At 55.5% G+C, this 109,194-nt stretch carries 117 protein-coding genes, 2 tRNA genes and 2 pseudogenes (1 of these 121 only partly in view); 37 read left to right on the forward strand and 84 right to left on the reverse strand.

What is annotated here, in order from left to right; genetic code table 11:
* Together A7P96_RS10160 and zwf are read right to left on the reverse strand one after the other, a co-directional pair.
* Window positions 1-236, reverse strand: a pseudogene (locus A7P96_RS10160) (gamma-aminobutyrate permease); the annotation flags it as partial.
* Window positions 237-604: 368 nt separating this feature from the next.
* A complete protein-coding gene (gene zwf / locus A7P96_RS02735; protein WP_067524740.1) occupies window positions 605-2,053 on the reverse strand; it encodes a glucose-6-phosphate dehydrogenase in 1,449 nt (482 codons plus the stop codon).
* Between the two features lie 117 nt (window positions 2,054-2,170).
* Between zwf and pmbA the strand changes: the two genes are divergently transcribed.
* Window positions 2,171-3,499 (forward strand): metalloprotease PmbA, encoded by a 1,329-nt coding sequence (gene pmbA, locus A7P96_RS02740; RefSeq protein ID WP_067524574.1) that lies wholly within the window; start codon window positions 2,171-2,173, stop codon window positions 3,497-3,499.
* A 172-nt stretch (window positions 3,500-3,671) separates the two neighbouring features.
* A complete protein-coding gene (locus tag A7P96_RS02745; protein WP_067524578.1) occupies window positions 3,672-4,538 on the forward strand; it encodes a DMT family transporter in 867 nt (288 codons plus the stop codon).
* A gap of 128 nt (window positions 4,539-4,666) precedes the next feature.
* On the opposite strand, the gene adhP is transcribed toward A7P96_RS02745, so the two are convergent.
* Entirely contained in the window at window positions 4,667-5,704 is a 1,038-nt protein-coding gene (gene adhP / locus A7P96_RS02750) for an alcohol dehydrogenase AdhP (protein ID WP_082887893.1), read from the reverse strand.
* Between the two features lie 374 nt (window positions 5,705-6,078).
* On the opposite strand from adhP, the pseudogene thrB reads away from it, so the two are divergent.
* Window positions 6,079-6,999 (forward strand): annotated as a pseudogene (gene thrB, locus A7P96_RS02755) (homoserine kinase); the annotation flags it as partial.
* 418 nt (window positions 7,000-7,417) lie between these two features.
* Here thrB and A7P96_RS02760 read toward each other — a convergent pair.
* The 10 genes from A7P96_RS02760 to recJ form a co-directional block, all read right to left on the reverse strand.
* Window positions 7,418-8,212 carry a thymidylate synthase gene (locus A7P96_RS02760; protein ID WP_067524580.1) on the reverse strand — a complete coding sequence of 265 codons (795 nt, stop codon included), beginning with the start codon at window positions 8,210-8,212 and terminating at the stop codon, window positions 7,418-7,420.
* A 233-nt stretch (window positions 8,213-8,445) separates the two neighbouring features.
* A complete protein-coding gene (locus A7P96_RS11135) occupies window positions 8,446-8,688 on the reverse strand; it encodes a hypothetical protein (RefSeq protein WP_369799138.1) in 243 nt (80 codons plus the stop codon).
* 107 nt (window positions 8,689-8,795) lie between these two features.
* Window positions 8,796-9,719 carry a TRAM domain-containing protein gene (locus tag A7P96_RS02765; RefSeq protein ID WP_231863623.1) on the reverse strand — a complete coding sequence of 308 codons (924 nt, stop codon included), beginning with the start codon at window positions 9,717-9,719 and terminating at the stop codon, window positions 8,796-8,798.
* 67 nt (window positions 9,720-9,786) lie between these two features.
* On the reverse strand, window positions 9,787-9,969 hold the full coding sequence (yacG, locus tag A7P96_RS02770) for a DNA gyrase inhibitor YacG (RefSeq protein WP_067524582.1): 183 nt from the start codon (window positions 9,967-9,969) through the stop codon (window positions 9,787-9,789).
* On the reverse strand, window positions 9,966-10,742 hold the full coding sequence (gene zapD, locus A7P96_RS02775; protein ID WP_197476436.1) for a cell division protein ZapD: 777 nt from the start codon (window positions 10,740-10,742) through the stop codon (window positions 9,966-9,968). The genes yacG and zapD overlap by 4 nt, the downstream gene beginning before the upstream one ends.
* Before the next feature lie 3 nt (window positions 10,743-10,745).
* Window positions 10,746-11,351: a dephospho-CoA kinase gene (coaE, locus tag A7P96_RS02780; protein ID WP_067524584.1), complete on the reverse strand. Its 606-nt coding sequence runs from the start codon at window positions 11,349-11,351 to the stop codon at window positions 10,746-10,748.
* 1 nt (window position 11,352) lies between these two features.
* Complete coding sequence (locus A7P96_RS02785) at window positions 11,353-12,210, reverse strand: A24 family peptidase (protein WP_067524586.1); 858 nt, start codon at window positions 12,208-12,210, stop codon at window positions 11,353-11,355.
* A gap of 89 nt (window positions 12,211-12,299) precedes the next feature.
* The gene (locus tag A7P96_RS02790; RefSeq protein ID WP_067524588.1) at window positions 12,300-13,535 is read right to left on the reverse strand and encodes a type II secretion system F family protein; all 1,236 of its coding nucleotides are present in this window, start codon (window positions 13,533-13,535) and stop codon (window positions 12,300-12,302) included.
* Window positions 13,536-13,568: 33 nt separating this feature from the next.
* Window positions 13,569-15,242, reverse strand: a complete 1,674-nt coding sequence (pilB, locus tag A7P96_RS02795; RefSeq protein WP_067449272.1) for a type IV-A pilus assembly ATPase PilB — start codon at window positions 15,240-15,242, stop codon at window positions 13,569-13,571.
* 242 nt (window positions 15,243-15,484) lie between these two features.
* On the reverse strand, window positions 15,485-17,182 hold the full coding sequence (gene recJ / locus A7P96_RS02800) for a single-stranded-DNA-specific exonuclease RecJ (protein WP_067524745.1): 1,698 nt from the start codon (window positions 17,180-17,182) through the stop codon (window positions 15,485-15,487).
* A gap of 217 nt (window positions 17,183-17,399) precedes the next feature.
* Here recJ and A7P96_RS02805 point away from each other — a divergent pair.
* The 3 genes from A7P96_RS02805 (at window position 17,400) to fumC (ending at window position 19,311) form a co-directional block, all read left to right on the forward strand.
* A tRNA-Val gene (locus A7P96_RS02805) sits at window positions 17,400-17,475 on the forward strand.
* 10 nt (window positions 17,476-17,485) lie between these two features.
* Window positions 17,486-17,562 (forward strand) — tRNA-Asp (locus tag A7P96_RS02810).
* 354 nt (window positions 17,563-17,916) lie between these two features.
* On the forward strand, window positions 17,917-19,311 hold the full coding sequence (gene fumC, locus A7P96_RS02815) for a class II fumarate hydratase (protein WP_067524590.1): 1,395 nt from the start codon (window positions 17,917-17,919) through the stop codon (window positions 19,309-19,311).
* 399 nt (window positions 19,312-19,710) lie between these two features.
* Here the strand turns inward: fumC and A7P96_RS02820 are convergent, their stop codons facing one another.
* On the reverse strand, window positions 19,711-20,916 hold the full coding sequence (locus A7P96_RS02820) for a hypothetical protein (protein ID WP_067524592.1): 1,206 nt from the start codon (window positions 20,914-20,916) through the stop codon (window positions 19,711-19,713).
* 567 nt (window positions 20,917-21,483) lie between these two features.
* Here A7P96_RS02820 and nrdG point away from each other — a divergent pair.
* Complete coding sequence (nrdG, locus tag A7P96_RS02825) at window positions 21,484-22,038, forward strand: anaerobic ribonucleoside-triphosphate reductase activating protein (protein WP_067524593.1); 555 nt, start codon at window positions 21,484-21,486, stop codon at window positions 22,036-22,038.
* Between the two features lie 7 nt (window positions 22,039-22,045).
* Window positions 22,046-23,899 carry an anaerobic ribonucleoside-triphosphate reductase gene (gene nrdD, locus A7P96_RS02830; RefSeq protein WP_255361158.1) on the forward strand — a complete coding sequence of 618 codons (1,854 nt, stop codon included), beginning with the start codon at window positions 22,046-22,048 and terminating at the stop codon, window positions 23,897-23,899.
* Between the two features lie 344 nt (window positions 23,900-24,243).
* On the opposite strand, the gene A7P96_RS02835 is transcribed toward nrdD, so the two are convergent.
* Window positions 24,244-24,729 carry an Lrp/AsnC family transcriptional regulator gene (locus A7P96_RS02835; protein WP_067441972.1) on the reverse strand — a complete coding sequence of 162 codons (486 nt, stop codon included), beginning with the start codon at window positions 24,727-24,729 and terminating at the stop codon, window positions 24,244-24,246.
* A 543-nt stretch (window positions 24,730-25,272) separates the two neighbouring features.
* On the opposite strand from A7P96_RS02835, the gene A7P96_RS02840 reads away from it, so the two are divergent.
* The 11 genes from A7P96_RS02840 to A7P96_RS02890 all read left to right on the forward strand — a co-directional run bounded on the left by A7P96_RS02840 (window position 25,273) and on the right by A7P96_RS02890 (window position 35,452).
* Window positions 25,273-26,550: an HAAAP family serine/threonine permease gene (locus A7P96_RS02840; protein WP_067524596.1), complete on the forward strand. Its 1,278-nt coding sequence runs from the start codon at window positions 25,273-25,275 to the stop codon at window positions 26,548-26,550.
* Window positions 26,551-26,698: 148 nt separating this feature from the next.
* Window positions 26,699-28,066, forward strand: a complete 1,368-nt coding sequence (locus A7P96_RS02845) for an L-serine ammonia-lyase (protein ID WP_067524598.1) — start codon at window positions 26,699-26,701, stop codon at window positions 28,064-28,066.
* A gap of 332 nt (window positions 28,067-28,398) precedes the next feature.
* A complete protein-coding gene (gcvT, locus tag A7P96_RS02850) occupies window positions 28,399-29,499 on the forward strand; it encodes a glycine cleavage system aminomethyltransferase GcvT (RefSeq protein ID WP_067524599.1) in 1,101 nt (366 codons plus the stop codon).
* Between the two features lie 158 nt (window positions 29,500-29,657).
* The gene (locus A7P96_RS02855; protein ID WP_067524601.1) at window positions 29,658-30,485 is read left to right on the forward strand and encodes a hypothetical protein; all 828 of its coding nucleotides are present in this window, start codon (window positions 29,658-29,660) and stop codon (window positions 30,483-30,485) included.
* A 56-nt stretch (window positions 30,486-30,541) separates the two neighbouring features.
* On the forward strand, window positions 30,542-30,733 hold the full coding sequence (locus tag A7P96_RS02860; protein WP_067449290.1) for a YqaE/Pmp3 family membrane protein: 192 nt from the start codon (window positions 30,542-30,544) through the stop codon (window positions 30,731-30,733).
* A 190-nt stretch (window positions 30,734-30,923) separates the two neighbouring features.
* Entirely contained in the window at window positions 30,924-31,310 is a 387-nt protein-coding gene (gcvH, locus tag A7P96_RS02865) for a glycine cleavage system protein GcvH (protein ID WP_067524603.1), read from the forward strand.
* A gap of 95 nt (window positions 31,311-31,405) precedes the next feature.
* Window positions 31,406-32,026 (forward strand): GDSL-type esterase/lipase family protein, encoded by a 621-nt coding sequence (locus A7P96_RS02870; protein WP_067524605.1) that lies wholly within the window; start codon window positions 31,406-31,408, stop codon window positions 32,024-32,026.
* A 239-nt stretch (window positions 32,027-32,265) separates the two neighbouring features.
* A complete protein-coding gene (locus tag A7P96_RS02875; protein WP_067449296.1) occupies window positions 32,266-32,469 on the forward strand; it encodes a hypothetical protein in 204 nt (67 codons plus the stop codon).
* 154 nt (window positions 32,470-32,623) lie between these two features.
* A complete protein-coding gene (gene murJ, locus A7P96_RS02880; protein WP_067524607.1) occupies window positions 32,624-34,162 on the forward strand; it encodes a murein biosynthesis integral membrane protein MurJ in 1,539 nt (512 codons plus the stop codon).
* Between the two features lie 481 nt (window positions 34,163-34,643).
* Window positions 34,644-35,153 carry an S-ribosylhomocysteine lyase gene (gene luxS / locus A7P96_RS02885; protein ID WP_067441942.1) on the forward strand — a complete coding sequence of 170 codons (510 nt, stop codon included), beginning with the start codon at window positions 34,644-34,646 and terminating at the stop codon, window positions 35,151-35,153.
* 83 nt (window positions 35,154-35,236) lie between these two features.
* Window positions 35,237-35,452, forward strand: coding sequence for an RNA-binding S4 domain-containing protein (locus A7P96_RS02890; protein WP_067524609.1), 216 nt, complete (start codon window positions 35,237-35,239; stop codon window positions 35,450-35,452).
* Between the two features lie 101 nt (window positions 35,453-35,553).
* Here the strand turns inward: A7P96_RS02890 and A7P96_RS02895 are convergent, their stop codons facing one another.
* The 8 genes from A7P96_RS02895 to A7P96_RS02925 all read right to left on the reverse strand — a co-directional run bounded on the left by A7P96_RS02895 (window position 35,554) and on the right by A7P96_RS02925 (window position 47,382).
* Window positions 35,554-36,054, reverse strand: a complete 501-nt coding sequence (locus A7P96_RS02895) for a hypothetical protein (RefSeq protein ID WP_156496248.1) — start codon at window positions 36,052-36,054, stop codon at window positions 35,554-35,556.
* Window positions 36,055-36,137: 83 nt separating this feature from the next.
* Window positions 36,138-36,593, reverse strand: a complete 456-nt coding sequence (locus A7P96_RS10630) for a hypothetical protein (protein WP_156496249.1) — start codon at window positions 36,591-36,593, stop codon at window positions 36,138-36,140.
* A 41-nt stretch (window positions 36,594-36,634) separates the two neighbouring features.
* Window positions 36,635-38,311 (reverse strand): glycoside hydrolase family 19 protein, encoded by a 1,677-nt coding sequence (locus A7P96_RS02900; RefSeq protein WP_067524613.1) that lies wholly within the window; start codon window positions 38,309-38,311, stop codon window positions 36,635-36,637.
* 149 nt (window positions 38,312-38,460) lie between these two features.
* Window positions 38,461-39,477, reverse strand: coding sequence for an ABC transporter permease (locus A7P96_RS02905; protein WP_067524615.1), 1,017 nt, complete (start codon window positions 39,475-39,477; stop codon window positions 38,461-38,463).
* Window positions 39,440-40,414, reverse strand: coding sequence for an ABC transporter permease subunit (locus A7P96_RS02910; protein WP_064085101.1), 975 nt, complete (start codon window positions 40,412-40,414; stop codon window positions 39,440-39,442). Before A7P96_RS02910 ends, A7P96_RS02905 begins: the two co-directional genes overlap by 38 nt.
* Before the next feature lie 260 nt (window positions 40,415-40,674).
* Window positions 40,675-41,799 (reverse strand): ABC transporter ATP-binding protein, encoded by a 1,125-nt coding sequence (locus tag A7P96_RS02915; protein WP_067524617.1) that lies wholly within the window; start codon window positions 41,797-41,799, stop codon window positions 40,675-40,677.
* A gap of 475 nt (window positions 41,800-42,274) precedes the next feature.
* Window positions 42,275-42,808 carry an OmpA family protein gene (locus A7P96_RS02920; protein ID WP_067524619.1) on the reverse strand — a complete coding sequence of 178 codons (534 nt, stop codon included), beginning with the start codon at window positions 42,806-42,808 and terminating at the stop codon, window positions 42,275-42,277.
* Between the two features lie 77 nt (window positions 42,809-42,885).
* Window positions 42,886-47,382 carry an autotransporter outer membrane beta-barrel domain-containing protein gene (locus A7P96_RS02925; RefSeq protein WP_067524621.1) on the reverse strand — a complete coding sequence of 1,499 codons (4,497 nt, stop codon included), beginning with the start codon at window positions 47,380-47,382 and terminating at the stop codon, window positions 42,886-42,888.
* Between the two features lie 339 nt (window positions 47,383-47,721).
* Here A7P96_RS02925 and coaBC point away from each other — a divergent pair, with 339 nt between their 5' ends.
* Window positions 47,722-48,909 carry a bifunctional phosphopantothenoylcysteine decarboxylase/phosphopantothenate--cysteine ligase CoaBC gene (coaBC, locus tag A7P96_RS02930; protein WP_067524623.1) on the forward strand — a complete coding sequence of 396 codons (1,188 nt, stop codon included), beginning with the start codon at window positions 47,722-47,724 and terminating at the stop codon, window positions 48,907-48,909.
* Window positions 48,910-49,190: 281 nt separating this feature from the next.
* Here coaBC and rpsO read toward each other — a convergent pair whose 3' ends face one another.
* The 3 genes from rpsO to A7P96_RS02945 form a co-directional block, all read right to left on the reverse strand.
* Window positions 49,191-49,460 (reverse strand): 30S ribosomal protein S15, encoded by a 270-nt coding sequence (gene rpsO, locus A7P96_RS02935; RefSeq protein ID WP_003823508.1) that lies wholly within the window; start codon window positions 49,458-49,460, stop codon window positions 49,191-49,193.
* Window positions 49,461-49,709: 249 nt separating this feature from the next.
* Window positions 49,710-50,486, reverse strand: a complete 777-nt coding sequence (locus tag A7P96_RS02940) for an RNA methyltransferase (protein ID WP_067524625.1) — start codon at window positions 50,484-50,486, stop codon at window positions 49,710-49,712.
* A 137-nt stretch (window positions 50,487-50,623) separates the two neighbouring features.
* Window positions 50,624-51,664, reverse strand: coding sequence for a PTS transporter subunit IIC (locus A7P96_RS02945; protein ID WP_067524626.1), 1,041 nt, complete (start codon window positions 51,662-51,664; stop codon window positions 50,624-50,626).
* A gap of 68 nt (window positions 51,665-51,732) precedes the next feature.
* Between A7P96_RS02945 and A7P96_RS11345 the strand changes: the two genes are divergently transcribed.
* From A7P96_RS11345 to tpx, 4 genes are all read left to right on the forward strand, one after another.
* Window positions 51,733-51,864, forward strand: a complete 132-nt coding sequence (locus tag A7P96_RS11345) for a hypothetical protein (RefSeq protein WP_255361157.1) — start codon at window positions 51,733-51,735, stop codon at window positions 51,862-51,864.
* A 142-nt stretch (window positions 51,865-52,006) separates the two neighbouring features.
* Window positions 52,007-52,360 (forward strand): hypothetical protein, encoded by a 354-nt coding sequence (locus A7P96_RS11140; RefSeq protein WP_231863624.1) that lies wholly within the window; start codon window positions 52,007-52,009, stop codon window positions 52,358-52,360.
* A 156-nt stretch (window positions 52,361-52,516) separates the two neighbouring features.
* Entirely contained in the window at window positions 52,517-53,029 is a 513-nt protein-coding gene (locus A7P96_RS02955) for a protein disulfide oxidoreductase (RefSeq protein WP_067524747.1), read from the forward strand.
* Window positions 53,030-53,275: 246 nt separating this feature from the next.
* Window positions 53,276-53,770 carry a thiol peroxidase gene (gene tpx, locus A7P96_RS02960; RefSeq protein ID WP_067524748.1) on the forward strand — a complete coding sequence of 165 codons (495 nt, stop codon included), beginning with the start codon at window positions 53,276-53,278 and terminating at the stop codon, window positions 53,768-53,770.
* Window positions 53,771-53,894: 124 nt separating this feature from the next.
* Here the strand turns inward: tpx and A7P96_RS02965 are convergent, their stop codons facing one another.
* Window positions 53,895-54,275: an EthD domain-containing protein gene (locus A7P96_RS02965; protein WP_067524628.1), complete on the reverse strand. Its 381-nt coding sequence runs from the start codon at window positions 54,273-54,275 to the stop codon at window positions 53,895-53,897.
* On the reverse strand, window positions 54,268-54,948 hold the full coding sequence (locus tag A7P96_RS02970; RefSeq protein WP_067524630.1) for an alpha/beta hydrolase: 681 nt from the start codon (window positions 54,946-54,948) through the stop codon (window positions 54,268-54,270). Before A7P96_RS02970 ends, A7P96_RS02965 begins: the two co-directional genes overlap by 8 nt.
* A 68-nt stretch (window positions 54,949-55,016) precedes the next feature.
* On the opposite strand from A7P96_RS02970, the gene A7P96_RS02975 reads away from it, so the two are divergent.
* Window positions 55,017-55,373, forward strand: coding sequence for a MerR family DNA-binding transcriptional regulator (locus A7P96_RS02975; RefSeq protein WP_067524631.1), 357 nt, complete (start codon window positions 55,017-55,019; stop codon window positions 55,371-55,373).
* A gap of 100 nt (window positions 55,374-55,473) precedes the next feature.
* Here the strand turns inward: A7P96_RS02975 and A7P96_RS02980 are convergent, their stop codons facing one another.
* Window positions 55,474-56,094 carry an L-threonylcarbamoyladenylate synthase gene (locus A7P96_RS02980; RefSeq protein WP_067524633.1) on the reverse strand — a complete coding sequence of 207 codons (621 nt, stop codon included), beginning with the start codon at window positions 56,092-56,094 and terminating at the stop codon, window positions 55,474-55,476.
* Between the two features lie 234 nt (window positions 56,095-56,328).
* On the opposite strand from A7P96_RS02980, the gene A7P96_RS02985 reads away from it, so the two are divergent.
* The 5 genes from A7P96_RS02985 to A7P96_RS03005 all read left to right on the forward strand — a co-directional run bounded on the left by A7P96_RS02985 (window position 56,329) and on the right by A7P96_RS03005 (window position 61,770).
* Window positions 56,329-57,009, forward strand: coding sequence for a hypothetical protein (locus A7P96_RS02985; protein ID WP_156496250.1), 681 nt, complete (start codon window positions 56,329-56,331; stop codon window positions 57,007-57,009).
* Window positions 57,010-57,280: 271 nt separating this feature from the next.
* Window positions 57,281-58,195 (forward strand): TIGR01777 family oxidoreductase, encoded by a 915-nt coding sequence (locus A7P96_RS02990; RefSeq protein ID WP_067524637.1) that lies wholly within the window; start codon window positions 57,281-57,283, stop codon window positions 58,193-58,195.
* A gap of 84 nt (window positions 58,196-58,279) precedes the next feature.
* Window positions 58,280-59,314, forward strand: a complete 1,035-nt coding sequence (gene purM / locus A7P96_RS02995; protein WP_067524639.1) for a phosphoribosylformylglycinamidine cyclo-ligase — start codon at window positions 58,280-58,282, stop codon at window positions 59,312-59,314.
* A gap of 98 nt (window positions 59,315-59,412) precedes the next feature.
* The gene (locus A7P96_RS03000; protein ID WP_067524640.1) at window positions 59,413-60,414 is read left to right on the forward strand and encodes a DUF1887 family protein; all 1,002 of its coding nucleotides are present in this window, start codon (window positions 59,413-59,415) and stop codon (window positions 60,412-60,414) included.
* Window positions 60,415-60,468: 54 nt separating this feature from the next.
* Window positions 60,469-61,770 (forward strand): adenylosuccinate synthase, encoded by a 1,302-nt coding sequence (locus tag A7P96_RS03005; RefSeq protein WP_067524642.1) that lies wholly within the window; start codon window positions 60,469-60,471, stop codon window positions 61,768-61,770.
* A 335-nt stretch (window positions 61,771-62,105) separates the two neighbouring features.
* Here the strand turns inward: A7P96_RS03005 and A7P96_RS03010 are convergent, their stop codons facing one another.
* Window positions 62,106-63,137, reverse strand: a complete 1,032-nt coding sequence (locus A7P96_RS03010; protein WP_067449331.1) for a porin — start codon at window positions 63,135-63,137, stop codon at window positions 62,106-62,108.
* Window positions 63,138-63,513: 376 nt separating this feature from the next.
* On the opposite strand from A7P96_RS03010, the gene A7P96_RS03015 reads away from it, so the two are divergent.
* The gene (locus tag A7P96_RS03015; protein ID WP_067524644.1) at window positions 63,514-64,479 is read left to right on the forward strand and encodes a PhoH family protein; all 966 of its coding nucleotides are present in this window, start codon (window positions 63,514-63,516) and stop codon (window positions 64,477-64,479) included.
* 353 nt (window positions 64,480-64,832) lie between these two features.
* Window positions 64,833-65,192, forward strand: coding sequence for a YbaN family protein (locus tag A7P96_RS10170; protein ID WP_167738619.1), 360 nt, complete (start codon window positions 64,833-64,835; stop codon window positions 65,190-65,192).
* A 517-nt stretch (window positions 65,193-65,709) separates the two neighbouring features.
* Here the strand turns inward: A7P96_RS10170 and A7P96_RS03025 are convergent.
* A complete protein-coding gene (locus A7P96_RS03025) occupies window positions 65,710-67,140 on the reverse strand; it encodes a sodium:proton antiporter (RefSeq protein ID WP_067524646.1) in 1,431 nt (476 codons plus the stop codon).
* A gap of 258 nt (window positions 67,141-67,398) precedes the next feature.
* Here A7P96_RS03025 and A7P96_RS03030 point away from each other — a divergent pair, with 258 nt between their 5' ends.
* Window positions 67,399-67,626 carry an exodeoxyribonuclease VII small subunit gene (locus A7P96_RS03030; RefSeq protein ID WP_003823446.1) on the forward strand — a complete coding sequence of 76 codons (228 nt, stop codon included), beginning with the start codon at window positions 67,399-67,401 and terminating at the stop codon, window positions 67,624-67,626.
* Window positions 67,619-68,506: a polyprenyl synthetase family protein gene (locus A7P96_RS03035; protein ID WP_067524647.1), complete on the forward strand. Its 888-nt coding sequence runs from the start codon at window positions 67,619-67,621 to the stop codon at window positions 68,504-68,506. Before A7P96_RS03030 ends, A7P96_RS03035 begins: the two co-directional genes overlap by 8 nt.
* 499 nt (window positions 68,507-69,005) lie before the next feature.
* On the opposite strand, the gene A7P96_RS03040 is transcribed toward A7P96_RS03035, so the two are convergent.
* The gene (locus A7P96_RS03040) at window positions 69,006-70,508 is read right to left on the reverse strand and encodes a DASS family sodium-coupled anion symporter (RefSeq protein WP_067524649.1); all 1,503 of its coding nucleotides are present in this window, start codon (window positions 70,506-70,508) and stop codon (window positions 69,006-69,008) included.
* A 230-nt stretch (window positions 70,509-70,738) separates the two neighbouring features.
* The gene (locus A7P96_RS03045; protein ID WP_067524651.1) at window positions 70,739-71,716 is read right to left on the reverse strand and encodes a hypothetical protein; all 978 of its coding nucleotides are present in this window, start codon (window positions 71,714-71,716) and stop codon (window positions 70,739-70,741) included.
* 207 nt (window positions 71,717-71,923) lie between these two features.
* Between A7P96_RS03045 and A7P96_RS03050 the strand changes: the two genes are divergently transcribed.
* Together A7P96_RS03050 and A7P96_RS03055 are read left to right on the forward strand one after the other, a co-directional pair.
* Window positions 71,924-72,175 carry a hypothetical protein gene (locus tag A7P96_RS03050; RefSeq protein WP_049257693.1) on the forward strand — a complete coding sequence of 84 codons (252 nt, stop codon included), beginning with the start codon at window positions 71,924-71,926 and terminating at the stop codon, window positions 72,173-72,175.
* Between the two features lie 118 nt (window positions 72,176-72,293).
* Window positions 72,294-73,151, forward strand: a complete 858-nt coding sequence (locus A7P96_RS03055) for a folate-binding protein YgfZ (RefSeq protein WP_067524653.1) — start codon at window positions 72,294-72,296, stop codon at window positions 73,149-73,151.
* A gap of 143 nt (window positions 73,152-73,294) precedes the next feature.
* On the opposite strand, the gene A7P96_RS03060 is transcribed toward A7P96_RS03055, so the two are convergent.
* From A7P96_RS03060 to A7P96_RS03185, 27 genes are all read right to left on the reverse strand, one after another.
* Window positions 73,295-73,987: a Slam-dependent surface lipoprotein gene (locus tag A7P96_RS03060; RefSeq protein ID WP_067524655.1), complete on the reverse strand. Its 693-nt coding sequence runs from the start codon at window positions 73,985-73,987 to the stop codon at window positions 73,295-73,297.
* 1 nt (window position 73,988) lies between these two features.
* The gene (gene truB, locus A7P96_RS03065; RefSeq protein ID WP_067524657.1) at window positions 73,989-74,891 is read right to left on the reverse strand and encodes a tRNA pseudouridine(55) synthase TruB; all 903 of its coding nucleotides are present in this window, start codon (window positions 74,889-74,891) and stop codon (window positions 73,989-73,991) included.
* Window positions 74,892-75,070: 179 nt separating this feature from the next.
* A complete protein-coding gene (locus tag A7P96_RS03070; RefSeq protein ID WP_067524658.1) occupies window positions 75,071-75,361 on the reverse strand; it encodes a hypothetical protein in 291 nt (96 codons plus the stop codon).
* Window positions 75,358-75,786, reverse strand: a complete 429-nt coding sequence (locus A7P96_RS03075; RefSeq protein ID WP_067524660.1) for a thioesterase family protein — start codon at window positions 75,784-75,786, stop codon at window positions 75,358-75,360. Before A7P96_RS03075 ends, A7P96_RS03070 begins: the two co-directional genes overlap by 4 nt.
* A gap of 45 nt (window positions 75,787-75,831) precedes the next feature.
* Window positions 75,832-76,185 carry a VacJ gene (locus tag A7P96_RS03080; RefSeq protein WP_067524662.1) on the reverse strand — a complete coding sequence of 118 codons (354 nt, stop codon included), beginning with the start codon at window positions 76,183-76,185 and terminating at the stop codon, window positions 75,832-75,834.
* A 111-nt stretch (window positions 76,186-76,296) separates the two neighbouring features.
* Window positions 76,297-77,199, reverse strand: a complete 903-nt coding sequence (locus A7P96_RS03085; RefSeq protein WP_067524663.1) for a VacJ family lipoprotein — start codon at window positions 77,197-77,199, stop codon at window positions 76,297-76,299.
* Window positions 77,196-77,486, reverse strand: a complete 291-nt coding sequence (locus tag A7P96_RS03090; protein ID WP_067524665.1) for a lipid asymmetry maintenance protein MlaB — start codon at window positions 77,484-77,486, stop codon at window positions 77,196-77,198. The genes A7P96_RS03085 and A7P96_RS03090 overlap by 4 nt, the downstream gene beginning before the upstream one ends.
* A gap of 4 nt (window positions 77,487-77,490) precedes the next feature.
* Window positions 77,491-78,081, reverse strand: coding sequence for a phospholipid-binding protein MlaC (locus A7P96_RS03095; protein ID WP_023887831.1), 591 nt, complete (start codon window positions 78,079-78,081; stop codon window positions 77,491-77,493).
* Between the two features lie 45 nt (window positions 78,082-78,126).
* Window positions 78,127-78,597 carry an outer membrane lipid asymmetry maintenance protein MlaD gene (mlaD, locus tag A7P96_RS03100; RefSeq protein WP_023887832.1) on the reverse strand — a complete coding sequence of 157 codons (471 nt, stop codon included), beginning with the start codon at window positions 78,595-78,597 and terminating at the stop codon, window positions 78,127-78,129.
* A gap of 7 nt (window positions 78,598-78,604) precedes the next feature.
* Window positions 78,605-79,381 (reverse strand): lipid asymmetry maintenance ABC transporter permease subunit MlaE, encoded by a 777-nt coding sequence (gene mlaE / locus A7P96_RS03105; RefSeq protein ID WP_067524667.1) that lies wholly within the window; start codon window positions 79,379-79,381, stop codon window positions 78,605-78,607.
* 4 nt (window positions 79,382-79,385) lie between these two features.
* Window positions 79,386-80,186 carry an ABC transporter ATP-binding protein gene (locus A7P96_RS03110; protein ID WP_067524668.1) on the reverse strand — a complete coding sequence of 267 codons (801 nt, stop codon included), beginning with the start codon at window positions 80,184-80,186 and terminating at the stop codon, window positions 79,386-79,388.
* Window positions 80,187-80,436: 250 nt separating this feature from the next.
* On the reverse strand, window positions 80,437-81,435 hold the full coding sequence (gene pdxA / locus A7P96_RS03115) for a 4-hydroxythreonine-4-phosphate dehydrogenase PdxA (RefSeq protein ID WP_067524669.1): 999 nt from the start codon (window positions 81,433-81,435) through the stop codon (window positions 80,437-80,439).
* A gap of 175 nt (window positions 81,436-81,610) precedes the next feature.
* A complete protein-coding gene (rpmA, locus tag A7P96_RS03120; protein WP_023887836.1) occupies window positions 81,611-81,883 on the reverse strand; it encodes a 50S ribosomal protein L27 in 273 nt (90 codons plus the stop codon).
* Window positions 81,884-81,912: 29 nt separating this feature from the next.
* On the reverse strand, window positions 81,913-82,221 hold the full coding sequence (gene rplU / locus A7P96_RS03125) for a 50S ribosomal protein L21 (RefSeq protein WP_023887837.1): 309 nt from the start codon (window positions 82,219-82,221) through the stop codon (window positions 81,913-81,915).
* A 378-nt stretch (window positions 82,222-82,599) separates the two neighbouring features.
* A complete protein-coding gene (locus A7P96_RS03130; RefSeq protein WP_067524670.1) occupies window positions 82,600-83,397 on the reverse strand; it encodes a DNA adenine methylase in 798 nt (265 codons plus the stop codon).
* Entirely contained in the window at window positions 83,366-83,548 is a 183-nt protein-coding gene (locus A7P96_RS10180; RefSeq protein WP_080674534.1) for a Com family DNA-binding transcriptional regulator, read from the reverse strand. Before A7P96_RS10180 ends, A7P96_RS03130 begins: the two co-directional genes overlap by 32 nt.
* A 166-nt stretch (window positions 83,549-83,714) precedes the next feature.
* Window positions 83,715-84,200, reverse strand: coding sequence for an enoyl-CoA hydratase (locus A7P96_RS03135; protein WP_067524671.1), 486 nt, complete (start codon window positions 84,198-84,200; stop codon window positions 83,715-83,717).
* Complete coding sequence (locus tag A7P96_RS03140; protein WP_067524672.1) at window positions 84,197-84,832, reverse strand: DUF4376 domain-containing protein; 636 nt, start codon at window positions 84,830-84,832, stop codon at window positions 84,197-84,199. Before A7P96_RS03140 ends, A7P96_RS03135 begins: the two co-directional genes overlap by 4 nt.
* Window positions 84,833-84,845: 13 nt before the next feature.
* Window positions 84,846-86,351: a phage tail protein gene (locus A7P96_RS11145; protein ID WP_067524674.1), complete on the reverse strand. Its 1,506-nt coding sequence runs from the start codon at window positions 86,349-86,351 to the stop codon at window positions 84,846-84,848.
* A complete protein-coding gene (locus A7P96_RS03150) occupies window positions 86,352-86,930 on the reverse strand; it encodes a phage tail protein (RefSeq protein ID WP_067524676.1) in 579 nt (192 codons plus the stop codon).
* Window positions 86,931-86,933: 3 nt separating this feature from the next.
* Window positions 86,934-88,076 (reverse strand): baseplate J/gp47 family protein, encoded by a 1,143-nt coding sequence (locus tag A7P96_RS03155; RefSeq protein ID WP_067524677.1) that lies wholly within the window; start codon window positions 88,074-88,076, stop codon window positions 86,934-86,936.
* 2 nt (window positions 88,077-88,078) lie between these two features.
* A complete protein-coding gene (locus A7P96_RS03160) occupies window positions 88,079-88,456 on the reverse strand; it encodes a GPW/gp25 family protein (RefSeq protein ID WP_067524679.1) in 378 nt (125 codons plus the stop codon).
* Window positions 88,457-88,592: 136 nt separating this feature from the next.
* Complete coding sequence (locus tag A7P96_RS03165; protein ID WP_067524680.1) at window positions 88,593-89,204, reverse strand: phage baseplate assembly protein V; 612 nt, start codon at window positions 89,202-89,204, stop codon at window positions 88,593-88,595.
* A complete protein-coding gene (locus A7P96_RS03170) occupies window positions 89,191-90,333 on the reverse strand; it encodes a phage late control D family protein (RefSeq protein WP_067524682.1) in 1,143 nt (380 codons plus the stop codon). The genes A7P96_RS03165 and A7P96_RS03170 overlap by 14 nt, the downstream gene beginning before the upstream one ends.
* Complete coding sequence (locus A7P96_RS03175) at window positions 90,320-90,568, reverse strand: tail protein X (RefSeq protein ID WP_064087614.1); 249 nt, start codon at window positions 90,566-90,568, stop codon at window positions 90,320-90,322. The genes A7P96_RS03170 and A7P96_RS03175 overlap by 14 nt, the downstream gene beginning before the upstream one ends.
* Window positions 90,565-91,464, reverse strand: coding sequence for a phage tail protein (locus A7P96_RS03180; protein WP_067524683.1), 900 nt, complete (start codon window positions 91,462-91,464; stop codon window positions 90,565-90,567). Before A7P96_RS03180 ends, A7P96_RS03175 begins: the two co-directional genes overlap by 4 nt.
* Window positions 91,464-94,265, reverse strand: a complete 2,802-nt coding sequence (locus A7P96_RS03185; protein WP_067524685.1) for a phage tail tape measure protein — start codon at window positions 94,263-94,265, stop codon at window positions 91,464-91,466. The genes A7P96_RS03180 and A7P96_RS03185 overlap by 1 nt, the downstream gene beginning before the upstream one ends.
* Before the next feature lie 29 nt (window positions 94,266-94,294).
* Here A7P96_RS03185 and A7P96_RS10640 point away from each other — a divergent pair, with 29 nt between their 5' ends.
* Complete coding sequence (locus A7P96_RS10640; protein ID WP_156496251.1) at window positions 94,295-94,579, forward strand: hypothetical protein; 285 nt, start codon at window positions 94,295-94,297, stop codon at window positions 94,577-94,579.
* On the opposite strand, the gene A7P96_RS10185 is transcribed toward A7P96_RS10640, so the two are convergent.
* The 24 genes from A7P96_RS10185 to A7P96_RS03300 form a co-directional block, all read right to left on the reverse strand.
* Window positions 94,554-94,715, reverse strand: coding sequence for a GpE family phage tail protein (locus tag A7P96_RS10185; protein WP_231863625.1), 162 nt, complete (start codon window positions 94,713-94,715; stop codon window positions 94,554-94,556). The genes A7P96_RS10640 and A7P96_RS10185 overlap by 26 nt on opposite strands.
* Window positions 94,702-94,986, reverse strand: coding sequence for a phage tail assembly protein (locus A7P96_RS03195; RefSeq protein WP_067524688.1), 285 nt, complete (start codon window positions 94,984-94,986; stop codon window positions 94,702-94,704). The genes A7P96_RS10185 and A7P96_RS03195 overlap by 14 nt, the downstream gene beginning before the upstream one ends.
* 138 nt (window positions 94,987-95,124) lie before the next feature.
* Window positions 95,125-95,640, reverse strand: coding sequence for a phage major tail tube protein (locus tag A7P96_RS03200; protein WP_023888044.1), 516 nt, complete (start codon window positions 95,638-95,640; stop codon window positions 95,125-95,127).
* A gap of 14 nt (window positions 95,641-95,654) precedes the next feature.
* Window positions 95,655-97,052, reverse strand: a complete 1,398-nt coding sequence (locus A7P96_RS03205) for a phage tail sheath subtilisin-like domain-containing protein (RefSeq protein WP_067524690.1) — start codon at window positions 97,050-97,052, stop codon at window positions 95,655-95,657.
* Between the two features lie 9 nt (window positions 97,053-97,061).
* The gene (locus tag A7P96_RS03210; RefSeq protein ID WP_067524692.1) at window positions 97,062-97,559 is read right to left on the reverse strand and encodes a Gp37 family protein; all 498 of its coding nucleotides are present in this window, start codon (window positions 97,557-97,559) and stop codon (window positions 97,062-97,064) included.
* Window positions 97,559-97,999, reverse strand: coding sequence for a DUF1320 domain-containing protein (locus tag A7P96_RS03215; RefSeq protein WP_067524693.1), 441 nt, complete (start codon window positions 97,997-97,999; stop codon window positions 97,559-97,561). The genes A7P96_RS03210 and A7P96_RS03215 overlap by 1 nt, the downstream gene beginning before the upstream one ends.
* Before the next feature lie 3 nt (window positions 98,000-98,002).
* Window positions 98,003-98,368, reverse strand: coding sequence for a hypothetical protein (locus A7P96_RS03220; protein WP_067524695.1), 366 nt, complete (start codon window positions 98,366-98,368; stop codon window positions 98,003-98,005).
* Between the two features lie 2 nt (window positions 98,369-98,370).
* A complete protein-coding gene (locus A7P96_RS03225; protein WP_067524697.1) occupies window positions 98,371-98,709 on the reverse strand; it encodes a DUF2190 family protein in 339 nt (112 codons plus the stop codon).
* Window positions 98,710-98,767: 58 nt separating this feature from the next.
* Window positions 98,768-99,700, reverse strand: a complete 933-nt coding sequence (locus tag A7P96_RS03230) for a major capsid protein (protein WP_067524699.1) — start codon at window positions 99,698-99,700, stop codon at window positions 98,768-98,770.
* 11 nt (window positions 99,701-99,711) lie between these two features.
* On the reverse strand, window positions 99,712-100,848 hold the full coding sequence (locus tag A7P96_RS03235; protein WP_067524701.1) for a 2-oxoacid:acceptor oxidoreductase: 1,137 nt from the start codon (window positions 100,846-100,848) through the stop codon (window positions 99,712-99,714).
* A 211-nt stretch (window positions 100,849-101,059) separates the two neighbouring features.
* Window positions 101,060-101,407: a Mor transcription activator family protein gene (locus A7P96_RS03240; RefSeq protein WP_067524703.1), complete on the reverse strand. Its 348-nt coding sequence runs from the start codon at window positions 101,405-101,407 to the stop codon at window positions 101,060-101,062.
* The gene (locus A7P96_RS03245) at window positions 101,407-101,880 is read right to left on the reverse strand and encodes a regulatory protein GemA (RefSeq protein WP_067524705.1); all 474 of its coding nucleotides are present in this window, start codon (window positions 101,878-101,880) and stop codon (window positions 101,407-101,409) included. The genes A7P96_RS03240 and A7P96_RS03245 overlap by 1 nt, the downstream gene beginning before the upstream one ends.
* A gap of 60 nt (window positions 101,881-101,940) precedes the next feature.
* Window positions 101,941-102,216: an HU family DNA-binding protein gene (locus A7P96_RS03250; RefSeq protein ID WP_067524707.1), complete on the reverse strand. Its 276-nt coding sequence runs from the start codon at window positions 102,214-102,216 to the stop codon at window positions 101,941-101,943.
* A gap of 43 nt (window positions 102,217-102,259) precedes the next feature.
* Window positions 102,260-102,460, reverse strand: a complete 201-nt coding sequence (locus A7P96_RS03255) for a hypothetical protein (protein ID WP_009427417.1) — start codon at window positions 102,458-102,460, stop codon at window positions 102,260-102,262.
* Between the two features lie 4 nt (window positions 102,461-102,464).
* A complete protein-coding gene (locus A7P96_RS03260) occupies window positions 102,465-103,352 on the reverse strand; it encodes a recombination-associated protein RdgC (RefSeq protein ID WP_067524709.1) in 888 nt (295 codons plus the stop codon).
* Between the two features lie 2 nt (window positions 103,353-103,354).
* Window positions 103,355-103,972, reverse strand: coding sequence for a DUF3164 family protein (locus A7P96_RS03265; RefSeq protein WP_197476437.1), 618 nt, complete (start codon window positions 103,970-103,972; stop codon window positions 103,355-103,357).
* Window positions 103,959-104,375: a hypothetical protein gene (locus A7P96_RS03270; protein ID WP_156496252.1), complete on the reverse strand. Its 417-nt coding sequence runs from the start codon at window positions 104,373-104,375 to the stop codon at window positions 103,959-103,961. Before A7P96_RS03270 ends, A7P96_RS03265 begins: the two co-directional genes overlap by 14 nt.
* A 9-nt stretch (window positions 104,376-104,384) precedes the next feature.
* The gene (locus A7P96_RS03275) at window positions 104,385-104,891 is read right to left on the reverse strand and encodes a hypothetical protein (RefSeq protein ID WP_067524714.1); all 507 of its coding nucleotides are present in this window, start codon (window positions 104,889-104,891) and stop codon (window positions 104,385-104,387) included.
* A complete protein-coding gene (locus tag A7P96_RS10645) occupies window positions 104,888-105,037 on the reverse strand; it encodes a hypothetical protein (RefSeq protein ID WP_153716856.1) in 150 nt (49 codons plus the stop codon). The genes A7P96_RS03275 and A7P96_RS10645 overlap by 4 nt, the downstream gene beginning before the upstream one ends.
* Window positions 105,038-105,315: 278 nt before the next feature.
* Complete coding sequence (locus A7P96_RS03285) at window positions 105,316-105,591, reverse strand: hypothetical protein (protein ID WP_067524716.1); 276 nt, start codon at window positions 105,589-105,591, stop codon at window positions 105,316-105,318.
* Between the two features lie 5 nt (window positions 105,592-105,596).
* Window positions 105,597-105,740 carry a hypothetical protein gene (locus A7P96_RS10650; RefSeq protein WP_156496253.1) on the reverse strand — a complete coding sequence of 48 codons (144 nt, stop codon included), beginning with the start codon at window positions 105,738-105,740 and terminating at the stop codon, window positions 105,597-105,599.
* A gap of 1 nt (window position 105,741) precedes the next feature.
* A complete protein-coding gene (locus tag A7P96_RS03290; protein ID WP_067524717.1) occupies window positions 105,742-106,884 on the reverse strand; it encodes an ExeA family protein in 1,143 nt (380 codons plus the stop codon).
* A 1-nt stretch (window position 106,885) separates the two neighbouring features.
* A complete protein-coding gene (locus A7P96_RS03295) occupies window positions 106,886-108,664 on the reverse strand; it encodes a DDE-type integrase/transposase/recombinase (RefSeq protein WP_156496254.1) in 1,779 nt (592 codons plus the stop codon).
* Between the two features lie 3 nt (window positions 108,665-108,667).
* Window positions 108,668-109,194, reverse strand: the 3' portion of a protein-coding gene (locus A7P96_RS03300; RefSeq protein WP_067524719.1) for a hypothetical protein. 310 nt of this gene lie beyond the right edge of the window; 527 of the gene's 837 nt are visible here — the last part of the coding sequence; its start codon lies off the right edge, out of view; the stop codon is at window positions 108,668-108,670.

Consider the following 109,194-nt stretch of genomic DNA (forward strand, 5'->3'; position numbering starts at 1 on the left):
GAAGTCATCAGGAAATACACCATCAGGCCGATAGCGGCATAAGCCACCAATGCGCCGCCCGGGCCCGCCATATGGATGGCGCTGCCGCTGGCCATAAACAGGCCGGTGCCGATGCTGCCGCCGATGGCGATCATCGAGAGATGGCGGGTTTTCAGGTTGCGGCGGATTTTGTTTTTGTTGGCCTGCGTGGCAGCAGGGTTGGCCGCGGTTGAAGGGTTTGGGTTCGGTGTATTCATGCTCTATTTCTCCCAAAAGAGGCTGCCTAGCGGCAACTAAACCGAAACGGAAACTTTGGCAAAACTGCAAATTAGCAAAGATTCCCTCCTTAACTTTGGGGGCATTATAGGAGCAATTACCACCCGCTAAAACCGCTTAAACCAGCAGTTAAATCAAATAAACGGCAGATGCTGCCATTTTTAATAGAAACATTACTCGAAACAAGGGCTTCTGATTTGCCTGAGAACGGCTTGATACTTAACTTTGCGCGAGATTTTGAGCTGCCGAATCCAGCTGCAATAACGTGTCATAAACACCACATCCGCCCACTTGAGGCTACCTGAAAACCGTCTATTTTCGATATTGAGTTTTCAGGTAGCCTTTGGCCCTAGCGATTGCGCCAATCCACGCCGCAGGCGGCGGCCATTTCGATAGCGGCTTCGGGGGCGTGGCTGCCGGCAGGGTAGGGCTGGGGTTCGGGTTGGCGTGCCGCCCAGTCGTCGAGCACGGGCTGGAGCCAGCGCCAGGCTGCTTCGAGTTCGTCGCTGCGCATGAAGAGGGCGAGTTTACCGTCTATCGCGTCGAGCAGCAGGCGCTCATAAGCGTCGGCACGGCGTTCGGGAAAGATTTTGAGCAAGTCTAAATCCAGTGCGGCTTCGTGCACGCACAGGCTGGTGCCGGGGGCTTTCATTTGCAGAAACAGCTTCACGGATTCCTGCGGCTGCAGGCGCACGCTGATGCGGTTGGGCGAGCCGCCGCAGCCGAATACGGGGTGGGCTTCCGGCCAGAAGTGGAGCACGATTTCGGCCAAGCGCCCGGCCAGGCGTTTGCCGCTGCGCAATAGGAAGGGCACGCCGCGCCAGCGCGGGTTGTCGATTTCGGCGCGCAGGGCGATGAAGGTTTCGGTGCGGCTTTGCGGGGCTACGTTGGCTTCTTCGCGGTAGCCACACACGTTTTCGCCCTGGATTTGGCCGGCGGTGTATTGGCCGCGCACCACGTCGGCACGCACGCTGTAGGCGTTGAAGGGCTTGAGTGCACGCAAGACGTTGAGCTTGGCGTTGCGCACGTTGCTATCGCCGAGGGAAAGCGGCGGTTCCATGGCGGTGAAGCACAAAAGCTGCAACAGGTGGTTTTGCAGCATATCGCGCAGGGCGCCGGTTTGGTCGTAGAACTCGCCGCGTTTTTCCACACCGAGCTCTTCGGCAATGGTGATTTCCACGGCGCGGATTTGGGCGGCACACCACAGTGGCTCGAACAGGCGGTTGGCAAAGCGCAGGGCGAGCAGGTTTTGTACGGGCTCTTTGCCGAGATAATGGTCGATACGGTAGATCTGCTCTTCGCGGAAGAAGGCGGCCACGGCGGTGTTGATGCTTTGCGCGGAGGCAAGGTCGTGGCCGAGCGGTTTTTCCAGCACGATGCGGGTTGCGGGGCGGTTCAGCCCAGCGTCGGCCAGATTGCGGCAGATGGGCATGAAATAGTGCGGCGCGGTGGAAAGGTAAACCACCAGGGCGCGGCTGTTTTGCCCGGCTTCGGCGCCGAGTAGCGCGGCGAGGCGGTGGAATTGTTCGGCATTTTCGGCGTCTACGGGCAGATAGTTGATGCGTTGGCAGAAGGTGTGCCACGTTTCGGCTTCAAGGTTGGGAATATGCGGCCGGACGGATTCCTCTACTTTTTTCAGGTAGCCTTCGCGCCCTAAATCGCGGCGGCCAAGGCCGATGATGCGGCCACCCGGGTGCAGCGTGCCGGCGGCATGGGCTTGATAGAGGGCGGGCAGCAGCTTGCGCATCACGAGGTCGCCGGTGCCGCCGAAGAAGACGATATCGAAAGGAGTAGGCATGGTTGGATAGGCCGTTAAGAAAAACAGGCGCATTATAGCCCTGCTGTCAGGCTACCTGAAAATTTAGCATCGGCTCAGGTACAATACGGCGTTTTCATTTGATACGGGCACACCACCATGTTCAACCACAGCGAACAAACCCTGCGCGATGTTTGCGCCCAAGCCCTCGAACTGGCCAAAGCCGGCGGCGCCACCGCGGCCGAAGCCGACGTGAGCGAATCCATCGGCCAATCCGTGCAGGTGCGGCTGCAGGAAATCGAGCACATCGAATACCAGCAAGACAAATCGCTCGACCTCACCGTGTATGTAGGCCAGCGCAAAGGCCGCGCCAGCACTGCCGATTTCTCCCCCGCCGCCATTGCCGACACCGTGCGCGCCGCGCTCGATATTGCCTGCTACACCGCCGAAGACCCCTGCGCCGGCCTGGCCGAAGCCGCCCTGATGGCCACCGAATTTCCCGATTTGCAAAGCTACCACGAATGGCCGCTGAGCACCGCCGAAGCCGCCGAGCTCGCCCGCCGCAGCGAAGCCGCCGCCCGCGCCGCCGATTCCCGCATCACCAATTCCGAAGGCGCCCACATCCAAACCGGCCACTACCAATACGTATACGGCAACAGCCACGGCTTTATGCAGCACCAGCGCAGCAGCCGCCACAGCCTGTCTTGCAGCGTCGTGGCCGGCAGCGGCAGCGGCATGCAGCGCGATTATTGGTACGACCTCGCCCGCAGCAGCGCCGATTTGGACACGCCCGAACACATCGGCCAAACCGCCGCCCGCCGCGCCGTGCAGCGCCTCGGTGCCAAAAGCCTGCCCACCGGCAGCTACCCCGTGCTATTCGATGCCACCGTTTCAGGTAGCCTCATCGGCCACCTCGCCGGCGCACTCAGCGGCGGCGCGCTCTACCGCCAAACCAGCTTCCTGCAAGACAGCATCGGCCGCCAAATCCTCCCCGCCGCACTCAGCCTGCGCGAAGAGCCGCACCTGCCCAAAGCGCTGGCCAGCACCGCCTTCGATGCCGAAGGCGTCGCCACCCGCCCCCGCTTCGTGATTGAAAACGGCATCATCCAAGGCTACTTCCTCAGCAGCTACAGCGCCCGCAAACTCGGCCTGCCCACCACCGCCAACGCCGGCGGCGCCCACAACCTCATCCTCAGCCACACCCACCCAAGCCAGGCCGAGCTCCTGCGCGAAATGGGCAGCGGCCTGCTCGTTACCGAACTCATGGGCCAAGGCGTCAACACCCTCACCGGCGACTACTCGCGCGGCGCCGCCGGCTTTTGGGTGGAAAACGGCCAAATTGCCTACCCCGTGCAGGAAATCACCATCGCCGGCCGCCTGCAAGACATGCTGCCCAACATCGCCGGCGCCGCCAACGACGCCCTCAAACGCAGCGCCCACAAAACCGGCTCCCTGCTGCTCGAACAGATGACCGTGGCCGGGTATTGAGCGGGCGTGTGCCGGATGCGGCAAAAAGGCTACCTGAAAACGTGGGCTGTAACGAAGTGAACATGCCGCGTTGCTGTTTTCAGGTAGCCTTTCCTATCCTTGCGGGCAGGCATGCTGGCGCAGTAAACTGCTTGCACAATGATTTTCGGCAGGGCATGCCTGAGGAGGAGCTGTGTTTTACCAAATTATTGCACTGCTTTTATGGAGCAGTGCTTTTATTGCAGCCAAATATTCCTACACGATGATGGATCCGCTGATGATGCTGCTGTTCCGGCTGGCGATTGCGGCTTTGCTGGTGTTGCCGCCTTGCCTGCGCTATTGGCGGACTATTGAACGGCGCTATTGGCCGGGGCTGTTATGGCTGTCGTTTTTAAATTATGTGGTGGTGCTGGCTTTGCAGTTTTGGGGGCTGAAGTTCACTTCAGCGGCGAGCACGTCCACCATTGCGGGGCTGGAGCCGCTGTTAACGATGTTTATCGGCCATTTCTTTTTTCACGACCGTGCCGAGTGGTACCACTGGTTATGCGGATTGCTGGCCTTTATCGGCGTGGCGCTTTTGATTGCTGGTGGCGGCGAGGGTGGCGACATCAGTTTGCTGGGCTGCTTGATGGTGTTGGGCGGCGGGGTGGTGTTCTGTGCCACGTTGCGCCCGACGCAGAAGATGATCGCGGCCATCGGTGCGCTGGCGTTTACGTCGTTGTCGATGGGGTTGGCGCCTTTGTTGTGTTTGCCGGTGAGCCTACTGCTCGCGGATGATTTGCACATTGGCTGGAATTTGCCGGGCACGTTGGGGCTGCTGTATTTGGGTGTGTGTTGCAGTTGGTTGTCGTACACTTGTTGGAACAAGGGCATGACTAGTGTGTCGTCGAACGTATCGGGCATGCTGACGGCCTCGGAGCCGATTTTCGGCACGCTGCTGGCGGTGTTGATTTTGGGTGAGCGTATTTCGGCTATGTCGCTGGCGGGCGTGGTGCTGGTGATTTCGGCCACGGTAGGCTCGGTGGTGATGCCGAAATGGCTGGAGCGGCAGCGAGCGTAGCTTGCATTGGTAGAGGGGGTGTGTTCTGCACATGGCCTACGCGTTGATTTCAATTTTCAGGTAGCCTCCCGCAAAGCAAGCAGGCCGCCCCGTTTTTGGGAGCGGCCTGTTTGTTTACAACCTAAGGCTTAGTGATGGCAACCGCAGGCTTTCATGTCGATAACCATACGGCCTTGGATTTTGCCGTCGCGCATTTCTTGGAAAATGGCATTGGTTTCGTCCAGCTGGCGCAGCTGCACCACGGGCACCACGATGCCTTCGGCGCCGAATTGGAAGGCTTCTTCCAAGTCTTTGCGCGTGCCCACCAGTGAGCCCACCACTTCGATGCCGTCCAGCACCAGGCGCGGAATCGACAAATCCATGGTTTCGGGCGGTAGCCCAACGGCCACCACGCGGCCGCAAGCGCGCACGCAATCCACAGCGGAATTGAATGCAGCGCCGGCCACGGCAGTTACCACGGCGGAGTGGGCGCCGCCGGTTTTCTCTTGAATGAACTTGGCAGCGTCTTGTTTGGCCGGGTTCACAATCAAATCAGCGCCGGATTCTTTGGCCAGAGCCAGTTTGTCGTCGTTGATGTCTACGGCGATCACGTGTGCGCCGAACACTTTCTTGGCGTATTGCACGGCCAGGTTGCCCAAGCCGCCGGCACCGTAGATGGCAATCCACTGACCGGGCGCAGCGCCGGCCACTTTGATGGCTTTATAGGTAGTTACGCCGGCGCAGGTGATGCTGCTGGCTTGGGCGGGATCGAGGCCTTCGGGCACTTTCACCGCATAATCGGCTTTCACTACGCAGTGGGTGGCCATGCCGCCGTCGGCGGTGTAACCGGCGTTCAGCACGCTGCGGCAGAAGGTTTCGCGGCCGGTGATGCAGTATTCGCAGTGACCGCAGCTGGCAAACAGCCAGGCAATGCTCACGCGGTCGCCCACTTTCAGGGTGGTTACATCGGGCGCAATCTGTTTCACAATGCCGATGCCTTCGTGGCCGAGCACGCGGCCGGGTTTTTTACCGTAGTCGCCGGCAGCCACGTGTAAGTCGGTGTGGCACACGCCGCAGTATTCTACTTCCACCAGCGCTTCACCTGCGCCCACGGCAGGAATGTCGCGCTCAACGATTTCTACGTTACCGTCGCATTGGGGGGTAACAACTGCTGCTTTCATTTTCATGGCTATGATCCTTGTTCTGATTAGTTGATTAGGGGGACTACTCGATCGGAAGTATGCACTTTTTCCAAGCCGGTAGTCAAGGTTTGGGCATGAAATAACTGGTTGATTTAAATAATGTTATATTATAACTTTCGCTTGAATTGGGTCGCTTAAATAGAAGCTACCTGAAAGCAGCGCGGGCAGGGCGGCTGGCGCAGTTTGGCGGCGCCGGGTTTAGCTCGTTTTACGGCTGGCGGCGGGAAATTATTGCGATATTATTTTTGCCGAGGCATACGGTTTCTGACGGATGGCGAAGCTTGCGCTTTCAGGTAGCCTGCCTGCTGTTCCATTTGCTAGAATGCCCGTTCCCCAACCACTTTGCCGCGATACCCGCCATGTCTGTTTACACCAGCGTTTCCGATCAAGAAATCCGCCAGTTTTTAGAAGACTACGATTTAGGGGGCTTCGTGTCGTTGCAAGGCATTGCCCAAGGCGTGACCAACAGCAACTATTTCCTCGACACCGACTGCGGCCGCTATGTGCTCACCATCTTCGAGGTGCTCACCCGCGAAGAGCTGCCCTTTTTCATGGATCTCAGCCAGCACCTTAGCCGCAACGGCGTAGCCTGCCCCGCGCCCATTCCCCGCCGCGACGGGCGCTTCGAGAGCACGCTTGCCGGCAAACCCGCCTGCCTCGCCACCTTCCTCAATGGCCGCGACACCGCCGTGCCCGAAGCTGCCCAATGCTTCCACACCGGCGCTATGCTCGCCAAAATGCATATTGCGGGGCAGAGTTTTGACCAAAGCATGCCCAACCCTCGCCACGCCGCCTGGTGGGAAGCCGAAAGCCGCCGCCTGTTGCCCTGCCTGAGCAGCGAAGATGCTGCGCTGCTGCAAGACGAAATCGCCTTTCTCGCCGCCCACCCCGACAGCCACCTGCCCCACGGCATCATCCATGCCGACCTGTTCAAAGACAACGTGCTGCTTGACGGCATTCAGGTAGCCGGCTTCATCGATTTCTACTACGCCTGCAACGGCAGCTTCATGTACGACCTCGCCATCGCCGTAAACGACTGGGCGCGCTTGGCCGACAACCGTATCGACCCGCAGTTGCAACAAGCCTTTATGCGTGGCTATCAAAGCGTGCGCCCCCTCACTCCCGCCGAACAGGCCTACCTGCCCATCGCCCACCGCGCCGGCTGCATCCGTTTCTGGGTATCCCGCCTGCTCGACTACCATTTCCCGCAGGGCGGCGAAATGACCTTCGTGAAAGACCCCGATGTTTTCCGCGACCTGCTGCTTTATTTCCGTCAAAGCCCCGCCCCCGCCGCAACCGACCAAGCCTCGTTCAACCTCGAAGGCAAAGCGTTCCAACCCGCCGAAGCAGGCCTTTTAGGCGAAACGCCCGAACGCTGCCGCTTCCGCCAAGACGGCGACACCGTGTGGGCGGAATACGAAGGCGGTGGCATCCGCAAAGGTTTCCTGCTCGGCCGCTACACCGAGCGCAGCAGCATTGCTTATATCCGCCAACATCTCACCCTCGCCGGAGCAGCCCACAGCAGCAGTGGCCGCCTACGTATTGAAACCCTGCCCGACAGCCGCCTGCGACTGCATTTGTTTAGCGAAGACGGCGAAGCGGTGTGGGACGAGTGCGTGCCATAGGACCGTTGGAGTAGGGGGATGTGAAAAGGCTACCTGAAAGTTTCAGGTAGCCTTTTTTCGATTGCCGCCACTACTACACCGCCACTTGCGCTTTGATGTGCGGGTGTGGGTCGTAATTTTGCAGCTCGAAGTCTTCAAAGCGGAAGTCGAACAGGTTTTGCACTTCGGGGTTGAGCTGCATTTGCGGCAGGGCTCGCGGCTCGCGGGTGAGCTGGAGTTTGGCTTGCTCGAAGTGATTGCTGTAGAGGTGGGCGTCGCCGAAGGTGTGGATGAATTCGCCGGGCTGTAGTCTGCACACTTGTGCCATCATCATGGTGAGCAGGGAATAGCTGGCGATGTTGAAGGGTACGCCGAGGAAGACGTCGGCGCTGCGCTGGTAGAGCTGGCAGGAGAGGCGGTCTTCGGCTACGTAAAATTGAAACAGGGTGTGGCAGGGGGGCAGCGCCATTTCGTCGACAAGGGCGGGGTTCCAGGCGGATACGATGAGGCGGCGGCTGTCGGGGTTGCGTTTGATTTGCTCGACAACGTTGGCGATTTGGTCGATATGCCGGCCGTCGGGGGCGGGCCAAGAGCGCCATTGGTAGCCGTATACTGGGCCGAGGTCGCCGTTTTCGTCGGCCCATTCGTCCCAGATGGAGACGTTGTTTTCTTTCAGGTAGCGGATGTTGGTGTCGCCTTTGAGAAACCAGAGCAGCTCGTGGATGATGGAGCGCAGGTGGAGCTTTTTGGTGGTGAGCAGGGGGAAGCCTTGGGCGAGGTCGAAGCGCATTTGGTGGCCGAATACGGAACGGGTGCCGGTGCCGGTGCGGTCGGACTTGTCGGTGCCGTGGCTGAGGATGTGCTGCATGAGGTGGAGGTAGGGTTGCATGGTGTTGGGGGTGGAAATATTGAAATGGCGTATTGTACACGTTTGGGGGTGCGGGGAGGAAAGGGAAAGGCTACCTGAAAATGTAGCGAAGCGAAGTTTCTGCGTAGCTAAAGTTTCAGGTAGCCTTTTTTAGGGAATTAAGAATGTTACTGCGCTGGCTTGCCTTGCCGTGCTGGCTGCGGTTCGCCGCCTTGTCCCATCCGCATTTTAATCCGCTACAGTGTGCACCGAGGCTATTCCAAATCGAAGCAGCCGACGGTTTCGACGTGGGCGGTTTGGGGGAACATGTTGACGATGCCGGCGTTGCGGAAGCGGTAGCCTTTGCCCACGAGTACGGCGGCATCGCGGGCGAAGGTGGCGGGGTTACAGGAAACGTACACGATGCGGCGGGGGAGGTTGGGGGCGTGCAGGGCTTGGACGAGGGCGTAGGCGCCGCTGCGGGGCGGGTCGAGTAGGATTTTATCGAAATAGCCCAGCCGGCAACGATGTGTTCGGTGGTTTGGAAGAGGTCGGCGCTATGGAACTGGGCGCGTTCAGCGAGGTGGAGGCGGGCGTTTTGGCTGGCGAGCTCGGTGAGCTCGGGCTAGCCTTCGATGCCGATGACTTGTGCGCCGGCAGCGGCGATGGGGAGGCTGAAGTTGCCGAGGCCGCAGAAAAAGTCGGCGATGCGTTCGCCACTCTGGGACTGCAACAGCTGCATAGCGCGGGCAACGAGCAGGGCGTTGGCGGTGGGATTGACTTGGGTGAAGTCGCCGGGGCGGTAGGGGAGGGGTGAGGGCGTATTCGGGCAGACTGTAGCTGAGTTGGGGGCTGTCGGGCAGGAGGGGTTGGGCGGGCTGGTGTGGGGTTTGCAGCCAGATGTGCCAGTTGGCGGGCAGGTTTTGAGTGTGTTGGATGAGGTGGGCGCGGGCGGCTTTAGGAAGATGTTCGATGTGTAGGGTGAGGCTGTTGGCGGCGGGGCTGCAGTTCGATGGTGCGAATAGGGGTGTGCAGGCGGTTTAGCTGCTGTAGCAGAGCATGGGTGTTGCCCAGTTGGTCGGCAAGCTGGGGGGGCGAGGATGGGGCATTGTTGGATATCGATAATGCGGTGGCTGCGGCGGCTTTGGAAGCCGAGGATGGTGTGCCGGCTGCCATGGTGGGTGCTGAGGCGGGCGCGGTGGCGGTAGCCCCAGGCTTGGCCGTAGATGGGAGGCAGGAGGTATTGGGGGCGGACTTTGCCGAGGCGTTGGAGTTGGTCTTCGAGGATGCGTTGTTTGTAGGCTACCTGAACGTTGCTGTGAACGTGTTGGAGGGTGCAGCCGCCGCATTGGCTGTAGTGGGGGCAGGCAGGGGCGGTGCGGTAGGGGATGCGGGTGGCTTGGGCTTTATCGTGGTGTTTTTTGCTGCGGGTGATTTGGTAGGCAACGGTTTCTTGGGGCAGGGCGCCGGTGATGAAGGTGGTTTTGCCGTGGATGCGGGCTACGCCGCGGCCTTCGTGGTCGATGCTGTGGATGGTGGCAGTGTTCATGGTGTGGGGTGTGGATAGATTGAGGCTACCTGAAAGCGGGATTGGGGTTTCAGGTAGCCTCTGTCGACTATTCGTGGTCGCCCATCTGGGGCGGGGTCTCTTCCTGGCTGGGGATGCGGTAGCTTTCGTCTGCCCAGGTGCCCAGGTCGATCATTTTGCAGCGTTGGCTGCAGAAGGGGCGGTAGGGGCTGTTTTCGTTCCAGAGTACGGGTTTCTGGCAGGTGGGGCAGGATACGGTAGGCTGGGTCATGGTTTGTCGGCGATGGGGTCGAAGCTGCACATTTTGAGCTGGAAGGGGATGTCTGTATCGATCTGTTTCCCGCGCGGGTTGTCTTGGGTGGCTTGGGTGAAGCGGATATGGGTGAAGTATTTGTTGGCAGAAATCTCGGGCAGGGTGTGGTGGGATTGGGCCACATCTACGGTGAGCATGTGGATGTTGCTGCCGAGTTTGGTGTTTTGATAGTTGCCTTGGCGGGCGAGGCATTCGAGGCGGATGCTGTTGCGGCGCAGGATGCGCAGCAGCAGGGAGATGGCATCACCGGTGGGGGTGAGGGATCGAATCCAGCAGCCGAGGTCGGCCACGCGCTGCTCAAAGGGCAGTTGCAGCCAGTAGTGATAAGAGGGAAGGTCGAAGGGACTGGTGCCGCCGGATACGAGCATACGCTGCTTTACGCCCATGAGCCATTCGTTTTCGCGCAGATGTTGGCCGAATTTTTGTTGTACTTCTTGCAGGTTTTGGGTGGCCTGGTAGAGGTCGTTTTGCTCGGGGGTGGAGTCGTATTGCTCGCGTTCGGCTTGGGAAATTTGCTGGCGTTGTCGTTCGAGCTCTTGCAGGATGTCGAGCTTGAGTTCGGCGCGGGAGGCGCAATCCATGATTTCGAACAGGGTGCCGAGGGCGGCGTGGTGTGCCCAAGGCTCTGGGTGGCTGACGGTGGCGTTGAAGCGGGAAAAGAGGTGTTCGAGGCGTAGGAAGTTGCGGATGCGTTCGGACAGGGGATGTTCGAAGGTGATGATGGCGGACATGGTTCAACTACCGAATAATTGTTGGTAAATAAGGTGTTGCCGCTCCACTGCGGCAGCAAGCTCGGGCAGGCCGGCTTCGTTGCTGATGATATCGTCGGCAATGCTTCGGTGCTGTTGGCGGCTGGCCTGGGCGGCGAGAATGCCGTTAATCATATCACGGGTAAGGCCGCTGCGTTCAATGGTGCGGCGGATTTGTGTTTCTTCGCTGCAATCGATAACGAGAATACGCTGGAGAATGCTTTGAAAAACAGGTTGCTCGGCAAGCAGGGGAATTTCGATGATGCCGTAGACAGCTTGGGGGAATTGCTGCTGTTGCGCCCGGATTTCGGCGAGAATCAGCGGATGGAGGATGTTTTCAAGCTTGGCTTTGGCTTCGGAGGATTGGAAAACGAGTTGACGCAGCGCGGCGCGGTTGAGGCTACCTGAAAAATCGAATACGGCCTCGCCAAAGGCAGCACGGATGGCGGGAAGGGCAGCTCCGCCATCTGCGGTAAGGGCGCGGGAGACAGCATCGGCATCAATCAGCGGTACGCCGTGTTGGGCAAACAGGCGGGCAGCGGTGGATTTACCGCTGCCGATGCCGCCGGTGAGGCCGACCCAGGCGGTCATATCAGATGAATCCGGATTTGTGCAGCCACCATTGGATGCCTTGCAGGATATAGCTGTTGGCAGCGAAAACCAGCCAGCCGGCAATGGCGAGCGCGGGACCGAAGGCAATGGGCTGACCTTTGGCGGCACGCATTATCAGGGCAGCAACGAGACCAACCAAGGCGGCCACGAAAACAATAACGGGCAGGGTGCTAACGCCGAGCCAGGCGCCAAGTGCGGCGAGCAGTTTGAAGTCGCCATAGCCCATGCCTTCTTTGCCGGTGATGAGTTTGAACAGGTGGAACAGCAGCCAGAGGCTCAAATAGCCGACCACGGCGCCGAGCAGTGCCGATGGCAGGCTGACGAAACCAACTTGCCAGTTGAACAGCAGGCCGAGCCAAATCAGGGGCAGGGTAAGCTGGTCGGGCAAGAGCTGGGTGTCGGCATCGATAAAGGTGAGGGCAACCAGCATGGCGGTGAACACGAGGCCGCCAAGGGTGAGCCAAGTGTAGCCGTAGCGCCAGACGACGATGCCAAATAGGATGCCGGTGAGCAGCTCAACGGCGGGATAACGCCAGCCGATGGGGGTGTGGCAGCTATAGCAGCGACCTCGCAGCAGCAGGTAGCTGATGATGGGGATGTTCTGCCATGGCTTTACCGGGCTGCCGCATTTGGGGCAGCGCGAGGGCGGGGTGCTGATGTTGAATGGTTTTTGGTCTTCTTCGTCTAACGGCAGTTCGAGATGCTGTTTGGCAGCGATACGCCATTGTTTCTCTAGCATGACCGGTAGGCGGTAGATAACCACATTAAGAAAGCTGCCCACCAGTAGGCCGAGCAGGACGGCGAAGGGGATGTAGATTCCGGGATCAAGATTGGTCATAGGCGTGGTGTAGGTATGTTTTCAGGTAGCCTGTGGGAGGCTACCTGAAAGGCTAAGATGATTAAGATGGAATGGGTTGACTGAATAGATTAGCCAACTACGCTGCCCAGGTTGAACAGTGGCAGGTACATGGCAACTAGAATCACACCAATAATGCTGCCTAATACCACCATAATAATCGGTTCCATCAGGGACGATAGAGTAGAAACGGCAATATCTACTTCCTCTTCATAAAATTCGGCAGCTTTGTTCAGCATATCGTCCAGTGAGCCGGATTCTTCGCCAATGGAGGCCATTTGCAGAACCATGTTGGGGAACAGGTCGGTTGAGCCCATTGCGGTGGTCAATGAAGTACCCTGGTTTACTTGGTTACGAATACTTCTAGTAGCTTCCTCATAAATAATATTACCTGATGCGCCGCCTACGGATTCTAGTGCCTCCACCAGCGGTACACCAGCGGTAAATAGGGTGGCGGTTGTACGAGCCCAGCGGGCGATTGTACCTTTCTCTACGATGTTGCCGAAGATAGGCATTTTGAGCAAGAGGGCATCGATACGTTTTTGCAGCTCAAAAGAGCGTTTATGCCATTGAACGAAAGCTACTACAGAACCAATCATAATGACAATTACGATCCAGCCGTAAGCAACCATGAAATCAGAAATGCCCATCATGAATTGGGTAAGTACCGGCATTTCTGCATTCATACCGTCATACACTTTTTTAAACTCGGGCAATACGAACATCATCATGATGATAACTAAAACGATGGCTACTACCACTACTGCAATCGGGTAAGTCAGTGCGCTCTTGATTTTCTTTTTGATGGCTTGGGTTTTTTCTTTATATACGGCCAGTTTGTCCAGCAGAGTTTCTAGTACACCGCCTGCCTCACCGGCATCCACTAGGTTGCAATAGAAATCATCAAAATATTTAGGATGCCTGCGGAATGCATTGGCCATAGACGTCCCTTGCTCGATGTCGTTGCGTATTTCCATCAAAAGCTTGGTCATAGAGGCATTGGAGTGACCTTTTGCCACAATATCAAATGCTTGCATAACCGGCAGGCCGGCTTTCATCATAGTAGCTAGTTGGCGGGTAAAAACGGTAATGTCGCTCTGGGTAATTTTCTTTTCGCGAACTTTTTTCTTTTTATGTAGGCTGATAACCTTGATGCGGCGGCGAGCGAGTTTGGCACGGGCATCCTGTTCGTCTTTGGCAACTACTTCGCCACGGACAATTTGTTCGGACTCCATGTGTCGGCCTTCAAATTCGTAGCTGGTTCCCGCCACTTTTTTGGGGTGGTTGTTTCGTTTGTTTGTAGCCATGATGATTCCCTTTAAAATGAAACGAACTTTGAATTAATCATTGGTGCTGGCAAGAATTTCTTCTAAGGTGGTAATACCTTGCATTGCTTTTAAAATACCGGCTCGGCGCAAGTCCACCAGTCCGTCGGCATAGGCTTGTTCGGCAATATCCACCTCGGTGCCGTTATTGATGATGATTTTCTGCATGGCATCAGTAACCGGCATGATTTCATATACACCGGCACGGCCTTTGAAGCCTTTGCCTTTGCAACGGTCACAACCCACTTGACGGTATAGCTGCCAGTCATCCTTGGTCAAATCTTCTTCAGTGAAGCCGACTTTCAGTAAAGCCTCGGCAGGCGGACGTTCGATTGGTTGCTTGCAGGTGCAGAGTCGGCGCACCAAACGCTGTGCCATAATCAGATTAACCGAGCTGGCGATATTGAACGGTGCTACCCCCATGTTCAGCATACGGGATAGAGTGGCCGGGGCGTTGTTGGTGTGCAGGGTGGAGAACACCATGTGGCCGGTTTGTGCCGCTTTAATGGCAATATCGGCGGTTTCCAAATCACGAATCTCACCCACCATGATGATGTCTGGATCCTGGCGCAGGAAAGCCTTCAGTGCTGCGGCAAATGTCAAGCCTTGTTTATCGTTCACATTTACTTGATTGATGCCAGGCAGGTTAATCTCGGCCGGATCTTCGGCAGTGGAAATGTTTACACTGTCGGTATTTAAAATGTTCAAGCAGGTATACAGTGACACGGTTTTACCGGAACCGGTCGGGCCAGTAACCAGTACCATTCCATAGGGGCGGTGGATGGCTTCCAGCAGCAATTCTTTTTGGAAAGGTTCGAAACCCAGTTGGTTGATGTTCAGCGTGGCAGCATCCGAATTCAAAATACGCATTACGATTTTTTCGCCGAATAGGGTGGGCAGCGTATTCACACGGAAGTCGATGGGCTTTTGGTTTTTATTGAACTGAATCTGAATACGGCCGTCTTGTGGAACGCGTTTTTCAGAAATATCCATTTTGGACATTACTTTTATACGTGAAGCAATCTGCCCGCGGATATTCAGTGGTGGTTGTACCACTTCACGCAGCTGACCGTCAGTACGGAAGCGGATGCGTGCCATTTCTTCGTAGAACTCAAAGTGAATATCAGATGCGCCAGTGTTGAGGGCATCAGACAGCACTTTGTGGATGAATTTGGCAATCGGGCCGTCTTCTTCTTCGTCATCCACCTTGAGTGCCGGTGCGGCCACGCCTGTGGGATCGGCAGAAATTTCATCCAAAATGGCTGTGGATGTTTGGCTGGCGAATTCCAGCAGACGATCTAGTTGCTCGTCGTTTACCAGAATCAGGTCGACAATTAGGCCGCTAGGGAAAACGAGCTTTTGGTATGTTTGCAACAAAGTGGGATCGGAGACACCCAAAAACAGTTTTTGCCCGCGTTTGAACAAAGGTACACAGCGGTACTCCATCATCTGGCTGTCGTTGAGCACATCCTGCACCATCATGCTGCGGGAGTAGAGGGACAAATCTAAAATCGGATAGTGGAACAACTTGGCCAAAAGTTGTGCCAAATCTGTCTGCTTGATGATGCCAGCTTCGGCCAGAATTGGAATTATATTTTTGTTTTGATTAACCTTTTCTCGGTATTTTTCAACCTGATCCTGTTCAATCAGCTTGGTTTGAAATAGGATGCGCAATAGTCCGACGCTCATAGTATTTGCCTGAGTAAAGTAGAATGGATTTCAAAATTTCGGGCGGATATTTGCTTTTTAGGATACCGCCCCCAATGTCCACATTTAGTAAGAATGCTTTTACAGCATTATAGTTAAGATGCGATTATAAGTTAAATCATGGTAAGAATGCACCGTTTATGGAAAAAGTGATTATCCCCTGCAGCCAGATATGTTGGTGTACCATGAGGACAATGATAAGAGTTTTGGCTGTGTATTGCACATCAGCCTGCCTCCCAGTGGTCGATATGCAGTTGTAATTCGTATTGATTGCGCCATTGATTGGCGATGGGGCGGTATACGGTGTGAATTTTGGCCGGGAGTTCTTCGGTGCAACGGAAAAACATGGCTTCCACAGTGTGTCCGCCGCAGTTTAGACCAGCTTTTTTATGGCCGTTGCCAACTACCCGTTGCCACAATACTTCAAACTGGTTATAGAAACATGGGGGTTGAAAGCCTTGCCCCCATACTTGGTTGGACAGCGTTTCGGCAGTGTGCAGGGAAATTTCTTCTGGGTTTAGGCTGCCGTCGGTGAGGAAGGTGCGGGTAAGTGAGTCTCTATCTAGTAGTTCGGACAGCACGTTTTCGAAAGCCTGTTGGAATCGGGGAAAATCCTGTTCGCGGATGCTGAGGCCGGCAGCCATGGCGTGGCCACCGAATTTTAGAATTAGCTCGGGATGGCGTTTGGCCACCAAATCGATGGCATCACGCAGATGTAATGAGGGGATAGAACGGCCAGAGCCACGCAGTTCGCCATTGCCTGTGGGGGCGAACACGATTGAGGGGCGATGGAGGCGGTCTTTTAGCCGGCTGGCCACAATACCGACCACGCCTTGGTGCCAATCGGGATGGAAGGCGGTAATGCCCAGGTTGCTGCCAACGATGATTTGATCAGCCAGGGCAAGGGCTTCTTGTAGCATGTTTTGCTCGATTTCTTGCCGTGTACGGTTAAGTTCATTTAGCTGTTCGGCTAGTTCGGCGGCGGTGGCTGGGTCTTCGGTTAGTAAGCAGGCAATGCCGATTTCCATATTTTCCAAACGGCCGGCAGCATTAATGCGCGGACCGATGGCAAAGCCCAAGTCAAATGGCCTGGCTTGCCGAATATCGCGCTGGGCTACCTGGAAAAGCGCCTGAATGCCGGGGCGGGTTTTGCCAATCTGCATTCGTTTGAGCCCTTGGCTAACCAAGATTCGGTTGTTGTAATCCAATGTCACCACATCGGCCACGGTGCCCAAAGCAACCAAGTCTAAAAGCTCGGCCAAATTAGGTTCAGGTAGCCTTTGTGGGTTGAACCATTGCTGTGTACGCAGCAGGGCGCGTAGGGCAGTTAATACATAGAAGATTACACCCACTCCGGCCAGATTCTTGCTGGCAAACGTGCATCCCGGTTGATTGGGGTTAACGATGATACATTCAGGTAGCGTGTCGCCCGGCAAGTGGTGGTCGGTGATAATCACGTCCATGCCCAATGCGTGGGCGCGTGCTACGCCGGCAGTGCTGGAAATACCGTTATCTACAGTTAATAGCAGCTGAGTACCTCGTTTGGCAGCCAGCTCGGCTAGTTGCGGGGTGAGGCCGTAGCCATGTTTGAAACGGTCCGGCACTAAAAACTCCACCCATGCCCCCATGCGGCGCAAGCCTAAAATGCCTGCCGCGCAGGCGGTAGCACCGTCAGCATCATAGTCGGCCACAATTAAAATTCGTTCTTCCTTTTGGATGGCGTAAGCCAACCGTTCGGCGGCAGCATCAATATTTTTCAGTGATTGATAGGGCAGTAGGCTCGCTAAGTGGTTATGCAGTTCGGCAGGAGAACGGACATTGCGGGCGGCAAACAGGCGTGCTAGCAAGGGCGGGGTGCCATCAGCCAGCAGGGCTTGTTCGGCTTGGAGGTCGATTTGGCGGGTACGGATAACGGCATTCATAAAGCCATAGTGCGTGGTATTAATTAAACGGCACATTATAGCGCAAACGGGAGGGCTGAGAGATTATCGACAGGTTGACAGGTGAAATGTTGAAAAAGTTTTTCCACTTTTATAACAGCGTGTTGCTATTTTGTAGCAATTTTTTTGTAAGAAATACTTGCAATGGCGCGGATAGTTTGGTGTAATGCCCGTCTTCTAGTGCTGTGCACGGAAACACGGGTGATTAGCTCAGTTGGTAGAGCGTCTGCCTTACAAGCAGAATGTCGGCGGTTCGACTCCGTCATCACCCACCATTTTGCGCGCGCGGTGGTAGCTCAGTTGGTTAGAGTACCGGCCTGTCACGCCGGTGGTCGCGGGTTCGAGTCCCGTCCACCGCGCCATTTCAATATAAAAACCCCGCTGCTTAAAGGCAGCGGGGTTTTGGCGTTTCCAATTTTAATATTTTCCATATCCCACCGTGAAAAGCCGCTTGGTTTTATGATATATTCCCCTTGGCTAGAAATAAGTTGGATATGTCTTAATATAGTTATTTAAAATCAGTATGATGCAGATAGTGCCCGCTTAGTTGTGCCATAATTGGAAGCCGCTATAATTGAAGCATATTTTTCATGCAAGGCGATAATCCGCAGACAGTATGAGCAATATGGCAAGGTGAGCCAACGCGGTAATTAAGTGTTTTATCTACCCAGTTGGTTTTTGAATTTAGAAATCTAACAAACTTCAGGAGCTGTGTGATGGAATTTCGCATTGAAAAAGATACCATGGGAGAAGTAAGGGTGCCGGCCAACCGGTATTGGGGCGCGCAAACCGAGCGCTCACGCAACAACTTCAAAATCGGCCCGGCTGCTTCCATGCCGCATGAAATCATTGAAGCCTTTGCCTATTTGAAAAAAGCAGCTGCTTTTGCCAATGCCGACTTGGGTGTATTGCCTGCTGAGAAGCGCGATCTGATTGCTGCCGCCTGTGACGAAATTTTGGCGCACAAGCTGGATGAAGAGTTTCCGCTGGTGATTTGGCAAACCGGCTCCGGCACACAGTCCAACATGAATTTGAACGAAGTCATTTCCAACCGTGCTCACGTGTTGAACGGCGGCAAATTGGGCAAGAAAAGCGTTATCCACCCCAATGACGACGTAAACAAATCCCAGTCTTCCAACGATACCTATCCTACTGCCATGCACATTGCCGCCTACCAAAAGGTAGTGCAGCACACCCTGCCCGCTGTTAAGCGCCTGCAAAAAACCTTGGCTGCCAAAGCCGAGGAATTTGCCGCTGTGGTGAAAATCGGCCGTACCCATCTGATGGATGCCACCCCGCTTACCCTCGGTCAAGAATTTTCCGCCTATGCCGCCCAGCTTGCCTATGGCATCCGTGCCTTGGAAAACACCCTGCCGCACTTAGCCGAGCTTGCCTTAGGCGGCACCGCCGTGGGTACCGGCCTGAACACGCCCAAAGGCTATGATGTTCAGGTAGCTTTCTATATCGCCAAATTCACCGGCCTGCCCTTTGTTACCGCGCCGAACAAATTCGAAGCATTGGCTACGCACGATGCCATTGTGGAAACCCACGGTGCATTGAAGCAGCTGGCTGTGTCGCTTTATAAAATTGCCAACGATATCCGTTTGTTGGCTTCCGGCCCGCGTTCCGGTATCGGTGAAATCCTGATTCCCGAGAATGAGCCTGGCTCCTCCATCATGCCAGGCAAAGTCAACCCCACCCAGTGCGAAGCCCTCGCCATGGTGTGCGCCCAAGTGTTGGGCAACGATACCGCCATTTCCTTTTCCGGCACGCAGGGCCAGTTCCAGCTCAACGTGTTCAAACCCGTGATGGCTGCCAACTTCCTGCAATCGGCGCAGCTTTTAGCCGATGCCTGCATATCGTTTGATGAACACTGTGCAGCCGGCATTGAGCCCAATCTGCCGCGCATCAAACAGCAGCTCGACAATTCATTGATGCTGGTTACCGCGTTGAACACCAAAATCGGCTACGAAAATGCTGCCAAAATAGCCAAAGCCGCCCACAAAAACGGCACCACCCTGCGCGAAGAAGCTGTGAAATCCGGCCTCTTGAGCGCCGAGCAGTTTGACGACTGGGTACGTCCTGCCGATATGGTAGGCAGTTTGAAATAAGTTTGGTGAGGTAGGAAGAAGCGTATATTGGAAGCAGTATGCGCTTTATTTTGTTTGTTGTTTGCACGGCAGAAAGGCTACCTGAAAAGTGTTTGTTTGGATTTTCAGGTAGCCTTTTGATGATATGTGTATCGGTATGACTATGCCGGTTTGCGGTGTGTTGGATCGGGCGGTATGGCCATAGTTAAAGCACTTATTTCTGTATACTGTATCGGCAAGCTTTGCCGTACTACGGCGGCTCGCTACTCGGTATGAAGCAATAAGTGCTTTAGCTATTGTTGCCCGAGGGTAACTGTTGAGTGCAATCTAAAAAGCTACCTGAAAGTTTGGCTTCGCAGAAACTTCGCTGCGTTGCGCTTTCAGGTAGCCTTTGCTTGTGATTACTGACGGCTCAGTTTGTTAGCGGTTGCGGCCATTGTTGTCGTACACCATTTTGGTGCCTTCAAAGATGTGGATGCTGGCGGCGCAGGTGGCAGCGGAGCATGCTTTCATCGGTAGGGTTACGCTGTAGCGGCCGCTGCGGGCAGGGCGGTAGCTGAACAGGGGCACGCTGTCGCCCAATACGTCTTGTTTCACCACGCGGCCATTGAGGCGTACGGTGAGGTCGATGTCGGAGCAGTTGTCGTCGCAGTCGCCATAGAAAGTGTAGGCTTTGCCGGCGGTGAGGTTAACTTGCTCGGTGTGGCTCTGGCCGGCAGCAAGGCGTTGCTGGCGTAGGAGGAACACGCGGGCGGCCGGGTCGTAGTTTTTCACGATGTTCACGTTGCTTTGCTGGGCACGCAGCAGGGAGGGATCGGTTTCGGTGCTGCTTTCAAACACTTGCACGGAGTAGGCGCAGGAGTTGTTGTTGCAGTCTTCCATGCTGATGTTGAGCTGGTGGCGGCCGCCTTGCTCAGCTTTGAAGCTCAGTTGGGGTGCGTCGTCGCTGTCGGTGTCGGAGGCGATGGTTTTGCCATTGGCGCTGAGGGTGAGATCGAGGTCTTCGCAGGATTGGTCGCAGCGGCCGAACACGCTGTAATACTTGCCGGCGGTGAGCTCGATTTCCACACTACGGTTTTGGCTGTCGGTGAGTTGGCCGCTAATCAGGGGCAGTTCGTGGATGTTTTTGTCGAGAGCTTGCTGCGTCTCACGGGTGGCTTTTTGTGCGGCTTCCAAGGAGGGGCCTGCGTTGTCGCTGTTGCCTACTTTGCCGCCGCTAAACACTTGCAACATGGAGCGGCAGCGGCTGCGTGAGCACTCGGTCATTTCGGTGTTGAGTTCCACACGGCCGTCGCGTTCGGCCTGCCAGGTGAAGCGGGAGCCGTCGCCACGGTTTTTACGGAATAGGGTGTTGCGGCCTTGGGTAACGCTGAATTTGATGTTGGAGCAGTTCACGGAGCAGTCGGCAAACACGGTGTATACCTGGCCGGCTTTTACATCCAGTGTGGTGGTGTTGCTTTGGCCTTCTTCCAGGCGGATGCTGCGCTGAAACAGCTGCTGTGCGGCAGAGTCTTCATTTTTGATGGTTTCAGTGTGGTTGGATGCTTGGCTGGTGAGGTAATTGTCGGCAGCAAAGGCGGATAGGGAGAGGGCGGCCAAAATTGGCAGCAGGGCGAGTTTTTTCATGGGTTGTTTCCTTTTGTTGGAGGAGAAATAAATTTTGCCAAGAGGGTTATAGCAAAGGAATGCGTTTTCGATACAAGGCATGCTAACGTCGCAGTGGAAGCGTATTCATCCGCTATATGCAAAATTTTGCAGCATTATGCATGATTGCGTTAAATTTTCCAACTAATTTGCTCGGGTATGTATGTTTTGACTGATACGTTGAAGGCTGCCTGAAGTTTTCCCTGCAGAAACTGCGTTGCGTTTTAATTGTGTTGAAGCTTCGCCTCCATGTAACCATTCCCCTGTCTACCACAAGCCCTGTGCACTTTTGAGCTAAGTCAAATTCTGTGTCTGTCGAAGAGAGATAGGGATTCAGTTTTCCCTGCATGATGGATGGGTACAAACTCTTGTTTGCACAAAAATCTTCCTGCCCTTCAGAGGCTGTTCTCATTTAAAGGCATTCGTAATTAACCCGATTTAACGGCGCAGCCGCTTGCGTTTTTCCTGCGAAAGCAGGACAATTCACCACAACATATAGTGTTTTAAAAAATTTATCGCACTATATGTTGTATTTTTAAGGATAGGGCTATGGAAACGCTGAATTTTACCCGTGAGCAGATCGTTTGGCAGGAAGTGCCGGGCGAAGTGTCGCTGGCATTTCTGTTTTCCGGCTGCCCGCTGCGCTGCAAAGGCTGCCACAGCGCCGACAGTTGGAAGGGCAGTTTGGGCACCGAACTGACTGCCGAATACCTGCAAAGCCGCCTGGCACGCTATCGCGGGCTGATTAGCTGCGTATTGTTTATGGGCGGCGAATGGCTACCTGAAAAACTGCTGCCGCTCTTGGAAACCGTGCGTGCAGCCGGCCTGCGCACCTGCCTCTACACCGGCCTGGAGCAAGACGAGCTGGAACGCACCTCCATCGCCATCATCCCGCAGCTCACCTATCTCAAAACCGGCCGCTGGAAAATGGAACTCGGCGGCCTGGAAAGCCCGCACACCAATCAGCGTTTCATCGATTTGCGCACCGGCGAGGTGCTCAACCATCTGTTTATCGACGAGCAGGCCGCGCCCCGCCGCCCCGTCATCCCCTTAGTGCAACAACCGCCGCTGGCGGCCGGTAGTCTGCATTTTCAATCGGCCTAACGGCTGAATATTCGCCCCTTTCGTCCCCACTAACACTGTCAATGAGGAGAGTAAACCCATGATCCGGCTAGATTCCGAACGGTTAAACGGCAAACTGCAGTTCATGCACGACTACATCAGCGCGCAAAACGCCGCGGACGGCTCGAAAATGGACGCCAACGCCAACGTAACGCAGAAAAACATCGCCACGATGGAAGCCGAGCTGATGAAAGACTTTTTCGTGCAGATTAACCGCGCCCAGGTGTCGCGCAAAATTGCTGAGATTTTCGATCAATCTGTGGCAAACGAATATCTGCGCCAAATAGAAGCACACGAAATCTATGTGCACGACGAAACCAGCCTGAAACCCTATTGCGTGTCGGCCACGCTGTATCCCTTCCTGCTGGATGGTTTAAGCAAACTCGGTGGCGAATCCAAAGCACCGCAACATCTGGCATCGTTTTGCGGTTCATTTATCAACCTCGTGTTTGCCATCAGTGCGCAGTTTGCCGGCGCGGTAGCGACAGTGGAATTTTTGACCTATTTCGACCACTTTGCCCGCAAAGACTACGGCGATAATTATTTGGAAACCCACGGCAAAGAAATCGCCAACCACATGCAGCAGGTGGTGTACAGCATCAACCAGCCCGCCGCAGCGCGTGGTTATCAGAGCGTGTTCTGGAATATTTCCGTTTACGACCAATACTATTTCGACGCGATGTTTGGCGATTTCGTCTTTCCCGATCTCAGCAAACCCGTGTGGGCGAGCGTGGCGAAGCTGCAAAACTTCTTCCTCAAATGGTTCAATCAGGAGCGCAGCAAAGCCGTTTTGACCTTTCCCGTCGTTACCGCCGCCATGCTGACCGACGGTGGCAAATGCAAAGACACCGTGTTTGCCGACGAAATGGCGAAAGAATTGGCGGAAGGCAATTCCTTCTTCGTCTATCTTTCCGACAACCCCGATTCGTTGGCTTCCTGCTGCCGCCTGCGCAACGCCATCGAAGACCGCACGTTCAGCTACACCCTCGGCGCGGGCGGTGTGGCGACTGGTTCCATCAACGTCATCACCATCAACATGAACCGGCTGGAACAAGACGGGCGCGACCTTGCCGCAGAAGTCGCCAAAATCCACAAATACCAATACGCCTACCGCAAACTGATGGAAGAATACCAAGCCGCCGGAATGCTGCCCGTTTATGACGCAGGCTTCATCACGCTGGACAAACAGTTCCTCACCATTGGCATCAACGGCATGGCGGAAGCCGCCGAATCGCAAGGCATCAAAGTCGGCTACAACGACGACTACATCAACTTCGTCCAAGGCCGTCTGAAAACCATATTTGAAGCCAACCAAGCCGCCAGCAAACACTACGGCGTGAAGTTCAACACCGAATTTGTCCCTGCCGAAAACCTTGGCGTGAAAAACGCCAAATGGGACAAGGCCGACGGCTACAAAGTCAGCCGCGAATGCTACAACTCCTATTTCTACGTTGTTGAAGACGAAGAAATCAACGCGCTCGACAAATTCCTGCTGCACGGCAAAGAACTGGTGGACTGGCTCGACGGCGGCTCCGCGCTGCACCTGAACCTGGACGAAGCCCTGCCCGCATCCGGCTACCGCTCGTTGCTGGACATCGCCGCGCAAACTGGCTGCAACTACTTCTGCGTGAATGTGCGCATCACCATCTGCAACAAATGCGGCCACATCGACAAACGCACCCTGCACGCCTGTTCCACCTGTGGTTCGCACGATATTGACCATGGCACCCGCGTCATCGGTTACCTGAAACGCGTTTCCGCCTTCTCAAGCGGGCGGCGCAAAGAACACACGCTCAGGCACTACCACCGCGAGCAGCAGCAGAAATGGCGGCAAGTGGCCTAGAGGATGCTGTGATTACGCCGATAGCGATTTAATCCGCTAGACAGCATTTTCAGGTAGCTTCTCCTCCACCTCCGGGCTATCTGAAAATTTTAAGCACACCGCTTTTGCGGTGTGCCTTTTTATGGGTAGGAAAAATGGAATAGTGGCGTAGGATAGTGCTGCCCTGCTGCCGCGTGAGGCTATTATGAAACTATCTGCAATTAAGATGAACTTTTCAGGTAGCTACAATAAAGGAGCCTCCCTGAAATCCAAACTGCCCGCACAAAAAAATCAGGCAGCCCATATATTAAAGGCTACCTGAAATTTTACTCTCTCTAAGTACACAATATCTGGTAATAACTATCCTAATCCATTTGCAAATGGTCCAATGGCAGCACGGTGGAATTTTTCACTTCCTGCAGTACAAAGCTGGAACGTGCATCCACCACGCCCGGGTGCGCCAGTAGGGTGTCTAGGATGAATTGGGAGAAGCTTGCCATGTCGGCGAAAAAAGCGTGCAGCATATAGTCGGTTTCGCCAGTGAGTGCAAAACAGCGCAGCACCTGCGGCCAATTGCTCACAGAATCGGCAAAGCCATCGCGCAGATGGTTGCTTTTATCCACCGATACGCGGATAAACACCTGCAGGCCGAGAGCCACGGTGGAAGGATGAACCAAGGCAGCATAACCCTGGATAATGCCGGTGGACTCCAATTGCTTGAGTCGGCGCAGGCAGGGAGAAGGGGAAAGAGCAACACGTTCGGACAGTTCAACGTTGCTCAGTCGGCCGTTGTGTTGCAAGGCCTGAATTATTTTCAGGTCGATTTTGTCAAGCGAAACAGATATGGTCATGATTTCGGTATCCAATCATACTACTGAGTCAGAGACTGTATGTGTGCCAGCCCAAGCTGTCAACTAGGAAAGCAACCACTCCGACTTGTAGCTGGTTTACTGGCTATACACAGCAAATATCTGGTCGATTATTATATTGTAAATATGTTGGAATAATCCGCTATAATTTCCAATTATAGAGAAATATCTTACCTAGCTATTCAATATCTGAGCATTTTTAGTTGAATTCGATATGAAGCAATAGGCCCTAAGCTCTACAAATCACTAAAATACCTCACGCTCAGTAAACAAATCTTGCCTCAAAACCCGATTTCAGGTAATAATTTGATGAGTTTGCAGGAGAATTGTTAACAAAAATTAACAACGGCACCAAAGGCACAATTGCCCAGGTAGAATGCTGCAAGCCCATTTCAACTGTTATTTTTATTAATGACTTGGGAGGATCGGTCCTAAATAATGATAGACTTTTGATATTTTTGATAATACAGATTCCTGAGTTCAGTAAAATTTTTTGGAATAAAACATTTATTTGGAGGTTTTAAGATGAAATCACAGCATTCAAGCCACCAGCAAACGGTCTCTTCGAAATTGAATAAATTTGACTTGGTTTGGATACTAAACCTATTCGGCACCGCCGTGGGCGCTGGTGTGCTGTTCCTTCCGATCAATGCAGGCATGAGCGGATTTTGGCCGCTTGTTGCCATGGCCATTATTGTCGGCCCGATGACTTATTTCGCCCATCGGGGGTTGGCGCGTTTTGTACTTTCTTCCGCCAAGCCCGGCAGCGATATTACCGAAGTAGTAGAAGAGCACTTCGGCAAAACTGCCGGCAAATTAATTACCCTGCTCTACTTCTTTGCCATTTTCCCCATTTTGCTGATTTACGGTAACGGCATCACCAATACCGTAGACTCCTTTCTCGTCAACCAGCTCGGCATGGCCTCTCCTCCGCGGGCCTTGTTGTCATTCATTTTGATTGCTTCGTTAATCGGTGTGCTGTTGTTGGGTGAGCGTATCGTTTTGAAAGTAACCGAATGGCTGGTATATCCGCTGGTATTTATTCTGTTTATCTTATCGGTATACCTGATTCCTGAATGGAATACTTCTTCGCTTACCAATATTCCGAGCGCGGGCGCGTTTTTAACCACCTTATGGATTACGATACCCGTGTTGGTTTTTTCCTTCAACCATTCGCCGGCCATTTCTTCTTTCGTTTTGTCCCAACAACGAGAATACCAAGATGCCGAATTAACAGACCAGCATGCCAGCAACACCCTGCGCAGCACTGCCACCGTGTTATTGGTTTTCGTGATGCTGTTCGTGTTCAGTTGCGTATTGACTTTAACGCCGTCTGAGCTGGCCCTGGCAAAAGAACAAAATATTTCGATTCTGTCGTTCCTCGCCAATAAATTCGACAATCCTTACATTTCCTATTTAGGTCCGTTTGTTGCATTTCTAGCTATTGCCAGCTCTTTCTTCGGCCACTATATGGGTGCGCGCGAGGGTTTGGAAGGCTTGTTTATCAAGCTTAAACGCGATGCCGGCTCGGATACTGCCATCAATCATAAAAAACTGAACCTCTACTCTGCTCTGTTCTTCCTGATTACTTTGTGGGTTGTTGCCATCATCAATCCGAGCATCTTGGGCTTGATTGAGTCGCTGGGCGGCCCCATTATTGCTATGATCCTGTTCATTATGCCAATGTACGCCGTCAGAAAAGTACCGGCAATGAAACGGTTCCAAGGCAAATTCAGCAATATCTTCGTGGTGGTAATGGGCTTGATTGCAATATCCAATATTATCTATAACCTAATTGCTTAAATAAGCTGTAACCGTATTCAGGCCATCTGAAAACCATCTGTTCAAATGTTTTATGGTCATGTGAAGCAAGAGGTTTCTCAGACGGCCTCTCAGACAAATACCATTCCGGCTTTATAAAGCCGTATCCTAAAGATAAGTGAGCAGTGCCATGATTAGTGTATTCGATATTTTTAAAGTTGGGGTCGGTCCTTCGAGCTCACACACTGTCGGTCCGATGAAAGCAGGCAAACAATTCATTGACGATTTGTGCGCTCAAGGCAAATTGAAGCAGATAGAGCATATCCGCATTGACGTATATGGTTCATTATCCATGACCGGTTTGGGTCATGGGACGGATACTGCCATCATTATGGGGTTGGCTGGTTATTTGCCGCATAACGTCGATATCGATTTGATTCCGATTTTTGTTGAAAACGTTAAAGCAAGCGGCAAACTGGCTGTGGCATTAAACGAACACGAAGTACGCTTCCAATACGCCGAAGACATGTTGTTCCATAACGATTTTTTGCCTCTGCATGAAAACGGCATGACCATCACAGCCTTTGATAAAGACGAAAAAGAAGGCTACCGCCAAACTTATTATTCCATCGGCGGCGGTTTTATTGTTGACGAAGCGCATTTCGGCGCTGAAGAAAAACAAACAATTGAAGTCCCCTTCCCTTATAAAAACGCCAAAGACATTATCAAGTACTGCAACGACAACGGTTTGTCCATTTCCAATCTGATGTATCAAAATGAAGTGGCATTGCATGGCGAAGAAGCAGTTGGAGAATACCTGCAATACATCTGGCAAACCATGTCCGACTGCATGAAGCATGGCTTGGCAACTGAAGGCGTGTTGCCAGGCCCACTAAAAGTCGTCCGTCGCGCCACAGGGCTTCACCGCTGGCTTTCTGCTAATAAAAGCCTCAGCAACGACCCGATGCAGATTATAGACTGGGTAAATATGTATGCTCTAGCGGTAAGCGAAGAAAATGCCGCCGGTGGCCGCGTGGTAACTGCCCCGACCAACGGTGCGTGCGGTGTCGTGCCTGCCGTTTTGATGTATTACGACAAATTTGTCGAACCGCTCACCCCCGAAATCATCGACCGCTATTTGCTCACCGCGGGCATTATTGGATCGCTCTATAAAATGAATGCCTCTATTTCGGGAGCGGAAGTAGGCTGCCAAGGCGAAGTCGGCGTAGCCTGTTCAATGGCAGCGGCAGGGTTGGCGGAAATTTTAGGCGGTACGCCCGAACGCGTTTGCAGCGCAGCAGAAATCGCCATGGAGCATAGTCTTGGTCTCACTTGTGATCCAGTAGGCGGCCAAGTGCAGGTTCCTTGCATCGAACGTAATGCCATCGGTTCAGTAAAAGCCATCAATGCTGCACGTATGGCTCTGCGCCGCGCCAGTACGCCATATGTCGACTTGGACAAAGTGATTGATGCCATGTATGAAACCGGTAAGGATATGGACGCCAAATACCGCGAAACATCACAAGGAGGCTTGGCAATCAAGATTGTCTGCAATTAACATTGCAACCTGCTTTCATTAAAGAAGCTATCCTAGATAACTGGGGGTTATTAAATGGGGTCTATACCCCACGGATGATTCCGCAACATCTTTAAGCAAGAGTTGATACAGGTCTTCTTTGCGATGATTAAAGAGGAATCATCCGTTGGGGGTAAACTTGCTTCCCAAGTCCCTTATGTGTCGGCCTGTCTGCTAGGCTGCCTGAAACAGCTTCATCCAGAGAGCAGCGTACAGTGCCCACTGAAGAATCGGCAAATTCGCTGAAAATCTCAGATACCCGAAACCGATTAGAGAAGCTACTTTTATTACCGCCCAATGGAGACTCTGAAATCATGCCTGCGATCAAAACTACCCCTTTCTACCAAGCCCATCAAGATGCGGGCGCCAAGCTGGTTGATTTTGCTGGCTGGGAGCTACCCATCCATTACGGCTCGCAAATCGCCGAGCACGAAGCTGTACGCACCGATGCTGGCATGTTCGACGTATCCCATATGCTCGTAACCGATGTATCCGGCGAGCAAGCCAAGGCTTTTTTCCGGAAACTGCTGGCCAACGATGTGGCCAAACTCGCCTTTGTTGGCAAAGCCCTCTACTCCGCCATGCTCAACGACCAAGGCGGAGTAATCGACGACCTCATCGTTTATCGCGGCAACGAAGCCGAAACGCAATACCGCATCATATCCAACGGCGCCACCCGCGAAAAAGACTCCGCCCAGTTCCAAAAAATCGGCGCCGAATTCAGCATTAAGCTTACACCCCGTTATGATTTGGCCATGCTCGCCGTACAAGGCCCCAAAGCCGTGGCTAAGCTGCTCACCGTGAAACCTGAATGGGCTGACATCGTAAACAGCCTCAAGCCCTTCCAAAGCGCCGATTTGGGCAATGATTGGTTCGTAGCCCGCACCGGCTACACCGGCGAAGACGGTGTGGAAGTGATTCTGCCCGGCAGCGAAGCTGAGGCTTTCTTCAAAGCATTGCAACAGGCCGGCGTGAAACCCTGCGGTCTCGGTGCGCGCGACACCCTGCGCATGGAAGCCGGCATGAACCTCTACGGCAACGACATGGACGACAACACCAGTCCGCTCGAAGCCGGCATGGCCTGGACGGTGGATTTGAAAGACGAAGCCCGCGATTTCGTCGGCAAAGCCCCGCTGGTGGCCCTGAAAGAAAAAGGCGTGAGCGTGAAACAGGTTGGCTTGCTCTTAGCCAAAGGCGGCATACTGCGCGAGCATATGGAAGTGGTCACCCCAGAAGGCAAAGGCATCACCACCAGCGGCGTGTTCTCGCCCAGCCTCAAACAATCCATCGCCATCGCCCGCGTGCCCAAAGACTTTGAAGGCGATACCGCCAAAGTGTTGATTCGCGGCAAAGAAGTGGATGTGCGCGTATTGAAACTGCCCTTCGTGCGCAACGGCCAGAAGCAGTTTGATTAAACGCGGTTAGGTTTTTCAGGTAGCCTGTTGCATCAATCTGGCACGCAGGCTACCTGAAAACAAAGCTTTGACGTAGTTCAAAAGAAGTCTGCATAAGGTGTGGGCGAAGTTTCTACAAAGCTAAAAAACTATTTTGCCCTTTTATCAAAGAATCCAATATGTACAAACTCCAGCTGACTCCCCTTCTGTTGGCAACTATCGGTTTAAGTGCCTGTTCGCCGCAAGATAACCATCCTACTCCGACAGTCACCTCTATTCCTGCTGCTTCTGTTGCTGAAGCACCTACCCAAGTGCAAGCCGTTTCCGCGCCCGTGGTGCTTGAGGGATCGTGGAGCGATGCCGTTCCCGTGTATTATCAAACTCCAGACCCTGGTTTAAAGCGCGCGCTGGCCATTCTCCATCAAGGTTTGAACGATCCAATGATGACCACGCCCGGAGCTAAGCCCGGTCCGTTCAATAACCTATCTGTTTGGGCGGCACAAATCTTGGCAACACATCCGGATCAAACCATGGTTTGGTGCCAAGAATTGCGACAGCAGCATCCGAATAACCAACTTATTCTGATATTCCAACTCTCCGGCACGCCGGATAGCAGAAAGTGTCTTGGTCAGCTTGATCTGCCTCCTGAGTACCAAGAAGTATTGTCCGCCCCCACACTGACTGCAGAAAGCTTCTTACGCTTGAATCTCGCGCCGGTAACTCTCGATATCCACTGGGCAAGCTTCTACGCTACTGGACAGCCTGAATACGTATACCGCATCGTCGATTATGTGGCCGATAATGCTAAGCTACTTGATGAAAAGCCGGCCAACCCCACTCAGCAAGATGCTGAAAAAATCCTAACCTATGGTGCCGCCCGCTGGTCGCTCGGCTCGAACATGCAGCAATATCCTCATATCAAAGCACTAGTAGAGAAATATACCGCCAGCTGGCCGTCCGAAAGGCAGCAGGCATTGCACAGGGCGTTAAACCCACCCAAGCAGTAGTGCAGGCTACCTGAAAATATTCGCTTTACCACACCACATAAGAAAGGAAACCCACTATGCGTCTCATCCTCGCCCTGCTTCTGCCCTGGTTGCAATTTTTCACCATCGGCAAACCCATTTCTGGCGTCATCTGTCTGCTGTTGCAACTCACGCTCATCGGTTGGATTCCCGCCGCCATTTGGTCGGTGTATGCCCTGAGCCAATATAAAACCGACCAGAAAATCCGCCGTGCCCTACAAGATAAATAAGGCTACCTGAAAGCACAGTTTCAACGAAGCTAAGCAAAAGCGTAAGCCCGTTCAACACACACCACGAATTTGCTCAGTGCAAGATGCTGTTTTTCAGGTAGCCTTGCGTCAGCGCAAACCCAATACAGGCAAAACCTGTATAATGTGAATGACCTTACGTCAGCCCACCTTCTAATTACGGAGAAAAACCATGAGCAACAATATTCCCGCCGAACTCAAATACGTTTCCAGCCACGAATGGCTGCGCGCCGAAGCCGACGGTAGCGTAACCGTGGGCGTAACCCACCACGCACAGGAGCTTTTGGGCGACATCGTATTCGTTGAATTGACCGAAGTGGGCGCATCGCTCGCCGCCGAAGACCAAGCCGGCGTAGTGGAATCAGTGAAAGCCGCTTCCGACGTGTACGCCCCTATTGCCGGCGAAGTCGTGGCCGTAAACGAAGCCTTGCCCGATGCGCCCGAAACCGTAAACAGCGACCCCTACGGCGAAGGCTGGTTCTTCCGCATCAAGCCTGTCAACCCTGCCGACTTAGACAGCCTAATGAACGCAGAGCAATACGCTGCCGAAATTGCCTAACTAGGTAAACAACAGCCTGAAAGTTGGCTTTCAGGCTGTTTTCCATTTCCGCCCGCAGCAGGTTTGCCAAAAGGCTACCTGAAGCCCACACATCCATGAACAGACGACAATTCCTCCTCAGCAGCGCCATCCTCGCCTTGGCCGCCTGCGGCAAGCGCCGCAACCGCACCCAGACCCTTCCCAAAGACAGTACCGTACTCGCTCTGGGAGATTCCCTCACTTACGGCTATGGTGCCGCCCCTGCTGCCGCCTACCCTATGCAGTTGGCTGAGCTCACCGGTTGGAAAATCATTAACGGCGGCGTATCCGGTGACACCACAGCCGATGCCCTCGCCCGTCTGCCCGGGCTTATGCAACGGCAGCCCAAACTCGTTATTATCAGCATCGGCGGCAACGACTTCCTGCGCAAACTGCCCGAAAGCACCACCCGCGCCAACATCGGCAGAATTATCCAAACCGTGCAGGCCGCAAACATCCACGCCGTGCTGGTGGCCATCCCCCATTTCACCGTAGGCGCACTGTTCGGCAAACTCAGCGACCACCCGCTTTACCGGGAAATAGCCGAACAATACCGCCTCCCCCTGATGAGCGGCGCGTGGTCGGAAATCCTCGGTGACCGAGATTTGAAATCCGACCAAATTCACGCCAACGCCGCCGGCTACCGCCTGTTTGCCGAAAAGCTGTATGCCTTTTTAAAAGAACAGGGTTTTGCTTAAAACTGCTGTTGAGGCTACCTGAAAAAGTTTCGTCCCAAACTAAGCCGTGCGTTTGTCACATTAAAAGAATTGCCGATGAATCAAGATAAAAACACCATCAGAGTTAGATGAAAGTTTACGCGTATGGTATCCCTCTACAGCCGCTATACTGTCATGCAGGTATTTTTGGGCTTTCCGCTGGTTCTGTTGCTTATGGTTGCCGGTTTCGCATTAACCTGGGGCTGGAAATGGTCGGCTGAATGCTGTTTGCCGGCGAGCTGCTGTCGGCGTTAATCGACGGCGGTGTTTACTTTGCCGGCATTTCACTGTTTTTTCTTGTCTTCGCTATTCTGCCTAGTGATAACGGTGCAGGCGAGGCCTTGCCCATATTCGGACCGGTATTTGCCTTAGTCGGTGCCATCTCCTCCCTGATTTTATCGGCCGCATTGCCCAAGCCCGGCTAATCCTGCTGCCCATATTTTGAGGCTACCTGAAAACCGCAAAACAGTTTTAACTTCGTTAAAGCCGATGCTTTCAGGTAACCTTTTCTTCGCTCCCTCCCACAAAAGCGGCTGCTTGCGGTACACTTGCGCCCGTTTTATCTATAGGTAATAAAGCATGAACCTTCTTAGCGCGTTGGCGAAAATCGGCAGCATGACCATGCTGTCGCGGGTGCTCGGTTTTGTGCGCGATGCGGTGCTGGCGCGGATTTTCGGTGCGGGCATTGCGATGGACGCATTCGTGGTGGCCTTCCGCCTGCCCAACCTGCTGCGCCGCATTTTTGCCGAAGGGGCGTTTTCGCAGGCTTTTGTGCCGATTTTGGCGGAATACCGGCAGAAGAAATCGCCGGCAGAAACGCAGGAATTTGTGCAGCATGTGGCGGGGATGCTGATGTTTGCGCTGCTCATCGTTACCGCCATCGGCGTGCTGGCGGCACCGGCGGTGATTTGGGCCACGGCCAGCGGCTGGGGCGGCAAGCCGGAGAAGTTTGTGCTGGCTTCGCAGCTCTTGCGGATTATTTTCCCCTACATTTTGCTGATTTCACTGTCGTCTTTAGTGGGCAGCATTCTCAACACTTACGGCAAGTTTTCCGTGCCGGCCTTCACGCCGGTGTTGCTGAATGTGTCGCTCATCGGCTTTGCGCTGCTGGGGGCGAAGCATTTTGAGCAGCCGGTGATGGCTTTGGGCTGGGGCGTGTTTTGCGGCGGGGTGCTGCAACTGAGTTTCCAGCTGCCTTGGCTGTTTAAGCTGGGCTTTTTGAAAATACCGAAGCTGCGTTTTGGCGATCCGGCGGTAAACCGCGTAATCAAACAGATGGCGCCGGCCATTTTGGGCACGTCGGTGGCGCAGGTGTCGTTGGTGATCAACACGAATATCGCGTCGTACTTGCAAAGCGGCAGCGTATCGTGGATGTATTTTGCCGACCGGCTGATGGAGCTGCCCACCGGTGTGTTGGGCGTGGCGCTGGGCACAATTCTGCTGCCGGGGCTGTCTAAACACGCGGCCACGGGCGACAAGCGGGAATTTTCCGCACTGTTGGATTGGGGCTTGCGTCTGTGCCTGCTGCTTACGGCGCCGGCGGCGGTGGGCATGGCGGTGCTGGCCTTCCCGCTGGTGGCCACGCTGTTTATGTATAACAAAATCGGCGTGCACGACGCACAGATGACGCAACAGGCGCTGATTGCCTATGCGGTGGGCCTGCTGGGGCTGATTCTGATTAAGGTGCTGGCGCCGGGGTTTTACGCGCAGAAAAACATCAAAACGCCGGTGAAGGTGGCGATTGTAACGCTGGTGTGCACGCAGCTGATGAACCTGATATTTGTGTGGAAGCTGCAGCATGCCGGGCTGGCCTTATCCATCAGCCTGGGCGCGTGTATCAATGCGGCGTTCCTGTTTTTATTGTTGCGGATTAAAGAGATGTATCAGCCCAAGGCGGGCTGGCGCGCGTTTTTGCTGAAGTTGGCGATTGCGCTGGCCGTGATGGCCGGCGGACTTTGGGCAGTACAGCATTATGTGGCGCTGGAGTGGGTGCGCGTGGGCGGCTTGCGGCGCACGGGGCAGCTGTTTGCGCTGATCGGCTTCGGCATGGTGCTGTATTTTGCCACGCTTGGGTTGCTGGGCTTTCGGCCGCGCCACTTCAAGCGGCGGGAAATGTAGTTCTGGAGATTTCAGGTAGCCTCTTAATCAAACAGGCTACCTGAAAGCGCAGCTTCAACGTAGTTCAAACGCCCAATCCAAGCAAAACAATCCGCTGGCAGGCATGATGGCGTGCCGGCGGATTTTATCGTTGCAGAGGAACACGCTTAATCGTTTTCTTCTTCTACCGAGGCCGGACACTTTTCCTGATCGCAGTCAATCAGCCACAGCACGCCGCCCACTGCGAGAAGCGCAATTTTAATGCCCTACGTTAGCGCCCCAGTTATAAATCCAGGCCAATACTTTCGGTACACGGTTGAGGAAGTCTAAAAAAATTGCCAGAATGCCCAGAGTAACCAATGGACTACCTAAGCTCTACGACATTGCCCTTGTTTATGGTTAAGAAAGAGGCAAAATCCTGCACAAAGCATACATTTTTTCAAGCCACAAGTGAAAATGGTATGATACCGTCTTCGCAATTCCAACACACAAAGGAACCGCCATGCCCCTGCTCGACAGCTTCACCGTAGACCACACCCGTATGCACGCCCCCGCCGTGCGCGTGGCCAAAAACATGCGCACCCCAAAAGGCGACGACATCACCGTGTTCGACCTGCGCTTCTGTGTGCCAAACCAAGAAATCCTGCCCGAAAAAGGCATCCACACGCTGGAACACCTGTTTGCCGGCTTCATGCGTGATCACCTCAACAGCGCAAACGTAGAAATCATCGACATTTCCCCCATGGGCTGCCGCACCGGCTTCTACATGAGCCTCATCGGCACCCCAAGCGAAGAAGCCGTGGTCGCCGCCTGGCAAGCCGCCATGCAGGATATTTTAAACGTGCAAGACCAAAGCCAAATCCCCGAGCTGAACGAATACCAATGCGGCACCTACCGCATGCACTCCCTCGAAGAAGCCCAGCAAATCGCCCGCAACATCCTCGCCCGCCAGATCGGCATCAATAAAAATGCCGACCTCGCCCTGAGCGAAGACATTCTCGGCAAGCTATAAATAGCCAAACAAAGAGGCTACCTGAAACATATTTTTCAGGTAGCCTCTATCGCCCGCCAAACCAAATATTCGAAACGAAAGCCATGCAAACCTTCTCCCTCAACGGCCACGAACACATCGCCCTGTGTGACCTCCTCAAACTCACCGGCCTGGCCGACAGCGGCGGCCAAGCCAAAACCTGGATCGCCGAAGGCCGCGTGCGCCGCAACGGCGAAACCGAAACCCGCAAAACCGCCAAAATCGTCGCCGGCGAAATCATCGAGTTGGATAGCGGCAGCGCGATTGAAGTGCAGGAATAGCGCTGCAATAAAGGCTACTTGAAATTTAGCTTCGTAGGAACTCCGCTGTGCTGCGTTTTAACTCCGTTGAAGCTGCGCTTTCAGGTAGCCTTTCTCTCAACTTAATTTTCCAATTCCTGCAAAATATAATCTCTCAAAGGCCGGTTATCCTTTAACACATCATCCATGATTGCCTTAAATGCCGGATTCATCGCCTTCGTTTGTGAATCCCGCCAATGGTAAACGGAAAGCATAAAGTACGTTAAAATATCCCGTTGCCCGTTTCCTCCCTGCTTATTTTGCGCCGCCGCATCCGCCAGATTCCGATACCTCGCTTGCAGATAGGCAGAACAGCTTGGGTATCGCTGATTCAACTGCTCTTCAGGCATAACGGGCAATAATTTTTGCCTGCCTGCTGCCGAAGGTGGAGCCTCGTTTTTCAACAGCAACAAACTGCTTCTGGAAAATTGTTGCAAAGCCGCCTGTTGTTTGGCAACCGATTCCGCTCCATCTACATTGCTGCCGCAAATTGAGATTGGCATATGTTGATTGTACAAAACAACTTCTGGATATGCTTGCTGCATTATCAGCACACAAAGTATAGAAAAAACAAATCTAGGCATATCCATCCTTTCATATTCACAGTAGAACTTTTATAGGCTACCTGAAAAATTCAGGTAGCCTCCTTGCACAACTTATCCCCTAATCACGATCCAGGATAAGTGTAAATCGGCTTATTCTTATCACAAAGAATTCGAGCCGAAGAAAAATTTAGATCACCACGCACAGTATCTAAATTTCCTTCCATTGAAATATCAACTCCTACAATCACATCATTATCCCATTTATTCACAGCCCAAAATACACTATAGCTATAGCGACCATTTATCATATTTTTCTCACCCCACAATTCGGAGCCACCGGTTTTTGTATTATCCAAGCTCCTTTCTAAAACATCTTGTTTCGGATTACTGAAAACCAATTCAGGGTGATTGGGACGGCCAAAACTATTATAGTTATCATCTTTTTGATAAATTGCCAATTGTTTCCCATCAACTGTTGTACAGGAAAAAACTGTTATAGCCAATGCTTCTGGCTTTTTTATTTCCGCCTGTATAAAAGAGCTTATTACGTACATATAAGCTAGCAATACTGTTTTCATAAATCCCTCACAAACAAATATTTAATGATAATAGAAGTATATTATTGCCTGATTAAAGCTCCCTTACCGCTTAAATAACCTTGAATTAGCCTATTATATTCAACCATGTTAATAGTACCTCCATTAACTATTCGTCGCACACGTTTATAATCACCTTGCCGTGCCAGCTCTGGTAATTCAGGCCGGTATTTCGTCCAAAACCAAATGGCACTCTTTACTGCCAAATCTGGATCTGTCGCCAATAAGTCAGGGTTATCCATAATATCCATTCTATTAACATACTTAGCAAAGGCATAATAATTTCCTCTTCCTGTCAGATGAAAACCACCTCGACCACGAAATTTATACCCATCGCCAAACTCGACGTTACCATTCATGCCCTCATACATAATATTTAACTGATCCTCAATAGATATTTGAGCAAAATCTACTTCAGTATTTACTGCATGTCTATTTAGCCAGTTTTGAATATTTTTCTGATTCCGCTCTTTAGCCAGCTCTCTCCATCTTTCTAGCGAATAACCAAGCTTCTCTCGCATACTGGTTCCACCATGTGTTTCAACGTCAGAACTAGCTAAAAATGCCGCCAATTCGTTCTTATTTCTAGTAATTCCGGCATCTTCCAACGCAGGCCAAAGGGCTGCTAAATATTCTTCTTTGAAGCTTGGTTTTACATCTAGCTCTATTTTCCGGTTTTCACACAAGCTATCTGCGTTAAGTATAGCCCGCCCAACTTTTTCACCAGATATAAGAATTTGTGTGTCATGCTGTTTGATTAATTTAATACCACCCTCCAGCTTTACAGTAATTGACTGTGATGCCGATAATACAGCCTGCTCACCAATTCGAATAATCCGTTTGATAATATTATGTTTAATTTCTATATCATTGAAAGTAAGCTTTAACTCCTTAACAATCCGATTTTTCTCATATTTAACACCCAACACCTTCCCCGTAGCCGGATCAATCAGCGCGCGCTGTTTGTATTTTTCCTGCCACAACTCAATGCCGCGCTCGGTGCGGCGGATGATTACGCAGTTGCCTTCGGTATCGCACAGGCTCAGGCAGCGGCGTTCGTTTTTCAGGCTCTCGGGCAGGTACGGATCGTGTTGGGCGCAGGCGGGCTTGAAACGGCCGGAGGCGGCATCGTAGATTAATTCGGAACAGGTTTCTTTCGGCCAGGTTTCCAAAGCGGGTTTCCGGCATATCTCTTTATCGGCGTATGAGGCGGAACAACTAATTTTACCAAACCAGCAAACGGCAGAAACGACACTATATTTGAAACCCGGATCTTTCGGCGGCTCGCGAAAAGTATTGTTTGTGATTGCACCAGATTCATGAGTTCTCATTTGCTCTGCAATGGATGAGCCAGGATCTTCCGCTTCGCCATTGTGGGGCTGACTGGTTCTATTTTTCGTGAAATACTTCCCATAGAAAGTTTCTGCGGCAGCAATCATTTCCTGCCGGGTTCGGAAACTGGTTTTTGGTAGCATCCGTCTATGTCCGGCAGACGGCCAGAACTTGCCTACACTGCCTTCCAAAGTGAAGTAATAATCTGATTCGGGCGGTTGGCAGACGGATTTCCAGCCCCGTGGTGCCACGGCCTTGCCGTCTAATCTCAAATTCAAACAGCGTCCGCTTTCGCAATCTTTCAGGCCGCTCAGGCCGTTTACGGTGTTGCCGGTTTTCAGTTGGGTATTTGCATGGATGGTTGCCATATTCTTTCCCTTTCTGCAGATGTATTTGAAGGCTACCTGAAAAAAGGTTTCAGGTAGCCTTCAATATAGGCTTCTTCATGGCGGATGGCAATCAATATACTGTAAATATTGGCATTTATTTGCAATAAGTCACATCTGCGGCCAGTTTGTTATCCCGGTGGTGTACTGCCGGTATCGGCTGTTTCGTCAGCTGTATCTTCTCTCTGCGCAGCCTCTTCGGCTTCAATCAGCGCGGAGGGCGGCGGGGTGGCTGTTGCCGCTGCGGCTTCTTGGGCTTGTTTATAGGCCAGGGCGGCTTCGCGGTCGCGTTTGTTTACGCGGCGCATCATGAAGTAGTTGCCAGTGATGACGAGGGTGCCGATGATGGTGATCAGGAAGGTGGCCAGCACGTTCATCTGCGGGTTCACGCCGCGTTTTACTTTGGCGAAAATCAGCTGCGGCAGGGTGGTGTAGTTGGGGCCGCTGAGGAAGGAGGTGATTACCAGGTCGTCCATGGAAAGGGTCATGGCGAGTAGGAAGCCGGAGGCGATGGCGGGGGCGATCAGCGGCAGGGTGATCACCCAGAAAACTTTCCACGGCTTGGCACCCAAATCCTGCGCGGCTTCTTCCAAGGATTGGTCGAGCTCGCCCAGGCGGGTGCGGATGACCACGGTAACGTAGGCCATGCACAGGGTGGTGTGGCCGAGCCAGATAGTGAACCAGCCGCGCTCGAATTGCAGCCAGCTCAGGCTGGAGCCGCGCAGCAAGGCCTGCACCTGCAAAATCAGCATCACCAGCGAAATGCCGGTGATGATGTCGGGCATCACCATGGGGGCGGACACCATGCCGGTAAATAAGGTGCTGCCACGGAAGCGTTTGATGCGCGCCAGGGCATAGGCGGCCATGGTGCCGAGCACCACGGCGGCGGCGGAGGAAATGAGCGCGATGCGGATGGAGAGCCAGGTGGCTTCCAAAATCTCGCTGTTATTCAGCAGCGCGCCATACCATTTGGTGGAGAAGCCGCCCCATACGGTAACCAGCTCGGAGCGGTTGAAGGAATATACCACCAGCACCAGCAGCGGGATATAGAGGAAGGCCAGCCCCAAAAACAGGCAGATGCGCAGAAACCAGGTGGACGATACAGATTTTCTAGCCACGGCGCGCTCCTTCCAGCTGTTTGGCTTCATGACGGTGGAACAGGCCGATAGGCACCACCAAAAGCAGCACCATCACCACGGCCATGGCCGAGGCGAGCGGCCAGTCGTTTTGGGTGAAGAAGGCCTGCCACAGGGCTTTACCGATCATCAGGTGTTCGGGCCCGCCCACCAAATCGGGAATCACAAATTCGCCCACCGCCGGGATAAACACCAGCATGGAGCCAGCGATGATGCCGCTTTTGGAGAGCGGCAGGGTGATGGAGAAAAACGATTTCACCGGCCCGGCACCCAAATCGGCAGAGGCTTCGAGCAGGCGGTTATCCAGCTTGAGGAGCTGGGTGTACAGCGGCAGCACCATAAAGGGCAGATAGGTGTACACCATCACGATATTGAGCGAGAAGCTGTTGTAGAACATGTCCAGCGGCTGGTTAATCCAGCCCCAGCGCAACAGCAGGTTGTTGATGATGCCGTTTTGCGAAAGCAGGCCCATCCAGGCATACACGCGCAGCAACAGCGAAGTCCAAAACGGCAGCATAATGGCCAAGAGCAGCGGGTTGCGCCATTTTTCGCGGCTGCGCGAGATGGCGTAGGCGATGGGGTAGCCGGCCAGCAGGCAAATCAGCGTGGTGGTGATGGCAGTTTTGATGGAGAGCAGGTAGATGTGCACATACAGGTTGCTGCCGGATTTATCGGCAAAGGGGTTGAGCCCGAGCCACAGCGATGACCAGAAATTATCGAAAATGCCGGTGTAGTTCAGGTAGCTCAGGGAAATATTCACGCGCCCGGCCGCCTCGTCCACCGTGTAGAGCGGGGTGTAGGGCGGAATCGAGGTGGCTTGCTCGGCCAGGCTGATTTTCAACACGAAGAAGAAGGGGATCAGGAAGAGCACCAGCAGCCACAAATAGGGTATGCCGATAACCAGCCCCTGCCCGGGGCTGAGTTTGCGTTTTAAAGCCTGCCATTTCATTTTTCAGGTAGCCTCTCTTGCTTGCCCTGGCCTGAAAGTGCGGTTTCAGGTTTCAGGTAGCCTTTTCATGTTCGGCTGCCTTGCCGAACCGGTATGTTGGTTTTAACTGTGTTGCAACCGCGTTTTGGCTCCGCAAAACTCTGCTTTCGTTGCACCAAAACTTCATGAAGCCGAGCTTTAGTTCCGCAGCAACTCGTCTTCCCGCGGAGGCCTCGGTCCGCTTCGCAGAAACTTCGCTTCGCTACGTTTTTAGGTAGCCTTTAGCGGGTGAGCGGTACGGGCTGGTTGGCCGGCCAGCTCAGATACACGGTTTCGTCCCAAGTGGGCGGCTCTAGGTTGGCCAAATACCAATAAGACGACAACACCTGGCTTTTCACCATGCGCCCGCTGGGCAGCTGCACATGATAAATGGCGAAGCTGCCCAAATAGGCGATTTCCTTCACCGTGCCGATGGTCCAGTTGTGTTCGCCCACATTAGCCGGCTTTTCCTTGTGCATATTGATGTCTTCCGGGCGGATGCTGACCCACATGGTCTGCTCCTCCGGCCCGGCCACGCTGTGGTCGATGAGGATATTCTGTGCCAACTCGGGGCAGTCGATTTCGGCATGGTCGGCCTCATCCACCACCAGGTGGCCTTCAAAAATATTGGTTTCGCCGATGAATTCGGCGGTGAAGCGGCTGTTGGGGAAGTCGTACACCTCGCGCGGCGTACCCACCTGTTGCAGCTGGCCTTCCGACATGATGGCGATGCGCGTGGCCATGGTCATGGCTTCTTCTTGGTCGTGCGTTACCATGATGCAGGTTACGCCCACTTTCTCCAGAGTATCCACCAATTCCAGCTGGGTTTGCTGGCGCAGGTTTTTATCCAGCGCGCCCAAAGGCTCGTCTAGCAGCAAAAGTTTGGGCTGTTTGGCCAGCGCGCGGGCCAGCGCAATACGTTGCTGTTGCCCGCCGGAAAGCTGGTGCGGCTTGCGTTTGGCGTATTTGCTCATCTGCACCAGGCGCAGCATTTCCTCCACCCGTTCGGTAATCTGGTCTTTGGGCATTTTGTCCTGCTTCAGGCCGAAGGCGATGTTCTGCTCCACCGTCATGTGCGGAAACAGGGCGTAGCTTTGGAACATCATGTTAATCGGCCTGTCGTAGGGCGGCAGGCGGGTGATGTCTTGCCCGTCCAAAATAATCTTGCCCTGATCTGGCGTTTCCATGCCCGCCAGCATACGCAGCAATGTGGACTTACCCGAGCCGGAACTGCCCAAAAGGGCGAAGATTTCGTGTCGGTCGATATCCAAATCGATGTGGTCCACCGCATAATTCTCGCCGTAGGTTTTCACCACGTCTTTGATTTGCAGATAGGGCTTTTGGGGAGGAATATATTTTTCAGACATGGGCACAGGGCTCCGCAGCAGTTGCAAACCGGCTTCCGCACGGGAAGCCGCAAGTGGCAGTTTGTGTATGCTTGTTTAAAATAGGCACGAGGTAAAACGGTGGCATTGGAGCGGCAAGGCGATTTGCCCCCGTATCGTTTTTTCTATTTCAAGCGATAAATCACAGACTGCAAAGCGTAATTGTAGGATAGAGCATCGGCAGGGGCAATGAAAAAAACCGAATGCGCCCGCTTTTAGCCGATTCGGTAGGGAAAGTGGTGCCGACTGAAGGCATGCCGGTACTGTAAAAGGCTACCTGAAAGCTGCCCGGCCAAGTCAACAAGCCATCATTCCATTTTTCAGGTAGCCTCAACTCATGCCCAAGATTCCAAACGATTCAATACTCTGGTTTAAGCATAGAAAAGGCTACCTGAAATTTCAGCTTGGCGGCACTTCCGCTCTGCTGCTTTTCAGGTAGCCTCAATTCCAGGCTGAACTACTCTTGCGCTGCCGTGCCGGAAATATCCACGGTAACGCGGCGGTCGGGCTGCAGGCAGGCTTTCAGAGCAGCAGTAGCGCGAGTGCCGGCACAAGCTGTGGTAACCGGCTGGCTTTCGCCGGCACTGGCTACGCTGATGGGGGCTTGCATGCCTTTACCCTGCAGATAGTCTTTTACTGTTTGAGCACGCCGCAGGCCGAGGTTGTAGTTGTATTGCTCGCTGCCGAGGCGGTCGGTGTGGCCGGTGAGGGTGATGCTGTCGATATGAGCTTGACGGCTAACGAGGTTTTCGGCCAAGCGGTCGAGGGTGGCTTTGCCTTCGGGCAACATATCGGCAGCATCCGATTGGTTGAAGCGGAACAAGGCATCAGCCGAGAGGTTGATGCGCTCAACTTGCGGCGTTGCCACAACGGGTTGCGCAACAGGCGCTTCTTCGGCACACCAGCGGTGGCGTACGTCGCGGGCGGCGGCTTGGCTGCTCAAACCGGCGGCCAAGGCTGTGAGGAGGAGGGTTTTTGTAATCTGATTCATTGTATTCAATCCTTGTTGGGGCTACCTGAAAACTGTTCGTTCAAACTTTTTCAGGTAGCCTTTGCTGCATCAAACGCTTACTTCCAAGTGTATTTGAAGCCTACGCTGCCACGGTAACCATGGCGGCTGGTGCTGCCAAAGTTGTGTTGGTAGCGGGCATCGCCATACACATAGGCGTTGTTGGATACGGGCAGCTGGGCACCGAGGCCAACTTCACCCCAAGTGGCGTTGCGTTTCTCGCGCACATTGTCTTCACCGATATCTACACCATGCGGCTTGATAAAGTCGTGCCATACGTTGGCCACGGCATAGAAGGTGTTGGTACGCAGGCTGCGGCTGGGGCCGTTGTAGGCCAAGCGGGCACCGAGGCGGCCGCGCAAGCTGTGCTGCTTGTCTTGGCTAACTTGGCGGATACCGTCGTTGAAATCTTTGAGACCAACGTATTGGTATACCAGTTGTGCCTGCGGCTCAATCAGCCAGCCACCTTGGTTGTCGGCATGGCTGCCTAAGGCAAACGGACGGCCAACTTCGGCAGAGAGGGCAGCACCCCAGCCGTTTTGTTTCACGCTGGTGCTGTCGCGATCTTGGTATTTATTACGCAACCAGCTCAGCTGGCCAACCAAGTCGAAGTAGCTGCCATTGGCAGCATAGTAGGTGTTGCTCAAGCCGAGGCTAACCGCATCGGTAGTGCCTTTGCCGCTGTAGTGGTCAGGGCTGATGCTGCCGTTTACAGCACGATAACGGTCGAAGAAATCGGTACTGGTTCGGGTATAGGCTAGGTAGCCGCCGGTGAGACGGTGGCCGCCTTTATCGTTGCGGTGAACAGCGAAGTCGTGACCGATCTGGAAACCGCCCATTTTGGTTTCAAAATTGAAGCGTTCTTTGCCATCGCTATCGAGGCGGCTGCCAAGGAGGCGGGTCCAAGTTTGGCCTTTGGCTTGCTCGCCGCAACGGGCGCAATCATCCCAAGCAAGGGTTTGGTTCTCGCCACGGCGCTCGTGCAGGGTGCCGATAGTGTGGTGGCCAATTTCTTGGTTCACTTGCGGCATCAACACATAGCCGGCCACGGCAGGGGCGTAAATGTAAGTCGACGGGCCTGCATTGGGGTCGGCAAACAGCGTCCAGGCATACACGTTTTTACCGCCAGCAGTGCTCTTCAATACAAGCTGAGCTTGGCCGGCATTGGTGGTATTAGCCGTACCGGTGAAGATGGCATTGCCGTCAGGCTGGCCTTCTTGCTGACCAGGGGCATTGGTACTCGGTGTTTCTACAGTAACCACGTCAGACGAGAATTGCTGGGCGTTGGTTTTGCGGATGTTACCGATGATGCCGTTCGGCGTGCTAACCACAGTAGTACCGCTAGCGGTGCCTTTGATGATCAGGTGATCAGAATCTTTGTCGGCATCGCTGTTCCACAGGGTGTTCACCACCAATTTACCGTTATTACCGGTGTAGTTGCCGTTTACGGTGATGGTTTTGTAATTACCAACAGCAGCTGCAACCGGTGTGGCAAAGGCTACGGTGCCTGAGTTATCCAAGCTGGTTACGGTGGAATTGCCGGTATTGTTCCAGGTGGTGCCGTTACCCAGATTTACAGAGGAAGTACCTGCCGCCAGCGACATAACACCATTCAGCACTGCGCCATTAGTGGCAACGAGTGAGTTGGTGCCAGCAACTGAATTGAATACGTTGGTGGTGCCGGTTACCGTGCCGCCATTAACGTTGATGGTGTTGTTGCCAGCATTGGCTCGCAAAGCATCACCATTGGCTTTCACCGTTGCGTTGTTCAGGTTGGCTGTACCGTTATTCAGCGTTTGTACGGCAACGCTGTTGGCGCCATTCAGATTCAGGCTACCTGAATAGTCCACTGTGCTGCTGTTTTGCGCAGTGTATCCGGTTACACCAGCTGCGCTGGTGGTGGTGTTCAGATTGGAAACCAGTTTGGTTTTGTTATTAGGTGAACTACCGGCAACTGTTTGGTTGTTTAAGCCGTGGTTTTTACCATCTGCTATACCAATGGTTGCATTGGCGGCAGTATTGGCAATATTGGCCGTACCTTTCAGGGTTGCCGTTGCGCCGCCGGATACCAAGGCCACTTTAGAGCCGCTGCCGGTCAGGTTATAAGTGCCATTATTCACATTGATGGCAGAAGCCTTACCTGCCGCATCAGCGCCATCACTAGCCAGAATCACGGCATCTTTGCCGGATGCAGTAACGGTGAGGTTGGATGCATTTACGGTACCGCCAGCATCTGCACGGAACATAGTGGAGTTCTCGGTAGTGATGTCGGTACTGTTGGCCAAGGCAGCTACGTTGGCAACAGCATTGCCACCATTGATGTGGTAAGCAATTTGGTTTTTCGCATTGGTAGAATTATCGAATACGGCTTTCATGCCCGCATTGACGGTCATTGTTGAATTGCCGCGTGCGTGCGCACCGATTACGTTGTCACCTTTCAAGGTCAACGTACCGTCTGCAACCACATCAGCTTTGCCAGTACCCTGACCGTCAGCATAAATACCGTAGTTACGAGTAACCTGGTTGGCAGAAGCCTCTTCTACCGTAATTTTGCTGCTGGCAGTATTGGTGATTTTTGCTGTATGCCCTGCTTCAGCCACAACATTTTCACCGACAGCATTCGTACCAATTACATTGATTGCACCGGCATTAGTAATTTGAGCTGCACCAGAGTTTTGCGCCTGAATACCAACGTTTTGTTTTGGTTGGGCACCGCCAACACCGCGAGCCTTACCTTCAATATTGATGGTGCTGTCTGCACCCAAATTAACTACTGTCGAAGCCGTACTGTCTTTACCTACGCGGATCGCAGTAGCACCTTGGGTCTGTTCACCAATGGTAATCTTACCATCGTGATTAACAACAGCATTGCTACCATTAACCAAGATGCCAACTTGGTCAGTAGCATTACCAATCAGCTTAGTCGGCGCATTTTTGCTGTATTGTGCAGCACGGCCGATGAAGATCTGGCTATCTTTCTCACCGTTAAACGTACCATCTTTTTCTACACGTACACCAGTAATACCGCTATTCGGAGCACTGTTTACGGCTACATTAATAACACCGCCGGCTTTATTGGTTGCCGTGGCATTGTTATTTACGCGGAGTGCATAGTTGTTATGTGAATAACCTTGATAGGTATAACCGGCAAGATTGATGATGCCATTGTTTTCAAATTTACCGCTATTGGTAGCATGAATGGTGGTAGACAAAGAATAGTAGTCGTTTTTGTTGGCTTGGCTAGCTTGAGTTGTGTCGTAATTATCAGACGCAAAGAAACCACCAGAAATCACACCATTGTTGACTGCTGTACTGCCCGCACCGCGCACGGTCAGGCTGTTAAAACGGCCGGACAATTGTGCCCCTTCTTCAATGACTGCTTTGCCGCCGTTTTCGGCCAGCATGCCGCCACCGTTGCCTGATTCCAAACCGGGGCTTACATCAATTTGCCCGCCATTCTTGATGGTGGCAGTAGAACCCGCACCGGTTGCAGCCAGCACCCAGCGTTCACCAATCGGAAGGGTGGAATCTGGATGGGTGTTAATGGAGTTGTTTTGTCGGAAAACCTTCGTTTCAGTCGCAGCAGCCTCATTGAAATAGCGATCATATGCCGCCTGTTGGGTTTCACCGGCGTTGGCAAAGCCTGGAGTACCAACAGCAGGAATTAATACATTATTATTATAGTTAATCAGATCCTGCACTGTATTCAGTGTGTGACTTACTCCCTTGAAGGTAACGGTTTTTGGTTTAAACAAATCTTGACTAATCGCCAACTCTTGGGAAGCTACACGGGTTTCTTCAAAGTAAATGCGGTTTTTAGAGACCCATTCTGCCGATCCGCCATTTTCGGCCTGCACCAGACGAGAGTTTTTTAAAGCAATCAGTGTTCTTACAGTGTTTTTAGTAGTAGTCTCATCTGCCATAGTAGCAGCCGGATCACCTAAGCTGGCAATAATTTTGCTGCCGTTGCCATTGGCGGTACCCAAGCGCATATCAACGTATATGTCATTACCCGTTGATACAGTACTTTGAATGTCCGCCGCAGATATAGAGCCAACGTTGTTGTAAACGTTTACTGTTTGATTACTGTTGGTTGCAGGATCAGTTACATTAACTGTGCGGCCTTTTTGATTGGCCAGCAGACGTTGGCGCTGGTTCAGCTCAGCAAGAATTGTGGGGTCGGTAAAGAGGTCGCTCAATTTCCCGCTTCGGATAGAACGATCATTCGCATTACCGGTGATGTTGTTGATATCGGGTGAAGTTAAGGTAACAGTATCGCCACCGGTTACCAAAGCTTGGCCGACTTTATTATCGTTCGCAGCGGCAGTATAAATACCCATATCGCAGCTGCCACCGCTGGTAACAGCACTACCATTACCACAGGTAGAAGCCGCTGCGGGCAAAGCAGATACGCCAAGACCAATCACCGCAGCAGAAGCCAGCATCTTGGCGGCAGAATTACTGGAAGACTTCTTCCGGCTAGCGCGCTCCAATTCTGAGCACACCACCCAGGTGCCACGCTCTTCAGAGTACACGATATTATAAATTTTATTCATTAAATTAACTCCTTAAAGTGCAAATACGCTGATGCATTTGAACAGGTTTCAAATGCTCGCATACCGTTCCGCAAAATAAAAACGGCGGATTCTAACATATGCAAACAAGAGAACTAACGAAAACTTATCTCCAACAACAGCAATTGATGGATAAAAGATACAAAACAGCAATACAACACATCTCTTTGAACTGATTACTCTAAATGGATACTGTTTCTCTGTTATCTAATGTGCAACAACTAGTTTCAGGTAGCATTTCCCTATCCGAAGGCTACCTGAAACACCCTGCCCATCCCTGTGTTACCATAGCGCCCATCTTTTCACATCACGCCATGCACCATGCCCACCAAACACATTCTGCTCGGTATCAGCGGCGGCATTGCCGCCTACAAATCTTGCGAACTCGTACGCCTGCTCAGAAAACAGGGGCATACCGTGAGCGTGGCCATGAGCTGCGCCGCTGCCGGTTTCGTTTCTCCGCAAACCTTCCAAGCCCTAAGCGGGCACACTGTGTGGACGGACGATACTGCCGATTCCGCCGACGGCATGGCACACATTCACCTAAGCCGCGAGGCCGACGTATTCCTTATCGCTCCCGCCAGCGCCAACACTCTGGCCAAAATCGCCCACGGCATAGCCGACAACCTGCTTTCCACCCTGGCCGCCGCCCGCACCTGCCCGCTGGCCGTTGCCCCCGCCATGAACGTGGAAATGTGGCGAAACCAGGCCAACCTGCGCAACATCGCCCAACTGCAAGCCGATGGCATTACCGTGTTCGGCCCCGCCAGCGGCAGCCAGGCCTGTGGCGAAACCGGCGAAGGCCGCATGCTCGAAGCCGCCGAATTGGCCGAACTGCTGCCCGATTTGTGGACGCCAAAACTGCTGGCCGGCAAACGCGTGTTGCTCACGGCCGGCGCCACCTTTGAAGCCATCGACCCCGTGCGCGGCATCACCAACCTATCCAGCGGCCGAATGGGCGTGGCGCTGGCACAGGCCTGCCGTGCTGCTGGAGCAGAAGTGGTGCTGGTGGCCGGGCAGCTTCAGGTAGCCCCGCCCGCCGGAGTGGCCGTGTACCATACCCACAGCGCACGTGAAATGCACGAAGCTGTGGTGCGGGAAGTAGGCAGCTGCGATGTATTCATCAGCGTAGCTGCCGTAGCCGACTATCACGTGGCCAACCGCAGCGCCGAAAAGCTGAAAAAAAATGGCAGCGGCACGCCGCCCGTTATCGAATTGGCCGAAAACCCAGACATCCTCGCCGCCGTGGCTCGGTTGCCCAACGCGCCCTTCTGCGTGGGTTTTGCCGCCGAAAGCCATAACGTGCTCGAACACGCCCGCGCCAAACGGCTGCGCAAAGGCGTGCCGCTGATCGTGGCCAACCACGCCGTCAGCGCCATGGGCAGCGGCAACAACCAAGTAACGCTCATCAGCGATTCAGCCGAAACCGCGCTGCCGGAAATGGGCAAACGCGATACCGCTGATGCCATCGTGGCCGAAATCGCCCACCTGTTGGAAAAGGCTACCTGAAAGCCTGCCCTATGGCTGTAGCGCGTTTTTCATACCAAGCAGAGCAGGAAAAAGAACCAACGCAGCTGCCCAAAAGCAACGCTTGAACGATACTATTTTCAGGTAGCCTTACACCCGACAGGCTACCTGAAAACGAGGTTTCCTCAGGAGGACGAGTTTCTGCGAAGCGGACCGAGGTTTTGGCAAAGTCAAAGCTGAGTTGCTATCAAGTTAAAGAGCAGCTAAAACAAAAAACCGTGCCGCCGGAAAGCTCCAGCGGCACGGTTTTTATTGGGCAAAGATTACTTACGCAGATTCAAGCGGGTAATCACATCGCGGTAGGTATCCACATCAGTGTTGCGCAGGTAGGCCAACAGGCGGCGGCGGGCGCTCACCATTTTCAGCAGGCCGCGGCGGCTGTGGAAATCTTTCGGGTTGGCTTTGAAGTGCGGAGCCAGATCGTTGATGCGGAAAGTCAAGAGAGCGATTTGCACCTCAGAAGAGCCGGTATCGCCTTCTTTGCGCTGGAAATCTTTGATGATTTGCGCTTTTTGTTCTACGGTTAATGCCATAATAAAACTCCAAAAATATAGCCTTGCGGCCGGACAAGCTGGCCGAGCCGGGAAGACCCACGCCAACTCCTAGTGCCTGCTAAAACAGGCAGGCGCGAATTATGGCACAAAACCGCTGCCAAAAACAGCCGCATAGGCAAAATCGTATTAAAGATGATGCCGCTGTGCAACCAAAAGGCTACCTGAAAACGAGGCTTCCAAAGAAAGCTGAGTTTTCAGGTAGCCTTTTAGCCGAAAACCGAACTTCCACTACAACCGCTGCCGCATCTGCTCAAACAGGCAAACAGTGGCCGCCATCGCTACGTTCAGCGATTCGGTTTGTGCCGCCATCGGAATATGTACAAGGCGGCTGGCTACCGCCAGCATGGTTTCGCTCACGCCCGCGCCTTCGTTGCCAAACAGCCAGGCGGCAGGCGCGCGCAAATCGCAATCGTACAGGCTCACACTGTTGCGGCGCAGCGCGGTGGCCAGCAGCGGCACGCGGCATCGTTCCCGCCACACCACCAAATCCGGCTCAACAAATAAGCACAACGCAAAATGCGCCCCCATGCCCGCGCGCAACACCTTGGGCGACCACGCATCGGCACAATCAGCGGAAAGCACCACCTGCCCCACGCCCGCTGCTGCCGCGCTGCGCAGAATCGTGCCGATATTGCCCGGGTCTTGAATATGTTCCAACACCACGCAATCGGCCTCGGCATCAAACGGCTCGGTGGGCGGCAGCGCAATCAGCGCGGTGATTTCTTCGGCATCGGTGAGGCTGGTGATTTTCTGCAAGGCCGCGCCCGCCGTCTGCACCACCTGTTCGAGTGGTAGCTGTGAGAGCAACTGCGCGGTTTCCGGCTGCTGCATTTTGCTTGCCGGCACATAAGCTTGCAGCACCTGCCCGCCGGCCTGCAAATAGGCGGAGAGCAAATGCGCCCCTTCCAGTACGGCCTGCCCGCTCTCGCGGCGCGCACGGGCGCTGCGCAGCAGTTTGGCCAGATATTTGAGCGCGGGGTTTTGGGCGGATTCGATGGTGTTCATGGCGGCAGATTATATAGTAGGGCAAGGTAATTTTGCTTGTTCAGGTAGCCTTTCGGCACACGAACCAAAGGCTACCTGAAAGCGTAGCTTCAACGAAGTTAAAACTGCTTTCCCATTTTTCAGGTAGCCTCTTCCCATTACACATCAATCTTGTAATCTTCCGGAGCAATCCATTTAAGCTTATTCACAAACAGCCAGTCCACCGCAAACGCCCCGGCCACGGGCACAATCACAAACACCAGCAGCGACACCGCCAGTTGCCCCACGCCCCAGCCGGCGAGTTTCAAATGGTTCACCGGGCCGATGAGGCCGCTGATGCCGAAGCCCGCGCTAAATTCCGTGCCTTGGATTTGAAACAGCGAAGCCAGCACCCCGGCTAGCGCGGCATTGAGCATAATCGGCAGCAAAAGCTTGGGTTTGGCCATGATATTGGGCATGGACAGCTTGGGCGAGCCCACAAAATGCGCCGCGCAAGTGCCCAACGGGTTCACCCGCCGCCCGGCCACGGCCAGCGAAAACGCACAGGCGCAAATGCCCAAATTGGCCGCACCCGAGCCCACGCCAGCCAAATGAATTGCCGTAGCAATGCCCACGGAAGACACCGGCGACACAATCAGGCAGGCAAACGCGATGGCAATCAACACCGCCATCAGCGTTTGCTCCAGCGTGAGCAGGTGGGCAATCCAAGAGCCCAGCAGCTGAGAAAAGGCAATGAAATACGGAAACGCCAGCCGCCCCAGCGCACCCGCCACAAACAGGCTCACCACGGGCACCACCAAAATCGCATAGCCGCGCACCTTGCCGCGCAGCAGCACAATCAGGCCGGCGGCAATGCCGGCAGTGAACACCATGGTGAAAATATCGCCCGTGCCCTTGAGCTGGATGATGCCATCGGCAAAACGCACCGCACCGCCGGCAGCCATGGTAGCCATCCCCACCGAAATCGATTCAATTGGTGTGAATTTAAACATATAGCCGATGGACACACCTACGGCGATGCCGACCATGGCGTTGGTGGCACCAATCATCTGTGTGAGCATGCCTAGCGGCTCGCAATACGGCGTGAGCGCCTTAAACAGCTCGCCCAACAGCGCACCCGGCACCAGAGCTACCACAATGCCCAAGGCCGAGCCGTTGAGCAGGTGCATCATGAAGGATTTGGGGGTGAGTTTTTCCATGGTTTCACTCCTTTGGAGAAAGATTTATGTATGGAGAAATATAACGCTGCCGATAAAAGAGCGCAAATTTGCGTGGCTTGGGCGCGGAAACGGAAAAGCTACCTGAAACCGGCCAACCCCACACCGAATACATCATGACCAAACTCAGCCTCTGGCATACCCCGAGCAAGTCCGCGACATCCTGCTCGCCCTGCCCGTAACCAAGCACAACCGCGTCCTGTATGAACTTGTTTGGCGATTTGACCACAATAACCCGCAAGGCATACCGGAAACTAAAGCTCTGCCTGCGCCCCTGTGCCTGCTCTGGCACAACCCGCGCTTTCAGGGGCTGGAAAACATCAAATGCTGGCTGGAGGAAGTGCCCAACTTATTGATGATGACAATGGCTCATGGCTTGCCCGGCAACCCGAAATCGAAGCCCTGCTTGATGTGCTCCACCCTGAAGCCTGCCGCGTGTATGGCGAGCATGGCGGCATGTGGCAAAGCGCGGAAACGTTTGCCTTCTTTGTTGCCCGAATGTTTGCCCGCAATACCGAAGCTTCGCGCGGTATGGCAGGGACTGCCTCTACTGAAGTGAAGCCCTCTGCCGCCAACGTTCCAACTGGGCTGAATGGCTCAAAAACGAAATCCGCAAGCTGCAAGAAAAATAAGGCTCAACATAGGCTGCCAAAAAATTTTAGCTTCTGCTCGTTTTAATTTCATTGAAGCTGCGCTTTAGCTTCACAGAAACTTTGCTTCGCATCGTTTTTCAGGTAGCCTTTATTATTGGGGGATTAGGGCTGCCTGAAAGCGCAGCTTTAATGAAGTTAAAAACCAATCCTTCCACACCATTCAAACCAAACCATGCTGCCCATCCGCCAACGCCTTTTCTCCTTCCTGCGCCAAGCCGCCACGATGGCTGCCGCCTTTATCGTTATCAGCCTGCTGCTTGACTGGTATCGCGCCCCTGTCGTGCCGCCCCAGACTGCCGTACTGCCGCTACACACCCTGCAAGGGCGGCAAACCACCTTGTCCGAACTGGGCGGCCGCCGCACTACCGTGCTGTATTTCTGGGGTTCGTGGTGCGGCATCTGCCGGCACACCTCTCCGGCGGTGGACAAACTCGCGCGCAACGGCGTGCCTGTGGTGGGTGTGGCCTTGCAGTCGGGCGGCGATGAAGAAGTGAGGATCTACCTGAAAACGCACGGCTGGCAATTCGATACGGTAAATGATACAGACGGCGGCTGGGCGCGGCAATGGCAGGTGCAGGTAACGCCTACTATCGTGCTGGTGAAAAACGGCCGTGTGCGCCACAGCACCACCGGCCTGGCCAGCTATTGGGGCTTGCGCGCGCGGATTGCTTTGTTGGATGCCTTGGATGGGTGAGGCTACCTGAAAAGTTGGATAGTGAGCCGGCTGAATGGCCGATATGGTGTTGGGTTGCTTGGCTGTATTTTTGTATTGCCTGCGGCTCGCCGCTTTGTATTGCCTCACAAAACGCTGCTGCGCGTCGTTTTAACTGCGTTGAAGCTGCGCTTTCAGGTAGCCATTGCTTGGCAATCCGTAGAAAAACCTCTATCCTTGCCGCCGCGTAACAGCAATCTTCATCAACATCAAGAAAAGGATAGCAAAATGGCAAACATCACCTTCCGCGACACGCCCGCCAACACTGTAGGCAACCTGCCCGCCGTTGGCGCCGCCACTCCCGCCTTCACCCTCACCGCCGCCGGTTTGTCCGACAAAACCTTGGCCGATTTCGCCGGCAAACGCAAAGTGCTCAATATTTTCCCCAGTATTGACACCGGCGTGTGCGCCCAATCCGTGCGTACCTTCAACCAACGCGCCGCCGCGCTGCAAAATGCCGTGGTGCTGTGCGTTTCTGCCGACCTGCCCTTCGCCCTTTCCCGCTTCTGCGGCGCGGAAGGCATTGAAAACGTGGTAACGCTCTCCAGCTTCCGCAGCAGCTTCGGCGCCGACTACGGCATCACCCTGGCCGACACCCCGCTGCGCGGCCTCACCGCCCGTGCCGTGGTGGTGCTGGATGAAAACAATAAAGTGTTGCACGCCGAACTCGTGCCCGAAATCGGCCAAGAGCCCAACTACGAAGCCGCCCTGGCCGTGCTGTAACCCGACTTAGCCACGCCAAAACGATACCGCCTACACACAATGGATGCAGGCGGTTTTGTTTTTGGGTAGGGCAGGGGCTACCTGAAAGCTGGAAGATAGGCCACACAAAATCGTTGTGCTGCCTTCAGTTTGCTTCTCCGGCCAAGCTGACTACACATTCTTCCTCGCCCAACCACATCACCGATTGTGCCATATCCACAAAACGCACTTCGTCTGCCCGCAGCTCGGCCAGCGCGGCGGCGCCTTCCGGCGTGGTACGGGCGGCGGCGAAGTCTTCGCGGCTGTCATACCATAATTCGCCCATGGCATCGAAGTGGAATGCTTGGGTGTGCCGTTGCGAGGCCTGCTGGGAGGCGGCGTCCAGCGGTAGAGTTTTGGCATAGCGCCGGATGCGGAGGATGTTTTGGTATTGCAACACTTTGGCCGAATGCGACGCCCAGTGTGCCAAAAACTCTTGTTGCGATAATTCGGCTTTCTTCTTCACCAGCATGGTGATTTTAAACATGGCTTTCTCCTTGAATGGCCGCTGCCATGTGTTCTACCGCTTGCAATACCTGCGGAAATTCGGTGAAACCTTCGCTGCCCAAAAAGTGGCCGCCGCCGGGGATTTCTTCCAATTTGCCGTCCAACTGCCGCGCCAAACGGCGGGTGTTTTCCGGCGGCACGATATCGTCGTTATCGGCGGTAAATAAGGCAATCCGGCTCGTCATTTGGCGTATGGCGGCGAAATCCACCGGGCACTGGTCGACATAGTTGTCTACATTAAAACCGTTAATCTGCGGTAGCGAGGGAACGCGTGCGCCGAAGGCAGACACCAGCACCAGCCCGCCTACTTTGTGCGGGTGAACCCGGCTCAGATAATGCAGCAGCGAAATCGTGCCTAGGCTGTGCGCCACTAAAATTGTGCGCCCGGACGGCATGCCTACTGCCTGCGAGAGCGCATCTTGCCAGCGGTGGTAATCGGGCTGCATACTGTCGGGTAGTGCAACGGGCAGGGCAGTTATGCCTTGTTGCTGCAGTTGCCGTGCCAGCCATGGAAACCAATGGTCGGCCACTGTGGCGCCGTAGCCGTGGATGATAAACACGCGTACAGGCTCGCCCTGCGGTTTGGCCAGGTTTTTGCAGCCTGCCAGCAATACGCCCGCGCCTGCAGCGGCACAAAATTGTCTACGGTTCATGGGGATAGGTGCTCCTGTTTGGTTACAATAGATGGGAGCTTACAGAATGACACAGTGTGAGGGTCAAGATGAGAATCGGCGAATTTGCCAAGCAAAGCGGCATCAGTGTGCGGATGCTGCGGTTTTATGAAAGTGCCGGCATCCTTGTGCCTGCGCGCACGCCGGGCGGTTATCGGGAATACCGCGAGCAAGACATCGCCTTTGTCCGCAAGGTGGTGCTGCTCAACCGCGCCGGCCTCGCCCTGAAAGACATCGCTCTGATGCGCGACTGCTTAAATGACGAGCCGCAAAACTTTTGCCCAGCGTTGCGCGGCAAACTGGCCGACACACTCGCACACATCGGCAGCCAAATCGAGAGCCTGCGCCAATCGGAACAACTGCTGGCCGGCTTGCTGGCGGCGGAGGGTGAAAAACGGCGGGAATAAGGTTCAGGCTACCTGAAAAATACTCGTTTCAATCATGAAATATGATAAAGGCTACCTGGAACTTTCAGGTAGCCTTATCAGCTTGTAGGCAGTCTGACGGTTACAACCCAAATACCGATGTATCGCCCGCACCTTGGCGGATAAGCTCGGTGCCGTCGGTCATGTCGATTACCGTGGTCGGTTCGGTGCCGCACCAGTCGCCGTCGATGATTAAGTCCACGGCGTGTTCGAGCAGGTTGCGGATTTCGTAGGGGTCGGTTTGCGGCTCGGTTTCTCCGGGCAGCATCAGGGTGCAGGAGAGCATGGGCTCGCCCAGCTCGGCCAAAAGGGCGAGGGCGATTTTATTGTCGGGCACGCGCAGGCCGATGGTTTTGCGTTTGGGGTGCAGCGTGCGGTTGGGCACTTCTTTGGTGGCGGGCAGGATAAAGGTGTAGGCGCCGGGGGTGGCGGCCTTGAGCTGGCGGAATTGGCTGTTGTCCACTTTGGCATAAGTGCCCAGCTCGCTCAAATCGGCGCACATCAGGGTGAGGTGGTGTTTCAAATCGATTTTGCGGATGGCCAGGATGCGCTCCATGGCTTCTTTGTTGCCCATCTGGCAGCCGAGCGCGTAGCAGGAGTCGGTGGGATACACGATCACGCTGCCCTGGCGCACGATTTCGGCGGCTTGTTTCACCAGCCGCTCTTGGGGATTTTCGGGATGGATGGCGAAGAATTGTGCCATGGCTATCTCCTGCTGGAAAAACGAGTATTTTAAGCCTTTATGCTGCGCCTTGTCCTGAATTAAATTGAATTCACGCTGCTTAAATCCCGTTGTGTTTTTCAGGTAGCCTGTTTACCTGTTTAAACCTAAGCCAGCAGCCTGTGTGCCTGCTGTTTGATATAATACCGTATCCATTCATAATACAGCAGATTAATTCTCTAATATAGGCGTGCCAATGCTATATTGGAGAACTAAGTGCTTAGCTATACACACCAAATCATGCTCGAAGAACTAGCCCACATCGCCCTGCCCAGCTTTTTGCTGCTGGCTTTCGGCATCAGTGCCGCTACCGAAACTCCCGCCGCCCGCAGCGAAACCGCTCCAGCCGAAATTTCCTATCTCTGCCAACTCGCCGACGGGCGCAGCGTGCGTACTGCTCTGCCGCAAGGCCGTTGCCGCCCCGTGGCCAAATCTTTGACCGAGGAAGAGGCGGATTTGCCTAAACAGGCTGCTGCCGCTTCCGCACCTGTGGCTGCTGCCTCCGAGCCAGTTAAACAGACTGCCGACAAAGCCGATAACGGCAGCAGCGAATTGCCCGATGTGTGGCAGGAAGCCGTGGCAGCCGCCAGCGATGTGGAAATCAGTAAACCGGTGCCCATGCGCGTTACCCTGCGCCACCAGCCTGAGCCGGAACGCCGCAGCACCCCCATCGTGCGCCCTGCGCCGGTGATTGCCGCCGCCAAACCGCTCACGCCCAAGGAAATCATCACCCGCGACATCCGCCGTGAAGAACGCGCCTTGGCACAGGCCGAACACGAGCTGGCCACCGCCCGCCGCAACAACCAGTCTGATCGCGCCGGCAACCTGCAATTGCAAATCGCCGACCGCCGCTCCGGCTTGCAGTCGCTGCGCCAAGAGCTGCGCCGGCATCAGTAGGCTGCTGTAGTAAGTATGATTAAAGGCTACCTGAAAGGTTTCAGGTAGCCTTTAGTTATTTTGAGTGCTTGCGGTTTTGTCCTTCTCCAAGCAAGAGGATTGTGCTTCAGGCAATCTGCGCCGCTGAGGCTGCCTGAAACACACAGCCCGAATATCCCCACACCGATAAACTTGCACGCCCGCCCGGAACATGGCAGGCTACCTGAAAATTTACGCATGAAAGAGAAACCATGTTTCAGGTAGCCTTTTCTTTTGCCGGCCGGAGGTGCGCATGAGTCGGCAAACCATCGTAATTATCGGCGGCGGCGGCTTTATCGGCCGCCATCTGGCTGCGGTGTATCAGGCCGACGGGCATCGTGTGATTATCGTTAGCCGCCATCCGGCCCGTGCGCGGGAGGCGGATAAGCGTTTTGAATACATCGCCGCGCTGCACCACCTCTACGACAGCATCCGCCCCGATTTACTGATTAACCTGGCGGGGGCGTCGGTGGGCGAAGGCCGCTGGACGGCGCAGCGCAAGCAGGAGCTGTTGCAAAGCCGCTTGCAGCCGGTGCAGGCTGTGGCCGACTGGCTGCATCGCCACCCGCAACCGCCGCGCCTCATCATTCAGGCTTCCGCCGTGGGCTATTATGGCAACGGCAGCGCGGAGGGCTGGCCGCCGTGTGCGGAAAACGCGCCGCCGCAAAATGTTTTCCCTTCGCAGCTTTGCCAGCAAGGGGAGGCGGCGATACAGCGCGTACAGCAGGAGAGCGGCGTGCCGGTGGTCGTGTGCCGTTTTGGCGTGGTGCTGGGCAGGAATGGCGGCATTTTGCCGCAGCTGCTCAAACCGGTGCGCTATTGCGCGGGCCGGCTCGGCAGCGGCGAGCAGCCCCTGCCGTGGGTGCATATGGATGATGTCGTGGCCGCCATCCGTTTCCTGTCCACGCAAACGCACAACGGCTTTCAGGCCTACAACCTTACTGCCCCCAAGCGCACCACCCAGATCGACTTTGCCCGCGCCGCCGCCCAACGGCTGCACCGCCCGCTGTTGTTTTCCGTTCCCGAGCAGATGTTGCGCCTGATGCTGGGCGAGCAGGCCGATTTGTTGCTAGACGGCCAATTTGCCCCGCCGAAAGCCCTGTTGCAGCAGGGGTTTGAGTTTGTCTTCCCCACCATTGAGCGTGCGCTCGACAACCTGCTGGACTAGGCCGCCCAATTCAATCCTTAGCTGCTGCTTAAAATCAGGTAAAATAGCGTTTTCCTGTTTTAAATTTTCCCCCGAAAGAGTGCCATGACCCAATCCCTCAGCTACCGCGATGCCGGTGTCGATATCGATGCGGGCGACCAACTGGTCGAAAACATCAAACCCTTTGCCAAGCGCACCATGCGCCCCGAAGTGTTGGGCGGCTTGGGCGGCTTCGGCGCACTGGTGGAAATCAGCAAAAAGTATCAAAACCCCGTGCTGGTAAGCGGCACCGACGGCGTAGGCACCAAGCTGAAACTAGCGTTTGAATGGGATATTCACCACACCGTGGGCATCGACCTGGTGGCCATGAGCGTGAACGACATCCTCGTGCAAGGCGCAGAGCCGCTGTTTTTCCTCGACTATTTCGCCTGCGGCAAGCTCAATGTGTCGCGCGCCACCGATGTGATTAAAGGCATCGCCGAGGGCTGCGAACAATCCGGCTGTGCCCTGATTGGTGGCGAAACGGCCGAAATGCCCGGCATGTATCCCGAAGGCGAATACGATTTGGCCGGCTTCGCCGTGGGCGTGGTGGAAAAAAGCAAAGTCATCAACGGCCGCAGCATCCGGCCCGGCGACGTGGTGCTCGGCCTCGCCTCCAACGGCGCGCACTCCAACGGCTATTCCCTCATCCGCAAAATCATCGAGCGCAGCAATCCCGATTTGGATACCGAATTCGACGGCGGCAAAACCCTGCGCCAAGCCATCATTGCGCCCACCCGCCTGTATGTGAAACCGATTTTGGCCGCACTGGAAAAATTTGAAATCAAAGGCATGGCACACATTACCGGCGGCGGCCTCACCGAAAACATCCCGCGCGTGCTGCCCGAAAACTGTGTGGCGCAAATCGATGCCCAATCCTGGCCGCTGCCCAAGCTGTTCCAATGGCTGCAACAGGCCGGCAACGTGGAGCGGCAGGAAATGTACCGCACCTTCAACTGCGGCATCGGCATGGCCGTTATCGTGCCTGCCGAGCAGGCTGAGGCAGCGCAGGCCTTCCTCACCGAACAAGGCGAAACCGTGTACCGCCTAGGCACAATCCGCGAACGCGCGGGAAGCGAGCATCAAACGCAGGTGGCATAAATAATTTCAGGTAGCCTAATTATTGGTATGGGGAGGCTACCTGAAAAATCTAAGTGCTTCTTATTTATTAAGATTAATAAGATTAAAAAGGGGAGGTAATGGGCGTCTATCGCTGCAACCATTGTAAACAACTAGGGGAACATTCTGTACAAGAAGGTGCCGTATGCCAAAAATGTGGGCAGCCAGTTACCGTTTACGATACCGTGTATTTCATCAGCCAGCTGATTAACCGCTACGCTGCTGTTATGCGTGAACTAAATGCGTTGAAAGAGCAGGAAAGCGAACAGGTTTCTAATTTAGCAAATGAGGCCACACAATCAAGTGATACCAATCCACTATACGGCATTAAATTGTCGAATACTGAAGTTCTAAGTACTACACAGCAGCATTTCGGATTAGCGCAATGGTTTGCTGACAAACAAATTACCCCAAACTTCGACTATTCCGCCGTGGACATGAGTGGCTACTACGATGAAGCTGCCGAACGTATTGGTCAGTATTACAACGTATTCAAAGATATTATCGGCAGAATTGCTTGGTCATACCGCAATAGCCACAGCGGGCTGAATTTAGATTTGAAGAAATACTCGCAAAAAGACGCCCAACAAATTAACACCCTCTGCCGCGAGTTTTATAGCAACACCCTATTTTCACGCTATTCTTATCAAAAACAAGATAAACTCATCCACTTGAAGCTACAAAGTGCCGTACCTGTCCGCCAATTTTTTAGTGGCGAATGGCTGGAATGGTACGCACTCGGGCAGATATTGAAAGAAGCCAAGCAACGGGGGAAAACTTATTCGTTCTCTTGCGCCAGAAGCTTGGAAATCCGTTTCGCCAATGAAGACCTGCATGAACTGGATGTCGTCTTTCTGCCTACTGGCAAACAGCCTTTGGTAATCGAATGCAAAACCGGTGAGTACCGTCGCGATTTGGATAAATACCTTACCCTACGCAAACGGCTGAATATTCCCGCCGAAAACTTTATCTTACTGGTTACCGATATAGACGAAGCACAGGCCAAAGCTTTCAGCAGTATGTATGAATTAACATTCCTTACCCTGCCCATGCTACCAGAACACATCAAGGTTCTAATGTAGGCAGAAGTTATAAAAAACCATTTCTACCAATTATCCAACAAAGGCAACAACATTATGGCAAAAAATATCGTAGTAATCGGCGCGCAATGGGGCGACGAGGGCAAAGGCAAAATCGTAGACTGGCTGGCCGAAGAGTGCGCCGGTGTGGTGCGTTTCCAAGGCGGCCACAATGCCGGGCATACGCTGGTGGTGAACGGCAAAAAAACCGTGCTGCGCCTGATTCCCAGCGGCATCCTGCATGAAAACCTGCATTGTTATATCGGCTCGGGCGTGGTGGTTTCCCCCGAAGCCCTGCTCGGCGAAATCGACGAGCTCACCGCGGCTGGCGTGAAAAACGTGGCCGGTCGGCTGCACATCGCCCCCACCTGCCCGATGATTCTGCCCTACCACATTGCGCTCGATCATGCCCGCGAAGCCTCCAAAGGTGCCGGCAAAATCGGCACCACCGGCCGCGGCATCGGCCCGGCTTACGAAGACAAAGTAGCCCGCCGCGCCATCCGCTTGGGCGATTTGGCCAATACCGAGCTCTTGTCCGACGAACTGCGCGCCAACCTTGAAGTGTATAACGTGCAGCTGCAACACCTGCATGGCGCAGAACCCGTGCAGTTTGATGACGTGATGGCCAAAATCAACGCCTTCAAAGAGCGTATTCTGCCGATGCTCGCCGACGTGTCGCGCAGCCTGCATGACACCATTCAGCGCGGCGAACGCCTGCTGTTTGAAGGTGCGCAAGGCACGCTGTTGGATATCGACTACGGCACTTATCCCTTTGTTACCTCGTCCAACTGCTTGGCAGGCGCTGCCTCTGCCGGTGCAGGCGTGCCGCCGCAGGCCTTGGATTATGTACTCGGCATCGTGAAGGCCTACACTACCCGCGTCGGTTCCGGCCCCTTCCCCACCGAACTGTTCGATGAAACCGGCAAAGGCCTGGCCGAACGTGGCAACGAATTCGGCTCGGTAACCGGCCGTGCCCGCCGTTGCGGCTGGTTTGATGCCGCCGCCCTCAAGCGCTCCATCCAAATCAACGGCATCAGCGGCCTGTGCATCACCAAACTCGACGTGATGGACGGCATCCCCGAAATCAAAATCTGCACCGGCTATACCCTTTCCGACGGCAGTACCACTGATATCCTGCCCTTCGGCAGCGATACCGTAGCCGGCTGCACGCCCATCTACGAAACCTTACCCGGCTGGACAGAATCCACCTTCGGCGTACAAAGCTTCAATCAGTTGCCAGAAAACGCCAAAGGCTACCTGAAACGTATTGAAGAAGTGTGCGGAGCACCCATCGCCATCGTCTCCACTGGCCCAGATCGCGTGGAGACCATCGTGCTGCAGCATCCGTTTACCAATTAAACCACTGGGCTGGATGAGAAAAGGCTACCTGAAGGGGTTCAGGTAGCCTCCTCCATGTACAAGGTGAGTGCAGAGCAACTTTGTGAGCCATATTGCGAGAGAAATATTGCAAGGGAAAGTTCCAGTATACGTGCGGCACACTCCATGCACATAGTTTGCTATACTAAATCGAAGGCTACCTGAAAATACAGATTGCCTGGTTTAGCTTCGTTGAAGCGTTACTTTCAGGTAACCCTGTTTTCCTATGTTCCAAACAATTAAGAAGAGTATAGGCAAAGAAAAGGCTTGCCGAAGCAAGCCTTTTTGTTGGGTTACTAGACTAGGCTAGCCACAAATTAGAATTTGTGTACCACGCCAGTGCCTACGCCCCAGTTGTTTACGTTTTTATCGTTAGTATTGGCTTTTTCACGCAACCAACCTACAGATACCAAGCCAGTGGTACGGCGAGAGAACGCGTAGTCAGCACCAACAATGGCTTGCAGGTAGCGGCCACCATCGGTCCGAACATTATCACTCTTAGCACGACCGTAAGCTACAGTTGCTTTCGGAGTAATGGCACCGAAAGTGTAAGCAGCAGAGAGTTGGGCCTCTGTGGTTTTGCCGTTGTTTTCGGTGGTAGCAGCAACGTCAGCATCTGCAAAGAAGTCAGTGTTTACGTTTTTAGCGTATTGGAAACCACCAGCAACATACAGGTTGTTAGCATCATAACCTACAGACAGGTTGTGAGCGTGACTGTCTTTCCGACCGGCAGCAGCACTGGTAGATTTGCGAGCGTATTCAGTTGCGTAACGTGCGAAGAAGCCGCTGTTTTTGTAACCTAAGCCCAAACCAAATACCGGCTTGCCGTCATTAGTGCGGCCGCCGTGTACGTTAGCACCAGGAGCCATCTGGAATGAGAAGTCAAAACCACCAAAGTCAGGAGACTGATAGTTCAAGCTGGTACGGCGAGTACCGAAACGGGTATAGCGATCCAAGCCTAAGAGGTAGCTGCCATATTCCCAGTTGTCTTGGGCAACTACAGCATTTCTCAGTGGAGTGCTTACACGACCAACTTTAACAGTACCGAAACCACCTTCCAAACCAATGAAGCTGTCGCGGTTGTTTACAAAGCTGCCACCGGCCAAGCTGGTGTTAGCTTCAACTTGCCAAATAGCTTTCAGGTTGCCACCTAGGTCTTCAGAACCTTTGAAGCCGATGTAGCTACCGTAGTCAACCACACCCCAAGCGTTTCTTACGCTCTTCGGCTGGGCAGAGGTGCCTTCACGAACAAATTCAACACCGGCACGGATGTTACCGTACAGAATCACTTCTGCAGAAGCGGCAACCGGCAAGGAAACCAATGCTAATGCAATCAGGGTTTTTTTCATGCTGCATTCCTTTATCTATGTCTAAACTAAAAATACACACTTAAAAAAGAAACTTCGTCTTCCTTTATTTAAGCTCTTACGCAATCGCCGCATTAGCGATTTCATAACTGCAATATAATTGTTCGGCGGCAAAAAAACAAATCCAATCGCGGGCAAAACAGCAGATGCGGGCGAAGTTGTATGCTTTATGCAACAATGTAGCGCTGTGTTGAGGGGCGGGTTTTGTGTTGTTTCAGGGCTGTGCTTTCTGGCAGCATCTGGTTGCGCGGCGAGGATTGCCCTGGTACGCGATACGGCCTATTATCGTATAAATTATATTGTTCCGGCTGTCAGAAGGCGGTGCAGCCGGGAGTTTGAAATAAATGTTTGAGAGTTTATGAGCCACACTGTACACCTGAAATTTGAAGAGATAGACAACTCTGTTTTGCAGCGGCTGTGCGGGCCGCTGGAAGAGAATTTAGAAAAACTTGGTAAAGTGTTGGAAGTGGAAATTGGGCGACAGTTTGCCGAATTTACCTTTATTGGCAATCATGCTCATGCAGCGCGGGCCGCCCTCTTAAAGCTGGCCGAATTGGCTGAGCGGCGGGATTTGGACGATAACGACATCCAGCTCTCAGCGGTAGAGGCCAAAACAGCCGACGAGGCTTTTGTGCCAAAGAGCGAAGCTGGATATCAGTATTTCCTGCAAACGCGGCGCGGCAAGCTGGGCGGACGCACGCCGCGCCAAAACGGTTATATCCGCGCACTGCTCAACCACGATATTGTGTTTGGCCTAGGCCCGGCGGGCACGGGCAAAACTTATTTGGCAGTAGCGGCAGCAGTGGACGCAATGAGCAAACATGAGGTGGAACGCATTGTATTAGTTCGCCCTGCGGTGGAAGCGGGGGAGAAACTCGGCTTTCTGCCGGGCGATTTGGTGCAAAAGGTAGACCCTTATCTGCGCCCGCTGTATGACGCGCTGTATGATTTGATGGGCTTCGACCGCGTTACCAAGCTGCTGGAACGCGGGCTGATTGAAATTGCACCGCTGGCCTATATGCGCGGGCGTACGCTGAACGGCTCGTATGTGATTCTAGACGAAGCGCAAAATACCACTCCGGAACAGATGAAAATGTTCCTCACGCGTATCGGCTTCGGCGCTAAGGCAGCAATCACCGGCGACATCAGCCAAATCGATTTGCCACGCAATATTAAGTCCGGCCTGAAAGACGCGCGGGAAAAACTGCAAGGCATCGAGGGCATTTATTTCCACACCTTTACCAGCGAAGACGTGGTACGCCATCCCTTGGTGCAGAAAATTGTGGATGCTTACGATGCTGCGAATGCAGAGCGGGAAGAGTAGCGTTTGCCGCCTTTGTCTCTTTAATTATTCCGGTTTCAGGTAGCCTCAAACCATCTACTTAAAGGCTACCTGAAATTTATCTCGGGTTCGACCTCAACCTTCAAAGTAAAGAACGATTATGCAAAATATGCGGCTGCCGTTGCGGCTCTATTTCAAAATATTCACGCCATTTTGGCATATGTGAATAAGTCGCATTTCCTTCACCAAATGATACAATCGTACCAAACCTTGCGGGAGAATTAGGAATAATGGGCAAAATGGAATGGATGATTGCGGTTTTGGCGGCAGGGCTGGCGGCTGGGGTGGCGTGGATACGGCATCGCCGGCAAACTGGTCAAGATTCTTACTTACCGTTGTGGCGGCCTTTGGTGTGGCTGGCGGGTTGGCTGGCTATACTCTTGGGTATTATCGGCATTTTTTTGCCGGGTTTGCCGACTGTACCGTTTGTGTTGCTGGCGGCAGGCTGTTGGTCGCGCACATCGCCGCGTTTCCACCGTTGGCTGAGCGAACACCGCCATTTCGGCCCGATGGTGCGTGACTGGGAGCGCAAACGGGTGATTCCGCTTAAGGGCAAGATAATATCGGCGTTGATGATGTCCTGTTCGTGTGCGTGGATGCTGTATCGTTTCCCAGAGCGCTGGTGGGCAGGTGCGGGGATGGTGATAGTGTGTTTGGCGGTAACAGTGTGGATGTGGCAGTTGCCGAGCAAGTAAAGTTGAGGGGGGGACATGAGGAAGGGGCTACCTGAAATCTTCAGGTAGCCCCTCCTGTATCAAATAATGTGCCGTTCTACAGGCTGTGTACTTTAAAAACAGTCCTTCAATTGGAGCGAGCTGTTTGTCTGCAGAGTGTGCCGGTGGATTCTTGCAGGATTTGTTGAGTCATGATTTTTCCCTTTCGGGCGTGGTGGATACGGCTGCAGCAATTGTTTTTCATACCGGGCGAGCCAACGCGGTATGAAGCAATAAGTGCTTTAGCTGTAATGTTTGGCAGTATAAGGGTTTTGTGGCGATGGGTAGTAGCGTATTGCGGCAAGATGGTGTTTCTTCGCGAGAAAGGATAGTTATGTTTTCACTTTGTTGGAGCTCTTGTTTTCAGGCAGCCTGTACTGGATGGTGGCTTCCTTGAATAATAAAGGCTACCTGAAATTCCAGCTGCGCAGAAACTTGCGTAGCCGTTTTAACTTCGTTGAAGCTTACACTTTCAGGTAGCCTTTTACCTACTATGGAATCATAAAATCTGCCACACGAAGAAAATCAAGGTGTGCAGGATAAACAGCGGCACGAGGATGCCGAACGACCAGGCCATGTAGCCGAAGAAGCCGGGCATGGGCACTTTGCGCTGTTCGGCGATGGCTTTCACCATGAAGTTGGGGGCGTTGCCGATGTAGCTGAGTGCGCCCATGAACACGGAACCCATGGACACGGCGAGCAGGGTGTGGAACAGGTGGCCGTTCATCAGGGTGTGTGTGTCGCCGCCGGCCATGTTGAAGAACACGAGGTAGGTGGGGGCGTTATCCAAAAAGGCGGAGAGCATGCCGGTCATCCAGAAATACATGGTATTGATCGGATTGCCGGAAGCATCGTGCACGAGGGAAATCAGCGGGGCAAACGCACCGTGTTCGCCGGCTTGCAGTATGGCCAATACGGGAGCGATGGTGATGAAGATGCCGAGGAAGAGTTTGCCCACTTCGGCGATGGGCCCCCAGTTGAATTCGTTGCCGGCACGCACCTGTTTGGGGGTGGTGGCGAGGGAAGTAATGGCCAGTGCCACCAACATCAGGTCGCGGGTGAGGTTTTGCAGGGCGTAATGGGTGCCGAAAATTTCCAGGCCAGGGTGTGCAGGCTTCCAAATGCCGGACATCATCACGGCTGCCACTACGCCGCCCAGGAGCAGGAAGTTCCATTTGCCCATGAGTTTGATTTTTTCGGGCAGGCTGTCTGGGCTCGGGTCTTTGGCAAGGATTTCGTCAGCTTGGGCGAAGTATTTGCTGTCGAGGATGTAGAACACGGTGAGCAGCACAGCGGCACTAATCAACACGGGCGGCAGCATGTGTTGCACTGTCCACATGAAATCCACGCCTTTGAGGAAGCCGAGGAAGAGCGGGGGGTCGCCCAGCGGGGTGAGGCCGCCGCCGATATTGGCCACGAGGAAGATGAAGAAGACCACCACATGCACGCGGTGCTTGCGATTGTCGTTGGCTTTGAGGATGGGGCGGATCATCAGCATGGCGGCGCCGGTGGTGCCCATCACGGAGGCCAGGAGCGTGCCGATGGCGAGCAGCGCGGTGTTCATGCGTGGGCTGCCGTGCAGATTGCCCCACACGAGGATGCCGCCGGAGATGGTGTAGAGCGCCCACAGCAGTAAAATGAAGGGGATGTATTCGGCCACCAAGGCGTGCACCAGCACATGCAGGCTGGTGGAGAAGCCGTACACGAGGGTGAAGGGGACGAGGAAGGCCAGGGTCCAGCCAGCGGTGATTTTGCCGAAGTGGTGGTGCCAAATATGGGAGAAAAACAGCGGGCCGGTAGCGATGGAGAGCAGAATCAGCACGAAGGGGATGCCCCAGGGCAGGCTCAGCTCGGCACCGTTGAGCTCACCGGCCAGCGCAGGAAGCGGCAGGGCGAGCAGCGACAGGAGGAGGGCGGTTCGGATACGCATCGGATTTCCTTTTGATGGGTGGTCACAAACAAAATATTTCAGCCGGACGGGTTATTCCGGCTGCTTTACTGTGCTGATTGTAAATGAAAGCGGGCGGTGTGTCAGTATATGTTATACGATGACGGCGGCAGGCTACCTGAAAATTAAGTAGGCTTGATTTCCTATCCCAGTCACTTAGGCGGCAGAGGAGGCTACCTAAAACCCGACCGCCCGCTGTGCTACAATCCCGCCCTTGAATCAAACTGCCGCAAACCCGCCATGACCAAGAAAAAACCGAAAACTTTTGAAGAAGCCGTGAGCCGGCTGGAAGCCATCAACCAAGCCATGCAGGCCAGCGATATGCCGCTGGAAGACGCGCTGGCCGCCTATCAGGAAGGCAGCGAACTAGTGCGTTTCTGCCAAGCGCGGCTGGCCGAGGTGGAGCAGAAACTGCAAGTGCTGGATTCCGGCGTGGAACGCGAGCTGGTGTTGGAACAAGATGAATAAACCCGATAATTGGCAACAACGCGCCCGCGCCCAAGCCGAACTCGTGTTGGAGCGCGTGCTGCCCAAAGAAAACAGCCTGCCGCAGCGGCTACACCAAGCCATGCGCTATGCCGTGCTCGGCGGCGGCAAACGGCTGCGCCCGCTGCTGGTGCTGGCTGCCGCCGAATTGGGCCAGTCCGAAGCCGCCACTGCCGAGGCCGCCCTGGCCGCCGTGGAGCTGGTGCACGTTTATTCCTTGGTACACGACGACATGCCCGCCATGGACAACGACAGCCTGCGCCGCGGCAAGCCCACCTGCCACGTTCAATACGATGAAGCCACCGCCCTCTTGGTGGGCGACGCGCTGCAAACCCTCGCTTTTGATGTGCTCAGCCGCCCCAACGGCCTGCCCGCGCAGCGGCAGCTGCAAATGGTGCACACCCTCGCCCGTGCTTCCGGCAGCCTCGGCATGGCCGGCGGGCAGGCCATCGATTTGCAATCCGTGGGGCAGCGCATCGGCCAAGCCGAATTGGAAACCATGCACCGCCTGAAAACTGGTGCTCTCATCCGCGCCGCCGTGGCTCTGGGCGCGCTAAGCTGCCCCGATTTGGACGATGCCGCCCTGGCGCGGCTCGACGACTACGCCGCCAAACTCGGCCTTGCCTTCCAAGTAATCGACGACGTGCTCGATTGCGAAGCCGACACTACCACATTGGGCAAAACCGCCGGCAAAGACCAAGAAGCCGACAAACCCACTTATGTCAAACTCATGGGGCTGAACACCGCCCGCGACTATGCCGAACGGCTCGTGGCCGAAGCGCAGCAGGCCTTGTCCGGCTTCGATGCCCGTGCCGACCGTCTGCGCCAACTGGCCGCTTTTGTTACCGAACGGCGGAACTGATGGGTTGCTGGCCGAAAAAGGGAAAGGCTACCTGAAAACCTGCTAAAAGGATTTTCAGGTAGCCTTTAATCTAACACCAAACCGTAGGTTGGATACTTGTATCCGACAAAACCGTTATGCTGGAAATATCGGATTTGAGAGTCCGACCTACGGCTTCTGCAATTTGGGGCTACCTGAAAAATCGGTGCGCCCTTCTTTCGTTTTCAGGTAGCCTGAAACAGCATGGGCTAGCTGGAATGCCGATTGCTCAAGCTCGGTCGTATCGGCCTACATTGTGCGTTGTTAATCTATAGTGGATTAAATTTAAACCAGTACAGCGTTGCCTCGCCTTGCCGTACTATCTGTACTGTCTGCGGCTTCGTCGCCTTGTCCTGATTTAAATTTAATCCACTATACTATAAAGGCTACCTGAAACTTTAGCTTCGCAGAAACTTCGCTGCGCTGAGTTTTCAGGTAGCCTTCCGTTATGCTTCAACGTTACTGGTGTAAAGCTTTGGGTTTACCAGTAATTCATCACTTTCCACCAAACGCCGCCGATAATCACGAAGACGGCGAGGTTGACCACGCTCATGATGAAGCCTGCTTTCCACCATTCGCCCAAGGTGGTGTAGCCGGAGCCGAAAATCACGGGAGAGGTACCAGTGGCGTAGTGGGTGAGGGTCATCATGATGCTGGAAGAGGAGGCCAGCAGCAGGGCGTAGAGCATGGGGGGCGCGCCCAGGGCCAGGCCGGCGGCATAGAAGGCGCTGAGCATGGCGGTGATGTGGGCGGTGGTACTGGCGAAGATGTAGTGAGCATACATATAGGCCAGAAGCAGCAGGGTTACCGCGCCAACCCAGCCCATACCCATGCCGCCGATGCCGCTTTCCAAGAGTCTGGAGAGCCAGGCAATCAGGCCGAGTTTGTTGAGGAAGGTAGCCATCATCACCAGGGCGGAGAACCAGGTAACGGTGTCCCACGCGCCTTTTTCAGTCAGGACATCCTGCCAGGTAAGCACGCCGCTGAGCAGCAGCAGGGAGAGGCCGAGGAAGGCGGTGGTAGTCGGGTTGACGGCGTAGGCTTTGCCGAAAATCATGGCTGGAATGCCTGCCCACAGCAGCAGCAGGATGGCAAAAATGCCCAACATAATTTTCTCGCCGCGGTTCATCGGGCCCAGCTTTTGCAGCTTGTCTTTGGCAAACTGAGAAGCGTTCGGGGTTTCTTTGATTTCGGGCGGGAAGAAGAGATACAGCACCAGCGGCATCAGGAACATAGCTGCCAAACCGGGCACAAGCATAGCAACAGCCCAAGTGCCCCAGCTCAGATGGATATCGGAGTTGGTGGCTTTGGCGATCAGATCCACGATCAGCGGGTTGGGCGCGGTGGCAGTGATGAACATAGCAGAGGTAATCGGGTTGCTGTGGTAGTTTACCAAGGCCAGGTATTTGCCGATGCGGTTTTGCGTACCTTTTTCCGGGTCGGAATCGAAGCTGCCCGCAATGGATTTCATAATCGGGTGGATGATGCCGCCGCCGCGCGCAGTATTACTGGGCGTTACCGGGGCGAGAATCAGCTCGGAAATGGCCAAGCTGTAACCGATGCCCAGGGTTTTCTTGCCGAACAAGGAGATAAAGTAGTAGCCGATACGCGCGCCCAGTCCGGTTTTCAAGATGCCGCGCGAAATCATGATGGAAATACCGATGAGCCAAATCAGCGGGTCGCCGAAGGAGCTTAGCGCGTCTTTAATGGCCACGGTGGCTGGGTTTTTGATCGGGTTGCCTTCTGGATCAAGCTCGGGCACGGTTACCTTGGTAATGGCCACCAGCATAATGGCGAGAATCGACAATGCGCCGATGGGCATGGCTTTGCCGATAATGGCGGCAATCACGCCCACAAACAGCGCCAACAGATGCCAGGCATTGGGGGTAACGCCCTGCGGCACGGGAATGACAAACCAAATCAACAGCGTGAGCGCAACGGCCACCGCCATTGGTATGGGTTTGAACCCGAGTTTGTTGTCCATTTCCTACTCCTTAATTCAAGTTGATGAAAGTACTGCAACCAATGAATTGTCTAGCGAATTTTAGCAGTTTTTTATGCAAATAGAAGGAATTTACTTTGCAAAAATTTATTTTGAATACAATGAACTGTTGAAATGATATGAATGCGGAGGCATCGAGGCGGCGCAAAATGGCAAAGGCTACCTGAAAATCGGTGGGGATTTTCAGGTAGCCTTTATTTGGGCTTTAGCCGTCATAGCTGCTCTTTTTTCACGGCCGCCAGGGCGCGGGTGAGGTTGTAGGCCAATACATCGTTTACCAAGCGGGGCACTTCGTCTAAGAAGGCCTGCTGCATATTCTGCACCATCAGTGCGGTTTGCCGTTGAAGCGCGGTTTTCACCATGCCAGATACGGCATCGGCCAGATGCGGACGCAGTTTTTCGGCTAGGCGTTCGAGCAGGACTTGCTCGCTCAGGCAGAGGATTTTGTGTTGCAAATTGCTGGGCAGGGCATAGGCATTGAGCAGCACCACTTTTTCGGCGGCGGCGGCCAGCGCGGCGGTACCGGGCTCGGCTTGGGCATCGTATTCGGGCTGTGCGGCGGCCTCGGTGGCAGCTTCGATTTGTTCAGCCACGTCTTGATCGGGCGTTACCGTGGGCTGTGCGCCGCCCAGCCACACGGTAGCCTGCTCGATTACGGGCTCGTCACGGCCTACGCGCAGGGAATGTTGGGCGGCCAGCCAGTCTTCTTGAAACAGGATTTGCGGGTTGTTTAGCTCGGCTTCGGAGCTGGCGGTTTGCAGGTTGTGCTGTTGCTGCCAATGTTGGAAATAGGCTTGATAGGCCTGTTTTTGTTCATCCAGATTCAGGCGGCGGTGGCGGCTGCCACTGAGCGCGCTGGGGCGCGTGTTGGTGCTGGCGGTTTGGGCGGCAGTTTCGGTCACGGGCGCGGGGGTGTGAAGCGGTACGGTGCGGGGTTCGGCAGTAGGCGTGGCAGACGGCGCAGGCGTTGGGTTGGCCTCGGCCACCAAAGTGTCGTATAGGAGGGCGGCAGAAGGGAGGCGGTTGGATTGGGCAGCGGGCGGTTGTTGTGCCTGTTTGGCCAGATGGCGGCGTTTTTGTTGCAGGCATTCCAGGCCTTTTTCCCAATCTTCGGTGTCTGATGTGGTGGATTGCGGGGTGGAGGTATCGTCGTTGAGGGTGAAAACCAGATTATCTTGCGCTTGGGTCATGGTGGTTTTTCCGAGGAGGGGTTAGCTTGGTATTGACTGTTTCAGGTAGCCTTTCATTGCTCGCCGTGAGGCTACCTGAAAACGTAACAGACGATATTATTTCATAAAATATGCTTCTGTGGGTGGCGGCTGTCCAAGCGCCGGGCTTGAGCTTATAATCCGCCCCGTTGCCCGGCAGCGTGGCCTGGGGCGGAAAGGAAGAATGTTATGGAAGAAATCAATCAGAGAATCAGCTATTTGGAAGAGAGTTGCGAGGCTTTGCGTGTGCAAAACCTGGTGTTGGGCAGCGCGCTGAAAAGCCTGCTGCGCAGTCTGCCGCCGGATATGGCGCAAGATGTGCTAGAGGCAGTACGCGCGGGGTTTGACGATGAATTGGCACGGCTGGAATATTCCGACAGCGCACAAAGCGAGCTGTTCCACGATGCAACTTATGCCTTTTTTGGCGAGAAGAATTACTGACTAAATCAGGTGTCGTGAATTAGATTTAAATCGAGATAAGGCGGCTGACCGCAGATAGTACAGTCGGGCCAATGCAGTATCGGTTTAAATTTCATTTGCTAAAATACAGGAGAAAACCATGCACACACTTTGCAAATTGCCCTTTTTCGGCGTGGCGGAGGTAAGTGGCGCGGATGCTGCCGAATTTCTGCACAGCCAGCTTTCTAACCACATTTTGGATTTGCAGCCGGGCGAGGTTTGTTTCGCCACCTACAATTCGCCGCGCGGGCGGGTGCTGGCCAATATGCTGGTGTTGCGCCGTGCCGACCGTTTCCTGCTGGTGATGGCGGCGGATTTGCTGGAAGCCACGATAAAGCGGCTGCGGATGTTTGTGCTGCGCAGCAAAACAGTGTTCCACACCGACAGTGCTTGGCAGGTGTACGGCCAAAGCAGCGCGGATACGGGCGTGGATGCCGCCGCACTCAAATTTGCTGCAGAAGAAGACGATAATGGGCTGATTACGCTGGTTTTGGCCGGCGGTAACCGCATTGTGCTCAGCCCGGCGACACTGCCCGATGCCGACTGCCCTGCCGCTGCCGAAGCCTGGCAGGCCGCTGAAATTTTGCAGGGGCGGCCGTGGATTTCGCAGCCCACCGTAGAAAGCTGTGTGGCGCAAATGCTGAATCAGCACCTGCTTGGCGGCGTGCATTTCAAAAAAGGCTGCTATCCGGGGCAGGAAATCATCGCCCGTGCCCAGTATCGCGGCCAAGTGCGGCGCGGTATGGCGGTGTGCCGCAGCGTCCAGCCTGTAGCCATTGGCAGCAAGGTGGAGGCCGATGGCGAGGAAGTGGGCATTGTTATTAACAGTGTGGCGCATGATGGGGCTTTTGTGTTGCTGGCGGTTATCAAACACGGCGCGGCAGGCAAGGCCTTGCAGGCCGGTGGGCAGGCTTTGCAAACGCTGAAGTTGTGGTTTGAAACGGAAGCGGCGGGATGAGATAGCCGCCTGCCTGATTAAAATGGAATAAGAAACAGGCTACCTGAAAATGCTACGCAGTTTCTGTGAAGCTAAAATTTCAGGTAGCCTGTTGTGTTGCTGCTTTGATTAACTACACAGCAAAAGCGTTTCAGCCAGATCGATTAAGGAGCGATTTCCCGTGTGCCGAAAGCGCCGGTGTACTCACCTTGTTTTTGGTAGGTGCCGCCCATCTCGTCGGCATGGCCGCCATAGAAGTGGCCGCTGAATTTCGCGCCAGAGTTGGCCGTGCCGCTAAAGCTGTTGCCGGAAATGATACCGTTATCCAACACAACGGCTGAGTTGTTGGTGGGGGAAAGCGTGCCGCTGATAGTGCGGTTGCCGAAATTAACATTGAAGTTGGCCGTGCCGGTTTCAATCTGGGCATTGGTTTGGTTGGACACTGGGGCGTGAACGGCATAACCGGAATAGTTAAATGTACCGCTGGTAGGCATGTCGTTGGCTGAGGTCACGATGCCTTGTGAAAACATATAGCCCTGGGCATCGGTTCCTTCGCGGACATAGCTATAGCTGGACTGAGTCATCACTTGCCCTACGCGTGCGGTGTTTCGTGCTTGCATATTGAGCAGACCGCCGGCAACTATGTTGGGAGGGATAATGTTCAGCTCTTGACCATCTACCTTCAGCACGCCAAAGTTTTGCTGGGTAAAGGACAGAGCCTGCTCGCTGATGCGCTGATAGCCGTTAGATGATAGGGTGATGGCCTTGCCGGTACGCTGATTAGCGGGAGGGGGAGGAGGATTGCCACCGCCCGGATTGGGATCGTCGGGATTGATCGGATTGTTGGGGTTACCCAATTTAGTTGGCTTGTGTGCTCATCAGGCGCAGGGCTTTCAGGTAGCCTTGCTGGCTGGTGACGAGGCCGATGAATTCGCGGTTGGCGGAGTAGATGCGCAGGGGGGTGTTTTCCGGCAGCTCCAGTGGGGCGGCAGGGGTTTGGCCGAAGCGCAGGGCGCGAATGGTTTGTTCGCTGGCGGTGTGCTGCGGCAGATGTTGCACCAATGTGTCGCAGGGCAACAGTAAGGCATCGCGCTGCTCCTCCGTGAGCGCGGTAAGGCTTTCGATGCTGTGGCTGTGTTCGATTTGGAAGCCGGCGGTGGCGGTGCGGCGCAGGGCGGTGAGGTGGGCTAGGGTGTGGGCGCTTTTGGCAATGTCTTCGGCGAGGGTACGGATGTAGGTGCCTTTGCTGCATTGCACGCTGATTTGGGTTTCGGGGAATTGGAAGCGGAGGATTTGGATGTCGTGAATATGTATGCTGCGGGGCTGGCGTTGGATATCGATGCCTTGGCGGGCGTATTGGTAGAGGGGTTTGCCTTGGTGCTTGAGGGCGGAATACATGGGAGGCAGCTGCTGCTGTGCGCCAAGGTGCTGGCGGCAGGCTACCTGAAAATCGGTTTGGCTGATTTTGGTGTTGCTGGTGGCGATGATGCTGCCTTCGGCATCGCCGGTGTCGGTGGACTGGCCGAGGCGGAGGGTGGCGATGTAGGCTTTGTTGGCATCGAGCAGGTATTGGGCGAATTTGGTGGCTTGGCCGAAGCAGACGGGGAGCAAGCCGGTGGCCAGCGGATCGAGCACGCCGGTGTGGCCGGCTTTTTCGGCATGGTAGAGGCGGCGGGCTTGCTGGAGGGCGCTGTTGCTGGATAGGCCGGTGGCTTTGTCGAGCAGGAGGACGCCGTCGAGGGGGCGTTTTTGGGGTTTCATGGCGTGGATTATTGATTGATGGTTTTGAAGTTTATTTTTTCAGGTAGCCTTTCCGCGAAGGAAGGCTACCTGAAAATATTGTGCTGTCTATTCAGCAAGCAGTTGGTCGGCCAGGCGGTACACTTCGGCGAAGTCGGGCTCGCCCACATAGGTTTTGGCGATCTGGCCGTTTTTGTCCATCAGAAAGGAAACGCAGCGGCGATGACTTGGTAGGCCTGCTGGGTTTGGCCTTGTGTGTCGTAGAGCACGGTGAAGAGCAGACGGTGGGTTTGGGCATTTTGGTTATGCAGCCGGGGCAGTAGGGAAACCAGAAGTTGATGAGGGTAACTTTGCCTTGCGGGGCGGGTTGATCCACGTTTTGGCCTTGCAGGTTTTGCAGGGCGAAGGCGGAGGCGTTTGGGGGCGAACAGGATGTAGCTGGCGGCAGCGAGCACGGCCAGCAGGAGGAAGGCGCCGAGGTATTTTTTCATGAGGCGGGTTCTGCGAGGTTGGATGGGATATGGGCGGCAATGGCTTGCTGCAGTTCGGCGGGGAAGCGGATGGCGCGGCCGGAGGTTTGGTCGATGAGCATGAAGCTGACACGGGCTTCGGCGAGGATGTGTGGACTGCCGGTTTTGCGGATGATTTGGCTGATCACGGCTTGGCGCGCATCGGCTTGGGCAAAGGCGGTCTCGATATCGAGTTGGTCGCCGAGGAGGGCGGCGCGGCGGTAGTGGATGTCGATGTGGACGATGGCCATGCCGTAGCGGCTGTTGCGGAAGAATTCGGCCAGCCTGTTGTGGTCGAAATAGTCCCAGCGGGCTTCTTCGAGAAATTCGAGATAGCGGGCGTTGTTTACGTGGCGGTATACGTCGAGGTGGTAGCCGCGTACGGTGAGGTGGGTGTGGTGTGGCATGGCAGGGATGGAAATGGCCGGCGTGCGGGCTGCCGGCCTTTGGTTTTACAGGGGTTGGAAGGGTTCGCGCTCTACTTCGCGGGCGGACAAATCGCAGAGGATGGGGGAGAGTTGGATATCGAACCATTCGGCAAAGATGTCGGGATACAAATCGGGCCATTGGCTTTCGTCTTCGCACCAGTCGGCCAGTTCGGCGGCGAAGATGGTGTCGATTTGGGGTTTGATTTCCGCCCACACTTCTTCGCCGTCATCGCAGGGGTTGGTGAGGTAGGCGTTGGCGTTGTTTTGCAGGTCTTCGAGGGTAAGGTCGTCAAGCTCGGCGCCGGGCAGGGCGGTGAGCCAGTTCCAAAACGGCTGTAGCGGCACCAGCCGGAATACGCTGCGGTTGATTTCGTACATGATGCGCTCCTTTGATGAGGCGGTGGGGGAAGGGTTTCAGGTAGCCTTTATTTTTCAGGTAGCCTTTTCTGCTTGTGGAAAGGCTACCTGAAAATCGGAAGGGCGGCAATTTTAGCGGCTGAGGATTTCTTCGTAGATGGTATTGGGGGCGGGGCGGCCGCTGTTTGTGTTGTCTGCTGGGGTGTCGGCAGCAGATGTGGTGCTATTTACTACGGAGTCGGCAGGCGGCTGTGTGGTGGTGACCGGTTCGGCGGAGGGTTGCTCAGTGGCGGCTGCGGCTTCGTTACCGGTGTTGCCGCCCTCTTCTTCAAAGCTGGGAACGTAGTCGTCTTCACTGCCGGGCAGTGTGGTGCCGATTTGTTTGGCACGGGCGGCCATGTAGGCATCGCGGATGAAGGTGTAGCGGTCGAGCGCAACTTGGTTCACGCCGTCGGTGAGGTCGAGCAGGTTGGCGCGGGTGTCGAGGGTTTTCACGCCGGTGGCGGCCCAGTAGCCGGCGCCGTTGCCGAAGGCGAGTTTTTCGGGGGAATAAACGCTGGTAATGGTATTGCCCAGTGCATCGCGCACGGTGCTGGGGCCGAGCAGAGGATAGACGAAGTAGTTGCTGTTTTTCCAGCCCCAGCTGGCGAAGGTGTCGCCGAGGGTGTTTTTGTTGTTGGGCATTTGGGCTTCGCTGGCGATGTCGATGAGGCCGCCGAAGCCGAAGGTGGTGTTGATGCCCACGCGCACGAGGTCGCTGCCGGCTTTGGAAATGTTGAGCCGCAATAGGTTGCTGCCCACGCTCACGATGTCGCGCAAGTTATTGAAAAAGTTTCCGATGCCGCTGCGCACGGGGCGGGGAGTAACGGCGCGGTAGCCGCGTGCCACGGGAGAAAGGAAGTGGCGGTCGATGCGGTCGTTTACGCCAAACATGAAGCGGTTGTAGCCTTCATAGGGGTCGTAGGCGACGCCTTCGGCCAAGGCATTGCCGGACAGGCCGATGGTCAGCAGGGTAAGGGTGAGCAGTTTTTTCATGATGTTATCCAGCCGCCTACTTCATACAGTTCGGCCAAAGCGGCCACGCCGGCGGGCAGGCCGCGGAACACCCAAGCAGCTTCGGGGCGGCTGCGTTTGGCGGTGGCCATAAGGGAAATGCAGACGGAATCGGCTTGGCTTACGCCGGAGAAATCGATTGCGGGGGAGGGGCTGTTTTTCAGGTAGCCCAGCTGTTGGCAATAGGCGTGAAACAGCGGGGCGGTTACCGTGGCAACGGTCACTTCCCCACTGAGGTACACGGTTTCATCGCGGCATTCGCTGTGCATGGACTCAGCTGCCGTTTTTGCTGCGCAGCTCTTGAATCAGGCCGTCGATGCCTTTTTGCGCGATGGTGTTGTTGAACTGGCTGCGGTACACGGTTACCAGGCTGGCGCCTTCTACGGCCACGTTATAAACGCGGTATTTGCCGCCGCTTTGGTACATGGTGTAATCCATGGTTACCGGTTTGCCGCCGGCGGGAGTGATGTCGGCGGTAACGATAATGCTGTTGCCGCGCTGAACCGCGTTCTCGCGGATAACCACGTTGGCGTTGCGGTATTGCAGCATGGTGCCGGAGTAGGTGCGGATGAGCAGGGTTTTAAACTGTTCGGTAAGCGCAGTTTTCTGCGCCGGGGTGGCGTTGCGCCAGTTGGCGCCCACAGCCAGCTCGGTCATGCGGGTAAAGTCGAAATAGGGGATGGCATAGTTTTCGGCCTGACGGCGAACTTGCACATCGTTGTTGTTTTTTGCGTTTTGCAAGATGTTCAGCACTTGGGTGCTGTTCTGCTTGAGTTGCGCCACGGCCTGCTGCGGCGTAGCGAAGGCCAGGCCGATGCTCATAATGCCAATGCTCAGGGCAGCTGTGAGTGCGGATTTTTTCATTGATGTTTTCCTTTCCCAGTGAAAAATGAAAATGTTGTAGTGTGTTTATTGTGTTGCGCCGTTTTTTTCTACGGTGTTGGTCATAAATTTGCCGATTAACTGCTCCAGCACCAAAGCGGAGCTGGTAATTTCAATGGTGTCGCCGTTTTTCAGCTCGGTTTCCTCCGCGCCCTGCTGCAGGCCGATGTATTGCTCGCCCAGCAGGCCGGAAGTGAGAATTTCGGCGGAAACGTCGGTGCTGAAACGGTATTGGCTGTCGATATTCAGGCTTACATTGGCTCGGTAGGTTTTCGGGTCGAGCTGGATGGAGGATACCCTACCCACCACTACGCCGGAAGCCTTCACCGGGGCTTTTACTTTCAAACCGCCGATGTCGGTAAAGCTAGCGGAAACAGTGTAGGACGACTGGCGGGAAACCGTTTGCCCGCCGGCTACGCGTAGTGATAAAAATACCACAGCGGCAATGCCTAAGGCCACAAAAACGCCGACCCAAAGTTCTAAAGTGCTTCTTTTCATAATCCGGTTATCCGATAAATATGATGGCGGTTAAAACAAAATCCAAGGCCAAAACGGTGAGTGCGCTGCTCACCACGGTGCGGGTGCTGGCACGCAGGATGCCTTCCGGCGTGCTGCGGCAGTGGAAGCCTTGATATACGGCAATCAGAGAAATAGCCACGCCGAACACCACCGATTTAATCAACCCGTTCACCACATCGTAGCCCACATCAATATTCGCCTGCATCTGCGACCAGAAAATGCCGCCATCTAAGCCCAAATAGCGCACGCCGATAAGATAGGCACCGTAAATGCCGGCCACATTGCAGATAGAAGCCAACAGTGGCATGGAAATCACGCCTGCCCAAAAACGCGGCACCACCACGCGGGCAACGGGATCGACCGCCATTACCTTCATCGCCTCCAGCTGCTCGGTGGTTTTCATCAGGCCGATTTCGCTGGTCATCGCGCCGCCGGCGCTGCTGGCGAACAGAATGCCGGCCAGTACCGGCCCCAGTTCGCGCAACAGCGATGCAGCCACCATATAGCCCAAAATATCGGCCGATTTGAATTTAGCCAGCTGGGTGTAGCCCTGCAAACCCAATACCATGCCCACGAACAGCCCTGATACGGCAATGATAATGATGGAGAGCACGCCGGTAAAATACATTTGGCGGATGCCCAGCCGCAGGCGCAGCAGCAACGTGCCGGAGCGTGCCAGCACGGCAAACAGGAATAGGGTGGTTTTGCCTAGCTCCTGCAGAAAATCCAGCGTTTTCGCGCCTAGGGTTCGGAAAAAATTCATAATTTTAGCTATTGAGCAAAACTTGTTGTATGCCGCGTTCAGCCGGATAGCGGAAGGCGACCGGGCCATTGGGCAGGCCGTTGATAAATTGGGTAATCCACGGCGAATCGAGGCTGCGCATTTCTTCTGGGCTACCTGAAAACAGGATTTCGCCGTGGGCAAGGAAAATCACTTGGTCGGCAATTTGCAGCGAGCGTGGCACATCGTGTGTAACCATCATGCTGGTGGAGCGCAGGGCACGGTTGATTTTGCTGATCAAGTCGGCAATTACGCCCAGAGAAATCGGGTCGAGGCCGGTGAATGGCTCGTCATACAGCATCAACGCGGGGTCGAGGGCAATGGTACGCGCCAAGGCAACGCGGCGGGACATGCCGCCGGATAGCTCGTCCGGCATCAGGTTTTCCGTGCCGTGCAGGCCGACGGCGCTGAGCTTCAGGTGCACTAAGTCGCGGATGATTTCTTCGGGCAAGTCGGTTTGCTCGCGCAGCGGGAAAGCCACGTTTTCATATACGGATAAATCGGTAAACAGTGCGCCGAATTGGAACAGTACGCCCATATTGCGCCGATGTTGGTGCAACTCTTTGGCGTTGAATGCGGCAAGGTCGCGGCCGTTAATCAGCACGCGGCCGGAAGTGGGCGCAATTTGGCCGGTAATCAGGCGCAGCAGGGTGGTCTTACCACTGCCGGAACCACCCATCACGGCGGCAAACGTGCCTTGGGCTACCTGAAAACTGACGTTGTTCAGGATGGGGCGTTCGCCATAGGCAAAGGCGACGTTTTGCATTTCGATGAAGGGTGTGGCCATAGGTGGCAGAGGTTAGGTTTACATACAAGGGTGTCGATTATAGGGAAAAAGCACACTGGGTTCAATGATTTTGCCAATGGTGAGGCTGAGTGCTGGCTGGAAGTGTTGTAGATTTTTTCAGGTAGTCTTTGTGTGCAGGGAAGTGTTTTTATATCATGTGGATAGATTGAACTGAAGGCTACCTGAAAGTTTTAAGACTGCTGCATGAGTGGCAGATTTTCAGGTAGCCTTTGTGCCTGATAGTGTGCGGCTATGATGGCGCGCGGTGGTGTTGCCAGTGTTTGGCCATATCGAGGGCGGTTTGAATGGCGGTGAGCAGGCTGCCGTGGTCGGCGCGGCCGGTACCGGCTAGGTCGAGAGCAGTGCCGTGATCGACTGAAGTGCGGATGAAGGGTAGGCCAAGGGTGATATTCACGCCTTGACCGAAGGAGGCATATTTGAGTACGGGCAGGCCTTGGTCGTGATACATGGCAAGCACGGCGTCGGCATCTTTGAGCAGGAAAGGCTGGAATAGGGTGTCGGCGGGGAAGGGGCCGCGTACATCGAGGCCTTGCTCGCGCAGGGATTGTAATTCGGGTTCAATGATTTGGATTTCTTCCCAGCCAAGATGACCTTGTTCGCCGGCATGGGGGTTGAGCCCGGCCACGAGGATGGTGGGCTTAGTGATGCCGAATTTAGTTTTCAGGTCGGTGTGTAAAATGTGCAACACGGAGTGCAACAGTGGGCGGGTGATGGCGGCGGGGATGTCTTTGAGGGGGAGGTGAGTGGTGGCGAGGGCAACGCGTAGGCCGTTGCCGGCCAGCATCATGACGACTTGTTCGGTATGGCTGATGGCAGCGAGGTATTCGGTGTGGCCGCTGAAGAGGATGCCGGCGTCGTTGATGATGCCTTTGTGCAACGGGGCGGTTACCATGCCGGCAAATTCACCTTGGCAGATGCTGCTATAGGCACGATCAAGCAGGGAGAGTACGTAGCGGGCATTGGCGGAGTTGAGTTGGCCGGTGTGGCAGGGGGCGGAGAGGGGAATGTGTAAAACTTCCAGTGTGCCAGGGGCGGGCGGATGGTTGGGATGATAATCGGCAAGGGGGGTGTTGTAGCCGAGTTGCTGGGCACGTTCGGTGAGGAGTTGTTTGTCGGCTAAGACAACGCAGCGACAGGGTAAAGTCTGCTGAGCTAAAGTAAGACAGATATCGGGGCCTATGCCGGCAGGCTCGCCGGAGGTGATGGCTAGGATAGGTGTGACGGGCATGGTGAGGCTACCTGAAAACTAAAGATGGCAGGATTATAGCAGTTGGTAGCTAAGCAGATTTTTGATGTGGATAATACTTGTGTGCGGAATAAGGGTGTTAGCCAGGATAATTTAATTTAGGCAAAATAAAAGGATGCTACCTGAAGTAGCATCCTGAAATTAGGCTAGCCGTTGATTATTCGTCGGCACCAGTGTAGGGGCGAACGTTAACGGTTTTACGGTTGTGTACGCCTTTTACGGTAAATTCTACGTAGCCGTCCACTTTGGCAAACAGGGTATGGTCTTTACCCATACCTACGTTGTTGCCTGCATGAAACTTGGTGCCACGCTGGCGAACGATGATGGAACCGGCAGGAATCAGCTCGTTGCCGTAGGCTTTTACGCCCAAGCGTTTGGCTTCTGAATCGCGGCCGTTGCGGGTGCTGCCGCCTGCTTTTTTACTTGCCATGTTTGATACTCCTGAATTAGGTTAAAAACTTAGGCGATGGCCACGATTTCAATTTGGGTGAAATTTTGGCGGTGGCCTTGGCGTTTCTGATAGTGTTTACGGCGACGCATTTTGAAAATGCGGATTTTTTCGCCACGGCCATGAGCTACTACCTTGGCTGTTACTTTTGCGCCTTCAATAAAAGGTGCGCCTACTTTTACAGACTCGCCGTCAGCAATCATCAAAACTTCAGTCAGTTCGATTTGGCTGTCGAGTTCGGCAGGTATCTGTTCTACTTTCAATTTTTCGCCAACAGCAACTTTGTATTGTTTGCCGCCGGTTTTTATGACCGCGTACATACTCAACTCCATGTGGGGGTATTATCAAAGATTTAATTTTTATCTAGTGTCCGATTAATGTCTGGAACACAAGAACTACGTATTCTATTGCATCTGTGGTTATCTTGTCAAAAGGTTATTTTCCTTTTGTAGTCTGATGGCTGTGTTGTTGTTGGTAAAGAACGGGTCAAAAGGTATTTGACAAAATATTTTGGTAGGCGTATAGTCCGCATCTTCGCTGTTCCTTACGGCACGGTTTTGTTGTCAGTTTTGAAGCCGCGCGCGATAAATATCCCCACTTCGGCGCGATAAATCAGTCCTGATATTATTGCACCCTGTGCAACAACGTTACAAATCCCACCTTACTTGGTGGGATTTTTTACATCAAGCTGACTCCGCCTACTCTATGTTGATGGGGTAGTTGGCAATCAACAGCTCGTCAGCCTCGGTAGTAATCTCCTTATTGATGCTGTAGCGCAGGCTGACCTCTTTAAACTGGAAGCCGGTGAAGATCTCCCTAATGGCCGGCACGTCGTTAATCGACAGCAGGAAGCGCCCTTTGATGTGGCGTAGCTGCTCGGCCAGCCGTTCGAAATCTGCCTTAGCGAAGATGCCTTTGCCGTACATCGTCTCACAGTCCCAATACGGCGGGTCGATGTAGAAGAAGGTGCCGGGCTTGTCGTAGCGGGCGATGAAGTCGTCGTAATTGAGCCGCTCCAGCATCACACCCTGCAGGCGGCGGTGGCTGTGTTGCAGCTCCTCGGCCAACCGGTCGGCGCGGAACTTGGGCGGGCGGGTGCTGGTGGCAGCGCAGCAGAACTCGGCTACCTTCCCGCCGAAACCCATGCGGTGCAGATAGAGGAAGCGCACCGCACGCTGGATGTCGGTTAGGGTGGAGGGATTGCAATGCTGCAGCCGGCAATACTCATCGCGGCTGGGCAACAGGTATTCGGCCTGCCGCAGCAGTTCTGGCAGGTGGTTTTGGACACACCTATATAAATTGATGACATCGGCATTGATGTCGTTGATGGCCTCCACTTTGGATGGCGGCTTTTTGAACAGCACCCATGCCGCACCGCCGAACACTTCGGCGTAGCAGGTATGGTCTGACGGGATTAACGGAATGATGGTACCGGCCAGGCGGTATTTGCCGCCCAGCCAGCCCCTAAGCGGACTGACGGGATGGATGTTGCCCATGATGCTTGCTCCTTGAAGTTTGGCGCTCGCGGGCACTCCGGGTTGTTAAAGAACCAAATTGGTTGACCGCCTTGCAGCGCGGGCATTTGATTTCCAATTGCCCCTCGCCTTTGGCCAACAGCTTATTGCAGTTTTTGCAACGATATTGCATTTTTGCAGCTCCCGCATTACCGGTATGTTAGAATCCGCCCGCCTCTAGAGGTGGCGGCCTTGGGTCATGCAGGCTCGCTCTGCGTGGCTGGCGCGGTTTGGTGGGCAAACACCGGCCGCGCCGCCGTCTTACTTATTGCGTATACCCGCCCCTGTGGCGGGTATTTTCATGCCTCCTCCTTATATAGGGCGGGTACGATAACAGCGAGGTCGTTGGGCGACCAGCGCCAGCCTGCGGGTAGCCCTAGGGCTGTCGCACACCATTCGCTGCAGAACCAGCGGTGGCGGTTTTGCGGCAGTCCGAAAGCGATACCCAATGCGCCCATCAGGTCGTAACCCTGCCCCTCGGTGGCCGTCCATACCCGCTGCAGCTGCTCGTGTGCCTCCGGGGTGGAGGGCAATGGAATCAAATCCCATTTAGCCGCCGGCAGCGGCATCACTTTGCAGCGCACGCCCTTGTCACGAATGGAAGCGGAGTAGCAGGTATAAACCGATGCCTGCGGATGCTCGCGCACCGCAATTTCGGCGTGGCTGTACTGGCCACGGGTGAGAATGCGGGTGAGCCAGTCGGTGGCTCGGGCACACCACACACGCCAGCCGCTGCCGTCGCGGCGGCCACGGTAGAGGGCGAGGTAGATTTGCTGTTCGCTCATTTTTCAGCCTCCTCCAGCTCGGCGGCGGACTGTTCGTAGTTGGCCGTCCAGCCGTCGCTGTAGTCGTATTCCAGCGGATGTTCAGCTTTTTCCATCGCCGCTTTGTGACGTTCGGCGTTGGCAAAGTCGGCCTGCTCGTCCACCAGCATCTGCTCCATCAGTTCACCCAGCAGGGCTTTGGTCATAATCACAAAGCTGTTGTCCATCGTTTTCCAAGCCAGCTTTTCAGGTAGCCTCGGCATGACTGCCAGCGCCAAATATTGGGTGCGGCTGGCATCATCGGTTTGAAACCACTTGCCCACGCTTTTGACAAATACCCCGTGCCGCAGGTTGTCGTATCGCTTGGCTTTGATGCGCTCCCACATCTCATCCTGCTGCTCAGCTTTGAGCCGGGCAGCGCACTCGGGGTCGATGTGCCATTGCTCGCCGTCCCAAGTACTGGATGGGCAGGGCGGCTGCTCGGCCAGCACGGGTTTGCCGTCTTTGCCCGGCATAATCACTTGTCCGCCAGACTGCCCCGCCAGCAAGGCAGCGTGCTGCTCGGGGCTGATGGCTACCGCATCATCCGGCACGGTGCTGTGGATTTGGTCGTCGTAAAAACCGCCGTTGGATTGTGAGTAATACAGTGTCATGAGTCATCTCCCGTTATTTGCCGATGGCGCGCCAAGCGAAGCCTTGGAAATCATTGGCCGCCGCACCTTGAGCCCATGTGTTAAGCATGGCGCTAAAGCCGGTGGCCGTTATTTCTCCCGCGCCGATGGTTAAGTCCGTGCCCACCGAGCCCGACCGGCCGCTGCTTTTGACGGTGATTTGCACGTTGAAACACTCAGAGGTAAACGCAATCGGAAACACTACTTTCACCGGCCCCTCGCCTTGCCAGCCCATCAACATCTCGCCCCATTGGTCGATGAGACCGTTGGCCAGTTTGGTGTAGCCGTTGGTGCCGGCTTGGTGCTGCATGGCGGCGGCCATCTGCTGCTTAATCGCATCGCCCAAGTCGCTGATGTCGGCGGCGCGGTGGGTATGGTTTTTGTCGGCCTTGTCCTGCAACTGTGCGGCCAGAGTGGAGGCATCCAGTGCTCCGGCATTGGTCACTTTGCCGTAAGCCTTAATCCAAAATACGATGTCATCCAGGCTGTCTTTGGCCTTGATGCATAGCACCATGCCGATGTATTTCGGGGTGTTGTCCTGATAATAGGGTTTGGGCGTGTATTGGTCGGTGTAGGCGTGGTCGTAAGTGATGGGGATGGCGTGTTTTTGCGAGTATTTCCCGATAGCCGCTTGCTCATGTACCGCCGAAAACATATCCGTACCGTTGTTTTTGCCCTCATTGCCGCCCAGTTGTCCGTAGATGACAAACATCGGGTCGCCTGCTTTTATTTGGTTGGGGTAATACTTATCCACCGGCAGGCGTTTGAGCAGCAGGTCGTCGTTGCCGTAGGCCACAAGCCCAAAAACATGATGGTGGTCGCCTACCGTCCACGGGTATTGTTGGCCGATTTGGCCGCTGCTGCCCACGTTGCGCACAAAGTAATCATCTACCGGCTTGACGTTGGCAATACTGCCGTACTGCGCCACCAGCTTGCGATAGAGTTCGGGATAGGCGGCCTGCGTTACCTTGGTAGCGATGTCGTCGTACTTAATCCAGCCGTCCGGGATGTCCGCAATCGGGAAGTAGGCAGTCATGCCGATGTCGGAGCGCGTGAGGTTGGGTAGCCTGTTGCTGCCCAGTACGCGATACAGGTCGGGATAGGTAGCCTGGGCAAAAGTGCTGCCGTCGGCCTTTAAAAAGCCTTCTTGGCTGGTTATCGCGCGGGGGAAACCGATTACTGCGCCTACGGGCAAGCCTTTGCCGGCAGATTCAACAGCCTTGTCGTAAGCCGCCTTCACCGACTTCGGCGTGGCTGCCAGCTCTTCGCTGTTGCTGTCAGTGGCAGACGAGAGCTGTACGATGCCGGCCTTAGTAGTGCTGGCCGCACCCGGTCTGTACTCCTCCTGCTTCTTCTTCAGATACTGCGTCCGCGCAGCCAGTTCCTTGGCCTGCCGGTTGGCAATGCCGTTCGGCCCGCCCAATACCGGGTCGGTGGTTTCCAGCTGGTAGATACCTTCCGCCCATTGCGGGTTGTTCAGTTCTTCCGTGATATTCGCCATTTAAGCTGCTCCAAAGTTAAAGTTGCCGTCGTAGGCCGCCCGCCCGTTGTAACGCAGAGGGACGGCCTGATAATCCAAGGCTGCCAACAGGCAGCGTGCCGGCGCGAAGGCGGCCAGCGTTTTGCGCAACAGCGCGGCCTGGTCGTTGGTAATCACGCTGTTCATGATGATGCGGTAGTGCGCCCAGTAGCTGCCGGCACCGTAAACATGGTTGCCGTTGTAGTTGATGCTGCCATCGTAGGTTTGGCCGTTCAGCCCTTCGATAATCCGCACCTCACCAAACCCGAGCCGCCGCACGATCTCACGGATTGCCCACGGCGTACCTTTGTAGCGGTGCAGCTCGTAGGCACCCTTAATCAGCTTGCGCCGCGCATCGTCGGATTCGGCCAGCCAGTAGCCGTCGGCACCCAAGATGCTGCGGCTCTCGGCCAACAGCGGCAGGTGTTCGGGGGCGACCAGATCGACCAGGCGCGGCATCAGCTGCGGCAGCTCGGCCAAATCCAAACGCAATCCCAATTCGGCCAGGGCGCGGGCGCGTTGGTCGCGTTCGATGACGGCGGCATAGGAGAGTTTGGCCATCGTCTAACCCTCCGCCGTTTGTGCGGCAATGCGGATGGTGGTACTGGTGCAGCGTGCCCACTGGTCGGGCTTGACCACGGTCAGCGGCAGGTTATGCAGCACCACGTTATAAACACCGGCCACTTTCAGGGCACTCATGATGTCCAGCGGCACGATGTCCAAGCCGAGCCGGCTGCGGCGGGCGGCTTCATATACCGCCCATGCCTGCTCGGCCGCCGCTTTGGCGGTGCGGGCATCGGTGCCGGTAAACAGGGTCAGCTCGGCGTCCAGCGTGTAATCGACGGCGGTCGGGGCTTTAACCACCACGGTGTCGCACAGCGGGCGGCGTTTCTCGGCCGATAAGGCAGCCTGAATCTTGCCAATCAGCTCGGCATTGGGCAGGCCGTCTTTGACCAGCACGGTCACTGCCACCCGCCCGCCTATAGGCTGGCCGCCGCCGTCGGTATCGTTGGCCACGTACACGTCCACCACCGCCGGACTCGCCTGCCGCGCCCAATATTGGTAGGCACCCACCGGCCCGGCTACGCTAAAGCTCTCCGGTGCCAGCAACACGCGCTCGCGGTAGGCTTCGTCGTCTTCAATTTCCACCCCGCCGGCGGAAACGGTGGTGTTGCTAACGGCCACATCAATTGTCGGATGCAGCCGCTCGGCCAGGCTGTTGATTTGTCCGACCGACCAGCCGTTGCCGACTGTGCCGGTTTCGGTGCATTCGGCGGCCACTTCGGCGCTGCTTTGGGCGGCAGTCAGCAGGGCAGCTTCGGCGGTGGCAAAGCTGGTCTGCCCGGCATTGACCCGCGTGCCCTTGGGTACGGCAATTTGTTCCAAACCGCTCAATACTGCACTAAAGCGCAGGGTGGTCAGGGCGGGCTGCGCCTGCAGGCGCGGGGTGGACACATCATCGCCGCACAAATCCAGCATCAGGCCGGTGGCAAAGCGCGGGTGCTGCTGGCGGTAGGCTTCGTTCACCTGCTGCCTCAATAAATGCTCGCGGTAGGCAAAGGTGTTGATCAGCAGGCGTTCGATATGCGCCGGCTGCAATACCTTGCCCGCGCGTTGCTCGTAGTCGGCAATCATGGCGGCCAGGCTCTGTGCCAAGTCGTCGTCGACAATCTTGACCTCTTCGCGTTTCAGTTTGCTCAAATCCATTTTCAGGTAGCCTTTATTGCAATATCGGTGCGGTAGATTTCGCCCGCCACATCGTCCGCCACGCGCCAATGCACGGTCATGGTGATATGCGGGGCGTGGCCGTCAAACGTGACCTGCTCGACCAGCGCGCGCTTTTCCCATGTTTGGATGGCGAGGATGACCTCGCGCACGGTGTTGGGGATAAATTCGTCTTCCGGGTAGTCGATGTAGTCGAACCAATTGCTGCCGAAATCCGGCCGCAGCACGTCGCTGCCCTTGCGGGTGGCGAGGATGTTTTCAATGCACTGGTTGATGTCGTCGAGGTCTTGCACAATGTCCTGCCCGCTCGCGAGAGGGGCGGGCTGCCAGTGGCGGCTGCGCGGGGTGGTCGGTGTCGTCATGGGCTTATTCTGACTAATCGGCGGGGGGCGGGTCTTTTAAACGGCTTTAAAAAAACATCCCCGTATCGGGTCGGATACGGGGATTGTGCTGCGGCGCTTGTCCGCGGTCTTGTAAAACGTTTTCAAAAATCGGTGGTCAGCCGGCCTGCATGCCGCCGGTGGTGCCGCCGGAGTCGCCGGGGTGGACGTGGCCGGAGAGCGGGATGCCGTTGAGGATGATTTCGCCGTTGATGCGCACGGTGCCTTCGATGCTGGCGGTATCGCCCCCGCCGCCGTTGGAGGCGGTCAGGCCGGCGGTGTAGGTCAGCATGCCCTTGACCGTGGCGTTGCCTGTGATTTCGGTCTCCGGCGACTGAATCTCTACCTTGGCGGCAGCCTTAACCACCACCTTGCCCGGCGTGTCCACGGTTACCTGGCCGTCGGCGCGGTTGTGGCTGATGACGGTGCCGTTGCTGAATTTCCGCAGCCACATATTCGCATCGGCGGCGGGCGTGCCGTCCTGCTCGTTGTAGATGACGCCGAGGCACACACCTCCCTCGCCGCGCGCGTCCAACAAACACACGGCCAGCGCGCCGGGGTCGGGCAGCGCGTAGAACTGGTTGCCGCCCGCGCCCAGGCTGACCACCGGCAGCCAGTCGGTTTGGATGTCGTCCAAAGTCGGCACGGTCACGCGCACCGCGTGTTTGGCCGCGTCCACGGCCGAAACCGTGCCGAACTGCAGGGTGGCGGTAAAGTCATGGGTTCGCATTTTTGGCTGCCTGTTTTTTGGGTTGGGTTGCGGTGGCCGGCTGCGGCGGCTCGTCCGGCACATATTCGACCATTTTGACCTCCAAATCGCTGGTAAAGCCGCCGCCGCGCCGGATTTCGTGCCGAGCCTGCTTGACCAAATACTTGCCAGAAAACTTCCCAAACCCCTTGAGCTGCACGGTCTGCCCGGCCACCAGCTTGGCGTTGCCGACTATGGAGAAATTGCCGGCTACTTGGCTTTGCTGTGCATTGGCCAGCGCGGCATCGGCACGGGCATTGACCTGCGCCTGGCTCTCGCCGCGGTTGGCCACGATTTTGAGCGTGTCGCCGCTGCTGGCGCGCTTGCCGCCCGGGCGCAATGCGCGGCTTTGGCGGCGGGTGCGGCGCGTGGTCTTGCGTTTGGCATCGTAGCCGCTCACCACTGCTTCCTGCGGTACGCCCTTAATCAGGTCGCGCAGCCTGAAATTTTTGATGTCTTCCGGCTGCAACACCACCACCGGCTTTTGTTCGGCCAATGCATCATTAGCCTGAAAAACCAACTGCCTGCCGACAATCTTGAAGGTGTGGCCGTACTCTTTGGCCAAACGGGTCAGAAACTCCACATCACGCTCCTGATACTGGGTCACGCGCTCGATTGGGATGTGCCGGATGGTGCCGGTTACCTTTAGGTGCAACCGCCGGGCAATGCGGCGCACGATGTCGGCCAGCGTGGTGTGTTCGTAGGCACGACCGCGCTGGGTGCGGTTGGATTTGGTGATGCCGGTGGACAGCGCTTTCAGAGTAATCACGGACGGCGGATGGTGGTACTCAATCTCGGCCAGCTCCATGCTGCCCAGCTTAAGCATGCCGTTAATCTGGTCGCCGATTTCCAGGCTGATTTTGTCGCCCTGCTCGGGATACCACTGCTGCCGCCAGCGGCCGTCCACGTCTTCCAGCTCCACCTGCACTTCGTCCGATTGGCCTTCCAAGTAATCGGTGTAGCTCACCGATAACAAATAGGGCTGGATGTCGCTAGTAATATCCTTCTGCTCGTATTTGATGATGACCTTGGGCAGGGTCACCGGATGGCTGGTCGTACTGTTCAGGCTACCTGAAAGCAAGGCACCCAGATGGAGGTTAGGCATCTGCATCGTCGTCTCCGTTATCGCCGCGCAGCCACGGCGGCATGTCGGCTTGGGTTTGGGGTTTGGCCGGGATAACCGGTACAAACACGGTCAGGTTGGCGGCAAACTGCTCGGCCGCCGGCAGGTGCGGGTTGGCGGCAATCAGGCGGGAGATTTCCAAAGGGTTGCCGTAGTATCGCCAGGCAATCAAATCCCAGCGGTCGCCCTCGCGTGTCAGGTGTCTTAATACCGATTCGCTCATTTCGTCCCGTCCTTTCTGCCGGCCAGCCACGCGGTCAGGCTTTGCGCACCGCGTGCGCCGTTGTTCAGGCTGTCGGCGGCTGAGGCAATAGCCGCCGCGCCGCCTTCCAGCCAGCCGCCCACCGCGCCGCTTTGCGCACCGTTGCGCAGCGCGGCCAAACCGCCGGAGAGTTCGCGCGCCGCCTGGCCGCCGTAGGCCAGCATTTCGGCCGCACCGGACAGGTTGCCGATGTATTTGCCGACCTCAGGCAGCCTGTTCAATTTACCCAGCGCCGTACCGCCGAGATTGACCGCATCGCCCACCACGCCGAACAAGGCCAGCGGGTCGTGTTTCAGCTCGCGCGCATGGTTAATCAGGGTTTGCAGCTGGCCGACCTCCTGCTCGACGCTGCGGTAAATGCGTACCCCAGTCTGCACCGCATCGGCCACTTTGGACAAAGGGGCACGCACCGACTCTGGCAACATGGCGAGCAGCGGGTTTTGGCCGTTGGCCACGCCCGGGGTCGGCAGCGGGTTGTTCGGGTCGCCGACAAACTCGGTCAGGCTCACGTCCAGCTCGCGGGCGGCGGTGCGGCCGCGCCCGTCCTGCAGCAGGGTGCGGGCGGTCAGCGACTCAATCACAAACCAGCCGACAAAACGGCCGGAGCCGAACACCAAGGACACCGCCTGCTGTGCCTCTTTGGCCGCAATCAAGCCCTTGTAGGCTGCGTCCACATCGCCCAGCTTCCAATGCAGCTTGATGCCGAAGCGGATTTGGGTCAGATCGTTGCCCATCGCCTGCAACCTCGGCCGCCCGGCCAGCACCTCGTGCTTGGCGTAGCTGGCGCCGTGGGTCTCTTCAAGGTCGGTAAAGCTGCCCAATAATTCAAAACGGATATCGCCCAACATGGCAAACATCAATAAGCCCTCCTGGCTTTATCGGCCATCAGCCGTTCAAACCATTGCTCAAACTCGCGATAACTCATCTGCATAGCTGCCTGAATCTGCCCCGCATCACCACCGGGCACGTTGATGGTTGGAGAGAAATGCACCGTGATGCCGCCTGCCGCAGCCGTGCCTTGCCGTGCAGCAGAGAGTTCGGCGCTGTTGGCGGCCATTGAAGCGGCCAACGAGGAAGTGTTGTCGCTAAAACGCTGTTGCAAACCACGCGAAACCGAGCCGATAGCGGCCAACGGGCGCGGTGCGGCTTGGTTGATACCGATTTGTAGGCCTTCCATCATCCAGCCGCCAAAACGGCGGAACACGCGGCTTGGCGATCGGATCTGGTTGCTTTGGGCAAAGGCATTTTTAAACCACGCCGCCTTCTCGGCAAACCAGCCCTTAACCGCTTCGAATTTGGCGATTAGCCCGTTCCATAACCCTTGGATAATGTTGCTGCCGAACTCGGTAAACTTGGCCGGCAGGTCGATGCCGAACCACGAGAGAACGGCCGCAAAGGCCGAATAGAACGCGCCAATGGGCGACCAGTTGAGAATCAGGCCGAGGATACCGAGCAGGCCGCCGTCAAAGGCGGTTTTGATTTCCGTCCAAGCCGAGCCGACCAGCGAGGAAATGCCGTCGAAAATCATGCGCCAACCGTCCAAAATCATGGCGCCGGTTTGCACCACCGAACTCAGGATGCCGCCGATAACCAAACCAAAGGTCTCACCGAAACTGCGGGCGCTGCCTTCGGCCACCTGATTGACGCTGAACAGCTCGCCAAACCAATCGATAATCGGCTGCACGAATGGCCGCACTGCTGCCCAAATACCGCTGAACGCCTCGCCAAGTGCGATTAAGGTTGGTTTGACCGGCTCCAGCCCTTTCATAATGCCGTCAATCACGCCGGCAAAAAACGCCTTGATCGGATTCCAGTATTTGTAAATCAACATGGCCGCTAGGGCGATGGCCATAATCGCCCAACCGACCGGCGTGGTCAGCAGCGAACGGGCAAGAAACATAAAGCCCTGCCGCACCAAGCCCAATGCCACATTCAGTTTGCCGAATACGCCGGCACCTTGGCCGATGCGGCCGAATACCGAGGTAAACGGTGCAGCCACCCTGCCGAGTCCGCCAGCAATGCGGGTCGCCCATTGGGCGGACATGCCGAAGGTACGCAGCAGGCTCACGCCGCGCGATACCCCGCTCATGCGGAACAGCCGCCACATATTGCGCATGGAGCGGATTTTCTGAAATCCCGTCCACATTGAACGGAAAGGCATGGCAACCAAAGAACCCGCATAAGCAAACCCAAGGAAGAGCAGTTTGAGGCCAATCAAACCAACCGCTAATCCGGCAACCACCTTAATGGCTTCTTTATGCCTACTGATAAAAGGCATGGCATATTGCTCAATCATGGTTTGGCCATAGGCGGCAAACCGTTTCAAATCAGGTGCGAATACTTCGCCGAACTTGGCGGCGGCATTTTCGGCCATCCCGCCCAGCGCCTCTATTGCGCCTGACAGGGTGCCGGTTTTGACTTTGATCCGGTCTTCCAGTGAAGCCTGTTGCTCCATCTTGGCAATCATGGCATCGAATCCGCCCAGGCCTGCCTGACCGAGAATAGAAGCCACGCGGCCGCCTTCTTGGCCAAATAAAGCGTCCGCCACATCCATCACGCCTTTATCGCCGAAGCGGGCGCGGACTTTGCCGAACTCGGATTCCAGCGTGCCGGTAATCTCACGCAGTGATTTCAGGCTGCCGTCTTTGTTGAAAAAGTCGAAGTGGGCGCCGGATTTCTCCACCATATCGCGGACTTCCGCCCGCATGCCCTTGGCGGCCATTTCCATCATGGTCGGCCCTTTGGACAATTGGCTCAGCATCATGTTGAAGTTGGTACCGAAGCTGGAACCCTCCAGCCCCTTATTGGCAGCCAAACCTTCCACTGCATAAATCTGTTTCTGATTCTCCAAGCCGGTCAGGCCGAGGGTATTAACCTTCGGCGCATAGTAGGACATGGCTTGATACATGTCCTCCTTGGTCAGGCCGGCAGCAAAATAAGCGCGCTGGGTCAGGTCGGCCGAGCGTAGCAGCTCGGATTCTTTGATGCCGTGCGCCTCCATGTTTTTGGCAAAGAAGCTGCCGTCGGCGATCGGAATGCCCATCACGGTATTCAGCCGGGCGGTAGCCAGACCGCCGCCGTTGATGATGGTTTCATCCGAAATACCCTGGCTCTTCAAGCCGAGCGCCATATTGGTAAAATCGGTTTTATTCCCCGGCAGGGCGGCGCCCCATTCGGTGGTCAGCCGGTCGATTTCGTTGAAGCGGCCGAAGCTGCCGTCGCGGCGCATCATGGAGATTTTCAGGTTGGCAGACGCATCCTCCTGCTCCATAAATTTACGGATAGACCCGACCACCGGCGCAGCGATAACCGCCGCATGGCCGGCTGTCTCCACCATCTCGGAGCGCAGCTGCTGGCGGTGCTGTTGTGCTGCCCGCTGGCCGGCAATCGCCTTGTTCAGGTCGTTCTGGGCGCGGGTGGCACGATGGATCTGCATTGTCATGGCAGCAAAGGCACGGCTCTGTTCGGACAGGTTGCGCGAGGGCATCAGCCTCTGCTGCTGACGGATAGAGCGACCAAACGCATCATTGGCGTGGGTCGCTTCTTTGATGGCCGAGCCTAGAGATTTGGCGGTACGCTCGGCGCGGCCGAAAACTGTGGTAAATCCGGCCTTCAATGCGGCGGCAATGGTTACACCGACTAAAAATTCCTTTGCCATACTGGTTTACCTGTGCTAATAATCAACTTATGGAACTTGACTTCAAAAACAATTTCACCCTCTCACTGGCCGCCATACTGTTTTGTCTGATGGTGGCCACCGCTTCCCTGTGGCTGTTTGCCAGCATGTGGGCGGCTGTCGGCTTCTGGACGGCGTTGTTCGGGTTTGCCGTCTTTGGGCTGATACTGGCATGGCCTGCCGGTGTGGTCTTTACCGCCGCCAGCTTCTCCCTTGCCGTGCTTATTACCGGCATCTGCCGACTGTTCCGATACTGGAAACAGCCGGGCTCTACATCTTCGAATACTTCGCTTTAACCTGCCGGTTGGCCTGCTGCTGCCAAATCAAAATCTCATCCGGCGACATTTCTTCAATCATCTTGGGCGAAAAGCCAAACCACCAAGCCAAATCGGCAGCGGCTTGGTGGTAGCTATCCCAATCAATTTGCCCCAATACAAAACGTCTGCAGCTTGCTGTAATCCTCCCACGCCATATTCTCGAAATCCTCCGGCATCAGACCGGAAGCCAAGGCCATGACATGGATCTGCTGTAAGGCCGCACTGTTCGGGTACAACTCGGCTGCCCGCTTGTAGTCTTTCACCAGCACGCGGCGGGTGGTCACTTCCGTAACCGTGCCGTTTGGTGTCTCAATCGGCTGTACCAGCTGGATGGTCTGGGTAACACCGATTTTTTGTTGTAATTTTTGTGCTTCGTTCTGAGCCATTTTTGCAATCCTTTTTCAAATTGGCCGGGCGGCGCGGCCTGACAAAACCGCCGGTGGTAAATAAAAATCCCTACATCGGATTTGATGTAGGGATTTTGCCTGTGGGGCTGTCCACGGTCTTTTAAAACGTTTTCTAAATTAAGCCCCGATATTGCGTCGGTAGGTCTCTTCCACGTCCACGCCGTCCACGCGGTATTCGTTGCGCAGGGCGTTGTAGTACAGCACTTCGCGCCCGTCTAACACTTGGCGGATTTCGGTGGTCTGGTACGTTGAACTGAACTCTGCCTTTTCTTTCGGTTTGTAGCCGCCCAGCGCATTCTTGCTGAAGGTGGCGGTTACCATCGTCACCAGCGGCACTTCCTTCACGCGGCCGGTGGTGTCGTAGGTCTCCACGTTGGCGCGCACCATCAACTGCACCGCTTTGTAGGGGTTGGCGGCTTTACGCGCCACTTCGGGGAAAAAGCTGTTCCAGGTAATCTCACCCTCGAGTGCGGCCACGCCCATCGGCAGCTTGACCGTGCCTTTCAGCCCCAGTCCTTTGTACTCGTCCTGCTCAAACTCAAACTCCGGCAGTTTGAACTCGCTGGCCTTGCCCAACAGGTCGTTACCGTCGATGTAGACATTGGCGTTGTAAATCACTTTGATATCGGACATCTTTCATTCCTTCCTTATCGTTGGCTGACCAAGTTGGCCAGATATTTGCGGGTCATCACGCTGGCATTGCTGATGCGCTCGGCCGGCAGCTTGGGCGTGTATTCGTATTTGAGCGGCACCTGGCCTTTACTGAAAGCATCCACCAAGTCGTAGTCATAATCCAAGTCCACGCTGTAACCGACGATGGATTGCAGGGTGCCCAGATAGGTACGGATGGAGCCGAGCAGGCTGTCAATCAGGGCATCGTCAATCGGGCGGTCGATATACTGCAATTCGAAGCGGCGGATGGATTCGTCAATCACGTCGCCGGTACGCTGTGCCACCTCGAAGTTTTTGATGTGGGACACGGTCGGGAAGCAGGCCAGACGGTTGCCCCAGAGGCGGTAGCCGGTGCCGTAGCTATTGAACACCGTGGTGATGCCTTTTTCATTCAGCCGGTTGGTGTCACTCTGCGGATCGTCGGCACGGGCGGTCAGCGGCATTTCGATGCCGGTCACGCCCAGCAGGTCGCGGTTGGACGAGCTGTACCAGTAGCCCTGTTCCACGTCGGTCTTCATACGCAGGCCGGCAGCGTGGGTAGCCAGGCTCTCCACGCCGAGCAAACCCAACACATAGGGATAGAACAGCATCATGCGGTCGCTGGAGGTTTGAAAGTTGATACTGCCCAACGGGCCACGGCCTTCGATGGCTTTGCTCAGGGTGGTCTGCTGCGGCGCTGCCGCATAGCCGATGGCCTTAATCTGCTCGGCCAGCACTTCGATGGCGGCGCGGCATTTGGCGGTCTTGTCGTACTCCGGCACGATGATGATTTTGGCATCGGCGCCGAAGCGGTTGAACCCTTCAATCACCGCCTGCAGTCCGGTACGCTGGCCGGTGGCGGCCACATAGGCACCGATGATTTCATCTTCGGTTACTTTGGACGGGTCGGTGTAGGTATAACTGATGGTCGGCGCGGTGGGTTTGGTTTTGAACACAATCTCCCCGGCAAGCGCATCGGTAACGGTGTAGTCGCTGCCCTCGTTCAGGGTATTGCCGCCGTCTTTCACGGTATAGCCTGCCTGCAAGGCCGGATGGGCGGTGCGGGCGGTCAGGGTGTCGGCATCGACCGTCAATGCCTCGTCGGCCACGCTGCTCTTATGCTTGGCCGGGTCGCACACATTGACCACATAGGCGGTGCCGGCCTTGTAGCGGGTAAAGATATTGGCGGCATCGGGCAGGGTAAAGCCTTTGCCGGTTAAGCTGCTGCCGAACGGTAAGAAATCGCGGGCGGCGGAACACACAGTCAATTTGTTGACTTCGCCGGTCGGCGCGGTGCCGACCATGGCGGTAATCGCGCCGTCGGCGGTGTAGATCGGGCTGGTACCGCCGTCGATGCGTTTGGTCTCGGTACCGTGATGGAATGCTGCTGCCATAAAACTCTCCTAGGGTTTGGGTTTAATATCGGGATTGAGCGGCTGGCCTTGCTGCCGCAGATACAGGCTGCTGACTTTAGGCCGGGTATCCGCCGGGCGGCGTTCGACCTGCTGGGTTTCGGTTTGGGCAATCAGCTGGTACTGCCACGCCCCGCCTTCTTCAGCCAAAAACTGCTCGCTGATCAGGTGGCACGGCTCGCAGTCGGGCGGGCGGTAGCCGGTGATGGCCAGCCGCAATGCGTCGAGCAGATCCAAGGCTGCGCCGTCATGGTTCAGGCCACGCCCGAACACTGTCAGCGACAGTGTGACGTCGCGCTGCTGGCCGATTAGGCCGAGGCCGTCCGGACGGGCAAACTTGCTGCCTTGATAACCGACCAGCACCGCGCCCAGCGGTGCCATAAAGCGGTAGCCGGCCGGGTCGTCGGGAAACAGCTCCACCGTGTAGGCGGGTAGCTCGGCGGCCAAGTAATCGCGCACGGCAATCAGAATCGGGCGGGTGGCAGACATCAGTAGCCTCCCCAGTTTTGCTTGGCATTGCCGCGCACCCGGTAGGCACCGCGCTCGGCCTGCGGCCGCTCGGTATCGCTGGCCAGCTCGTCGGCACGCACACCCAAATGCAGCTTGCCGTCGCGTACCTGCGCTAAGAGCTTGAGCGCGTTGTCGTAGGCTGCCTGCAGAGGTTTGGGGAAATCGGCAGTGTTGATGCGGCGGGTATGCAGCCAGTAGCGCGCGATGTCGCTGCACACCGGCCGCAGGATGCTGGGTACCGGCTCCAGCGGCAGGGTGTAACGACCCATCAGGTAGCCGTCGGCAATTTCGCAGGCATAAGCGATGGCTCTGTCCACCACCGCCCAGTCCGGCTCTGTGCTGCCGCCGATATCGTTGGTCAGTTGGGTCAGCTCGGCCAGGCTGACGGCAGCCTTGATGTCTTCGCGCGTGATGTACATAGCCTAGTCCTTTTTGCCTCTGCCGCGGGGTTTGGACTGTTCTTCAGCCTGCTCGGCAGATTCTTCCAGCTGTTCGGTTTCAGCCTGTGCCGGCTGCTCTGTCTCGGCAGGCGCGGTTTCGGCCTCAGCCGGTTGTTCGGGCTGGGTCGGTTCGGCAGGCGGCTGTTCCGGCACCGGTGTTGTGCCGTCCGGCTGGTAGCCGGATGCGGCCAAGTCTGCGTCCGAGATGCTGCCTGCGGTCACATGTGCGGCCACCAGCTCGTACTGCTCGGGTGTCAGGTCTACGGCTTCACCGGCTTCGACACGGAACTCCTTGCCCTCGGCATCAGCCAGAATCAGCGGGGTGTTGGCGATATAGGTTTTAATCATGGTCAGGCTCCCAGTTTGATGCGGATGACTTCGTTGGCGCCGACGGCAGCGTCCAAAGCACGGCCGAGAGTGACAGCCGAGGCGGCCTGTTTTACCGCACAGCCCTGCGCGTCCGAAGCCACGGCATCGCCTGCGGCCAATGCGCCGCCGGATTCCACCAGCACGATACCCAGCGCATCCACGGCCAAACTGTCGCCCTGGTCGGCGTCGTATACCGACACGCCTACGGCGGGCTGTCCGGCGGTAGCCTGTTTGCCTTCAAAGTTCACGAAACGTTTCTGTACGATGGCGGCTGCCGCGATGATGGTTTCGGTCAGCACAGCCTTTTTGGTTTTTGCCATTTGTCTTGCTCCTGTATTTGGCGGGCTACCTGAATTTTCAGGTAGCCTTTCGGTTGATTTAAGCCACCACGTCTTTCAGCAGATAACCGCATTTGCCGCCGGTTACCACAGCCTTTTTGATGTCGGTGTAACGTACATATTCGACCTTGCCGCCCACGCCTTCGTAAGTGTCGATGAAGGGCAGGCCGCTGCGGCGGAAGGTGTAGCCGAAGCTGGGGTTGCCTTCGTCTGCCGGCTGTCCGGCGCTGTTGGCACCGCGGATCTGCAGGCTGACATGGTTGCCCCACACGTTGGCAAATTGGCCGTTGGCGGTCAGGCGGCTCTCGCCGATGATGATGTCTTCCAGTTCGAACAGGTCTTTGAGGATGTCGAGCGTAATGCGTTTTTTATCGTTGGCACCCAGCTGCGCCTGCAGCTTCGGGTGGTAGCGCAGGTGTTTCAGCACGCCCGCACCAATAACCATGATGTTCGGACGCAGACCGACCGCTTCAGCGATTTTGTCCTTGGCGGCATCCACGTCGGCGAGCGGGTTGCTGTTGGTCTGATCGCTCCATTGACTGGTGCCGCTTAAGGTTCTGACGTGGCCGGAGGCGTAGCTGGAAGCGTTCTGCACCAAACCGGCCACGATAATTTCGTTTTTCAGCAGCACGCCGTCTTTCACTCGGCGGGCGGCTTTGGCCTTCTGGCTGAAATAAGCTTCCTTCTCGGCGCGGTAGTCCACGCCGGCAGCCAAGTCGTGCTCTTCCAGCGTAACGGTTTCCCAGCCGTTGCCGTCCAACACGATTACATTGCTGTCGGCACCGATGGCGCGGCGGGTTTCGTATTCCTCAAACGCAGCTTTGCCGTGGGTGGGGAATTTGACGATTTCGGCTTCCACCGATACCACCGGGAACACCGTTTCGGCGATAAAGCGGTTGGGGGCGTAGCCCTGCGCCACAGTGGTCAGGATGGGGGAAACGCCCTGCAATTTTTTCAAATAGTTTTGACTCATGATGTCAGTCCTTATTTCATGCAGCGGAATACTGCTTGTTCATAGGAAATGCCTTCTTTGGCAGCCAGCGCTTGGGCACGTTGGTGCAAATCCAGCTCGGTCGGGTCGGCATACTCGGCAAAGTTCAGGCTGCCTGCCGCCTGTGCTTCGCCACCTCTAGCCATTTCACCGGTCGGCAGCTGCTGCGGCAGTACCGCCGCCAAAAACTCGCGCAGCGCAGCGCCCAGCGGCTTCGCCGCCTCGCCCTCGCCGAAGTCGGCGGTGGTGTGCTCGGGGTGCTCGGCAAAATCCAGCACCTGCACCACCAAGGCTTTGTCGGCAGGTTTCAGGCGGCCTTCTTTCACTAAGCCCTCGGCAAAGTCGGTGTTTTGCTGGTGGGCGGCATCGCGCAAATCTTTTGCCTGCTCATCCTGCAGCTTCTTCAATTCGGCCTTGGCCTGGGCGGCATCGGCCTCCGCCTTCTCACGTGCGGCCTTTTCGGCAGCCAGTGCGGCGGCTTGGTCTTGTTCAGACATGGGAGACTCCTTATGGTCGGTTGGGTTGGGGGTGGGAGGGGGATCGGCAAACAACACCGGGTCGGGCGGCAGGTCGGGCCGGGCGGCCATTTCCTTGATGCCTTCGATTTCCCAGTCCGGCACCACCTTGTCGGCGGCGTCTTGGCCAAACTGGGCAATCAGCCATTCGCGCATATTGCGCCACAGCCGGGCGGCGATACCGTGCGCCGCCTCGGAAAACTCCACATACACCTCGCCTTCGGCAAAGTTGATGGCGGCAAGGCCTTTGACCGCGGGCGGCTGAGCACCCAAAAAACCGACATGGCGCAGTGACCAAACGCCGGGTTTCGGGTTGTTCGGGCTGTCCGGCGGGTAAAAACTAGCCGACACCTTCTTGTAGCGTCCGGCCTTCACTAATCCGGCAAAGTCGTCATCCACTTGTGCGAAATCGGCAAACAGCACGCCGTTCTCAGTTTTCAGGTCACTGATCCAGCCGAAGGCCGGGTCGTCGGTTTTGGGATGGCCGACCACAATCGGTGCTTCGTGCAGCTTCGGGTCGTAGGCCGCCACAGCCTCAGCCAAATCGGCTGCGCTGATATTGACCTGTCGGCCGTTGTTGTCGGTATGCGTACCGGCTCGAAAAATCTCAAACATAAAAATCCCCGCATCGGTTGATACGGGGATTCTGCTCGCGGATTTGTCCGCGGTCTTTTAAAACGTTTTCAAAAATGCGTTGAGCCTAAAAATCTGAAACCGCCAAATTTGCGTTTTTAGCGCGTTTGGCGGTCAGGATAGGCAAACATACCAACTTTCAAAAAGACATCGGTCAGGCGATTTCCTGACCGACTTAGTGCGCGATTCAGACTTATTGTTCCGGCGTACCAAACAAGTCGGCCTGTTTCTCAGCGAGTATCTGCCCGCGCACTTGGCGAATAATGCCGTACAGCCGCTGTCTCGTTATTTGGTATTTTCGTGCCAGTTCATCGTGATTATAGCCGGTAAACTCATCGTAGATTTTACGGTTACGGGCTGCAGCGCGGGCGGAGATGTTACGCGGTATGTAGATATTCTCCCCGCTGAAGGTATCCAAGATGCAGTCAACCGCCTCTTCCGACAATTTTTCTGCCTCTTCCTCAGACAGTCCTTTGTCCACCAACAACCTGACCCACGCATCAAATATGGCGGAAGCCAGCTCGTTATATTTGTCTACCATTATTCCCTCCCTTTATCTGCCACCCGTTTTTTCCATTGTTTCAGGTACTCAATCACCCGCGAAGCATCGTCCACGCTCAGCCAGCCCTGATAGTCCACGCCGGTCATGCGGCTGACGAAACGAGCCAGGCTCAATTCGCTCGGGCTGCGTACCGCGCCCAAGCGGTGCAGCTCCAACCACAGGGCGCGTATTTTTTTGATTTGCGCATCCACTCCGTCCGCTGCCTCGCGCACCGGGATATCCTGCCTGCCGCTCTCGGCCTGCGCCTTGGTGGTGACCACGAAGCCCTGCGCCTTCATGCCGCGCAGCGCCAGTTCCAGCTCCTCCAACGACAGTTTGGTGCTGCTGGTCTTGCCGCCCGATACGTTGGCCAGCAGCCTGCGGTAGGCAGCATCGTCCAGCATCAGCTGGTTCTTGGCCACGTGCAATAGCTTAATCAGCCGGGCTTTCTTGTGGGCTTTGGGTTCACGCATTTGGACTCTCCTAATATTCCACTGATGCCGCCGCACTGTGGCAGCGGCATGGGTTGAACATCACGCTTTAACCAAGTCTTTGAGCTTCTCGTTCGGTGTGAACTTCACTTTGCGTTTGGCCGGGATGTCGACCGGTTCGCCGGTTTGCGGATTGCGGCCGGTACGCGCGGCCGTCTCGACCACCTTGAACGTCCCGAAGCCGGGCAGGGTTATCCGCTCGCCTTTGGCCAAAGCCTTCGTGATACTGTGTTGCACGGCCAGCAGCGCGATTTCGGCATCGGCCCGGCTCAATTCGCCGTGTTCGGCAATGGCTTTGATTAACTCTGATTTAGTCATGGTTTAACTCCTGTTTAAATTGCGGCAGGCCGTGCCGCGCGGGTTACTGCTTAATCTCTGGGACATCTTGCACTTCCTCACCACGTAGGCGAGCGTTGGCATTGATGGTCATCATCGCTATGGCGGCATAATTCTGTGCCGGGGTATTCTTGGAGGAGATACCGCGCACCATAGGTACGTCACTGGTACATCCGATGTCCAGCGTATTTTCCACGTCTTCGATGGTAATGATTACTTTGGCCATATCGTTACTCCTGCCAACCGCCCATCAATTCAACCAGCTCGCCGATTAAGGCGCTCAGGTTGGCGGACACAATGACCTGCGAAGCAGCGGCCAAGTCGGCGGCATTGTCGCCGTGGTTTTCCGCCGCTTCCTGCAGCACGTCCAAATACTGGATACGTTTGAGCGTGAACTCGCTGGTTAGCACAAAGGCAACCCGCCCGTCCCAAACCAAGCCCAGCTCGCTCACCACCTTGCCGCAGCGCACATGGCCGGCTACTTCCTCGGCTGTCAGGTCTTGCCGTTTGATGCGTATCTCCGGTGGCACATCACCCGCGCCTCGCAATGAGGCAATGTCATCCAGCTCAAAGCGTCCGGCGGCATGGCCGCGCAGCAGCCATTCAGTCATCAGTGCCGATGGCGTTCGGCGGGTGTGTGCCAGCTGGGCTTTTAAACCGCCCAAGGCTTCGCGCAGTTTAGCGAGCAGGTTTTCCGCTTTGGAGGCGGCAGCGCTGTCCACCAGCAACATGCCGTCGGCAAAGAGTGCACGGGTATGGGTGGCGCGGACAAAGGCACGCGGCAGCAACTCATCGGTTACCTGCTCCTTCAATTCCTGCCGTTCTTTGCGACCGACCGAACGGCATTCCTGTTGCTCAATACGTGCCACCCGCTCGTCTACCGCCCGCTGGATGACACTACCCGGCAATACCTTCTCCTCCCGCCTTAACGCAATCCCCATCGTTTGTTCAACCTTAAAGACCAGCTCGGGGGTGAAGCTCTGCGGTGCGGCAAAACCCTCGGTAAACCAATCCAGCCCACCGCACGGAGCAAAGGGTGCGTCGGCCAATTTGTCGGCCAGCAGGGCGGCATTCGGGGTTTCAGGTAGCCTGAACACGGTACATTGACTAAACCACATAATTACACCTTTGCAATATCCAAGTTCATTAGCTTGTAATCGCCTTCGTCATCGCGGCGGTACACCCTCACATAGGCCTTGCTGGTCAGGATTTGCAGGCTATCGGCCACCGCATCCATCGCCTGCTGCCATTTCGGGTGGCTGATTTTCAGGCGGCGCAGCCCCAGCACTTTGCCGGTGCTGATGTTGCCTTCCTTGTCGGTTGCAAACGCGGCCTGCACAATCGTCCACACGTCGGCATCGGTCACCCCGGCCAGCATGTCGTGCAGCGCCTCGTCAATCAGTGCCTTGGCCGCCTGCAAGCCTTCGTCGAAGCTCAGGGTATCCTGTACGGCATATTGCACGCGGTAGTGGCCGTCAAAGCTGTGCAGGGTCAGGTTGCCTTTTTTCTTGCCGCCCAGCTCCACACCGAAGCGTTCGGCGGACAGCTGTACAAAGGCGTTGATGTCGTCCATCGCCCCTCGTTTGTAATCGGCCAACTGCTCGGCCACCGCCTGCGCCTTACCGACAATCTCCATCACCAACTCGTCGCGTAAGAGGTCGATTTCGCGGATGTTGTCAATCGGTACCAGATTGCCGCGTGCGTCCTTCTTGTATTGGCTCATATCAATTTGGCTCATCTTCATTCCTTCCATCGTCTAAAATTTGGTTTCGTTCAATCATCTTGTCGGCCAGCATGCCTAACATTTCGGCCAAACGCTTTTTGTTTCTGGCTATTTCCTCTTCCGTCCACACCTTTTTCGGAGCTTCCAGTTGCGGCGGGGGCGGCACGGGCGGGATGCAGGCAATCAGCATTTTCGGGGTCGGCCAGCGGTCTACGGTTGCCCATAACGCGCCGAAGGCCTGTCGGATGCGCGGTACATCGCGCTCGTCGTCCCAGGCGATCGGCAGCGAATCGAAAGCGGCAATCCATGCCTGATACGTCCCGTCGGCCGCATCGAGCGGCGGATGCCCAGGCAACCGCATGGCGAACATGTGTTGGATGCCGGACACCAAGGCATTGTTTACTTCTTTGGTCATCATTTCGGATCATCATCGCTTAAACTTCTCACCGGCTGCGGCCGCTTGCAGGGTGCTGCTGGCCGCGGTCTGTTGTTGCGGGTTAAGGCTTCCTGAAAGGGCGGTATCCGCTGCCGGAGCCAAGGCCGTGCCGGCGGTTTTGTCCGGCGTCCAGAAGGTCAGGTTCTCCAGCAGGAAGCCGTGGCTGGTCAGGGGCGGGGTCAGCTTGCCGCTGTCGCGGGCTTCGATAACGCGGTTAAACGCCCAAATCCATGCCTCGCGCGGCGCGGGGTAACTCTGCCGCTTGCGGGTAATCTCGCCCGCCTGAATCAGCGGTACCAGCTCGCCCAGCAGTTTGGCCGCCCGCGCCCAGCTCAGGTCGCGCTCGCCCGGGCGGAACAGGCCAAGATAGCGCAGCGCGGCTTTGGCCAGCTCGTCGGAGATACCGGCCAGCGCCACCATCAGGCTGCGGGCGTCATCGTGGGTCAGCAGCACTTCGAGGCTGGCCACCGCACCGCAGGCGGGACAACGGGTTTTCATTTGCCCTCCCGGTTGATAAAGATATCGTCGTATCGGTTAAAGGCGGCCATACACACCACCACCAGCAGCATAGCCGCCACCGTCAACACCAACACGCCGGAGACGATGCTGGCCAAATACCAGATAAATTTTGCTACGGTTACCATGTCTTATTCCTCCTTCTGCTTGGCAGGTTGGATTTTTGTGCCGCAGAATGGGCAGTAGCTATGAGTAACTGATGTCTTCATTTTTTTACTGCTCTGTTTCCCATTCTTCCGGGTAACGGTTTCTTCCCACTCCACTTGGGTATAGGTCACAACAGACAAATCCGGCATCCGGAAGCCCGTCTGTACAAAGGTAGGGTTGACACTGACTACCCGACCTTCGGCCTCTAAAGATTTCTGTATTTTTTCAAGGTATGTTTCCAGACAATTGCAGTTCATCGTTATTCCTCCACCGGTTCTAAAACCACACCGCGCATCCGCTCTTGATCGCTCATGTGTTCGTACACTGCTACCGCTTCGACGGCCTCGCTCTCGGCCTGCCGCTCTTTGGCTGCCAGCCGTGCCGCTGCCGTATCCGGCTGTCCCACCAGCTGCCGATGGGCGGCAGGCTGCGGGGTACAGCTGCCGGCCATGGCGGCATAGGCCACTGCCACGATGGCGGCAATCAACCAGTTCCGAGCTTCGCGCCGAGCAACGTTTTTTAATTCCGGCCACATGGTTGTTATCCTTTCCAACTGATGCGGATATAACGCACCGCTTCGCCGATACCGATGCCGATGATGATCAGCGCCAGCGCCAAGGTCAGCGCGTTGCCGAGCACCTGCCAGCAGCTTGCCTGTACAAACCAGTTCCAAAATGCACTCATCTCACACCCCCCTTACCATGTCGCCGTCCACCGGCATCTGCAGCTCGGCCGCCTGATTCATTGCGGCACTGACTAGATTATTGACTGCCAGCGGGTAGAGCAGGCTGTGCTCTTCCACCCCGCGCCCGCTGCGGCCGCGCACCGTCAGCCGTTCGGCCACCGCGTCAATCGCGCTCTCGTCCATAATTTTGGTGATGTCGCCGCCGGCACGTTCGATTTTGTGTTTCAGGTAGCCTGCCAGCCGCCCGTCGGTCAGCGGCAAGAGCGTCACCACCTCGCAGCGCTGCACCACTTCGCGCACCGCCGGGTTGTTTTCGCTGAGCTTCTGCGCCAGTTCGGTCTGGCCGATCAGTACGATGCCGAGCAGGCGGTCAAAACCGTTCTTCAACTCAAAAAAGCGTTTCAGGTGCTTCAGGGTGGGAATCGGCAGGCCGTGCGCCTCCTCAATCAAGAGCAGGTGTTTGTTGCCTGCTTTCGCGCTTTCCGACAAAGCGCGGTGGATTTGGCGGAAACGTGCTTCCGGGCTGCGTTTCGGGCTGGTTCCCGGCGATACCGCCTCCAAAATTGCCTCCGCAATATGTACCGCCTTAAGCGTTTTGCCTTTTTGGTCGTTGTCCTCCATCGCCAGCACATACGGTTCGATGGTGATAACCTGCCTGCCATCACGGTTGATGCGGTCTTGCAGGTCTTCGCGCAGGGTGGACTTGCCGGCGCCGCTCTCTCCGACTACCGCCACAAAGCCGCCGTGGCAGGCCGTTTGGAACATCGCCTCGCGTACATAGCGCACATCCGGCGTCATATACACGTCTTCCGCGCTGCGGATTTCATCGTTGAACGGGTCGCGTACCAGGCCGAAATAACGGCGGGTGGCTTGGGTCAAAGTGGCTTTTCGTAGTAACATATCGTCGTCCTTGTCTTCGTCAGTTGCTTGGGCAGGTGCGGTTTCTGGCTCGTTTCTCAGGCTCGCCGGGATAGCCGCACCATTCTTTTCAAAATACTGCTTCAAACTCTCGCGCAGCCCGGCTGCGCCTTTTTTCGGCCATTCACCGTGGTTGATTACCGCCACCAACCTGGGCTTGCTGCAGCCGATTTCGGCGGCGGCCACGGCGTACGATTTGCCGATTTTTCTAAATGCTTCCTTCATCTCATGCCCCTTTCACAATCCGCAGGCTGCCTGCGGTTTTCAGGCGGCCGAATACCTCTTCGATTTGGCTGGCGGCCACCCCGTCCGGGTACAGCCGTTGCAGGGTTTTCACTGCCTCGCCCCAGTTGCCGCCGGCTGCTTCGATGCGCGGTTTGAGCAGCTTGGCCAGCTCGACCTTGCTCAACACCTGCTCGCGCACTTCCATCGTGTTGTAGGCCATCTGTTGCCCTTGCTTGGGCATATACAGGGTGTTAGCGGCGGCCAGCGTGTCTTCCTGATGTTTGAACGGGTCGATTTCGCCGCCGAAGGGCACCGCCTTGCCTTTGCGTTTGGCGGCTGCCGCTTCCAGCGTGTCGGCCTGCATCGCCAGCTTGTCCAGTGCCTTGGCGTGGCTTTGTGCGATGGTGTCGGCCTGCCCTTTGTATTCCGCACCGATGACGGCGGCATCGACTCTGAAGCCCATCTCGTCGAACACCACCTCCGGCACCGCCTGCCAGATTTCGTTGCCTTCGCTGTCGTAAGTGGCGATACGTGCGCCGGTCGGCTCCCACGGGTTCTTGGCCACCAGCAGTTTCTGCCCAACCAGCACACCCTTGATGTCTTTCACGCTGTACACCCGGCCGCCGAAGCGAATTTCCAGATCGGGCGACACCTTGGCTTCTTTCGGTGCGGAAACGGCCAGCTCGCGGCAGTAGTCGGCAGGCGGCGGCAGAATCAGCTGCTCGGCCTTGATTTTGTTCCATGCCTGATAGCGGGTCAGGCCGTGTCGGCTGTGAATCTGCGTGCCGTTGTAGTAACGCATCCAGCGTTCGGCCAGGCGGTTCAGCTGCCCGATGTCGTGCACCTCGGTAAAGCGCAGGCTGCTTTCAAACGCCGTTTCCACAATGTCGTTGCCTTTTTCCACCTGTCCTTTGGCGCGCGGGTTGCCCGGCTTGTTGATCTGCACATGCACGTCCAGCGACTTGCACAGGTTTTTAAACGCTGCCGAGGTATTCGCACTGCCCGGGTCGAGCATCACCATGCGCGGCACGCCGCGGAACGGGTCTTTCAGGATGTCTGCCTTCTCCTGCATCATGAAGATAAAGAAGTCGCACAGGTTGGCGCTGGTCTCGCCGCCGAAGTAGTAGCGGGCAAGGATGGTGCCGCTGGCGTGGTCGGTGCCGGTGTAGCGCCACACACGGTCGTTTTCGATTTTGACCACGTTTTTCGGTTTGTTTTTGTAGAACTCTTCCTGCTTCATTACCCGCAGGCCGCTGTCCTCGCCGCTGCGCGGCAGGTAGTAGAGCACGCACAGGCTGGGGTCGATCTGCCAGCAGTGGTTCGGGTGCTCCGATTTCATACGGTTCACCGGCGCGGGCTGCAGCAGTTGGTCGGGATGCAGCTTGTATTCGCGCAGGGCGCGGGTAACCGTGCTCTCGGACAAGGGCAGCACCTCGCCTGTTTCCTCATCCACGCGTGCAGCCTCGATTTTGCCGTTGGCGCGCAGCATCTCCACCGCGCGGGCGACCGACATCAGCCGTTTGCCGTTGCGCCGCATCGCCTCCATCAGCACGGCCGAAATCAGTTGTGCCTCGTGCAGGCTTAATTCCGAGCGGCCGGCATCGCTGCGCCGTTTGCGGCAGGGCTTCACGCTGACCGCCTCCAGTTTGCGGTACAGCGTGGCCACGCTGATGCCCAGCTCGGCCGCCTGACTTTTCAGGTAGCCTGCCTTCTCGCCGTGGCCGAGGGTGGCTGCATGAGCGGCCACGGCAGCCAGTTTCTCGGTCAATGCAGGGTTCATGGTTTACTCCCCGTCCAGCCATTCCGGCTTGGCGTTGGTCGGTGCTTCTTGCGGCAGGGTAAAGCGTTCGCGCAGGGTTTCGGCATCGCGGATGATTTGGTTGATGGCCGCCACCATCTGCGGGCGGTGGTCGTAGCCGTTGGCTTCGCCGTGTGCCAGCATCTGTTCGAAGACCTCGGCAAAGCGGCTCAAGTCGCTACGGGCGGCCACTTCCAAACTGGAGAGCTGCATGGTCAGCTCGCTGCCCACGTCTTCGGGGCTCGGCTCTTTGCCCGTTTGCTTCTTGGCCAGTTTCTCGGCCAGCTCGTCCACCTTCTTGTTTTTGTCGGCGATGATTTTGTCTTTGGCCTCGGCGGTTTCGCGGCTCTCGCGCAGGGCGGCGCGGAGTTCGCGTACCGTCATTCTTTCCACATCGTCCAACGTGTGACCGTTGATATCGCCGCCGTCAGCTAAATCGACTATCGCCTCATCCTCCTCTACCAGCAGCTCCAGCAGTTTGGATTTACCCAGCTCCATCAACTTAGACTGAG

The organism is Eikenella sp. NML03-A-027, assembly GCF_001648395.1.
GTDB classification, from domain to species: domain Bacteria; phylum Pseudomonadota; class Gammaproteobacteria; order Burkholderiales; family Neisseriaceae; genus Eikenella; species Eikenella exigua.

Excerpts from the sequence above, each read along its gene's own strand:
- zwf (WP_067524740.1), bottom strand. The coding sequence starts at position 2,053 with ATGCCTACTCCTTTCGATATCGTCTTCTTCGGCGGCACCGGCGACCTC.
- pmbA (WP_067524574.1), top strand. The coding sequence starts at position 2,171 with ATGTTCAACCACAGCGAACAAACCCTGCGCGATGTTTGCGCCCAAGCC.
- adhP (WP_082887893.1), bottom strand. The coding sequence starts at position 5,704 with ATGAAAATGAAAGCAGCAGTTGTTACCCCCCAATGCGACGGTAACGTA.
- A7P96_RS02760 (WP_067524580.1), bottom strand. The coding sequence starts at position 8,212 with ATGCAACCCTACCTCCACCTCATGCAGCACATCCTCAGCCACGGCACC.
- A7P96_RS02765 (WP_231863623.1), bottom strand. The coding sequence starts at position 9,719 with ATGAACACTGCCACCATCCACAGCATCGACCACGAAGGCCGCGGCGTA.
- yacG (WP_067524582.1), bottom strand. The coding sequence starts at position 9,969 with ATGACCCAGCCTACCGTATCCTGCCCCACCTGCCAGAAACCCGTACTC.
- zapD (WP_197476436.1), bottom strand. The coding sequence starts at position 10,742 with ATGTCCGCCATCATCACCTTCGAACATCCCCTGTCCGAACGCATCCGC.
- coaE (WP_067524584.1), bottom strand. The coding sequence starts at position 11,351 with ATGACCGCCTGGGTCGGCCTCACCGGCGGCATCGGCAGCGGTAAATCC.
- A7P96_RS02785 (WP_067524586.1), bottom strand. The coding sequence starts at position 12,210 with ATGACCAATCTTGATCCCGGAATCTACATCCCCTTCGCCGTCCTGCTC.
- A7P96_RS02790 (WP_067524588.1), bottom strand. The coding sequence starts at position 13,535 with ATGGCTACAAACAAACGAAACAACCACCCCAAAAAAGTGGCGGGAACC.
- pilB (WP_067449272.1), bottom strand. The coding sequence starts at position 15,242 with ATGAGCGTCGGACTATTGCGCATCCTATTTCAAACCAAGCTGATTGAA.
- recJ (WP_067524745.1), bottom strand. The coding sequence starts at position 17,182 with ATGAATGCCGTTATCCGTACCCGCCAAATCGACCTCCAAGCCGAACAA.
- fumC (WP_067524590.1), top strand. The coding sequence starts at position 17,917 with ATGGAATTTCGCATTGAAAAAGATACCATGGGAGAAGTAAGGGTGCCG.
- A7P96_RS02820 (WP_067524592.1), bottom strand. The coding sequence starts at position 20,916 with ATGAAAAAACTCGCCCTGCTGCCAATTTTGGCCGCCCTCTCCCTATCC.
- nrdG (WP_067524593.1), top strand. The coding sequence starts at position 21,484 with ATGGAAACGCTGAATTTTACCCGTGAGCAGATCGTTTGGCAGGAAGTG.
- A7P96_RS02835 (WP_067441972.1), bottom strand. The coding sequence starts at position 24,729 with ATGACCATATCTGTTTCGCTTGACAAAATCGACCTGAAAATAATTCAG.
- A7P96_RS02840 (WP_067524596.1), top strand. The coding sequence starts at position 25,273 with ATGAAATCACAGCATTCAAGCCACCAGCAAACGGTCTCTTCGAAATTG.
- A7P96_RS02845 (WP_067524598.1), top strand. The coding sequence starts at position 26,699 with ATGATTAGTGTATTCGATATTTTTAAAGTTGGGGTCGGTCCTTCGAGC.
- gcvT (WP_067524599.1), top strand. The coding sequence starts at position 28,399 with ATGCCTGCGATCAAAACTACCCCTTTCTACCAAGCCCATCAAGATGCG.
- A7P96_RS02855 (WP_067524601.1), top strand. The coding sequence starts at position 29,658 with ATGTACAAACTCCAGCTGACTCCCCTTCTGTTGGCAACTATCGGTTTA.
- A7P96_RS02860 (WP_067449290.1), top strand. The coding sequence starts at position 30,542 with ATGCGTCTCATCCTCGCCCTGCTTCTGCCCTGGTTGCAATTTTTCACC.
- gcvH (WP_067524603.1), top strand. The coding sequence starts at position 30,924 with ATGAGCAACAATATTCCCGCCGAACTCAAATACGTTTCCAGCCACGAA.
- A7P96_RS02870 (WP_067524605.1), top strand. The coding sequence starts at position 31,406 with ATGAACAGACGACAATTCCTCCTCAGCAGCGCCATCCTCGCCTTGGCC.
- A7P96_RS02875 (WP_067449296.1), top strand. The coding sequence starts at position 32,266 with ATGCTGTTTGCCGGCGAGCTGCTGTCGGCGTTAATCGACGGCGGTGTT.
- murJ (WP_067524607.1), top strand. The coding sequence starts at position 32,624 with ATGAACCTTCTTAGCGCGTTGGCGAAAATCGGCAGCATGACCATGCTG.
- luxS (WP_067441942.1), top strand. The coding sequence starts at position 34,644 with ATGCCCCTGCTCGACAGCTTCACCGTAGACCACACCCGTATGCACGCC.
- A7P96_RS02890 (WP_067524609.1), top strand. The coding sequence starts at position 35,237 with ATGCAAACCTTCTCCCTCAACGGCCACGAACACATCGCCCTGTGTGAC.
- A7P96_RS02895 (WP_156496248.1), bottom strand. The coding sequence starts at position 36,054 with ATGCCTAGATTTGTTTTTTCTATACTTTGTGTGCTGATAATGCAGCAA.
- A7P96_RS10630 (WP_156496249.1), bottom strand. The coding sequence starts at position 36,593 with ATGAAAACAGTATTGCTAGCTTATATGTACGTAATAAGCTCTTTTATA.
- A7P96_RS02900 (WP_067524613.1), bottom strand. The coding sequence starts at position 38,311 with ATGGCAACCATCCATGCAAATACCCAACTGAAAACCGGCAACACCGTA.
- A7P96_RS02905 (WP_067524615.1), bottom strand. The coding sequence starts at position 39,477 with ATGAAGCCAAACAGCTGGAAGGAGCGCGCCGTGGCTAGAAAATCTGTA.
- A7P96_RS02910 (WP_064085101.1), bottom strand. The coding sequence starts at position 40,414 with ATGAAATGGCAGGCTTTAAAACGCAAACTCAGCCCCGGGCAGGGGCTG.
- A7P96_RS02915 (WP_067524617.1), bottom strand. The coding sequence starts at position 41,799 with ATGTCTGAAAAATATATTCCTCCCCAAAAGCCCTATCTGCAAATCAAA.
- A7P96_RS02920 (WP_067524619.1), bottom strand. The coding sequence starts at position 42,808 with ATGAATCAGATTACAAAAACCCTCCTCCTCACAGCCTTGGCCGCCGGT.
- A7P96_RS02925 (WP_067524621.1), bottom strand. The coding sequence starts at position 47,382 with ATGAATAAAATTTATAATATCGTGTACTCTGAAGAGCGTGGCACCTGG.
- coaBC (WP_067524623.1), top strand. The coding sequence starts at position 47,722 with ATGCCCACCAAACACATTCTGCTCGGTATCAGCGGCGGCATTGCCGCC.
- rpsO (WP_003823508.1), bottom strand. The coding sequence starts at position 49,460 with ATGGCATTAACCGTAGAACAAAAAGCGCAAATCATCAAAGATTTCCAG.
- A7P96_RS02940 (WP_067524625.1), bottom strand. The coding sequence starts at position 50,486 with ATGAACACCATCGAATCCGCCCAAAACCCCGCGCTCAAATATCTGGCC.
- A7P96_RS02945 (WP_067524626.1), bottom strand. The coding sequence starts at position 51,664 with ATGGAAAAACTCACCCCCAAATCCTTCATGATGCACCTGCTCAACGGC.
- A7P96_RS11140 (WP_231863624.1), top strand. The coding sequence starts at position 52,007 with ATGCTGGCTGGAGGAAGTGCCCAACTTATTGATGATGACAATGGCTCA.
- tpx (WP_067524748.1), top strand. The coding sequence starts at position 53,276 with ATGGCAAACATCACCTTCCGCGACACGCCCGCCAACACTGTAGGCAAC.
- A7P96_RS02965 (WP_067524628.1), bottom strand. The coding sequence starts at position 54,275 with ATGTTTAAAATCACCATGCTGGTGAAGAAGAAAGCCGAATTATCGCAA.
- A7P96_RS02970 (WP_067524630.1), bottom strand. The coding sequence starts at position 54,948 with ATGAACCGTAGACAATTTTGTGCCGCTGCAGGCGCGGGCGTATTGCTG.
- A7P96_RS02975 (WP_067524631.1), top strand. The coding sequence starts at position 55,017 with ATGAGAATCGGCGAATTTGCCAAGCAAAGCGGCATCAGTGTGCGGATG.
- A7P96_RS02980 (WP_067524633.1), bottom strand. The coding sequence starts at position 56,094 with ATGGCACAATTCTTCGCCATCCATCCCGAAAATCCCCAAGAGCGGCTG.
- A7P96_RS02990 (WP_067524637.1), top strand. The coding sequence starts at position 57,281 with ATGAGTCGGCAAACCATCGTAATTATCGGCGGCGGCGGCTTTATCGGC.
- purM (WP_067524639.1), top strand. The coding sequence starts at position 58,280 with ATGACCCAATCCCTCAGCTACCGCGATGCCGGTGTCGATATCGATGCG.
- A7P96_RS03000 (WP_067524640.1), top strand. The coding sequence starts at position 59,413 with ATGGGCGTCTATCGCTGCAACCATTGTAAACAACTAGGGGAACATTCT.
- A7P96_RS03005 (WP_067524642.1), top strand. The coding sequence starts at position 60,469 with ATGGCAAAAAATATCGTAGTAATCGGCGCGCAATGGGGCGACGAGGGC.
- A7P96_RS03010 (WP_067449331.1), bottom strand. The coding sequence starts at position 63,137 with ATGAAAAAAACCCTGATTGCATTAGCATTGGTTTCCTTGCCGGTTGCC.
- A7P96_RS03015 (WP_067524644.1), top strand. The coding sequence starts at position 63,514 with ATGAGCCACACTGTACACCTGAAATTTGAAGAGATAGACAACTCTGTT.
- A7P96_RS03025 (WP_067524646.1), bottom strand. The coding sequence starts at position 67,140 with ATGCGTATCCGAACCGCCCTCCTCCTGTCGCTGCTCGCCCTGCCGCTT.
- A7P96_RS03030 (WP_003823446.1), top strand. The coding sequence starts at position 67,399 with ATGACCAAGAAAAAACCGAAAACTTTTGAAGAAGCCGTGAGCCGGCTG.
- A7P96_RS03035 (WP_067524647.1), top strand. The coding sequence starts at position 67,619 with ATGAATAAACCCGATAATTGGCAACAACGCGCCCGCGCCCAAGCCGAA.
- A7P96_RS03040 (WP_067524649.1), bottom strand. The coding sequence starts at position 70,508 with ATGGACAACAAACTCGGGTTCAAACCCATACCAATGGCGGTGGCCGTT.
- A7P96_RS03045 (WP_067524651.1), bottom strand. The coding sequence starts at position 71,716 with ATGACCCAAGCGCAAGATAATCTGGTTTTCACCCTCAACGACGATACC.
- A7P96_RS03050 (WP_049257693.1), top strand. The coding sequence starts at position 71,924 with ATGGAAGAAATCAATCAGAGAATCAGCTATTTGGAAGAGAGTTGCGAG.
- A7P96_RS03055 (WP_067524653.1), top strand. The coding sequence starts at position 72,294 with ATGCACACACTTTGCAAATTGCCCTTTTTCGGCGTGGCGGAGGTAAGT.
- truB (WP_067524657.1), bottom strand. The coding sequence starts at position 74,891 with ATGAAACCCCAAAAACGCCCCCTCGACGGCGTCCTCCTGCTCGACAAA.
- A7P96_RS03070 (WP_067524658.1), bottom strand. The coding sequence starts at position 75,361 with ATGAAAAAATACCTCGGCGCCTTCCTCCTGCTGGCCGTGCTCGCTGCC.
- A7P96_RS03075 (WP_067524660.1), bottom strand. The coding sequence starts at position 75,786 with ATGCCACACCACACCCACCTCACCGTACGCGGCTACCACCTCGACGTA.
- A7P96_RS03080 (WP_067524662.1), bottom strand. The coding sequence starts at position 76,185 with ATGTACGAAATCAACCGCAGCGTATTCCGGCTGGTGCCGCTACAGCCG.
- A7P96_RS03085 (WP_067524663.1), bottom strand. The coding sequence starts at position 77,199 with ATGAAAAAACTGCTCACCCTTACCCTGCTGACCATCGGCCTGTCCGGC.
- A7P96_RS03090 (WP_067524665.1), bottom strand. The coding sequence starts at position 77,486 with ATGCACAGCGAATGCCGCGATGAAACCGTGTACCTCAGTGGGGAAGTG.
- A7P96_RS03095 (WP_023887831.1), bottom strand. The coding sequence starts at position 78,081 with ATGAAAAAATCCGCACTCACAGCTGCCCTGAGCATTGGCATTATGAGC.
- mlaD (WP_023887832.1), bottom strand. The coding sequence starts at position 78,597 with ATGAAAAGAAGCACTTTAGAACTTTGGGTCGGCGTTTTTGTGGCCTTA.
- mlaE (WP_067524667.1), bottom strand. The coding sequence starts at position 79,381 with ATGAATTTTTTCCGAACCCTAGGCGCGAAAACGCTGGATTTTCTGCAG.
- A7P96_RS03110 (WP_067524668.1), bottom strand. The coding sequence starts at position 80,186 with ATGGCCACACCCTTCATCGAAATGCAAAACGTCGCCTTTGCCTATGGC.
- pdxA (WP_067524669.1), bottom strand. The coding sequence starts at position 81,435 with ATGCCCGTCACACCTATCCTAGCCATCACCTCCGGCGAGCCTGCCGGC.
- rpmA (WP_023887836.1), bottom strand. The coding sequence starts at position 81,883 with ATGGCAAGTAAAAAAGCAGGCGGCAGCACCCGCAACGGCCGCGATTCA.
- rplU (WP_023887837.1), bottom strand. The coding sequence starts at position 82,221 with ATGTACGCGGTCATAAAAACCGGCGGCAAACAATACAAAGTTGCTGTT.
- A7P96_RS03130 (WP_067524670.1), bottom strand. The coding sequence starts at position 83,397 with ATGGGCAACATCCATCCCGTCAGTCCGCTTAGGGGCTGGCTGGGCGGC.
- A7P96_RS10180 (WP_080674534.1), bottom strand. The coding sequence starts at position 83,548 with ATGCAATATCGTTGCAAAAACTGCAATAAGCTGTTGGCCAAAGGCGAG.
- A7P96_RS03135 (WP_067524671.1), bottom strand. The coding sequence starts at position 84,200 with ATGAGCGAACAGCAAATCTACCTCGCCCTCTACCGTGGCCGCCGCGAC.
- A7P96_RS03140 (WP_067524672.1), bottom strand. The coding sequence starts at position 84,832 with ATGACACTGTATTACTCACAATCCAACGGCGGTTTTTACGACGACCAA.
- A7P96_RS11145 (WP_067524674.1), bottom strand. The coding sequence starts at position 86,351 with ATGGCGAATATCACGGAAGAACTGAACAACCCGCAATGGGCGGAAGGT.
- A7P96_RS03150 (WP_067524676.1), bottom strand. The coding sequence starts at position 86,930 with ATGGCCAAACTCTCCTATGCCGCCGTCATCGAACGCGACCAACGCGCC.
- A7P96_RS03155 (WP_067524677.1), bottom strand. The coding sequence starts at position 88,076 with ATGGATTTGAGCAAACTGAAACGCGAAGAGGTCAAGATTGTCGACGAC.
- A7P96_RS03160 (WP_067524679.1), bottom strand. The coding sequence starts at position 88,456 with ATGACGACACCGACCACCCCGCGCAGCCGCCACTGGCAGCCCGCCCCT.
- A7P96_RS03165 (WP_067524680.1), bottom strand. The coding sequence starts at position 89,204 with ATGCGAACCCATGACTTTACCGCCACCCTGCAGTTCGGCACGGTTTCG.
- A7P96_RS03170 (WP_067524682.1), bottom strand. The coding sequence starts at position 90,333 with ATGCAGATGCCTAACCTCCATCTGGGTGCCTTGCTTTCAGGTAGCCTG.
- A7P96_RS03175 (WP_064087614.1), bottom strand. The coding sequence starts at position 90,568 with ATGAGCGAATCGGTATTAAGACACCTGACACGCGAGGGCGACCGCTGG.
- A7P96_RS03180 (WP_067524683.1), bottom strand. The coding sequence starts at position 91,464 with ATGTTTGCCATGTTGGGCGATATCCGTTTTGAATTATTGGGCAGCTTT.
- A7P96_RS03185 (WP_067524685.1), bottom strand. The coding sequence starts at position 94,265 with ATGGCAAAGGAATTTTTAGTCGGTGTAACCATTGCCGCCGCATTGAAG.
- A7P96_RS10640 (WP_156496251.1), top strand. The coding sequence starts at position 94,295 with ATGGAACTTGACTTCAAAAACAATTTCACCCTCTCACTGGCCGCCATA.
- A7P96_RS03195 (WP_067524688.1), bottom strand. The coding sequence starts at position 94,986 with ATGGCTCAGAACGAAGCACAAAAATTACAACAAAAAATCGGTGTTACC.
- A7P96_RS03200 (WP_023888044.1), bottom strand. The coding sequence starts at position 95,640 with ATGTCCGATATCAAAGTGATTTACAACGCCAATGTCTACATCGACGGT.
- A7P96_RS03205 (WP_067524690.1), bottom strand. The coding sequence starts at position 97,052 with ATGGCAGCAGCATTCCATCACGGTACCGAGACCAAACGCATCGACGGC.
- A7P96_RS03210 (WP_067524692.1), bottom strand. The coding sequence starts at position 97,559 with ATGTCTGCCACCCGCCCGATTCTGATTGCCGTGCGCGATTACTTGGCC.
- A7P96_RS03215 (WP_067524693.1), bottom strand. The coding sequence starts at position 97,999 with ATGTACATCACGCGCGAAGACATCAAGGCTGCCGTCAGCCTGGCCGAG.
- A7P96_RS03220 (WP_067524695.1), bottom strand. The coding sequence starts at position 98,368 with ATGATTAAAACCTATATCGCCAACACCCCGCTGATTCTGGCTGATGCC.
- A7P96_RS03225 (WP_067524697.1), bottom strand. The coding sequence starts at position 98,709 with ATGGCAAAAACCAAAAAGGCTGTGCTGACCGAAACCATCATCGCGGCA.
- A7P96_RS03230 (WP_067524699.1), bottom strand. The coding sequence starts at position 99,700 with ATGAGTCAAAACTATTTGAAAAAATTGCAGGGCGTTTCCCCCATCCTG.
- A7P96_RS03235 (WP_067524701.1), bottom strand. The coding sequence starts at position 100,848 with ATGTTTGAGATTTTTCGAGCCGGTACGCATACCGACAACAACGGCCGA.
- A7P96_RS03240 (WP_067524703.1), bottom strand. The coding sequence starts at position 101,407 with ATGGTAGACAAATATAACGAGCTGGCTTCCGCCATATTTGATGCGTGG.
- A7P96_RS03245 (WP_067524705.1), bottom strand. The coding sequence starts at position 101,880 with ATGCGTGAACCCAAAGCCCACAAGAAAGCCCGGCTGATTAAGCTATTG.
- A7P96_RS03250 (WP_067524707.1), bottom strand. The coding sequence starts at position 102,216 with ATGACTAAATCAGAGTTAATCAAAGCCATTGCCGAACACGGCGAATTG.
- A7P96_RS03255 (WP_009427417.1), bottom strand. The coding sequence starts at position 102,460 with ATGGCCAAAGTAATCATTACCATCGAAGACGTGGAAAATACGCTGGAC.
- A7P96_RS03260 (WP_067524709.1), bottom strand. The coding sequence starts at position 103,352 with ATGTGGTTTAGTCAATGTACCGTGTTCAGGCTACCTGAAACCCCGAAT.
- A7P96_RS03265 (WP_197476437.1), bottom strand. The coding sequence starts at position 103,972 with ATGAGCCAAATTGATATGAGCCAATACAAGAAGGACGCACGCGGCAAT.
- A7P96_RS03270 (WP_156496252.1), bottom strand. The coding sequence starts at position 104,375 with ATGATGACCAAAGAAGTAAACAATGCCTTGGTGTCCGGCATCCAACAC.
- A7P96_RS03275 (WP_067524714.1), bottom strand. The coding sequence starts at position 104,891 with ATGAAAACCCGTTGTCCCGCCTGCGGTGCGGTGGCCAGCCTCGAAGTG.
- A7P96_RS10645 (WP_153716856.1), bottom strand. The coding sequence starts at position 105,037 with ATGGTAACCGTAGCAAAATTTATCTGGTATTTGGCCAGCATCGTCTCC.
- A7P96_RS03285 (WP_067524716.1), bottom strand. The coding sequence starts at position 105,591 with ATGTGGCCGGAATTAAAAAACGTTGCTCGGCGCGAAGCTCGGAACTGG.
- A7P96_RS10650 (WP_156496253.1), bottom strand. The coding sequence starts at position 105,740 with ATGAGTGCATTTTGGAACTGGTTTGTACAGGCAAGCTGCTGGCAGGTG.
- A7P96_RS03290 (WP_067524717.1), bottom strand. The coding sequence starts at position 106,884 with ATGAAGGAAGCATTTAGAAAAATCGGCAAATCGTACGCCGTGGCCGCC.
- A7P96_RS03295 (WP_156496254.1), bottom strand. The coding sequence starts at position 108,664 with ATGAACCCTGCATTGACCGAGAAACTGGCTGCCGTGGCCGCTCATGCA.